General features: G+C 66.6%; 106 protein-coding genes, 1 tRNA gene and 1 pseudogene (1 of these 108 only partly in view). 60 read left to right on the top strand and 48 right to left on the bottom strand.

The window, feature by feature from the left end:
* The 9 genes from amt to mnmH form a co-directional block, all read left to right on the top strand.
* On the top strand, positions 1-1382 hold a 1382-nt coding region (gene amt, locus AC3WLE_RS16325), incomplete at its 5' end, for an ammonium transporter (RefSeq protein WP_492363582.1).
* Positions 1383-1932: 550 nt separating this feature from the next.
* Positions 1933-3228 carry a glutamate--cysteine ligase gene (gene gshA / locus AC3WLE_RS16330; RefSeq protein WP_492318922.1) on the top strand — a complete coding sequence of 432 codons (1296 nt, stop codon included), beginning with the start codon at positions 1933-1935 and terminating at the stop codon, positions 3226-3228.
* A 9-nt stretch (positions 3229-3237) separates the two neighbouring features.
* A complete protein-coding gene (gene gshB / locus AC3WLE_RS16335) occupies positions 3238-4206 on the top strand; it encodes a glutathione synthase (RefSeq protein WP_492318923.1) in 969 nt (322 codons plus the stop codon).
* 67 nt (positions 4207-4273) lie between these two features.
* Positions 4274-4729 carry a PTS sugar transporter subunit IIA gene (locus tag AC3WLE_RS16340; RefSeq protein ID WP_013955422.1) on the top strand — a complete coding sequence of 152 codons (456 nt, stop codon included), beginning with the start codon at positions 4274-4276 and terminating at the stop codon, positions 4727-4729.
* Positions 4698-4967 carry an HPr family phosphocarrier protein gene (locus AC3WLE_RS16345; RefSeq protein WP_010814838.1) on the top strand — a complete coding sequence of 90 codons (270 nt, stop codon included), beginning with the start codon at positions 4698-4700 and terminating at the stop codon, positions 4965-4967. Before AC3WLE_RS16340 ends, AC3WLE_RS16345 begins: the two co-directional genes overlap by 32 nt.
* 49 nt (positions 4968-5016) lie before the next feature.
* Positions 5017-6789: a phosphoenolpyruvate--protein phosphotransferase gene (gene ptsP, locus AC3WLE_RS16350; protein ID WP_492318924.1), complete on the top strand. Its 1773-nt coding sequence runs from the start codon at positions 5017-5019 to the stop codon at positions 6787-6789.
* Positions 6790-7003: 214 nt separating this feature from the next.
* Complete coding sequence (locus tag AC3WLE_RS16355) at positions 7004-7309, top strand: (2Fe-2S)-binding protein (protein WP_010814836.1); 306 nt, start codon at positions 7004-7006, stop codon at positions 7307-7309.
* A gap of 126 nt (positions 7310-7435) precedes the next feature.
* Complete coding sequence (bfr, locus tag AC3WLE_RS16360; RefSeq protein WP_010814835.1) at positions 7436-7915, top strand: bacterioferritin; 480 nt, start codon at positions 7436-7438, stop codon at positions 7913-7915.
* A 191-nt stretch (positions 7916-8106) separates the two neighbouring features.
* Positions 8107-9210 carry a tRNA 2-selenouridine(34) synthase MnmH gene (gene mnmH / locus AC3WLE_RS16365; RefSeq protein ID WP_492352693.1) on the top strand — a complete coding sequence of 368 codons (1104 nt, stop codon included), beginning with the start codon at positions 8107-8109 and terminating at the stop codon, positions 9208-9210.
* 9 nt (positions 9211-9219) lie between these two features.
* On the opposite strand, the gene AC3WLE_RS16370 is transcribed toward mnmH, so the two are convergent.
* From AC3WLE_RS16370 to gpmA, 3 genes are all read right to left on the bottom strand, one after another.
* Positions 9220-9984, bottom strand: coding sequence for a HesA/MoeB/ThiF family protein (locus AC3WLE_RS16370; protein ID WP_492357312.1), 765 nt, complete (start codon positions 9982-9984; stop codon positions 9220-9222).
* Positions 9985-10247: 263 nt separating this feature from the next.
* Positions 10248-11855 carry a S41 family peptidase gene (locus tag AC3WLE_RS16375; RefSeq protein ID WP_010814832.1) on the bottom strand — a complete coding sequence of 536 codons (1608 nt, stop codon included), beginning with the start codon at positions 11853-11855 and terminating at the stop codon, positions 10248-10250.
* Positions 11856-12034: 179 nt separating this feature from the next.
* Positions 12035-12781: a 2,3-diphosphoglycerate-dependent phosphoglycerate mutase gene (gene gpmA / locus AC3WLE_RS16380; RefSeq protein ID WP_492318926.1), complete on the bottom strand. Its 747-nt coding sequence runs from the start codon at positions 12779-12781 to the stop codon at positions 12035-12037.
* 187 nt (positions 12782-12968) lie between these two features.
* Between gpmA and AC3WLE_RS16385 the strand changes: the two genes are divergently transcribed.
* The 5 genes from AC3WLE_RS16385 to AC3WLE_RS16405 all read left to right on the top strand — a co-directional run bounded on the left by AC3WLE_RS16385 (position 12969) and on the right by AC3WLE_RS16405 (position 16567).
* Positions 12969-13382 carry a rhodanese-like domain-containing protein gene (locus tag AC3WLE_RS16385; protein ID WP_010814830.1) on the top strand — a complete coding sequence of 138 codons (414 nt, stop codon included), beginning with the start codon at positions 12969-12971 and terminating at the stop codon, positions 13380-13382.
* Between the two features lie 85 nt (positions 13383-13467).
* Positions 13468-13725 (top strand): glutaredoxin 3, encoded by a 258-nt coding sequence (grxC, locus tag AC3WLE_RS16390; RefSeq protein WP_492318927.1) that lies wholly within the window; start codon positions 13468-13470, stop codon positions 13723-13725.
* Between the two features lie 199 nt (positions 13726-13924).
* Positions 13925-14443, top strand: coding sequence for a protein-export chaperone SecB (gene secB, locus AC3WLE_RS16395; RefSeq protein WP_010814828.1), 519 nt, complete (start codon positions 13925-13927; stop codon positions 14441-14443).
* Positions 14444-14536: 93 nt separating this feature from the next.
* Positions 14537-15553 carry an NAD(P)H-dependent glycerol-3-phosphate dehydrogenase gene (locus tag AC3WLE_RS16400; protein WP_492318928.1) on the top strand — a complete coding sequence of 339 codons (1017 nt, stop codon included), beginning with the start codon at positions 14537-14539 and terminating at the stop codon, positions 15551-15553.
* 36 nt (positions 15554-15589) lie between these two features.
* Entirely contained in the window at positions 15590-16567 is a 978-nt protein-coding gene (locus AC3WLE_RS16405; RefSeq protein ID WP_492318929.1) for a Bug family tripartite tricarboxylate transporter substrate binding protein, read from the top strand.
* Between the two features lie 16 nt (positions 16568-16583).
* Here the strand turns inward: AC3WLE_RS16405 and trmL are convergent, their stop codons facing one another.
* Both trmL and AC3WLE_RS16415 read right to left on the bottom strand, forming a co-directional pair.
* Positions 16584-17054 carry a tRNA (uridine(34)/cytosine(34)/5-carboxymethylaminomethyluridine(34)-2'-O)-methyltransferase TrmL gene (gene trmL / locus AC3WLE_RS16410; RefSeq protein ID WP_492318930.1) on the bottom strand — a complete coding sequence of 157 codons (471 nt, stop codon included), beginning with the start codon at positions 17052-17054 and terminating at the stop codon, positions 16584-16586.
* A gap of 83 nt (positions 17055-17137) precedes the next feature.
* Positions 17138-17995 carry a ComF family protein gene (locus AC3WLE_RS16415; RefSeq protein ID WP_492357313.1) on the bottom strand — a complete coding sequence of 286 codons (858 nt, stop codon included), beginning with the start codon at positions 17993-17995 and terminating at the stop codon, positions 17138-17140.
* Here AC3WLE_RS16415 and AC3WLE_RS16420 point away from each other — a divergent pair.
* From AC3WLE_RS16420 to AC3WLE_RS16455, 8 genes are all read left to right on the top strand, one after another.
* The gene (locus AC3WLE_RS16420) at positions 17984-18937 is read left to right on the top strand and encodes a methyltransferase domain-containing protein (protein WP_492318932.1); all 954 of its coding nucleotides are present in this window, start codon (positions 17984-17986) and stop codon (positions 18935-18937) included. The two genes, AC3WLE_RS16415 and AC3WLE_RS16420, sit on opposite strands and share 12 nt — an antisense overlap.
* A 272-nt stretch (positions 18938-19209) precedes the next feature.
* Entirely contained in the window at positions 19210-19719 is a 510-nt protein-coding gene (locus AC3WLE_RS16425; protein ID WP_492319069.1) for a DUF2244 domain-containing protein, read from the top strand.
* Between the two features lie 58 nt (positions 19720-19777).
* On the top strand, positions 19778-21040 hold the full coding sequence (gene coxB, locus AC3WLE_RS16430; RefSeq protein ID WP_492352679.1) for a cytochrome c oxidase subunit II: 1263 nt from the start codon (positions 19778-19780) through the stop codon (positions 21038-21040).
* A 38-nt stretch (positions 21041-21078) separates the two neighbouring features.
* A complete protein-coding gene (ctaD, locus tag AC3WLE_RS16435; RefSeq protein WP_010814820.1) occupies positions 21079-22686 on the top strand; it encodes a cytochrome c oxidase subunit I in 1608 nt (535 codons plus the stop codon).
* A gap of 73 nt (positions 22687-22759) precedes the next feature.
* Positions 22760-22891 carry a cytochrome oxidase small assembly protein gene (locus AC3WLE_RS16440; protein WP_010814819.1) on the top strand — a complete coding sequence of 44 codons (132 nt, stop codon included), beginning with the start codon at positions 22760-22762 and terminating at the stop codon, positions 22889-22891.
* A gap of 17 nt (positions 22892-22908) precedes the next feature.
* On the top strand, positions 22909-23520 hold the full coding sequence (locus AC3WLE_RS16445) for a cytochrome c oxidase assembly protein (RefSeq protein WP_492318934.1): 612 nt from the start codon (positions 22909-22911) through the stop codon (positions 23518-23520).
* 39 nt (positions 23521-23559) lie between these two features.
* Positions 23560-23784 (top strand): DUF2970 domain-containing protein, encoded by a 225-nt coding sequence (locus AC3WLE_RS16450; protein WP_010814817.1) that lies wholly within the window; start codon positions 23560-23562, stop codon positions 23782-23784.
* Positions 23785-23928: 144 nt separating this feature from the next.
* On the top strand, positions 23929-24789 hold the full coding sequence (locus AC3WLE_RS16455) for a cytochrome c oxidase subunit 3 (RefSeq protein WP_492318935.1): 861 nt from the start codon (positions 23929-23931) through the stop codon (positions 24787-24789).
* Between the two features lie 129 nt (positions 24790-24918).
* Here the strand turns inward: AC3WLE_RS16455 and AC3WLE_RS16460 are convergent, their stop codons facing one another.
* A complete protein-coding gene (locus tag AC3WLE_RS16460; protein ID WP_492318936.1) occupies positions 24919-25128 on the bottom strand; it encodes a twin transmembrane helix small protein in 210 nt (69 codons plus the stop codon).
* A 75-nt stretch (positions 25129-25203) separates the two neighbouring features.
* Here AC3WLE_RS16460 and AC3WLE_RS16465 point away from each other — a divergent pair, with 75 nt between their 5' ends.
* From AC3WLE_RS16465 to AC3WLE_RS16485, 5 genes are all read left to right on the top strand, one after another.
* Entirely contained in the window at positions 25204-25971 is a 768-nt protein-coding gene (locus tag AC3WLE_RS16465) for an SURF1 family protein (protein WP_492318937.1), read from the top strand.
* Positions 25972-26024: 53 nt separating this feature from the next.
* Entirely contained in the window at positions 26025-26675 is a 651-nt protein-coding gene (locus tag AC3WLE_RS16470) for an SCO family protein (RefSeq protein ID WP_492352678.1), read from the top strand.
* 11 nt (positions 26676-26686) lie between these two features.
* Positions 26687-27799 carry a COX15/CtaA family protein gene (locus AC3WLE_RS16475; RefSeq protein ID WP_492318939.1) on the top strand — a complete coding sequence of 371 codons (1113 nt, stop codon included), beginning with the start codon at positions 26687-26689 and terminating at the stop codon, positions 27797-27799.
* Positions 27796-28740 carry a heme o synthase gene (cyoE, locus tag AC3WLE_RS16480; protein WP_492357314.1) on the top strand — a complete coding sequence of 315 codons (945 nt, stop codon included), beginning with the start codon at positions 27796-27798 and terminating at the stop codon, positions 28738-28740. Before AC3WLE_RS16475 ends, cyoE begins: the two co-directional genes overlap by 4 nt.
* Positions 28741-28868: 128 nt before the next feature.
* The gene (locus AC3WLE_RS16485; RefSeq protein ID WP_492318941.1) at positions 28869-29489 is read left to right on the top strand and encodes an SCO family protein; all 621 of its coding nucleotides are present in this window, start codon (positions 28869-28871) and stop codon (positions 29487-29489) included.
* Between the two features lie 104 nt (positions 29490-29593).
* Here AC3WLE_RS16485 and rpoH read toward each other — a convergent pair whose 3' ends face one another.
* The gene (gene rpoH, locus AC3WLE_RS16490; RefSeq protein ID WP_011614472.1) at positions 29594-30520 is read right to left on the bottom strand and encodes an RNA polymerase sigma factor RpoH; all 927 of its coding nucleotides are present in this window, start codon (positions 30518-30520) and stop codon (positions 29594-29596) included.
* 340 nt (positions 30521-30860) lie between these two features.
* Here rpoH and AC3WLE_RS16495 point away from each other — a divergent pair, with 340 nt between their 5' ends.
* On the top strand, positions 30861-31736 hold the full coding sequence (locus tag AC3WLE_RS16495; protein ID WP_492357315.1) for a pirin family protein: 876 nt from the start codon (positions 30861-30863) through the stop codon (positions 31734-31736).
* 19 nt (positions 31737-31755) lie between these two features.
* Here the strand turns inward: AC3WLE_RS16495 and ybiB are convergent, their stop codons facing one another.
* The 5 genes from ybiB to AC3WLE_RS16520 all read right to left on the bottom strand — a co-directional run bounded on the left by ybiB (position 31756) and on the right by AC3WLE_RS16520 (position 36960).
* On the bottom strand, positions 31756-32748 hold the full coding sequence (gene ybiB, locus AC3WLE_RS16500) for a DNA-binding protein YbiB (protein WP_492318943.1): 993 nt from the start codon (positions 32746-32748) through the stop codon (positions 31756-31758).
* Between the two features lie 109 nt (positions 32749-32857).
* The gene (locus AC3WLE_RS16505) at positions 32858-33661 is read right to left on the bottom strand and encodes an ABC transporter ATP-binding protein (RefSeq protein WP_492318944.1); all 804 of its coding nucleotides are present in this window, start codon (positions 33659-33661) and stop codon (positions 32858-32860) included.
* Positions 33662-33679: 18 nt separating this feature from the next.
* Positions 33680-34585, bottom strand: a complete 906-nt coding sequence (gene ntrB, locus AC3WLE_RS16510; RefSeq protein WP_492318945.1) for a nitrate ABC transporter permease — start codon at positions 34583-34585, stop codon at positions 33680-33682.
* 51 nt (positions 34586-34636) lie between these two features.
* On the bottom strand, positions 34637-35947 hold the full coding sequence (locus tag AC3WLE_RS16515; RefSeq protein WP_492357316.1) for a CmpA/NrtA family ABC transporter substrate-binding protein: 1311 nt from the start codon (positions 35945-35947) through the stop codon (positions 34637-34639).
* Between the two features lie 365 nt (positions 35948-36312).
* The gene (locus tag AC3WLE_RS16520; RefSeq protein ID WP_035822600.1) at positions 36313-36960 is read right to left on the bottom strand and encodes an ANTAR domain-containing response regulator; all 648 of its coding nucleotides are present in this window, start codon (positions 36958-36960) and stop codon (positions 36313-36315) included.
* Between the two features lie 252 nt (positions 36961-37212).
* On the opposite strand from AC3WLE_RS16520, the gene AC3WLE_RS16525 reads away from it, so the two are divergent.
* Both AC3WLE_RS16525 and maiA read left to right on the top strand, forming a co-directional pair.
* A complete protein-coding gene (locus AC3WLE_RS16525; protein WP_492318947.1) occupies positions 37213-37914 on the top strand; it encodes a fumarylacetoacetate hydrolase family protein in 702 nt (233 codons plus the stop codon).
* 4 nt (positions 37915-37918) lie between these two features.
* A complete protein-coding gene (gene maiA, locus AC3WLE_RS16530) occupies positions 37919-38566 on the top strand; it encodes a maleylacetoacetate isomerase (protein WP_010814801.1) in 648 nt (215 codons plus the stop codon).
* Between the two features lie 73 nt (positions 38567-38639).
* Here the strand turns inward: maiA and ftsY are convergent, their stop codons facing one another.
* Positions 38640-39794, bottom strand: coding sequence for a signal recognition particle-docking protein FtsY (gene ftsY, locus AC3WLE_RS16535; RefSeq protein ID WP_492318949.1), 1155 nt, complete (start codon positions 39792-39794; stop codon positions 38640-38642).
* Between the two features lie 217 nt (positions 39795-40011).
* On the opposite strand from ftsY, the gene AC3WLE_RS16540 reads away from it, so the two are divergent.
* From AC3WLE_RS16540 to AC3WLE_RS16560, 5 genes are all read left to right on the top strand, one after another.
* Complete coding sequence (locus AC3WLE_RS16540) at positions 40012-41559, top strand: M16 family metallopeptidase (protein WP_492357533.1); 1548 nt, start codon at positions 40012-40014, stop codon at positions 41557-41559.
* 9 nt (positions 41560-41568) lie between these two features.
* Positions 41569-42951: a M16 family metallopeptidase gene (locus tag AC3WLE_RS16545; protein ID WP_492318951.1), complete on the top strand. Its 1383-nt coding sequence runs from the start codon at positions 41569-41571 to the stop codon at positions 42949-42951.
* 82 nt (positions 42952-43033) lie between these two features.
* Positions 43034-43726: a 16S rRNA (guanine(966)-N(2))-methyltransferase RsmD gene (gene rsmD, locus AC3WLE_RS16550; protein WP_084187366.1), complete on the top strand. Its 693-nt coding sequence runs from the start codon at positions 43034-43036 to the stop codon at positions 43724-43726.
* Positions 43727-43966: 240 nt separating this feature from the next.
* Positions 43967-44452 (top strand): pantetheine-phosphate adenylyltransferase, encoded by a 486-nt coding sequence (coaD, locus tag AC3WLE_RS16555; RefSeq protein ID WP_010814369.1) that lies wholly within the window; start codon positions 43967-43969, stop codon positions 44450-44452.
* Between the two features lie 68 nt (positions 44453-44520).
* Positions 44521-44781 (top strand): YfhL family 4Fe-4S dicluster ferredoxin, encoded by a 261-nt coding sequence (locus tag AC3WLE_RS16560; RefSeq protein WP_035822613.1) that lies wholly within the window; start codon positions 44521-44523, stop codon positions 44779-44781.
* A gap of 101 nt (positions 44782-44882) precedes the next feature.
* Here the strand turns inward: AC3WLE_RS16560 and AC3WLE_RS16565 are convergent, their stop codons facing one another.
* The 8 genes from AC3WLE_RS16565 to AC3WLE_RS16600 all read right to left on the bottom strand — a co-directional run bounded on the left by AC3WLE_RS16565 (position 44883) and on the right by AC3WLE_RS16600 (position 53141).
* Positions 44883-46733 (bottom strand): PhoX family protein, encoded by a 1851-nt coding sequence (locus tag AC3WLE_RS16565; protein ID WP_492318952.1) that lies wholly within the window; start codon positions 46731-46733, stop codon positions 44883-44885.
* Between the two features lie 196 nt (positions 46734-46929).
* Positions 46930-47526, bottom strand: coding sequence for an aminoacyl-tRNA hydrolase (gene pth / locus AC3WLE_RS16570; RefSeq protein ID WP_492318953.1), 597 nt, complete (start codon positions 47524-47526; stop codon positions 46930-46932).
* A 151-nt stretch (positions 47527-47677) separates the two neighbouring features.
* Entirely contained in the window at positions 47678-48295 is a 618-nt protein-coding gene (locus tag AC3WLE_RS16575) for a 50S ribosomal protein L25/general stress protein Ctc (protein ID WP_316152755.1), read from the bottom strand.
* Between the two features lie 132 nt (positions 48296-48427).
* Positions 48428-49381, bottom strand: a complete 954-nt coding sequence (locus tag AC3WLE_RS16580; protein WP_010814374.1) for a ribose-phosphate pyrophosphokinase — start codon at positions 49379-49381, stop codon at positions 48428-48430.
* A 94-nt stretch (positions 49382-49475) separates the two neighbouring features.
* Positions 49476-49552: transfer RNA gene (locus AC3WLE_RS16585), tRNA-Gln, on the bottom strand.
* A gap of 59 nt (positions 49553-49611) precedes the next feature.
* Positions 49612-50490 carry a 4-(cytidine 5'-diphospho)-2-C-methyl-D-erythritol kinase gene (gene ispE, locus AC3WLE_RS16590; protein WP_492318955.1) on the bottom strand — a complete coding sequence of 293 codons (879 nt, stop codon included), beginning with the start codon at positions 50488-50490 and terminating at the stop codon, positions 49612-49614.
* A gap of 8 nt (positions 50491-50498) precedes the next feature.
* Positions 50499-51092: a lipoprotein insertase outer membrane protein LolB gene (lolB, locus tag AC3WLE_RS16595; protein ID WP_492318956.1), complete on the bottom strand. Its 594-nt coding sequence runs from the start codon at positions 51090-51092 to the stop codon at positions 50499-50501.
* A 93-nt stretch (positions 51093-51185) separates the two neighbouring features.
* A complete protein-coding gene (locus AC3WLE_RS16600; RefSeq protein WP_492318957.1) occupies positions 51186-53141 on the bottom strand; it encodes a tetratricopeptide repeat protein in 1956 nt (651 codons plus the stop codon).
* A gap of 153 nt (positions 53142-53294) precedes the next feature.
* Here AC3WLE_RS16600 and mutM point away from each other — a divergent pair, with 153 nt between their 5' ends.
* The 3 genes from mutM to mutY all read left to right on the top strand — a co-directional run bounded on the left by mutM (position 53295) and on the right by mutY (position 57678).
* Positions 53295-54173 carry a bifunctional DNA-formamidopyrimidine glycosylase/DNA-(apurinic or apyrimidinic site) lyase gene (gene mutM, locus AC3WLE_RS16605; protein WP_492318958.1) on the top strand — a complete coding sequence of 293 codons (879 nt, stop codon included), beginning with the start codon at positions 53295-53297 and terminating at the stop codon, positions 54171-54173.
* A gap of 280 nt (positions 54174-54453) precedes the next feature.
* On the top strand, positions 54454-56406 hold the full coding sequence (locus AC3WLE_RS16610; protein WP_011614482.1) for a dynamin family protein: 1953 nt from the start codon (positions 54454-54456) through the stop codon (positions 56404-56406).
* Positions 56407-56499: 93 nt separating this feature from the next.
* Positions 56500-57678 carry an A/G-specific adenine glycosylase gene (mutY, locus tag AC3WLE_RS16615; protein ID WP_492318959.1) on the top strand — a complete coding sequence of 393 codons (1179 nt, stop codon included), beginning with the start codon at positions 56500-56502 and terminating at the stop codon, positions 57676-57678.
* 31 nt (positions 57679-57709) lie between these two features.
* On the opposite strand, the gene AC3WLE_RS16620 is transcribed toward mutY, so the two are convergent.
* The 11 genes from AC3WLE_RS16620 to AC3WLE_RS16670 all read right to left on the bottom strand — a co-directional run bounded on the left by AC3WLE_RS16620 (position 57710) and on the right by AC3WLE_RS16670 (position 67232).
* Entirely contained in the window at positions 57710-58369 is a 660-nt protein-coding gene (locus AC3WLE_RS16620; protein ID WP_492318960.1) for an LON peptidase substrate-binding domain-containing protein, read from the bottom strand.
* Between the two features lie 82 nt (positions 58370-58451).
* Entirely contained in the window at positions 58452-59336 is an 885-nt protein-coding gene (gene rapZ / locus AC3WLE_RS16625) for an RNase adapter RapZ (protein WP_010814382.1), read from the bottom strand.
* A 118-nt stretch (positions 59337-59454) separates the two neighbouring features.
* Positions 59455-59847 carry a PsiF family protein gene (locus AC3WLE_RS16630; RefSeq protein ID WP_492318961.1) on the bottom strand — a complete coding sequence of 131 codons (393 nt, stop codon included), beginning with the start codon at positions 59845-59847 and terminating at the stop codon, positions 59455-59457.
* A gap of 162 nt (positions 59848-60009) precedes the next feature.
* A complete protein-coding gene (gene hprK, locus AC3WLE_RS16635) occupies positions 60010-60981 on the bottom strand; it encodes an HPr(Ser) kinase/phosphatase (RefSeq protein WP_010814384.1) in 972 nt (323 codons plus the stop codon).
* An 81-nt stretch (positions 60982-61062) separates the two neighbouring features.
* On the bottom strand, positions 61063-61518 hold the full coding sequence (ptsN, locus tag AC3WLE_RS16640) for a PTS IIA-like nitrogen regulatory protein PtsN (RefSeq protein ID WP_010814385.1): 456 nt from the start codon (positions 61516-61518) through the stop codon (positions 61063-61065).
* A 456-nt stretch (positions 61519-61974) separates the two neighbouring features.
* The gene (gene hpf, locus AC3WLE_RS16645; protein ID WP_010814386.1) at positions 61975-62325 is read right to left on the bottom strand and encodes a ribosome hibernation-promoting factor, HPF/YfiA family; all 351 of its coding nucleotides are present in this window, start codon (positions 62323-62325) and stop codon (positions 61975-61977) included.
* Between the two features lie 48 nt (positions 62326-62373).
* On the bottom strand, positions 62374-63855 hold the full coding sequence (locus AC3WLE_RS16650) for an RNA polymerase factor sigma-54 (RefSeq protein WP_439671233.1): 1482 nt from the start codon (positions 63853-63855) through the stop codon (positions 62374-62376).
* A gap of 134 nt (positions 63856-63989) precedes the next feature.
* Positions 63990-64790 (bottom strand): LPS export ABC transporter ATP-binding protein, encoded by an 801-nt coding sequence (lptB, locus tag AC3WLE_RS16655; RefSeq protein ID WP_492318963.1) that lies wholly within the window; start codon positions 64788-64790, stop codon positions 63990-63992.
* Positions 64791-64858: 68 nt separating this feature from the next.
* A complete protein-coding gene (gene lptA / locus AC3WLE_RS16660; RefSeq protein ID WP_492318964.1) occupies positions 64859-65509 on the bottom strand; it encodes a lipopolysaccharide transport periplasmic protein LptA in 651 nt (216 codons plus the stop codon).
* 67 nt (positions 65510-65576) lie between these two features.
* Positions 65577-66206 carry an LPS export ABC transporter periplasmic protein LptC gene (gene lptC / locus AC3WLE_RS16665; RefSeq protein WP_492318965.1) on the bottom strand — a complete coding sequence of 210 codons (630 nt, stop codon included), beginning with the start codon at positions 66204-66206 and terminating at the stop codon, positions 65577-65579.
* Between the two features lie 42 nt (positions 66207-66248).
* The gene (locus tag AC3WLE_RS16670; RefSeq protein WP_492355866.1) at positions 66249-67232 is read right to left on the bottom strand and encodes a KpsF/GutQ family sugar-phosphate isomerase; all 984 of its coding nucleotides are present in this window, start codon (positions 67230-67232) and stop codon (positions 66249-66251) included.
* Between the two features lie 141 nt (positions 67233-67373).
* Between AC3WLE_RS16670 and AC3WLE_RS16675 the strand changes: the two genes are divergently transcribed.
* Positions 67374-69353 carry a monovalent cation:proton antiporter family protein gene (locus tag AC3WLE_RS16675; RefSeq protein WP_492318966.1) on the top strand — a complete coding sequence of 660 codons (1980 nt, stop codon included), beginning with the start codon at positions 67374-67376 and terminating at the stop codon, positions 69351-69353.
* Positions 69354-69371: 18 nt separating this feature from the next.
* Here AC3WLE_RS16675 and AC3WLE_RS16680 read toward each other — a convergent pair whose 3' ends face one another.
* Positions 69372-69746: a ribbon-helix-helix domain-containing protein gene (locus AC3WLE_RS16680; RefSeq protein WP_492318967.1), complete on the bottom strand. Its 375-nt coding sequence runs from the start codon at positions 69744-69746 to the stop codon at positions 69372-69374.
* Between the two features lie 101 nt (positions 69747-69847).
* Positions 69848-70426, bottom strand: coding sequence for a DJ-1/PfpI family protein (locus AC3WLE_RS16685; protein WP_010814394.1), 579 nt, complete (start codon positions 70424-70426; stop codon positions 69848-69850).
* A gap of 216 nt (positions 70427-70642) precedes the next feature.
* Here AC3WLE_RS16685 and AC3WLE_RS16690 point away from each other — a divergent pair, with 216 nt between their 5' ends.
* The 3 genes from AC3WLE_RS16690 to AC3WLE_RS16700 all read left to right on the top strand — a co-directional run bounded on the left by AC3WLE_RS16690 (position 70643) and on the right by AC3WLE_RS16700 (position 73752).
* Complete coding sequence (locus AC3WLE_RS16690; RefSeq protein ID WP_010814395.1) at positions 70643-71215, top strand: adenine phosphoribosyltransferase; 573 nt, start codon at positions 70643-70645, stop codon at positions 71213-71215.
* Positions 71216-71258: 43 nt separating this feature from the next.
* A complete protein-coding gene (locus tag AC3WLE_RS16695; protein ID WP_492318968.1) occupies positions 71259-71870 on the top strand; it encodes a LysE family translocator in 612 nt (203 codons plus the stop codon).
* A 202-nt stretch (positions 71871-72072) separates the two neighbouring features.
* Positions 72073-73752, top strand: coding sequence for a Na/Pi cotransporter family protein (locus tag AC3WLE_RS16700; RefSeq protein ID WP_492355862.1), 1680 nt, complete (start codon positions 72073-72075; stop codon positions 73750-73752).
* A 9-nt stretch (positions 73753-73761) separates the two neighbouring features.
* On the opposite strand, the gene AC3WLE_RS16705 is transcribed toward AC3WLE_RS16700, so the two are convergent.
* Positions 73762-74247: an adenosine-specific kinase gene (locus AC3WLE_RS16705; RefSeq protein WP_010814398.1), complete on the bottom strand. Its 486-nt coding sequence runs from the start codon at positions 74245-74247 to the stop codon at positions 73762-73764.
* Positions 74248-74388: 141 nt separating this feature from the next.
* On the opposite strand from AC3WLE_RS16705, the gene AC3WLE_RS16710 reads away from it, so the two are divergent.
* Positions 74389-74982 carry a histidine phosphatase family protein gene (locus AC3WLE_RS16710; protein ID WP_492355861.1) on the top strand — a complete coding sequence of 198 codons (594 nt, stop codon included), beginning with the start codon at positions 74389-74391 and terminating at the stop codon, positions 74980-74982.
* 4 nt (positions 74983-74986) lie between these two features.
* On the opposite strand, the gene uvrA is transcribed toward AC3WLE_RS16710, so the two are convergent.
* Entirely contained in the window at positions 74987-77851 is a 2865-nt protein-coding gene (uvrA, locus tag AC3WLE_RS16715) for an excinuclease ABC subunit UvrA (protein WP_492355860.1), read from the bottom strand.
* 366 nt (positions 77852-78217) lie between these two features.
* Between uvrA and AC3WLE_RS16720 the strand changes: the two genes are divergently transcribed.
* Together AC3WLE_RS16720 and AC3WLE_RS16725 are read left to right on the top strand one after the other, a co-directional pair.
* Complete coding sequence (locus AC3WLE_RS16720; RefSeq protein ID WP_492318972.1) at positions 78218-79468, top strand: MFS transporter; 1251 nt, start codon at positions 78218-78220, stop codon at positions 79466-79468.
* A gap of 183 nt (positions 79469-79651) precedes the next feature.
* On the top strand, positions 79652-80206 hold the full coding sequence (locus tag AC3WLE_RS16725) for a single-stranded DNA-binding protein (protein WP_492318973.1): 555 nt from the start codon (positions 79652-79654) through the stop codon (positions 80204-80206).
* A gap of 169 nt (positions 80207-80375) precedes the next feature.
* Here the strand turns inward: AC3WLE_RS16725 and AC3WLE_RS16730 are convergent, their stop codons facing one another.
* The 4 genes from AC3WLE_RS16730 to AC3WLE_RS16745 all read right to left on the bottom strand — a co-directional run bounded on the left by AC3WLE_RS16730 (position 80376) and on the right by AC3WLE_RS16745 (position 85274).
* Complete coding sequence (locus tag AC3WLE_RS16730) at positions 80376-80819, bottom strand: YybH family protein (RefSeq protein WP_492318974.1); 444 nt, start codon at positions 80817-80819, stop codon at positions 80376-80378.
* 540 nt (positions 80820-81359) lie between these two features.
* The gene (locus tag AC3WLE_RS16735) at positions 81360-82787 is read right to left on the bottom strand and encodes an MmgE/PrpD family protein (protein ID WP_492352524.1); all 1428 of its coding nucleotides are present in this window, start codon (positions 82785-82787) and stop codon (positions 81360-81362) included.
* Between the two features lie 72 nt (positions 82788-82859).
* Complete coding sequence (locus tag AC3WLE_RS16740; RefSeq protein WP_492355859.1) at positions 82860-83828, bottom strand: Bug family tripartite tricarboxylate transporter substrate binding protein; 969 nt, start codon at positions 83826-83828, stop codon at positions 82860-82862.
* A gap of 357 nt (positions 83829-84185) precedes the next feature.
* Positions 84186-85274 carry a porin gene (locus AC3WLE_RS16745; RefSeq protein ID WP_492355858.1) on the bottom strand — a complete coding sequence of 363 codons (1089 nt, stop codon included), beginning with the start codon at positions 85272-85274 and terminating at the stop codon, positions 84186-84188.
* A gap of 334 nt (positions 85275-85608) precedes the next feature.
* Between AC3WLE_RS16745 and AC3WLE_RS16750 the strand changes: the two genes are divergently transcribed.
* From AC3WLE_RS16750 to AC3WLE_RS16770, 5 genes are all read left to right on the top strand, one after another.
* Complete coding sequence (locus AC3WLE_RS16750) at positions 85609-87549, top strand: AMP-binding protein (protein WP_492355857.1); 1941 nt, start codon at positions 85609-85611, stop codon at positions 87547-87549.
* A gap of 88 nt (positions 87550-87637) precedes the next feature.
* Complete coding sequence (locus AC3WLE_RS16755) at positions 87638-88468, top strand: enoyl-CoA hydratase/isomerase family protein (RefSeq protein ID WP_492352526.1); 831 nt, start codon at positions 87638-87640, stop codon at positions 88466-88468.
* A gap of 131 nt (positions 88469-88599) precedes the next feature.
* On the top strand, positions 88600-89784 hold the full coding sequence (locus AC3WLE_RS16760) for a CaiB/BaiF CoA transferase family protein (protein ID WP_492355856.1): 1185 nt from the start codon (positions 88600-88602) through the stop codon (positions 89782-89784).
* 230 nt (positions 89785-90014) lie between these two features.
* The gene (locus AC3WLE_RS16765) at positions 90015-91259 is read left to right on the top strand and encodes a CaiB/BaiF CoA transferase family protein (RefSeq protein WP_492318981.1); all 1245 of its coding nucleotides are present in this window, start codon (positions 90015-90017) and stop codon (positions 91257-91259) included.
* Between the two features lie 98 nt (positions 91260-91357).
* Positions 91358-92323: a tripartite tricarboxylate transporter substrate binding protein gene (locus tag AC3WLE_RS16770; protein ID WP_492355855.1), complete on the top strand. Its 966-nt coding sequence runs from the start codon at positions 91358-91360 to the stop codon at positions 92321-92323.
* 74 nt (positions 92324-92397) lie between these two features.
* On the opposite strand, the gene AC3WLE_RS16775 is transcribed toward AC3WLE_RS16770, so the two are convergent.
* Positions 92398-93045, bottom strand: coding sequence for a TetR/AcrR family transcriptional regulator (locus AC3WLE_RS16775; RefSeq protein ID WP_454739885.1), 648 nt, complete (start codon positions 93043-93045; stop codon positions 92398-92400).
* A 236-nt stretch (positions 93046-93281) separates the two neighbouring features.
* Between AC3WLE_RS16775 and AC3WLE_RS16780 the strand changes: the two genes are divergently transcribed.
* Positions 93282-94184 (top strand): LysR family transcriptional regulator, encoded by a 903-nt coding sequence (locus tag AC3WLE_RS16780; protein ID WP_492355854.1) that lies wholly within the window; start codon positions 93282-93284, stop codon positions 94182-94184.
* A gap of 61 nt (positions 94185-94245) precedes the next feature.
* Here AC3WLE_RS16780 and AC3WLE_RS16785 read toward each other — a convergent pair whose 3' ends face one another.
* A complete protein-coding gene (locus AC3WLE_RS16785; RefSeq protein WP_492352529.1) occupies positions 94246-95217 on the bottom strand; it encodes a Bug family tripartite tricarboxylate transporter substrate binding protein in 972 nt (323 codons plus the stop codon).
* A 299-nt stretch (positions 95218-95516) separates the two neighbouring features.
* On the opposite strand from AC3WLE_RS16785, the gene AC3WLE_RS16790 reads away from it, so the two are divergent.
* Positions 95517-96671 carry a CaiB/BaiF CoA transferase family protein gene (locus AC3WLE_RS16790; RefSeq protein WP_492318985.1) on the top strand — a complete coding sequence of 385 codons (1155 nt, stop codon included), beginning with the start codon at positions 95517-95519 and terminating at the stop codon, positions 96669-96671.
* A complete protein-coding gene (locus tag AC3WLE_RS16795) occupies positions 96668-97651 on the top strand; it encodes a Bug family tripartite tricarboxylate transporter substrate binding protein (RefSeq protein ID WP_492355853.1) in 984 nt (327 codons plus the stop codon). The genes AC3WLE_RS16790 and AC3WLE_RS16795 overlap by 4 nt, the downstream gene beginning before the upstream one ends.
* An 81-nt stretch (positions 97652-97732) precedes the next feature.
* Here the strand turns inward: AC3WLE_RS16795 and AC3WLE_RS16800 are convergent, their stop codons facing one another.
* Positions 97733-98434: a nitroreductase gene (locus tag AC3WLE_RS16800; RefSeq protein WP_492355852.1), complete on the bottom strand. Its 702-nt coding sequence runs from the start codon at positions 98432-98434 to the stop codon at positions 97733-97735.
* Positions 98435-98515: 81 nt separating this feature from the next.
* Positions 98516-99859 (bottom strand): MmgE/PrpD family protein, encoded by a 1344-nt coding sequence (locus AC3WLE_RS16805; protein WP_492355851.1) that lies wholly within the window; start codon positions 99857-99859, stop codon positions 98516-98518.
* Positions 99860-100288: 429 nt separating this feature from the next.
* On the opposite strand from AC3WLE_RS16805, the gene AC3WLE_RS16810 reads away from it, so the two are divergent.
* From AC3WLE_RS16810 to AC3WLE_RS16835, 6 genes are all read left to right on the top strand, one after another.
* The gene (locus AC3WLE_RS16810; protein ID WP_492352533.1) at positions 100289-101224 is read left to right on the top strand and encodes a LysR family transcriptional regulator; all 936 of its coding nucleotides are present in this window, start codon (positions 100289-100291) and stop codon (positions 101222-101224) included.
* 162 nt (positions 101225-101386) lie between these two features.
* Positions 101387-101857, top strand: a complete 471-nt coding sequence (locus AC3WLE_RS16815; protein ID WP_492318988.1) for a MaoC family dehydratase — start codon at positions 101387-101389, stop codon at positions 101855-101857.
* A gap of 180 nt (positions 101858-102037) precedes the next feature.
* Positions 102038-102913 carry an HpcH/HpaI aldolase/citrate lyase family protein gene (locus tag AC3WLE_RS16820; protein WP_375790502.1) on the top strand — a complete coding sequence of 292 codons (876 nt, stop codon included), beginning with the start codon at positions 102038-102040 and terminating at the stop codon, positions 102911-102913.
* Positions 102914-102939: 26 nt separating this feature from the next.
* Positions 102940-103401 carry a MaoC family dehydratase gene (locus AC3WLE_RS16825; protein WP_183300181.1) on the top strand — a complete coding sequence of 154 codons (462 nt, stop codon included), beginning with the start codon at positions 102940-102942 and terminating at the stop codon, positions 103399-103401.
* A gap of 24 nt (positions 103402-103425) precedes the next feature.
* Positions 103426-104592: an acyl-CoA dehydrogenase family protein gene (locus AC3WLE_RS16830; protein ID WP_492318989.1), complete on the top strand. Its 1167-nt coding sequence runs from the start codon at positions 103426-103428 to the stop codon at positions 104590-104592.
* Positions 104593-104662: 70 nt separating this feature from the next.
* Positions 104663-105466 (top strand): IclR family transcriptional regulator, encoded by an 804-nt coding sequence (locus tag AC3WLE_RS16835; RefSeq protein WP_492318990.1) that lies wholly within the window; start codon positions 104663-104665, stop codon positions 105464-105466.
* Positions 105467-105505: 39 nt separating this feature from the next.
* Here AC3WLE_RS16835 and AC3WLE_RS16840 read toward each other — a convergent pair whose 3' ends face one another.
* The 3 genes and pseudogenes from AC3WLE_RS16840 to AC3WLE_RS16850 form a co-directional block, all read right to left on the bottom strand.
* A complete protein-coding gene (locus AC3WLE_RS16840) occupies positions 105506-106285 on the bottom strand; it encodes an IclR family transcriptional regulator (RefSeq protein ID WP_492318991.1) in 780 nt (259 codons plus the stop codon).
* Positions 106286-106601: 316 nt separating this feature from the next.
* Positions 106602-107117 carry a flavodoxin family protein gene (locus AC3WLE_RS16845; protein ID WP_492352536.1) on the bottom strand — a complete coding sequence of 172 codons (516 nt, stop codon included), beginning with the start codon at positions 107115-107117 and terminating at the stop codon, positions 106602-106604.
* Between the two features lie 166 nt (positions 107118-107283).
* Positions 107284-107562 (bottom strand): annotated as a pseudogene (locus tag AC3WLE_RS16850) (NAD(P)H-binding protein); the annotation flags it as partial.
* A gap of 180 nt (positions 107563-107742) precedes the next feature.
* Here AC3WLE_RS16850 and AC3WLE_RS16855 point away from each other — a divergent pair.
* On the top strand, positions 107743-108351 hold the full coding sequence (locus AC3WLE_RS16855) for a BMP family lipoprotein (RefSeq protein ID WP_492355850.1): 609 nt from the start codon (positions 107743-107745) through the stop codon (positions 108349-108351).
* Positions 108352-108378: 27 nt separating this feature from the next.
* Here the strand turns inward: AC3WLE_RS16855 and AC3WLE_RS16860 are convergent, their stop codons facing one another.
* Positions 108379-109383, bottom strand: partial view of a GGDEF domain-containing protein gene (locus AC3WLE_RS16860; protein ID WP_492318994.1) — the 3' portion only. 168 nt of this gene lie beyond the right edge of the window; the window shows 1005 of its 1173 coding nt (coding positions 169-1173); its start codon lies off the right edge, out of view — the gene reads right to left on this strand; the stop codon is at positions 108379-108381.

The raw sequence follows: 109383 nt of genomic DNA on the forward strand, positions 1-109383 counted from the left end.
CTGCCGCTGCGCCTGCCGCGGCAGCACCGGCCGCCGCCCCCGCGGAAGCTGCCGCCGCGCCGGCCGCACCGGTGCCCAACAAGGGCGACACCGCCTGGCTGCTGGTCTCGACCGCCTTCGTGATCCTGATGACGCTGCCTGGCCTGGCGCTGTTCTACGGCGGCCTGGTGCGCTCCAAGAACATGCTGTCGGTGCTGATGCAGTGCCTGGTGATCTTCTCGCTGGTGGCGCTGCTGTGGGCGATCTACGGCTACAGCTTTGCCTTCACCGAGGGCAACGCCTTCTTCGGCGGCACCGACCGGCTCTTCATGAAGGGGCTGACGGTCGAGGCCGTGGCTGCCACCTTCAGCAAGGGCGTGGTGGTGCCGGAACTGGGCTACTTCGCCTTCCAGTGCGCCTTCGCCTGCATCACCTGCGGCCTGATCATCGGCGCCTTCGCCGAACGCGCCAAGTTCTCGGCCGTGCTGGTGTTCGTGGTGCTGTGGTTCACCTTCTCCTACATCCCGATGGCCCACATGGTCTGGTTCTGGCCGGGTCCTGACGCCTACACCGACGCTGCTGCCGGCGCCGCCGCGACCGCCAAGTCGGGCTGGCTGTTCCAGAAGGGCGCGCTCGACTTCGCTGGTGGCACCGTGGTGCACATCAACGCGGCCGTGGCCGGCCTGGTCGGCGCCTATATGTTCGGCAAGCGCATCGGCTTCGGCCGTGAGGCGATCCGTCCGCACAGCCTGACCTTCACCATGGTGGGTGCCTCGCTGCTGTGGTTCGGCTGGTTCGGCTTCAACGCCGGCTCGGCGCTGGAAGCCAACGGCTCGGCCGCGCTGGCCTTCGTCAACACGCTGCTGGCCACCTGCGCCGCCGTACTGGCGTGGACCTTCGGCGAGTGGATCGGCAAGGGCAAGCCGTCGATGCTGGGCGGTGCCTCGGGTGCGGTGGCCGGCCTGGTGGCGATCACCCCGGCGGCCGGCTTTGTCGGCCCGATGGGCTCGATCGTGATGGGCCTGATCGCCGGCCTGCTGTGCCTGTGGGGCGTGACCGGCCTGAAGCGCATGCTGGGCATGGACGACTCGCTGGATGTGTTCGGCGTGCACGGCGTGGGCGGCATCGTGGGTGCGCTGCTGACCGGCGTGTTTGCCGCGCCCAGCCTCGGCGGCACGGGCATCTACGACTACGTGGCCAACAAGGTGGCGGACGACTACTCGATCGCCGGCCAGCTCTGGATCCAGTTCGAAGGCGTGCTGACCACCGTGGTGTGGTCCGGCGTGGTCGCCTTCGTGGCCTACAAGCTGGTGGACATGCTGATCGGCCTGCGGGTGCCGGAAGACGAAGAACGCGAGGGCCTGGATATCACCTCGCACGGCGAGACCGCGTATGAAGTCTGACCGCAAAAGTGTTGTGCTGGAGAGCTGATTGGGAATCTTCTCTCAGGAGTTTTCGCCCGGCCGCGTGCCGGGCTTTTTTCTTTCCGGCATTGCCTGAGATTGCAGACATTTGCCGCTCAGCCGCGCCGAACCACGCGTGTCGCGAATGCTCCTGGAGGACTTCCGTGGTTCCTCGCAAAACCCGCCAGCCGAGTGCCGGCAAGGGCTGGCAGGCGATCCCCCCGCGCCCCGCGCGGGTTTTTCGCAAAGTGCTTAACTCCGATCTTAAAAAGCTTCAATTGTCTTTAATGTGCGGGGCACATACATTGCCAGTGAGGCAGTTTCCTCCACCTGCAGAACGCTCCCCGTATCTGTCAGGCCATTTAAGAGCGCGGCATCGCCGCGCTTTTTTTTGCCTGTGCGGCCGGCTCTTTATTTCGCGCCGCCCATCCCCATATCGTTATCCCTTAGGCCCGGCCATGCATATCCTTATAAAGGGGGTGCCAGCGCCTGGTTGGCCGTTCCTCTACAATCGGGGCGAACGATTAAGACGACGATTTATAGGATGGATATGGTCCCGCATCTCATCACCGCGCTGAACGGTCCGCTGCTCGAACTGGAAAAGAAGATCCTGGACGCCACGCCGTCCATCGAGCGCTGGTTCAGGCTGGAATGGCAGGAGCATACCCCTCCGTTCTATTGCTCGGTGGACCTGCGCAACGCCGGCTTCAAGCTGGCGCCGGTCGACACCAACCTGTTCCCGGGCGGCTTCAACAACCTGGCCCCGGAAATGCTGCCGCTGGCGGTGCAGGCGGCGATGGCGGCGATCGAGAAGATCTGCCCGGACGCCAAGAACCTGCTGCTGATCCCCGAGCGGCATACCCGCAACATGTTCTACCTGCAGAACGTGGCGCGGCTGTCGCTGATCATGCGCCAGGCGGGCTTGAACGTGCGCCTGGGCTCGCTCTCCGAGGAAATCACCGAACCGACCCCGATCGAGCTGCCCGACGGCCAGACCCTGGTGGTCGAGCCGCTCGCGCGCCTGGGCACCAAGGGCCGCCGGCTCGGGCTGAAGGACTTCGACCCCTGTTCGATCCTGCTGAACAACGACCTGTCGGCCGGCATCCCGCCGATCCTGGAAAACATCAACGAGCAGTACCTGCTGCCGCCGCTGCACGCCGGCTGGTCCACCCGCCGCAAGAGCAGCCACTTTGCCGCCTATGACGAGGTTGCCAAGAAGTTCGCCAAGCTGATCGACATCGACCAGTGGATGGTCAACCCGTACTTCGCCCGCTGCTCCGGCGTGGACTTCCATGAGCGCGTGGGCGAGGAAGAACTCGCCGACGCGGTCGAGGGCGTGCTCAAGAAGGTGGCCAAGAAGTACCGCGAGTACGGCATCAAGGAGACCCCGTACGTGGTGGTCAAGGCCGATGCCGGCACCTACGGCATGGGCATCATGACCGTGCGCGACCCGTCCGAGGTCAAGGGCCTGAACCGGAAGGAGCGCAACAAGATGAGCGTCGTCAAGGAAGGCCTTGAGGTCAGCGACGTCATCATCCAGGAAGGCGTGCACACCTTCGAGAAGGTCAATGAAGCGGTGGCCGAGCCGGTGGTGTACATGATCGACCGCTACGTGGTCGGCGGCTTCTACCGCGTGCACACGGGCCGCGGCAACGACGAGAACCTGAACGCGCCGGGCATGCATTTCGTGCCGCTGGCGTTTGCGCCCAACGGCATCCCGGACAGCCACGCCAAGCCTGGCGCCGCCGTGCCGAACCGCTTCTACATGTATGGCGTGGTGGCCCGGCTGGCACTGCTGGCGGCGTCGCTGGAACTCGAGAAGACCGACCCGAACCCGATTATCTGAGCCGCCGCCATGCGCATCCTCTTCATCACCGATCCGCTGGAGACCTTCAAGACATACAAGGACTCCACCTACGCCATGATGACCGAGGCCGCCGCGCGCGGCCACGAGTTGTACTGGTGCCTGCAGCCGCAGCTGGCGCTGTCCGGCCGCACCGTCGAGACCGTGGCCACGCGCCTGCACCTGACCGGCGAGACCAGCGACGCCGACCACAGCGCCTGGTACCGCGAGGGCAACAGCGCGCTGGAGCCGCTGTCGGCCTTCGACGCGGTGCTGATGCGCAAGGACCCGCCCTTCGACATGGAGTACGTCACCAGCACCTGGCTGCTGGAGCTGGCCGAGACGCAGGGCGCGCGCGTGTTCAACAAGCCGCGCGCGATCCGCGACCATTCCGAGAAGCTGGCCATTGCCCAGTATCCGGAATACATCACGCCGACCCTGGTCACGCGCGACCTGGCACGCATCCGCGACTTCCACGCCGAGCATCGCGACATCATCGTCAAGCCGCTGGACGGCATGGGCGGCATGGGTGTGTTCCGCGTCGGCGCGGACGGCATGAACCTGGCCGCGATCGTCGAGACGCTGGGCCACGACGGCGCCCGCACGCTGATGGTGCAGCGCTATATCCCGGCGATCAAGGACGGCGACAAGCGCATCCTGCTGATCGGCGGCGTGCCGGTGCCATATTCGCTGGCGCGCGTGCCGATGGCCGGCGAGGTGCGCGGCAACCTGGCTGCCGGTGGCACCGGCCGCGCGCAGGAACTGAGCCCGCGCGACCGCGAGATCGCCGAGGCACTGGCGCCGGGGCTGTGGGAGCAGGGCCTGCTGCTGGTGGGCCTGGACGTCATCGGCGACTACCTGACCGAGGTCAATGTGACGAGTCCGACCTGTTTCCAGGAGATCACCCAGCAAACCGGCTTCCATGTCGCGGCGATGTTCATCGACGCGCTGGAGCACGCCGTGGACGCGGCCGGGCGCTGAGCCTGGCCGGCAGCGGGAGCGCGGGGGGCGCCTGCTACAATCGGGGCAATCCAACGGATTCACCATCATGGCAGGCATTCTGATCATCGCGCACACCCCGCTGGCTTCGGCGCTGCGCGATTGCGCCGCCCACGTCTACTGCGGCCAGCCGCAGCGGCTGGAAGCCATCGACGTCCTTCCCGATGCCGACCCCGCCGTCGTGCTGGCCGAGGCCAGGCGCCGGCTGGCGGCCATCTGCGAAGACAACGGCGCGCTGGTCCTCACCGATATCTTCGGCGCCACCCCCGCCAATATCGCCGCACGCCTGGCCGAGCCGGGCCGCGTGCGCGTGCTGGCCGGCGTCAACCTTCCCATGCTCGTGCGCGCGATCTGCTACCGCGGCGAAAAGCTCGACCAGCTTGCCACCAAGGCCCTGGCCGGCGGCTCGCAGGGGGTGCTGCAGGTCGGCACCACGACTGTCCAGAACCAAACCGCAAACCATCCCGACAAATATGCTGCAGAGGGACACCACCATCATCAATAAGCTCGGCCTGCATGCGCGCGCGTCCGCCAAGCTGACCCAGCTCGCCGGCAACTTTGTCAGCCAGGTCAAGATGTCCCGCAATGGTCGCCAGGTCGACGCCAAGAGCATCATGGGTGTCATGATGCTGGCCGCCGGGATCGGCTCCACGGTGACCCTCGAGACCGACGGCCCCGACGAGCAGGAGGCGATGGACGCGCTGCTGGCGCTGATCGCCAACCGCTTTGGTGAGGGAGAGTGAGGCCGGCGGCCTCGACCCGAATTCTTAAACGTTCCTGACGGAGCGGTACATGCCTTTCGCCCTGCACGGCATCCCGGTCTCGCGCGGCGTCGCCATCGGTCGCGCGCACCTGCTTGCGCCCGCGGCGCTGGACGTGTCGCACTACCTGGTCGATGAAGACCAGCTCGACGCCGAGGTCGAACGGCTGCGCGCAGCGCGCGCCGCGGTGCGCGCGGAACTGGCCGCGCTCAAGCGCGACCTGCCGCGCGATGCGCCCGAGGAGCTGGGCGCGTTCCTGGACGTGCACGCGATGATCCTCGACGACGAGGCGCTGGCGCGCGAGCCCGAGGCCCTGATCCGGGGCCGCCGCTACAATGCAGAGTGGGCACTTACCACGCGCCTCGAAGAGCTGATGCGCCAGTTCGACGAGATCGAGGATGAATACCTGCGTGAGCGCAAGACCGATATCCGGCAGGTGGTCGAGCGCATCCTGAAGGCGCTGGCCGGGGCTCCGGTGCTGGTGCCCGCGCCGGTGCCGGCGCTGGCCGCCGACGGCGAGGCCGCGACCGGGGTGATCGTGGTGGCCCACGATATCGCCCCGGCCGACATGCTGCAGTTCCGCCATACCATCTTCCACGGCTTTGTCACCGACATGGGCGGGCGCACCTCGCATACCGCCATCGTCGCGCGCAGCCTGGACATTCCGGCCGCGGTCGGGGTGCAGAGCGCGAGCGAGCTGATCCGCCAGGACGACTGGATCATCATCGACGGCGATGCCGGGCTGGTGATCGTCGACCCGACCGCCATCATCCTGGAAGAATACCGCCACCGGCAGAGCGAGCGCGCGCTGGAAAAGAAGCGCCTGCAGCGGCTGCGGCATACCCCGGCGGTGACGCTGGACGGGCTGGAAATCGACTTGCTGGCCAATATCGAGATGGCCGAGGACGCCGGCGCGGCGCTGTCGGCCGGCGCGGTCGGCGTGGGCCTGTTCCGTTCTGAATTCCTGTTCATGAACCGGCGCGACGAGTTGCCGGGCGAGGACGAGCAGTTCCAGGCCTACCGCGGCGCGGTCGATGCCATGCACGGGCTGCCGGTGACCATCCGCACCATCGACATCGGCGCCGACAAGCCGCTCGATGCCCGCGGCGACGGCCGCGGCGAGGAATTCGAGACCGCGCTGAACCCGGCGCTGGGCCTGCGCGCGATCCGCTGGTCGCTGTCCGAGCCGGGCATGTTCCTGACCCAGCTGCGCGCGCTGCTGCGGGCTTCGGCCTTCGGCCCGGTGCGGCTGCTGGTGCCGATGCTGGCGCACGCCAGCGAGATCGACCAGACCCTGGCGCTGATCGCCAAGGCCAAGCGCCAGCTCGACGAGCGCGGCGAGGCCTACGACCCGGGCATGAAGGTCGGCGCCATGATCGAGATCCCGGCGGCGGTGCTGCTGCTGCCGCTGTTCCTGCGCAAGATGGACTTCCTGTCCATCGGCACCAACGACCTGATCCAGTACACGCTGGCGATCGACCGTGCCGACAACGCGGTGGCGCACCTGTTCGACCCGCTGCACCCGGCGGTGCTGCAGCTGGTGGCGCGCACCATCCGCGAGGCCAACCGCGCCGGCGTGCCGGTGGCCGTGTGCGGCGAAATGGCGGGCGACCCGTCCATGACCCGGCTGCTGCTGGGCATGGGGCTGCGCGAGTTCTCGATGCACCCGGCGCAGCTGCTGCGGGTCAAGCAGGAGATCCTGCATGCCCACTGCGAGCGGCTCGAGCCGCTGGTCGACCAGGTCCTGCAGGCCTTCGATCCCGAGGAGCAGGCGGCCGCCCTGCGGCAGCTGGCACGACCCTGAAGGCATCAGGGTTTTCTGATGCAGAAAGGCGGCTGGTGCAGCACTTCCGCAAGCCGGAAAGTGCCGCAAAAGCCGCCTTCTTTTTGCATCCTGTGGCGTCTACCCGACCTCTCCCAATGTGGCTTAATGGGAATTGTTATCATTATTGATCTCTGATATTCTGACGTTCATTCGCAGTGGCATGCCGGTGCCACGCGCCCCAACGGAGGGACTTGTGTACGTCTGCATCTGCAACCAGATCACCGATCGTGAGATTCACGGTGCTGCGCACCTGGGCATCGAAACCCTCGACGAACTGGCCGAAACGCTTGGCGTCGGCACCTGCTGCGGCCGCTGCCGCGAGTGCGCGCACCAGGTGTTGCAGGAAGGCGTGGCGGCGGTGCGCAACGTCACCGTGGCGACCCTCGCCAACATCCAGGTTGTGGAGATTTCTTCCTGTTCCGCGTCGGGCCCATGTACCATAATGGACACTCGGGACCCGGCAGTCGCGAACGACCAGCGCAAGGCGCTGGTGGCCTGAACGCGCCCATGAACTGAAGATCCAGTTCACGGCGCGCTTTTGCGCTTTTTCCTTTTTCACTGACTGCACGGCGCCATTGGCGCCGTTTCGTGTTTTTGCGCGGGCCCGATGCAACAGGAGCCGCCAATGAAAGGTGACAAGAAGGTCATCCAGCATCTGAACGCCCAGCTCAAGAACGAGCTGACCGCGATCAACCAGTATTTCCTGCACGCCCGCATGTATCGCCACTGGGGCCTGAAGAAGCTCGGCGACGTGGAGTACAAGGAATCGATCGGCGAAATGAAGCACGCCGACCGCCTGATCGAGCGCATCCTGATGCTGGACGGCCTGCCCAACCTGCAGGATCTGCACAAGCTGCTGCTCGGCGAAGACACGCCCGAGATGCTCAAGTGCGACCTGAAGCTCGAGCAGACCGCGCATGCCACCGTCAAGGAAGGCATCGCCTACTGCGAATCCGTGGGCGATTACGTCAGCCGCGAAATCCTGGTCGATATCCTCACCGATACCGAGGAACATATCGAATACCTGGAAACGCAGCTGGACCTGATCGACAAGGTCGGGCTGCAGAACTACCTGCAGTCGCAGATGGAGCCGGGCGAGCAATAAGCCGGTCTCCGGCGTGGCCGCTCTCGATGAGCGGCCGCCCCAGCGCGCGGCGCCGTTCGGCTCCGCCTTGTTGCTCGCCTGCAGGCAGTAACCCTTCTCATTCCGATTCCTGTTCTTTATCCAGGCGTCCCTGGCGGGCAAAGGCTCCTGTCCCGCCATGGCGCCGCGCAAATCTCACCCTATGACCAATGATGCGCCCTGACACCGCGGACTTCCGCACCCTGTTCCTCAGCGGCGTGGCCATGCTGGACGTGCGCGCGCCGCTGGAATTCGCACGCGGGGCCTTCCCCGGCGCGGTCAACCTGCCGCTGATGGATGATGCCGAGCGCCACGAGGTGGGCCTGTGCTATGCGCAGAAGGGCCAGCAGGCGGCAATCGAACTTGGCCACCAGCTGGTGGCCGGGCTGCGCAAGGCCGCGCGGATCGCGGCCTGGGCGGAGTTTGCGCGCGCGCATCCGGACGGCTACCTCTATTGCTTCCGCGGCGGGCTGCGCTCGCAGCTGGTGCAGCAATGGCTGCACGCGGCCGGTGTCGATTACCCCCGCGTGACCGGCGGCTACAAGGCCATGCGCGGCTTCCTGATCGAGACCACCGATGCCGCGGCGGCCGAGCAGCAGTGGTTCGTGCTGGGCGGCCTGACCGGCAGCGGCAAGACCGATGTGCTGGCCGACGTGCCCGCCGCGATCGACCTCGAAGGCCATGCGCGGCACCGCGGCTCGGCCTTCGGGCGGCGCGCGCTGGCGCAGCCGCCGCAGATCGATTTCGAGAACGCGCTGGCCATCGACGTGCTGCGTCATATTGACGCAGGCTGGCGCGCGCTGCTGGTGGAGGACGAGGGCCGCTTTATCGGCAGCCGCGACGTGCCGCAGGCGCTGACGCAGCGCATGCAGGCCAGCCCGCTGGTGTGGCTGGAAGCGTCGTTCGACGAACGCGTGGGGCGCGTGCTGCGCGACTATGTGCAGGGGCTGGCGGCGGAGTTCATTGCCGAGAAGGGCAGCACAGAAGGCTTCGAAGCCTACGCCACGCGCCTGCGCGAGGCCATGGCCGGGATCTCGCCGCGGCTGGGCGGTGCCCGCTACGGCAAGCTGTCGGCGTTGCTGGACCAGGCGCTGGCGCAGCAGGCGGAGCGGGGCGAGGTGGATCTGCACCGCGGCTGGATCGAAGTGCTGCTGCGCGAGTACTACGATCCGATGTACGCCTTCCAGCGCGAACAGCGTGAGGCGCGCATCGTCTTTCGCGGTGACCGCGCCGCAGTCACCGACTGGCTGCGGGCGCACACGGCGCAGCGCGACTAGTCTGCGGCTTCAGTGCCCGGCGCAGACCGGGCAATCCGGCGTGCGTGCCAGCCGCATCGTGGTCCATTCCATCGACAGCGCATTGACCATCAGCAGCCGGCCCGCCAGGCTCTCGCCGACACCCGCGAGCAGCTTGAGCGCCTCGGCCGCCTGCACCGTGCCGACCATGCCGACCAGCGGCGCGAACACGCCCATGGTGGCGCAGGCCACTTCCGGCGCGGGTTCGGCCGGCGGGAACAGGCAGGCGTAGCAGGGCGCGTCGGGCTGGCGCCGGTCGAACACGCTGATCTGGCCATCGAAGCGCAGCGCCGCGCCTGACACCAGCGGCACCTTGTGGCGCACGCAGGCGCGGTTGACTGCCTGGCGCGTAGCGAAGTTGTCGCAGCAGTCGAGCACCACGTCGGCCGTGGCGACGAGCTGGTCAAGCTCTGCGTCGCCCACGCGCGCGGTCACCGTCACGATCTCCAGCCCCGGGTTGATGCGCAGCATGCCTTCGCGCGCCGAATCCACCTTGGGCCGGCCCACGTTGGCGGTGGTGTGGATGATCTGGCGCTGCAGGTTGGTCAGGTCGACTTCATCGTTGTCGACCACCGTGATGCGGCCCACCCCGGCCGAGGCCAGGAAGGGCAGCGCGGCTGCGCCCAGGCCGCCGGCGCCGATCACCAGCGCATGGCCGGCAAGCAGGCGCCGCTGGCCCTCGATGCCGAGCTCGTCCAGCAGGATGTGGCGCGAGTAGCGCAGCAGTTGTTCGTCGTTGAGGCCGTCGTCGCTCATGAGGTAATCCCTCGAGTGCTGAAGGGGAGGGCGGTTTTGGGTGCTCCAAAGCCGCCCGAGCTAGCCCAAGCAAGGTGTTCTCCCTCTCCCCTCAGGGGGAGAGGGTTGGGGAGAGGGGTGGACTGGCAAGGAACCACTTCAAGCGAAGCCAGGGGTGTTAACCCGCCGCCCTCAGCCTTTGACACTCCTGCCCTCTCCGCCTGCCCCTCTCCCGCAAGCGGGAGCGGGGAGCAAACCGGCAGCCTGACTAGAGCCCCAGGGTCTCAGGGTGCCTTGCCCGTCGGCGTGCCCAGCGGCTCGCCGATCGGGGCGCTGGCCGGCGGCTGCTTGCCGGGGGCCGGTGCCGCCGGCTTGGCTGCCGGTGCGCTGGCACCCTTGGCGCCGCTCTTGCCCGAGGGCTTTGCCGCCTTGCCGTTGTCGGCAGGCGGATTGGTTTCCAGCTTCGACTTGGAGCGCTTGACCGGCTGGCCGTTGAGCTGGGCGATGGCCTGCTGCAGCATGAAGTCGTCGGCCGTGCCGAATTCCACCGGCTTCTTGCGGCGATCCTTCTCGCGCTCTTCCGGCGTCTTCTTCGCGTTCTCTTCTTCCAGGCGGCGCAGCTCGTCCACGCGGCGCTGCTCGCGCTCGGTCATTTCCGGCTGTTCCGATTCCTGCTTGTTGTGCAGGTGGCGCTCGGTGTCGATCTCGCGCGTGATCAGCGCGTCGTCCGGATCGCCTTCGGGGTTCTGGTCGACCGGGATGTCCGGACGGATGCCCTTGGCCTGGATCGACTTGCCGCTCGGCGTGTAGTAGTACGCGATGGTCAGCTTGATGCCGGTGTCGTTGGTCAGCGGGCGCACGGTCTGCACCGAGCCCTTGCCGAAGGTGGTCTTGCCCATGATCTGCGCACGGTGATGATCCTGCAGCGCGCCCGCCACGATCTCGGAGGCCGAGGCCGAGTAGGCGTTGGTCAGCACCACCATCGGGATCTTCTTGTAGAGCGCGGGCAGGTCCTTGAGCGGATCGTCTTCCAGCGACGACAGGCGGTAGTTGTTGTACGTCGCCTTGTACACGCGCTTGGCATCTGGCACCTGGCCGTTGGTGGACACCACCGTGGCGTCTTCCGGCAGGAAGGCCGCGGCCACGCCGACCGCGCCCTGCAGCACGCCGCCGCCGTTGTTGCGCAGGTCCAGCACCAGGCCCTTCATGTTGGGGTTCTTCTGCGCCAGCTCGGCCAGCTTGCGGGACAGGTCGGCGATGGTGCGTTCCTGGAAGCTGGTCAGGCGGATCCAGCCGATATTGTTGTCCAGCATCTTGGCCTTGACCGACTGCACGCGGATCTCGGCGCGCGTGATCGAGACCGGGAAGGTGCGTTCCTCGCTCTTGCGGTAGATGGTCAGCGTGACCTTGGTGCCGGGTTCGCCGCGCATGCGCTTGACCGCCTGCTCCAGCGGCAGGCCGCGCACGGGCTTGTCGTCGATGCGGGTGATCAGGTCGCCCGGCTGGATGCCGGCGCGGAAGGCAGGGGTGTCCTCGATCGGGTTGATCACCTTGACCAGGCCTTCTTCCTGCGAGATCTCGATGCCCAGGCCGGCGAAGCGTCCGCGCGTGCCTTCCTGCAGTTCCTTGAAGTCTTTCTCGTCGAGATAGGAGGAATGCGGGTCGAGGCTGGCGACCATGCCCTTGATGGCTTCGGTCAGCAGCTTCTTGTCATCGACCGGCTCCACGTACTCGCGCTTGATCTGCCCGAAGATATCGGCCATCAGCCGCAGCTGGTCAAGCGGCAAGGGCCCCGATGAATTCTGGGCGGTCGCCGAAATCTGCAGCGTGGCGAGCACGCCGGCGACGAGACCGACAGAAACTAGGCTGATGTTCTTGAGCGTCTTGCGCATGAGGGCTGCCTGAACGTGTACTCGAAGTACTGGTGTACGGTATGGGGATTATGCCGGCTGCGGCCGCCCGGCGCCGGGCGGTTTGTCCGACAGTATAAGTGCGAGTGGTGAAAAGGGCCTGTCCCGTCCCGGCTCAGGGTGGGCGGCCGCACATCCGCGCGCGGCCGCCCGGGCCGCCTTCAGCGTGCCTTGCCCTGGCTGGCCACGGCCGCCAGCGAGGCGGCGATGGCGTCCTGGTCACCCAGGTAGTAGTGGCGCAGGGGGCGCAGGTCGGCGTCCAGCTCATAGACGAGCGGGGTGCCGTTGGGGATATTGAGTCCGACGATATCGTCATCCGAGATCTGGTCCAGGTATTTCACCAGCGCGCGGATGCTGTTGCCATGGGCGGCAATGACCACGCGCTTGCCGGATTGGATGTCGGGGGCGATGGATTCGTTCCACAGCGGCATCACGCGGGCCACGGTGTCCTTCAGGCACTCGGTCAGCGGGATCTCATTGCGCGGCACATTGGCGTAGCGCGGATCGTCGTACGAGGCACGCGGATCGGTGGGCTCCAGCGCGGGCGGCGGCGTGTCATAGCTGCGGCGCCACACCAGCACCTGCTCGTCGCCGAACTTGGCGGCCGTTTCTGCCTTGTTCAGGCCGGCCAGCGCGCCGTAGTGGCGCTCGTTCAGGCGCCATTCGTTGCGCACCGGGATCCACATCAGGTCCATTTCATCCTGCACATGCCACAGCGTGCGGATGGCGCGCTTGAGCACCGAGGTATAGGCCACGTCAAAGCCCAGGCCGGCATCCTTGAGCAGCTTGCCGGCCTGGCGCGCCTGGTTGGCGCCGGTTTCGGTCAGGTCGACGTCGACCCAGCCGGTAAAGCGGTTTTCAAGGTTCCACGTGGATTCGCCGTGGCGGATGAGGACGAGCTTGTACATGCTGCTGCTTCCAGAGAGTAGGTAACCTGCATGCGTCCGCGCCGTCACCTGGAGGGGCTGATGGGTTCCTTTTGGACATCCCATGTCTCAGACAGGCGACAATGGCGGATGGCCATGCGACGGCAGGGCCTGGACGCCAAACCGCGTATTTTATAATGCCGCCGACCCAACCTACCGGAATGCCAACGTGAATTTCTTCGCCGACTACAACAACCTCGCTCTGATCGCCCTTGCCGTGGTCTCGGGCGGCCTGCTGGCCTGGCCCGCGATCTCGCGCAGCACCCGCGGCAAGACCGTCAATACGGCCACCGCGACCCAGCTGATCAACAAGCGCGGCGCGGTCGTGGTCGACATCCGCGAGCCCGCCGAGTATGCCAAGGGTCACCTGCCGCAAGCCAAGAGCGCGCCGCTGGCCGACCTGCCCTCGCGCGCGGCCGGCCTTGCAAAGGACAAGGCTGCCCCCATCATCGTCGTATGCCAGACCGGCCAGCGCTCGGGCAAGGCCCAGGCAGCGTTGAAGGAAGCCGGTTACAGTGAGATCTACGCGCTCGAGGGCGGCATCGCCGCCTGGCAGCAGGCAGGCCTGCCGCTGGTGAAGTAATCCCGGGCAGCACCGCCGTATCCGTCACAGCGCGCGCGCCCGGCCAGGCCGGGCCGCGCGCGCATTGCAGTCAAGGAGAACCCGCATGGCCCGTGTCGTCATGTACAGCACCGTGGTGTGCCCGTATTGCCTGATGGCTGAACGCCTGCTCAAGTCCAGGGGCGTGGAAACGATCGAGAAGATCCTGATCGACCGCGAACCGGGCAAGCGTGAAGAGATGATGGCCCGTACCGGTCGCCGCACCGTGCCGCAGATCTACATCGACGAGACCCACGTGGGCGGCTTCGACGACCTCTCGGCGCTGGACCGCCAGGGCGGCCTGGTGCCGTTGCTGGCCGCCTGAGCCGGTTGCGCCGGCGCTGGCGCGGAATCGTCTGATTCCGCGCCGCGCTGGTTCCGGCATACCCCGGCGCGGGTGAATTCGCCACCCGCGTCATGTACCATATGCGTTTTCCAAGCGGGCACCGGCCAGCCTTGCACGACGCAAGGACTGCGGCCGCCGCGCCCGATGCACATCCAGCCCATCCTCCCGGAAGCCTTTCATGAGCGACCAGCAAAACACCCAGCAGGACGATCAACCCTTCTTCAACATCCAGCGCGTCTACCTGAAAGACATGTCGCTGGAGCAGCCCAATTCGCCCGGCATCTTCCTGGAATCGGAAGCCCCGTCGGTGGAGGTGCAGGTCAACGTCGGCGCTTCGCAGCTGCAGGAAGGGATCTTCGAGGTGGTGGTGACGGGCACCGTGACGACCAAGGTGCAGGACAAGGTTGCCTTCCTGGTGGAAGCGCACCAGGCCGGCATCTTCGATATCCGCAACGTGCCGGTGGAGCAGCTGGACCCGCTGCTGGGCATCGCCTGCCCGACCATCCTGTACCCGTACCTGCGCGGCAATATCGCTGACGTGATCACCCGCGCCGGCTTCCAGGCCATCCACCTGTCGGAAATCAACTTCCAGGCGCTGTATGAGCAACGCCTGCAGGCCGCCATGGAAGAAGCCCAGGGTGCCGAAGGCGGCAACAGCGGCATCGTGATGCCCGACGGCAGCCAGGCCCGCCACTGATTCCGGCGTCCTGAGCCATCATCGAAACGGGGCTGCGGCCCCGTTTTGCCTTTGGGCTACCATCGACTGCGTCCATCCTCGGATCGAGCTGCCATGAAACTGACCTTCCTCGGTGCCGGTGCCTGGGGCACCGCCCTCGCCAGCCATGCCGCGGCCACCAATGACGTGGTGCTGTGGGGGCGCGACCCCGCGCAACTCGCGGCCATCGCGGCCACGCGTGAGAACGCCGCCTACCTGCCCGGCGTGACGCTGTCCGAGAGGCTGGCGGTGCAGGCGGACTTCGAGCAGGCCGTGGCGCATGCCGCCGACGATGCCGACGGCATCGTGGTGGTGGCCACGCCGGTGGCGGGCCTGCGCGAGATGACGCGCCGGCTGGCCGCGCGCGGCGCCAGGCCGGTGTCGATGCTGTGGCTGTGCAAGGGCTTCGAGTCCGGCACCCACCTGCTGCCGCACCAGATGGTGCGGGCCGAACTCGACGCCGCCGGGCGCACCGAGGGCTTTGCCTACGGCGTGCTGACCGGCCCCAGCTTCGCGCGCGAGGTGGCGCTGGGGCTGCCGTGCGCGCTGACCGTGGCGGGCAACGAGCCGTCGCTGGCGGAGCGCGCGCAGGCGGCCTTCCACCATCATGCGATGCGCATCTACGGCAGCGACGACCTGACCGGCGTGGAAGTCGGCGGTGCGGTCAAGAACGTGCTGGCCATTGCCACCGGCGCCAGCGACGGGCTGGGCCTGGGCCTGAACGCGCGCGCCGCGCTGGTGACGCGCGGGCTGGCCGAGATGACGCGCCTGGGGCTGGCGCTGGGCGGCCGGGTCGAGACCTTCATGGGCCTGGCCGGCGTGGGCGACCTGATCCTGACCGCCACCGGCGACCTGTCGCGCAACCGCAAGGTCGGCCAGCAGCTGGCGGCGGGGCAGAGCCTGGAGCAGATCCTGGCCGGTCTGGGCCACGTCGCCGAGGGCGTGCGCTGCGCCCAGGCCGTGGCAGAGCTAGCCTCGGCTAACGGTGTCGAGATGCCGATCGCCCGCGCGGTCTGCGCGGTGCTGTTCGACGGGCTGAGCGCCGCCGATGCGGTGGCGCAGCTGCTGCAGCGCGACGCGCGCGACGAATGATGACTCGCGTATCCACCTTCTGATCCTCCGCACCGCATGCCCACACGACGACAAGCGCTGATCGCGCTGGCTGCCGCCTGCGCCGCCGGGACTTCCGGCAGCGTCTTCGCCCAACCCTGGCCCGCGCGCCCGGTCCGCATGGTGGTGCCGTTCCCGCCGGGCTCATCGCCCGACCTGATCGCGCGCATCGTGACCGAAAAGCTGGCCGCCGCGCTGGGCCAGCCGGTGGTGGTGGAAAACCGTCCCGGCGCCGGCGGCAATATCGGCACCGGCATGGTGGCGCGCGCCGCCCCCGATGGCTATACGCTGCTGTTCACCATCAACGGCCCGCTGGTGACAGCGCCGACGCTGTCGCGCAACCTGAACTACGACCCGTTCCGCCAGCTGGCGCCGGTCACGCTGGTGGCGACCTCGCCCAACGTGCTGGTGGTGGATGCACGCCTGCCGGTGCACAACCTGCGCGAGTTCGTCGCGCTGGCCCGGTCGAAGCCGGCCGAGCTGAACTATGGCTCGCCCGGCAACGGCAGCGCCTCGCACCTGGCGATGGAGCAACTCAAGGCGATGGCGGGCATCGACCTGCAGCACGTGCCATACCCCGGCTTCCCGCAGATCACCACGGCGATGGTGGGCGGGCAGGTGCAGGCGGGCTTCATGGTGCCGGCGATCGCGATGCCGCAGGTCAACGCGGGCAAGCTGCGCGTGCTGGCCGTGACCACGACGGGGCGCACGGCGGTGTTGCCGTCGGTGCCGACGGTGGCGGAATCCGGCTACCCGGGCTTCGAGGCGATTTCCTGGCAGGCGGTGCTGGCGCCGGCGGGCACGCCGCAGGCTGTGATCGACCGGCTCTACCGCGAGCTGGTGGCGATCATCGGCAGCGCCGACGTGCGCGACAAGATGCGCGCGCAGTATTTCGTGCCGGCCGGCACCGCGCCGGCCTCGCTGCGCCAGACCATGGTGAGCGAGAAGGCGCGCTGGGACAAGGTGATCCGCGCCGCCGGCGTGCAGCCGGAGTAGGCACTGGCCGGGCGGCTCAGCTGCCGCCTTCGAACCCGTTCTGGCGCCACGCCTCGAACACCACCACGGCGACCGTGTTCGACAGGTTCAGGCTGCGGTTGTCGGGCCGCATCGGCAGTCGGATGCGCTGCGCGGCCGGGAACCAGTCGCGCCGCTCCGGCGATAGCCCGCGTGTTTCGGAACCGAACACGAACCAGTCCCCGGGGCGGAACGCCACCTGGCCGAACGGTGTCGAGCCGCGCGTGGTCAGCGCGAACATGCGCGCCGGGTCGGGCTGCTCGCTGGCCATCAGCGCGTCCCAGCTTTCATGCACGCGCATGGTGGCGTACTCGTGGTAATCCAGTCCCGCGCGGCGCATGCGCGCGTCTTCCAGCGGAAAACCCAGCGGTTTGACCAGGTGCAGCTGCGCGCCGGTGTTGGCGCACAGGCGGATCACATTGCCGGTATTGGGCGGGATTTCCGGTTCGACCAGGACGACGTTGAACATGATGCGGGGGATGGCGGGCGCGCGGCGCCTTTCGTCAGAACGGTGCGCAGCTTACCGCGCGCACCGGCCACTGTCATCCAAAGCTACGGCGTGCGCAGCGCGACGATCACGCTGACGCGGGCCGCGCCATGCGCTTTGAGCACGCCGGCGGCCTCGTGCAGGGTGGCGCCGGAGGTCATCACATCGTCCACCAGTGCCACGTGCAGGCCGTCCAGCCGCGCGGCGCGCGCCAGCCTGAAGGCGCCGCGCAGGTTCACCTGACGGGCGGCCAGGTCCAGCGCACTCTGGCTGCCGGTGTCGCGCTGGCGCTGCAGCAGCACCGGGTCGGCGCGCAGTCCCAGGCGGCGCGCCAGCGGCCGCGCGATTTCCCAGGCCTGGTTGAAGCCGCGCGCGGCCAGCCGCTGCGGCGACAGCGGGATCGGCGCCAGCAGGTCGGGCGCGGGCTGTCGGGCCCAGGCCCCCTGCAGTCCTGCGGCCAGCCTGGCCGCGAGCCAGCCCGCCAGCGGCAGGGCGTGGCCGAACTTGAGCGCCAGCACCAGCTGGTCCTGCGGCGAAGCGTAGTCGCCCAGCGTGTGGGCTTGGTCGTAGGCCGGGGGCGATGCCGCGCAGGCCGGGCAGTGGAAGTGGCGCCCCAGCGCCAGCGCGCAGGCGGGGCAGCGCCGCACCGGGCGCAGCAAGTCGGCGGCACAGGGCGCGCAGACCACCTGCCGCTGCACCGCGCCGCACAGCGCGCAGGCGCTCGGCAGCAGCAGTTCGCCGGCGCCGGCCAACACCTTGCCGGCGGCGCCGGCAGCCAGCGCGGCGCGCGCGTATACTTGCCGTCCGGCCGCGGCCCATCGGGCGCGGCGGCCGCGTTCATCCGGCGCCCGGGCCTGATCCTGTATCTGTCCCCGCGCCGGTTCCTGGTTTTCTTGCTGCCCTGTCTGCCCGTGTCCCTGCATGCCGCTGATTCCCCCGATGCCTTCCTGCCGCCCGCGCGCCTGACCCGGCTAGCCTTCGACCGGCGCAGCCGCGGCTTCGGCCAGCTGGACTTCCTGCTGGGCGAGATCGGCCGCCGCATGCAGGAGCGCATGGAAGTGATCCGCCTGGCGCCGCAGCGCGCGCTGGATATCGGCTGCGGCCACGGCCAGGGCCTGGCCGGGCTGCGCGCGCGCTTCCCGGATGCGCAGATCGCCGGGCTGGACATCTCCGGCGCGATGCTGGCCGAGGCCGGCCAGCGCGACCCGCAGCGCCGGCCCGGCTGGATCGGCCGCATGCTGGGCAAGCGGCCGCTCTTTGACCTGGTCCAGGGCGATCTTGCCACACTGCCTTTTGCGCCCGCGAGCTTCGACCTGCTGTGGTCCAACCTGGCGCTGCACTGGCATCCGGAGCCGCACCGCGTGTTTCCGGAGTGGCACCGCGTGGCGCGGGACGAAGGTCTGGTGCTGTTCTCGCTGTTCGGCCCGGATACCCTGAAGGAGCTGCGCGCGGCCTTTGCCGAAGTCGACCAGGCACCCCATACGTTGCGCTTTGTCGACATGCACGATATCGGCGACATGCTGGTGCACAGCGGCTGGTCCACCCCGGTGATGGACATGGAGGCGCTGACCGTGACCTACGAGTCCCCCGCCACGCTGCTGCGCGAGGTGCAGGCCTTCGGCGGCCTGCGCGGGCCGGCCGGGGCGCTGCCGCAGGGCCTGCGCGGCCGCGGCTGGTACCAGGCGCTGGCGCAGGCGCTGGAGCGCCGGCGCAACGCCGACGGCGTGATCCCGCTGACCTTCGAGATCGTCTACGGCCACGCCTGGAAGCTGGCCCCGCGTGGCGGCCAGGCGCTCGACGACCAGGGCCGCGCGGTGGTGCCGCTGGACCAGATCGGCCGTGCAAGGCCGCGTCGGACAAGTTAAAACAGAGTTAACTTGCGCCGGTGCGGGATTGCCGCAAACATAGCGCCGGCGCGGCGGGCAGGGCGATGGCGGGGCCCTTCCCTATGCACAGAATCAAGCGGCGCGCAAGCCGTCCGGTCAAGGCGCGCCCTTGTCCGTGTATGGGAAGCGCCCTATAATGCGCCAGTTTGTCGCAGTGGTCCCCTGGCACAAGAACGTCCTGGTTTTGCACTTGCACTGTGCGGCCCGGACGCCATCGTCCCGGGTGTGCATCCGATGCAGAGTGGTTGGCGATGCAAGACTTGGGTATCGCATTCCAGACGGCAGGTGGTGACTCCGGCGGAAATCTCGACGGACCTCCCCCCGCGCCCCACGACTGGCTGATGAAGCGGAATTGCTCGCTGAGTCCACGCCAGGTCGGCTGGTTTTACCTCTCGATCCTCACGGTTTCGCTTGCCATCGCGTTGTTTTTCGCGTGGCAAGGGTCCTGGCTCGTGCTGCCGTTTGCCAGCATCGAGCTGATCGGGCTGGGGATCGCGCTGCTGGTGTATGCGCGCCATGCGACAGACTATGAGCGCGTCAGCATTACCGACGGCATGCTGGTCGTGGAGACAGCCAGCGGCACAAAGGTGACGCGCCAGGAATTCAACCCGCGCTGGGTGCGGGTCGAACTGGGTGAATCGTTCCGCGCGCTGGTGACGCTGCGCTCGGGCGGACGTGAGGTACAGGTGGGGTGTTACGTGGACCCGTACCGGCGACGCAAGTTCGCGCAGGAGCTCGCAGCGGCCTTGCGCCGCCTCTGAGAGGCGGCGGTGGCGGCGGCGGGGACAGATTTGAATCTGTAAATTGGGTAGATAACAAATGAAAATGTGGAAGAAGGCATCCGCAGTTTGTCTGGCCGGCGCGTCCCTGCTTGCCAGCCAGGCGGCGTCCGCGGTCAGCGACATGCCGGGCGGCCCCGCCGTGCGCCAGCTCAACCTGACCGAGCCGGTAACCAAGATCGCCGAACAGATTCACTGGCTGAACTGGATGATGTTGATCATGTGCACGGTGATCTTCATCGCGGTATTCAGCGTGATGTTTTATTCCGTCTTCAAGCACCGCAAGGCCAAAGGTGCCAAGCCGGCTGCCTTCCACGAGAGCATCACGGTCGAAGTGATCTGGACCATCGTCCCGTTCATCATCGTGATCGCGATGGCCCTGCCGGCGACCAAGACCGTGGTGGCGATGAAGGACACCACCAACTCCGACATCACCATCAAGGCCACCGGCTACCAGTGGAAGTGGGGCTATGACTACCTGAAGGGCGAAGGCGAAGGCATCTCCTTCGTGTCGACCCTGACCACCCCGCGCGAGCAGATCAACAACGAGCAGCCCAAGTCGAACACCTACCTGATGGAGGTGGACAACGAGCTGGTCGTGCCGGTCAACAAGAAGATCCGCATCGTCACCACCGCCAACGACGTGATCCACGCCTGGATGATCCCGGCCTTCGGCGTCAAGCAGGATGCGATCCCCGGCTTCGTGCGCGACACCTGGTTCAAGGCCGAGAAGATCGGCGTGTACCGCGGCCAGTGCGCCGAGCTGTGCGGCAAGGAACACGCCTTCATGCCGATCGTGGTGCGCGTGGTTTCGGACGCCGACTACACCAAGTGGGTCGACGGCAAGAAGAAGGAGCTGGCGGCCAAGGCCGACGATCCCAACAAGACCTGGACGCTGGACGAGTCGAAGGTGCGTGGCGAGAAGGTCTACGCCGCCAACTGCGCGGTCTGCCACCAGCCCAACGGCAAGGGCGGCGGCGCCTTCCCGGCGCTGGACGGCTCCAAGCTGGTCAATGGCCCCAAGGCCGGCCAGATGCACATCATGATGGAAGGCAAGGGTGCCATGCCGTCGTGGAAGCAGCTCTCGGACACCGAGCTAGCCGCGGTCATGACCTACACGCGCAACGCCTGGAGCAACAAGACGGGTGAAGTGGTCCAGCCGAGCGACTTCGTGGGTGCCCGTGCGGGCAAGTTCCCCGAGGGCGGCGGCGCGGCAGGCGGCGCGGCGCCGAAGGCCGAAGCCACGCCGGCCGACAAGGCTGACAAGCAGGCCAGCCTCGCGGGCAACCGCGTCGCGGGCTGACCCGCTGAAGACAGAACAGGATTAGAGGAGCATTTGCGATGAGTACTGCTACCCCGGACGCGCTCGCCCATCCGCACGATCATGCGCATGACGACCACGCGCACGACCACCCGCATGGCTGGCGCCGCTGGCTGTTCGCGACCAACCACAAGGACATCGGTACGCTGTACCTGCTGTTCTCGTTCATCATGCTGCTGTCGGGCGGCTTGCTGGCACTGCTGATCCGCCTGGAGCTGTTCGAGCCGGGCCTGCAGTTCTTCCGCCCCGAGCTGTTCAACCAGTTCACCACCATGCACGGCCTGGTGATGGTGTTCGGCGCGATCATGCCGGCCTTCGTCGGCTTCGCCAACTGGATGATCCCGCTGCAGATCGGCGCGTCCGACATGGCGTTCGCGCGCATGAACAACTTCAGCTTCTGGCTGATGCCGCCGGCCGCGCTGCTGCTGGCCGGTTCGTTCCTGGTCCCGGGCGGCGCCACCGCCGCCGGCTGGACCCTGTACGCGCCGCTGTCGGTGCAGATGGGCCCGGGCATGGACATGGCCATCTTCGCGATGCACATCATGGGTGCGTCGTCGATCATGGGCTCGATCAACATCATCGTGACCATCCTCAACATGCGCGCCCCGGGCATGACGCTGATGAAGATGCCGATGTTCTGCTGGACCTGGCTGATCACCGCCTACCTGCTGATCGCCGTGATGCCCGTGCTGGCCGGCGCCATTACCATGGTGCTGACCGACCGCCACTTCGGCACGAGCTTCTTCTCGGCCGCCGGCGGCGGCGACCCGGTGATGTACCAGCACATCTTCTGGTTCTTCGGCCACCCCGAGGTGTACATCATGATCCTGCCGGCGTTCGGGATCGTCTCGCAGGTGGTGCCGGCGTTTGCCCGCAAGCGCCTGTTCGGCTACAGCTCGATGGTGTACGCCACCGCCTCGATCGCCATCCTGTCGTTCATCGTGTGGGCCCACCACATGTTCACGACCGGCATGCCGGTGACCGGCCAGCTGTTCTTCATGTACGCGACCATGCTGATCGCGGTGCCCACCGCCGTGAAGATCTTCAACTGGATCGCCACCATGTGGCGCGGCTCGATGACCTTCGAGACCCCGATGCTGTTCTCGATCGGCTTCATCTTCGTGTTCACCATCGGCGGCTTTACCGGCCTGATGCCGGCCGTGGCCCCGATCGACATCCAGTTGCAGGACACCTACTTCATCGTGGCGCACTTCCACTATGTGCTGGTGGCCGGCTCGCTGTTCGCGCTGTTCGCGGGCTTCTACTACTGGGGTCCGAAGTGGAGCGGTTTCATGTACAACGAAACCCGCGGCCAGATCCACTTCTGGGGTTCGATCATCTTCTTCAACGTGACCTTCTTCCCGATGCACTTCCTGGGACTGGCCGGCATGCCGCGTCGCTATGCCGACTACCCGACCCAGTTCGCTGACTTCAATGCGATCGCGTCGATCGGTGCGCTGGGCTTCGGCCTGATGCAGGTGTACTTCTTCTTCTTCGTGGTGCTGCCGTCGTACCGCGGTGGCGAGAAGGCCGCCGACAAGCCCTGGGATGGCGCCGAGGGCCTGGAGTGGACCGTGCCGTCGCCGGCGCCGTTCCACACCTTTGAAGTTCCCCCGCAGGTCCGCTAAGGCGCGGCCAGCGTAATCAGGCAGCGGGAGGCGGCAGCGTCGCCTCCCGCGCCGGCAAGCAACAGAAGCAGCTATGCAGTCTCCAGACAAAAGCCCATCACGCCCGGACCAGAAGGCCGCCAACCGGCGCCTTGGCCTGATCCTGCTGTCGATCGTGGTGGTTTTCTTTCTGGGGTTCTTCGCCAAGATGATGTTTCTTGGCTGAGGCGGCAGGGTAGCGAGATGAGCATCGACCAGCAGGCTGGCAAAGAAGCGGATAAGCGGTTCAACCGCGGCATGATGCTGCGCCTGGTCGTGATCGTGGCCGTGATGTTCGGCTTCGGCTATGCGCTGGTGCCGCTGTACAAGAAGATCTGCGAGATCACCGGCATCAACGTGATCACCACGCGCGAGCTGCACGGCGCGGTGAAGAACACGCAGGTCGACAAGAGCCGCACCGTCACGGTGGAGTTCGACTCCAACGCGCGCGGGCCCTTCGCCTTCCGGCCGGTGAAGAACAGCATGGAAGTGCATCCGGGCGAGATGGCGACGATCGTCTACGAGGTGGCCAACGGGCAGCCGCGCGATATCTCGGCGCAGGCGATCCCGAGCTACGCGCCCAAGCAGGCGACCCAGTATTTCATGAAGCTGGAGTGCTTCTGCTTCAAGCAGCAGACGCTCAAGGCGAAAGAGGCGCGCGAGATGCCGGTGGTGTTCGTGATCGATCCCGCGCTGCCCAAGGATGTGAAGAATATTACGCTGTCGTACACCTTCTTCGAGGTGGGTGCGCCGGTGGCGCAGGCGCCCGAGGGCCAGCTGGCGCCGCAGCCGGCACCGGCCGGCAAGGGCATCTGAGGCGGCCGCGGTGCATGCCGGGGCTGAGGAGGACGGGCGATGGATGAGATGAAGGACGCGGTCAAGCGCAAGATGTCGTTCGGGCAGACCATGCGCGCGGTGTTGTGGTCGTTCATCGGCCTGCGCAAAGGCGCCGAGCACGAGCGCGACATGGCCCGGCTGAACCCGGTGCATGTGGTGATCGCCGGCGTGATCGCGGCGGCCATCTTCATCGCGGTGCTGGTGCTCATCGTGCGCACCGTGGTGGGGCAGGCAGCGGGATAGCAGGGCAGGAAGGGTAGACAACAAAAGCAGTCGCAGAACAAAGCAACCGCGGCGGCGGGGCTGGCCCGGAGGAGGGGACGGCCCGCAGTGCCAAAGCGCGGATCACGAATACTGAATCAAAGACTCTGAGCTGGAGATAAAAGAATGAGTGCGAATCGCGCAAACGCTCCGTACTACTTCGTACCGGGCCCGTCGCGCCACCCGATCACGGCAAGCTTCGGCCTGCTGATGACGGGCGCGGGAGCTGCCGGTTGGGTAAACGGGCAGCCCTGGGCGCCGTACCTGTGCGGCTTCGGCCTGCTGTGGTTCCTGTTCGTGCTCAAGAGCTGGTTTGGCGACGCCATCAGCGAGTCCGAAGGTGGCATGTACGGCAAGAACATCGACCTGTCGTTCCGCTGGTCGATGGGCTGGTTCATCTTCTCGGAGGTGATGTTCTTCGCGGCCTTCTTCGGCGCGCTGTTCTATGCCCGCACCATCGCCATGCCCTGGCTGGGCGACCTGAACAACAAGATCCTGTGGCCCGACTTTGCCGCGGTGTGGCCCAACACCGGCCCGGCCGGCGTGGTGGAAAATTTCCAGACCATGGGTCCGTGGCCGATCCCGACCATCAACACCGCGCTGCTGCTGATGTCCGGCCTGACGCTGACCTGGGCGCACCACGCGCTGCTGGCCGGCAAGCGCAACCAGCTGATCCAGGGCCTGTCGCTGACCATCCTGCTGGGCGCGGTCTTCATGTGCTTCCAGGTGTACGAGTACATGCACGCCTACTCGGAACTGAACCTGAAGCTGACCTCGGGCATCTACGGCTCGACCTTCTTCCTGCTGACCGGCTTCCACGGCTTCCACGTGACCATGGGCGCGATCATGCTGGCCGTGGTGCTGGTCCGCGTGCTGAAGGGCCACTTCACGCCTGACCACCACTTTGCATTCGAAGGCGCTGCCTGGTACTGGCACTTTGTTGACGTGGTGTGGCTGTTTCTCTACGTCGTGGTGTACTGGCTGTAAATCCGGCTGCCGTACCCGCCGGCGCGTCTCCCGGAGGCCGCCGGCGCCAACGCAAAAGAGAAACGCCGCAGGAGGTGGTCCAGCCTGCGGCGTTTGTCTTTTGCGAGCCTGGTGCCCGCTTGCTGGCGTTCAGGGCGCCATGCGGATGCCCGTGCTGTGGATCCAGCCCATCCAGTTCGCGAACAGGATGAACAGGAACAGCGCCACCGAGAAGCCGACGCGCAGCATCAGCGAGCGCATCATGTTGGGGGTCGTGCCGCGGTCGCGCATCATGAAGAACAGGGCGGAGGCCAGGCTGGCGATGATCAGGATGAAGGCAACGATGATGACAAAGCGCATGGCGGGGCAGGTCGGGGCCAGGAGCGACGGAAAAGCCCATTATCGCACCGGCCCGCGTAGCGGTCCCGCCTGGCGATGACGGTGCGCCGCTGGTTCAGCCCGCTGCCGCTGGCCGCTGCGCTGGTGGTGATCGCCGTGACCTGCGCGCTGGGCAACTGGCAGCTCAACCGCGCGCACGACAAGGAGGCGCGCGCGGCGCGGCTGCAGGCGCTGTCGGCGCAGCCGCCGGTGGTGCTGGGCACGGCCCCGCTGCCGCAAGTTGTGACCGACCGCACGGTCCGCGTGACCGGGCGCTTTGACACAGCCCGCACCGTATTGCTGGATAATCGCCCCCACGGCAATGGCAGCAGCCCCGGGGATAGCCGCGCCGGCTTCCTGGTGCTGACGCCGCTACGGATTTCAGCCGCCTCGCCGGCGCCCGCAGGTGCCGCCGGCGCCATGCAGGCGGTGCTGGTGCTGCGCGGCTGGTTGCCGCGCGACGCCCAGGACCGCACCCGGATTGCGCCGTTCCCCACGCCCGAGGGCGAGGTGACGATCGAAGGCACGGCACTGGCGGCCGTGCCGCGGGTCTATAGCCTGGGCCAGGACGCCGCCGGCAGCAAGATCCGCCAGAACCTGGACCTCGCTGCCTATGCGGCCGAAACCGGCCTGGCGCTGCACCCGCTGGTGCTGGAGCAGCGCAGCGACAGCGGCGATGGCCTGGCGCGCGACTGGGCCCCGGCCGACCTGGGCGCGGAGCGGCACTACGGCTATGCCTTCCAGTGGTTCGGGCTGGCCGCGCTGACGGTGGTGCTGGTGGTCGTGCTGGGCTGGCGCCGCGCGCGCCGGGTGGCAGCACCGTAACTCGAATGAACCGGGCGCATGCGCTCGCCGAAGACAAAGGACAGACGTACTCCATGGCACAGCAAGACTCCGCCCCGGCCGCCGCGGCCTCGCCGCCGGATACCCGCATCGATGCGCGCACGCGCCGCGGCCGCCTGCAGATGCTGATGCTGTTGCTGGTGTGCGCGTCGCCGGTGATCGCCTCTTACTTCACCTATTACGTCATCAAGCCGCGTGGCGGCGCCACCAACTACGGCGCGCTGGTCGACCCGCAGCGGCCGATGCCGCCGGTGCGCGTCACCGACGAGCAGGGCCGGGCCGTGCCGCTGGAGCAGTTCCGCGGCAAGTGGCTGCTGGTGACCACCGATCCGTCCGCCTGCGACGAGGCCTGCGCGAAGAAGCTCTTCACCATCCGCCAGATCCGCGCGGGGCAGGGCCAGGACCGCGAACGCATCGTGCCGGTGTGGCTGGTGACCGACGACGGCAAGATCGACGAGCGCCTGAACGCCGCCTACAACGAGCCCTACGCGGGTGTGCGCTTCCTGCGCATCGACCGCCAGGCCGCGCATCAGTGGCTGCCGGCCGAACCCGGCAAGCGCGCCGAGGACACCCTGTTCCTGGTCGACCCGCTGGGCAACCTGATGATGCGTTTCCCGCAGGACCCGGACCCCAAGAAGATGAGCGGCGACCTGAAGAAGCTGCTCAAGGTCTCGCGCATCGGCTAAAAGGGGACGGCATGCTGCTGCAACTGGCCATCATCGGCATCCTGATCGCGTTGTTCCCGCTGTCCTACGTGCTGGTGAAGGGGGACCGCAACAAGTACCGCAAGCTCGCCTGGATCACGGCGTTCCTGACGCTGGACCTGATCATGTTCGGCAGCTTCACGCGCCTGACCGACTCCGGCCTGGGCTGCCCCGACTGGCCCGGCTGCTACGGGCACTCCAACCCGCACGCCGCGATGGAGCCGATCCGCGCGGCCGAGACCGCGCTGCCCAGCGGCCCCGTGACGCTGGCCAAGGCGTGGATCGAGATGATCCACCGCTACTTCGCCATGGCGGTCGGGGTGCTGATCATCACGCTGATGGTGCTGGCGTGGGTCAAGCGGCGCGAGCTGAAGCAGTCGCCGTGGTTCGCCACCGGGGTGCTGCTGCTGGTGTGCGTGCAGGGTGCGTTCGGCGCTTTCACCGTGACCCTGAAGCTGCAGCCGATCATCGTGGTCACGCACCTGATGCTGGGCATGGCTCTGCTGGCCGTGCTGATCCAGCTGGGTTCGCGCAACGATCCACCGCACCCGGTCGCGGCGCAGGCCGCGCGGCTGCGCTGGCCGGTGCGCATCGGCCTGCTGCTGCTGGTGATCCAGATCTTCCTGGGGGGCTGGGTCAGCACCAACTACGCGGTGCTGGCCTGCACCGACTTCCCGCTGTGCAACGGCCAGCTGGTGCCCGAGATGGATTTCCGCCACGGCTTCACGCTGTGGCGCCAGCTTGGCATGACCGCCGACGGCGACTACATCCCGCACGCGGCGCTGGTGGCGATCCACTGGGTGCACCGCGGCTTTGCCTTTGTCGTGCTGGGCTACCTGGCGTGGCTTGGCCTGCGCGCGCGCAGGCTTGAAGGGCTCGCGCGCGCGGCCGGCTGGCTGCTGGCCACGCTGGTGCTGCAACTGGCCACCGGGATGTCCAATATCGTGTTCGACTGGCCGCTGGTGGCCGCGGTTGCGCACAACGGCGGCGCGGCGCTGCTCCTGCTGCTGCTGGTCCGCCTCCACTACAATACAGGGCTCGCAGGGCTCACCATGCGGGCCGCCGGCGCCCCCGCTGCCGTGCCGAACGCCGCCCGCGCCACATGAAAGACAAGACCCCTTCCGTGGTTACCGCTACCCACCCCCATTCGCTGGGCAAGTTGAGCCGGATACGGCACCTTGCCCGACAATATGCCGCCCTGACCAAGCCGCGCGTGACGCAGCTGGCCGTGTTCTGCGCCATCATCGGCATGTTCCTGGCCACGCCCGGCATGGTGCCGTGGCGCGTGCTGATCGGCGGCGCCGCCGGCATCTGGCTGCTGGCCGGTGCGGCCTTTGCCATCAATTGCCTGGTCGAGCAGAAGATCGATGCGCTGATGCGCCGCACCGCGTGGCGCCCGTCGGCCACCGGCGAGATCACCACGCCGCAGACCCTGGTGTTCTCCGCCATCCTGGGCGGCGCCGGCATGTGGCTGCTGCACGTCTACGCCAACGACCTGACGATGTGGCTGACCTTTGCCACCTTCCTCGGCTACGCGGTGGTCTACACCATCCTGCTCAAGCCGGCCACGCCGCAGAACATCGTGATCGGCGGGCTGTCGGGGGCGATGCCGCCGGCGCTGGGCTGGGCCGCGGTGGCGGGCGAGGTGTCGGCCGAGGCCTGGTTCCTGGTGCTGATCATCTTCACCTGGACCCCGCCGCACTTCTGGGCCCTGGCGCTGTACCGCCGCGCCGACTACGCCAAGTCCGGCCTGCCGATGCTGCCGGTCACGCACGGCGAGCGCTACACGCTGCTGCATATCCTGCTGTACACGCTGATCATGATCGCCGCGACGCTGCTGCCCTTTGTCTACGGCATGAGCGGCTATATCTACCTGGCGGCCGCGCTGGCGCTGGGCGCGGGTTTCCTGGCCTACGCCTGGAAGATGTACCGCAACTATTCAGACGAGCTGGCGCAGCGCACCTTCCGCTTCTCGATCCTGTACCTGTCGCTGCTGTTCGCCGCGCTGCTGGTCGACCACTACTTCAAGTTCGTGCCGCAGGTCTGACCTGTGGCCGACCGGCTGCGGCATCTTGTCGCGGCCGGCGCAGCGTGGCGGCACGATCGGCGATACTGCGTGATGTCGCCGCCCTCCGGTGCCGCTGTTTCCTCCCACCCCTGACCGGTCTCCGCCGCATGCCCCGCCTAAGCCCCGCCTCCGGCCTGTTCGCCGCCTTCCGCCGCTTTTCCCTGCTGGCCGCGCTTGCGCTGGCCGTGGCTGCCTGCGGGCAGCAGAAGGCCTCGTTCCGCAATGTCGACATCACCGGCGCGGCGGACTTCGGCAAGGACTTCTCGCTGACCGACCATCACGGCAAGGTGCGCACCATCGCCGACTTCAAGGGCAAGGCGGTGGTGATGTTCTTCGGCTACACCCACTGTCCCGACGTGTGCCCGACGACGATGGCCGAACTGAAGGCGGTGATGGAGAAACTGGGCCCCGACGCCGACCGCGTGCAGGTGCTGTTCGTCACGGTCGACCCGGAACGCGACACGCAGGCGCTGCTGGCCCAGTACGTGCCGGCCTTCGATGGGCGCTTCCTGGGGCTGCGCCCGGCCGATGAAGCCGCACTGCAGAAGTTGACCAAGGACTTCAAGGTGTTCTACGCCAAGGTGCCGGGCAGCTCCCCGACCAACTACACGGTTGACCACTCCGCGGGCAGCTATGTGTTCGACCCGGACGGCAAGCTGCGGCTGTTCATCCGCCACGGCCAGGGTCCGGATCCGATCGCGCACGACCTGAAACAGCTGCTGTCGTGACGTGAAAGGGAGGGAAGGGTGCGGCATAAGGTCGCACTAACCCCTCGCGGGCAACAAAAAGGCCGGTCCAGTGGACCGGCCTTTTGCATGGCTGGGGGTGCGGATCAGGCGAACGCCTGCAGCGCCCCCTTCATCTTCTTCATGGCCGCGGCCTCGATCTGGCGGATGCGCTCGGCCGAGACGCCGAACTCGTCAGCCAGCTCATGCAGCGTGGACCCGCCCGAGCCATCGTCCTCGACGTGCAGCCAGCGCGCCTCGATGATGCGGCGGCTGCGTTCGTCCAGCTTGCCCAGCGCTTCTTCCAGGCCCTCGACCTGCATGCGGTCGTGGCGCTTGGCTTCCAGCACGCGGGTGGGCTCGTTGTGGTTGTCCGCCAGGTAGGCGATGGGGGCGAATTCCTCTTCGCCGTCGTCGATCTGGCCTTCCAGCGCCAGGTCGCCGCCCGACAGGCGGGTCTCCATCTCCATCACTTCTTCGGGCTTGACGTTCAGCTCGCGCGCCACGGCCTCGACCTGCTCCGGCGTGAACGTGTGCGCGCCCTGCTTGTGGCTGCGCAGGTTGAAGAACAGCTTGCGCTGGGCCTTGGTGGTGGCCACCTTGACCATGCGCCAGTTCTTCAGCACGTATTCGTGGATCTCGGCCTTGATCCAGTGCATCGCGTACGACACCAGGCGCACGCCCTGGTCGGGGTCGAAGCGCTTGACCGCCTTCATCAGGCCGATATTGCCTTCCTGGATCAGGTCGGCGTGGGGCAGGCCATAGCCCAGGTACTGGCGGGCGATCGACACCACCAGACGCAGGTGGGACATCACCATCTGGCGGGCAGCATCAACGGAATCGTGGTCGCGGAGCTCGCGCGCCAGGCGCTGCTCTTCCTCCGCGGTCAACAGCGGAATCCGGTGGACAGCCTGGATATAGCTGTCGAGGTTGCCAACGGTGGCCGGGAAGGTCAGCGCGAAGCTGCCCGTGCTCCGGGGTGCCGTCGGCAGACGGTTATTCAGGGTTTGGTCGGCAGACAAGACTGCGTTCACTCAATGGCTCCTTTCGCATCCGGCGGTTCGGTTGCCGGGGTGCCGCGCCTGTTGGGGCGGTGGCACTGCAACACATATTAGCACTCAGGCCGGGTGAGTGCTAATTGGAGCCCCGATGGTCGTGATAGTTCCTCTCGATCGCTCTTGCTGCTGGCATAGCTACTTGCCACTTCGAGCGGCGGGAACGATACCCACGGTTCGGCGCACTGGATGTTAGAGCGGTGCGGGGCATGGGGGTTCTGCCCGCTGCTGCAATGATTTGTTGCAGCAGCGGCTACACTCGACCAAGCTGCGGCGCGCTGGCATCCTTGCAAGCCTCTCTCATTCCACCGGAGGAGTTATGTCTGCTATCGAACACTTGCTCAAGCCGCATGTGCGCGACCTGGGCGATTTTACCGTGCGCCGGCTGTTGCCCGCCGCCGCCTCCCAGACTGTCGGGCCGTTTATCTTCTTCGACCATATGGGGCCGGTGCAACTGCCGCCGGGCGGCGGAGCCGACGTGCGCCCGCATCCACATATCGGACTGGCCACGGTCACTTATCTGTTCGAGGGCGAGATCATCCACCGAGACAGCCTGGGCAGCGACCAGGCGATCCGCCCGGGCGATGTCAACTGGATGACCGCCGGGCACGGCATCGTGCACTCGGAGCGCTCGCCCGAGCATGTGCGCCCCGCCGGGGCCCTCCTGCACGGCATCCAGACCTGGGTGGCACTGCCGCAGGAGCATGAGGGTGCCGAGCCGTCGTTTTTCCACCATCCAGCCGCCACGCTGCCACGGATCGAGCGGCCGGGCGTGCGCATGGTGGTGATTGCGGGCGATGCCTTTGGCCAGGTCTCTCCGGTCAAGGTCTTCAGCCGCACCCTGTATGTGGCGATCGAGCTGGATGCGGGCGCGAGCGTGGAGATCCCGGCCGATCATGCCGAGCGGGGCATCTATCCGGTGGATGGCGCGGTGGCGCTCGACGGCGAGCCGCTGCCGGCCGAGCATATGGTGGTGCTCACGCCGGGCCAGCCCGCGACGCTGACGGCCACGACACCGTCGCGCGTAATGCTGCTGGGCGGTGACCCGACCGACGGGCACCGTTTTATCTACTGGAATTTCGTTGCCAGCAGCAAGGTGGCGATCGAGGCCGCCGCCCAGCGCTGGGAGGACGACCAGTTCCCGCACGTGCCGGGCGAGACCGAGCGCATCCCGCTGCCCCCGCGCAAGCCCTGACAGCGGTCCCGGGGCTGGCTCAGACCGGGCTGGCCCAGGTCACGCGGGTGCCTTGCCGCAGGCATTCGCGGATAGCCTCGACCTGGATCGCGATCGGCGCCGGCACCGGCGCCGCGCCGTCCAGCACGCGCCGGATCCAGGCCACGGTCTGGCCGGCGTCGCTGCCGGGCGGCAGTTCAGGCACTTCGGCCAGCGAACCCACGGCCGGATCGACCAGCGTCTGCTGGTGCCCCTCGTGCAGCCAGTCGATGCGGCTGGTGCGGCGCGCATCGGCCACCACTTCGCCCTCGGTGCCGCGTGCCAGCAGCACGTTGGCGGGTTCATGCGAGAAGTAGTCGGTCAGCGTCTCGCGGTATTCGGGGTGGGTGTAGCTGTACAGGCGCAACCCTTCCGCGGGCGAATGCTCGCCCACCGGCTGCAGCATCTTGGCCACCGTGTGCGCCGAATTGCGCAGGCCGATCACGGTGCGCCGCTCCAGCAGCTGCGACAGCCCGGGCGACAGCACATCCACCGGCAGCACCGCCAGCGGCCCGAGGTCGCTGCCCTCGCGCAGCCGTGCCGAGGCCTCGCCGGTAGTCGCGCACAAGGGCACGCCCAGCGCCTCGAACAGCGTCATGCTGGTCACGCGGCCATTGAACAGGCGCGTGCCGTGCACCAGCACGGGGACATCTTCGCGCGCCAGCAGCAGCGCCAGCAGCGGCACCAGGTTGGGTTGCTTGCGCGCGCCGTTGTAGCTGGGGATCACCACCACCTGCCGGTCAGGCGGCGCCGGCAGCGGCTGGCAGTGCGCATGGGCGGCTTCCAGCATGCCGGCCAGCTCGTGCGGGGCCTCGCCCTTGATGCGGTAGGCCATCAGGATGGCGCCAAGCTCCAGGTCCGAGACGCGCCCGGCCAGCATGGCGTCGAACAGGGCCTGCGCGTCTTCGCGCGGCAGCGCCCGCGCGCCGTTGACGCCGCGGCCGATCTCCTTGATATAGCGGGCAGCAGGGAAGGACGTGGCTGGCGTGGTCATGGCGGCGTGGGGGTAGTCTGTTCTGGGTTCATGATAGCGGAGCCAGGCCGCCGCGCCCATCGCCGCCTGTGCCACATAGGGCCGCCCACCCGCACGCGGCCGGCGGGCACTACGCGGCTTCCTGCAGCGCCGGGTTGCGCTGCTTGCGGTAGAGGAAGTCCAGCACCGCGGTGCGGCAGGCGTGGTAGCCCTTGTCGTCGGCCAGCGCGACGCGGTCGCGCGGACGCGGCAGCTCCACCTTCAGGATCTCGCCGATGGTCGCGGCCGGACCGTTGGTCATCATGACGATGCGGTCGGCCAGCAGCACGGCCTCGTCGACATCGTGGGTCACCATCACCACGGTGCTGCGGGTGCGCGCCACGATCTTGATCAGCTCGTCCTGCAGGTGCGCGCGCGTGAGCGCATCGAGCGCGCCGAAGGGCTCGTCCATCAGCAGCACCTTGGGCGCCATCGCCAGCGCGCGGGCAATGCCCACGCGCTGCTTCATGCCGCCGGAGATCTCATGCGGGTACTTGTTCTCGGCGTGCGTCAGGCCCACCAGCGCCAGCGTGTCGTGCGTGCGCGCCTTGAGCTGCGGCTTGCTCTCGCTGGCGGCGAAGACGCGCTCCACGCCCAGGTAGACGTTCTCGAAGCACGTCAGCCACGGCAGCAGCGAATGGTTCTGGAACACCACCGCGCGCTCCGGCCCCGGCCCGGCGATCTCGCGCCCGGCGCAGATCAGCGCGCCGGTGGTGGGCGTGGCCAGTCCCGCGACCAGGTTCAGCAGCGTGGACTTGCCACAGCCTGAATGGCCGATCAGCGTGATGAACTCGCCCTCGGCGATATGCAGGTTGATATCGCGCAGGGCGACGAACGGGCCCTTGCGGGTCTTGAAGGTCTGGCCGACGTTTTCGATGCTGACGAACTTGTCCATGGCGATTCTCCCCGCGTGTCAGTTGGTGCCGTAGCTGAAGCGCCGGGCCAGCGCCAGCAGCGCGTGCTCCAGCAGCAGCCCGATGATGCCGATCACGAAGATCGCGATCACGATGTGCTCGACCTTCAGGTTGTTCCATTCGTCCCACAGCCAGAAGCCGATGCCGGTGCCGCCGGTCAGCATCTCGGCCGCGACGATCACCAGCCACGCGGTGCCGATCGACAGCCGCACGCCGGTCAACATGTAGGGCAGCACCGCGGGGAACAGCACCCGCGTGAACACCTTCCATTCCGACAGGTCCAGCACGCGCGCCACGTTCAGGTAGTCCTGCGGCACGCGCGTGACGCCGACCGCGGTGTTGATCACCATCGGCCAGATCGAGCAGATGAAGATCGCCCAGATCGCGGCCGGGTTGGCGGCCTTGAACAGCAGCAGGCCGATCGGCAGCCACGCCAGCGGCGAGACCGGCCGCAGCAGGCTGATCACCGGCGCGGTCATCGCGTTCAGGAAGGCGAAGCGCCCGATCAGGAAGCCGGCCGGGATGCCGACCAGCGCGGCCAGGCCGAAGCCCGCCGCGACGCGCGCCAGGGATGCCAGCACGTTCCAGCCGATGCCCTGGTCATTGGGCCCGTTGCGGTAGAACGGGTCGGCAAACAGCGGCACCGCGGCGTTCCATGTGGCCTGCGGCGTGGGGATGGCCGGGATCATCGTGGCGATGCCGTGCCAGGCCAGCACGAACAGGGCAAAGCCCAGTGCCGGTGGCACGGCCTTGAGCACCAGCGCGGCGACCGCCTCGCGGCGTTGCGAGCGCCGTGCCTGCGCGGCGATTTCCTGCTCGCGCCGGCGCGCCCGCTCCTTGGTGTCGGGGTCGGCGCTGGCGGCTACGGTTGCACCATCGGGCGTGGGGTGGGCTATGGCATTCACGTCTGGCTCCTTTCGTCAGGGGCACTGCGGATCAGTGGGGGAAGGCTTGCGTCAGGCCTTGATCTTGAAACCGTCGGCGTAGGCCTTGGGGTCCTTGCCGTCCCAGACCACGCCGTCGATCAGCTTGGCGCTGCGCATGTCGCTCTTGGGCAGCGGCACCTGCGCGGCGGCGGCGGCCTGCTTGTAGACGTCGATGCGGTTGACCTGCCTGGCCACGGCGAGATAGTCCGGATGTTCCTTCAGCAGGCCCCAGCGCTTGTGCTGGGTCAGGAACCACATGCCGTCTGACAGGTACGGGTAGTTGGCGCTGCCGTCCTGGTAGAACTTCATCGCGTCGGGGTCGTCCCAGGTCTTGCCCAGGCCGTTGGTGTAGCGGCCCAGCATGCGGTCCAGGATGATGTCCATGTCGGTGTTGACGTAGGACTTGGCGGCAATGGTCTCGGCGGTCTTGCGGCGGTTGGAGGTCGACGCATCGATGAACTTCGATGCCTCCAGCACCGCGGCCACCATCGCGCGCGCGGTGTTGGGGTATTTCTGCACGAACTCCGCGGTGGTGCCCAGGGTCTTCTCGGGGTGGCTCTTCCAGATGGCCTGCGTGGTCTCTGCGGTGAAGCCGATCTTGTCGGCGATGGCGCGCGCGCCCCAGGGCTCGCCCACGCAGAAGCCATCCATATTGCCCACGCGCATATTGGCCACCATCTGCGGCGGCGGCACCGTGATGGCCTTGGCGTCCTGCATCGGGTTGATGCCGTTGGCCGCCAGCCAGTAGTACAGCCACATCGCGTGCGTGCCGGTGGGGAAGGTCTGGGCGAAGGTGTAGTCGCGCTTCTCCTTCATCATCAGCGCCTTCAGGCTGGCGCCGTCCTTGACGCCTTTCTCGGCGAGCTTGGACGACAGCGTGATGGCCTGGCCGTTGTGGTTCAGGTTCATCAGCACGGCCATGTCCTTCTTCGGGCCGCCGATGCCCAGCTGCACGCCGTAGATCAGGCCGTACAGCACGTGCGCCGCGTCCAGCTCGCCGTTGACCAGCTTGTCGCGCACGCCGGCCCATGAGGCTTCCTTGGTCGGCGTGATCTTGATGCCGTATTTCTTGTCCAGCCCGAGCGTGGCGGCCATCACCACCGAGGCGCAGTCGGTCAGCGGGATAAAGCCGATGCGCACGTCGGCCTTCTCGGGCGCGTCCGAGCCCGCTGCCCACGCACCGGCGCGCACCAGCGGATCGACCAGCGTCATCACGCTGGCGCCGGCGATGGTGGCCAGCGCGCGGCGGCGGCCGCTGCTGGCCGGCACGGCGTCGGCAGCCGCGTCGGGAACGTGGACGGCTGCGTGCAGCGGCTTGGCAATCCTGAGGCGAGAGGGCATTGCATGGCTCCAAGAAAAAAGGCGTCCCCTCCGCGACCGGCTTCGCCAGAAGACCGGTGCGGCGCAGGGACGCCGTTGTCCGTGGCGTGACGCAGCCCGCGTTGGCCGTGTCCGCCGAAATTGTTGGTCGGCCGCCGTTGGCCGATACCTGCATAACGCAAGGCGTGTGCCAGCCTGTGCAGTGCAGCATTCGAGGGCGGATTTGTGACGGATCGGGAGGAAATGATCGGATGCGGTGCGCGCGCGCTGGCCGCCGCCACATTCGGGGGAGCAGGGGAGGGAGGTGGAGCAGCGCGGCAGCGCCAGGAGCGTGCATTGCACCAGTCGCGTGCGGCAGCGCACCACGGCTGGCAGGCGGGAGCGGCTCAGCCCATCACGTCGATCACGCGCTGAGCCGCGTCCACCAGCTTCAGGCCGCGCTCCATCGCCATGCTGCGCAGGCGCTTGTAGGCCTCGTCCTCGCTGAGGCCGCGCGCCTGCATCAGCAGCCCCTTGGCGCGCTCGACCACCTTGCGCTCGGCCAGCTTGAGCCTGGTGGCATCGAGCTCGGCGCGCAGCTGCTGGTCCAGTTCGAAGCGTGCGTAGGCCACGTCAAGCACGGTCTTGACGCGCTCGGCGCGCAGGCCGTCGACGATATAGGCGGTGATCCCCGCCGTCAGCGCTGCCTTGATGCGCTGGCTGTCGTCGTTGTCGGTGAACAGCACGATCGGACGCGGCGCATGCTGGGTCGAGACGCAGACATGCTCGATGGTGTCGCGCGCGGCGGATTCGGACGCGATGATCAGCATGTCAGGCTGGGTGGCCGTGATCACATCCGGCAGGCGCAGGTCGGCGTCGACGATCTGGATCTCGGTAAAGCCCGCGCTGACCAGCCCGCCGCGGATGGTCTCGACGTTCAGCGGGTCGGCGTCATGCGGGTCGCGCACGAGCAGGATCCGCAACACCCGGCCGCCGGCAGTGGGCGGGGCAGGTGCAGCAGCGGTGGGCGATGGGGGCGGGTGGCGTCGTGTCATGGCTAGGCTCTGTTGCAGTGCGCCATGCAAGATTCGCGCCGGGCAAGTATCCGGTACCTGCGCCAGTCCGGTGCGCTGGCGCTGCGAGGATGCCTGGATTCATTGTATGCGGTCGTACGCAGAGCCAACTCTCGCGGTGTATCCTGTTGCCCTGCTGCGCCGGGGCGTCTGCTGGCGACGCCGCGCATGGCTGCATCCTGCAATCCTGCCCACCCGCGCCGCAGCACCGATCAGAACAATCTGGAGAGATGCATGACCGAATTCGTGTTCGCCCCGGCCGCGCCCGTTGGCGTGCCGGTGCGCGGCAGCAATGCTAGTTTCCCGGTCCGGCGCGTGTACTGCGTCGGCCGCAACTATGCTGCCCACGCCCGTGAAATGGGCTCGGACCCCGACCGCGAGCCGCCGTTCTTCTTCTGCAAGCCGTCCGACGCGGTCAGCTACGTCGCCGACGGCACCGAAGGTGCCTTCCCGTACCCGCCGGGCACCAGCAACTGCCACTATGAAGTGGAGCTGGTGGTGGCGATCGGCAAGGGCGGACGGGACATCCCGGTCGACCAGGCAGCCGGCCACGTGTTCGGCTACGCCGTGGGCCTGGACATGACCCGCCGCGACCTGCAGAACGAATCGAAGAAGACCGGCCGCCCCTGGGAGACCGGCAAGGCCTTCGACCAGTCCGCGCCGATCGGCCCGATCGTGCCGGTCTCGGCCATCGGCCATCCGGAGAAGGGCGCGGTGACGCTGGCGGTCAACGGCGTGGAGAAGCAGCGCGGCGACCTGTCCGACCTGATCTGGTCGGTGCCGGAGATGGTGTCGTACCTGTCGAAGCTGTTCGAGCTGCAGCCGGGCGACCTGATCTTCAGCGGCACGCCCGAAGGCGTGGGCCCGGTGGTCAAGGGCGATGTCATGCGGTGCCACGTCGGCGGCGTGGGCGATCTCACCATCAAGGTAGTCTGATCCAATGCTAAAGCTTTACAGCTATTTCCGCAGTTCGGCCTCATTCCGCGTGCGCATTGCGCTGGAACTCAAGGGGCTGTCGTATGACTATGTGCCGGTGCACCTGCTGAAGGAAGGCGGCCAGCAGCTCAAGCCGGAGTTTCGCGCCGTGAATCCCGACGGCCTGGTGCCGGCGCTCGCCGACGGCGAGCACGTGCTGCAGCAATCGCTGGCCATCGTCGAATACCTGGACGAGGTCCATCCCGAGCCGAAGCTGCTGCCCGGCACGGCGCTGGACCGCGCCTATGTGCGCGGACTGGCCCAGGAGATCGCGTGCGAGATCCACCCGCTGAACAACCTGCGCGTGCTGAAGTACCTGAAGCACACCGTGGGCGTGACCGACGAGGTCAAGGACGCGTGGTACCACCACTGGATCGAGCTGGGCTTTGCGTCGCTGCAGGCCAACCTGGAGCGCGGCGGCAAGGCCGGGCGCTTCTGCTTTGGCGATACGCCCACGCTGGCCGATATCTGCCTGGTGCCGCAGGTATTCAACGCGCAGCGCTTCAATATCGACCTGGCCCGCTACCCGGCGATCGCCAGGATCTATGAAACCTGCATGGAGCTGCCTGCTTTCCAGAAGGCGGAGCCGAAGGCGCAGCCTGACGCGGAATAAGCGTTCGCAGGCCTGCAAGGCAAAACGCCCCGGCACTGCCGGGGCGTTTTTGCTTTGCACGGGTTGCCGGGCCTTACCCCAGCAGCGCTTCGGCGAACTCATCCGCCTTGAACGGCTGCAGGTCCTCCACCTTCTCGCCCACGCCAATGAAATAAACCGGCACCGGGCGCTGGCGCGCGATCGCCGCCAGGATGCCGCCCTTGGCGGTGCCGTCGAGCTTGGTCACGATCAGGCCGGTCAGGCCCAGCGCGTCGTCGAAGGCGCGGGTTTGCTGCAGGGCGTTCTGGCCGGTATTGGCGTCGATCACCAGCAGCACCTCGTGCGGCGCGCTCGGCATGGCCTTGCTGATCACGCGCTTGACCTTCCTGAGCTCTTCCATCAGGTGCAGCTGCGTCGGCAGGCGGCCGGCGGTGTCGGCCATGACGATGTCGATGCCGCGCGCCTTGGCCGCATTGACGGCGTCGAAGATCACCGCCGCCGGGTCGCCGCTTTCCTGCGCCACCACGGTGACGTTGTTGCGTTCGCCCCAGATCGTCAGTTGCTCGCGCGCGGCGGCGCGGAAGGTATCGCCGGCGGCCAGCAGCACCTTCTGGTCATAGCGCTGGAAGTGCTTGCACAGCTTGCCGATGCTGGTGGTCTTGCCGGCGCCGTTGACGCCCGCGATCATCATCACCAGCGGCTGCTCGCGGCCCAGCGCCATGGTTTTTTCCAGCGGGCGCAGCAGCTGCGTCAGCAGCTCGCGCAGCGCCGCCTTGACGCCTTCGGCGGTCTCGATGCGCTCGGCCTTGACGCGCTTGCGCAACTCGCCCAGCAGGTACTCGGTGGCTTCCACGCCGGCATCGGCCATCAGCAGCGCGGTTTCCAGTTCTTCGAACAGGGCCTCGTCGACCTTGACGCCGACGAACAGCGTGCCGATGTTGCGGCTGGTCTTGGACAGCCCGGTACGCAGCCGATGCATCCAGCCCAGCTTCGCTTCAGCAGTCTGGGCGGGCGGCGGGACCAGCTCGAGCGCTTCGGCCGGTGCGGGCGCCGGCACGGGGATCGGGGCCGCCACGGGCGCTGGGGCAGGGGGTGGCACTTGCGCCGGGACCGGTGCCGGTGCGGGCGCAGGGACTGGCGCAGGCGTGGGGGCCGGTGCCGGTACGGGGGCGGGAACCTCGACCGGAGCGGGGGCCGGGGCTGGCGCCTCGGCGGGCTCGGCCTTGCGCTTCTTCCAGAAACTAAACATTGGGGAATGGGGTCAATACCGGGGCCGATACCCTGGCGGCAGCCAATGCCAGCAGGCAACCGGTTATAAATCAATGGGTTACGCAGGCGTCGCGATGGCTGGGGAGAAACCGTTGTGGTCCCGGCCGGCGATTGCGTATAGTTCGCTACATGGCAGATTCATGCGCGCAGTCTTGCGCACGTGAGTCGATCGGCAAAATTCTAGCAGACGGGGTCGCATGAACCATTGCGCTGTCCTGACCGCTGCGGGCGCACAAGGCACCAAAGCCTGCGTCCCAACGCGCTTCCAACGCCTTTCATCCTCCTCCGAACCGCTTCCCGCCCGCGCCGCGCGTCTCGCGCGGCGAGTCATTCCCACGCTGCTGCTGGCCTTGCTGCCGTGGTCGATGCCGGCAGGGGCGCAGGGCGTGGTGGCCTCGCCGATGCCCGGCACGCAGACCGCCCCGGCCGGCGCGACCGCGCATGGCACGACCGAATACCGCCTGTCCAACGGGCTGCGGCTGATCGTCAAGGAAGACCACCGCGCGCCCACGGTGGCGCACCAGATCTGGTACCGCGTGGGCGGCATCGACGAGGTCAGCGGCACCACCGGCGTGGCGCACATGCTCGAGCACATGATGTTCAAGGGCACGCCCAAGGTCGGCGTGGGCGAGTTCTCCAAGCAGGTGGCCGCGCTGGGCGGGCGTGAGAACGCCATGACCAACCGCGACTTCACCATGTACTACCAGCAGATCGGCAAGCAGTACCTGCCGAGGATGATGGAGCTGGAGGCCGACCGCATGGCCAACCTCGTCATCACCAAGGACGAGTTCGAACGCGAGATGAAGGTGGTGATGGAAGAACGCCGCCTGCGCACCGACGACTCCGCGCGCGGCACCGTCTACGAGCAATTGCTGGCCACGGTCTACACCGCCGCCGCGTACCGCCACCCGGTGATCGGCTGGATGGACGACCTGGTCAATATGCGCGTGGACGACGTCAAGGAGTGGTACCGCCACTGGTACGTGCCCAACAACGCCATGGTGATTGTCACCGGCGACGTCAAGGCCGAGGAAGTGCGCGCCCTGGCCGAGCGCTATTACGGCAAGCTCAAGCCGCGCACGCTGCCGCTGCGCAAGGACCAGGAAGAGCCGGCGCAAAAGGGCATCAAGCGCATCTGGGTCAAGGCGCCGGCCGAGAACCAGTACATGGTGATGGCCTACAAGGTGCCGCGCCTGCGCGATATCGAGAAGGACGTCGACCCCTACGCGCTGGAGGTGCTGGCCGCCGTGCTCAACGGCTACGACAACGCACGACTGACGCGCGAACTGGTGCGCGAGCAGCGCCTGGCCGACGACGTCAACGTCGGCTATGACAGCATCAACCGCGGCGAGTCGCTGTTCGTGCTCGACGGCACGCCCGCCACGGGCCACAACACCGACGAGATCGAGCGCGCGCTGCGCGCCGAGGTCCAGCGTATCGCCAAGGAGGGCGTGTCGCCGGAGGAGCTCAAGCGCGTCAAGGCGCAGGTGGTGGCCGGCCAGATCTACAAGCGTGATTCGGTGTTCGGGCAGGGCATGGAAATCGGCGTGTCCGAGATCTCGGATATCTCCTGGCGCCAGATCGACCGCATGCTCGACAAGATCAAGGCCGTCACGCCGGCGCAGGTGCAGGCCGTCGCCGGGAAGTATTTCAACGACGACAACCTGACCGTGGCCACGCTGGTGCCGCAGCCGATCGATCCGAACAAGCCCAAGCCCCAGGCCCCGTCGGGCCTGCGCCACTGAGGAAAGGCGATGACTCAGTACGTCACCATCCCGCAGCGTGCGCTGCGCAAACTGGCCGGCGCCGCATTGGGCGCCATGGTCCTGCTGGCTGCGCAACTGGCGCAGGCCGCGATCCCGATCGAGCACTGGACCGCGTCAACCGGCGCCAGGGTGTTCTTCGTGCACAGCCCGTCGATCCCGATGCTCGACGTCAATATCGACTTCGACGCCGGCAGCCGCTATGACCCGCCGGGCAAGGCCGGGTTGGCCACGCTGACCGCCGCGCTGCTGGACAAGGGCGCCGCGGCGCTGGAGGGCCAGCCGGCGCGCGATGAAGCGAAGATCGCCGATGGCTTTGCCGATACCGGTGCCGCCTTTGGCGGCGCCGCCGGCGGCGACCGCGGCGGCATCGGGCTGCGCACGCTGACCGCCCAGCCGGAGCTGGACCAGTCGGTCGCGCTGGCCGCGCAACTGATCAAGGCGCCGACCTACCCGGACGCCGTGGTCGGGCGCGAGAAGCAGCGCCTGATCACCGCCATCCGCGAAGCCGACGCCAAGCCCGGCGTGATCGCCGACAAGGCGCTGGCCAAGGCCATGTACCCCGACCATCCCTACGGCGTGGCCGCGACCCCGGACAGCGTGGCGTCGATCACGCGCGACGACATCGTCAGGTTCTGGCGTGACAACTACGGCGCGCAGCGCGCGGTGGTGACGCTGATCGGCGCGGTCGACCGCAAGCAGGCCGAAGCCATTGCCGAGCAGCTCACGCGCGGGCTGCCGCCCGGCAGCGCGGCGCCGGCCATGCCGCAGGTGCGCCTGAACATCGCCCCGAGCGAGCAGCGCATGCCGCATCCGGCACAGCAGTCCAGCGTGGCCATCGGCCAGCCGGCGATTGCCCGCGGCGACCCTGATTATTTCGCGCTGCTGGTGGGCAACTACGTGCTGGGCGGCGGCGGCTTCAGCTCGCGCCTGACTGACGAGGTGCGCGAGAAGCGCGGCCTGACCTACGGCGTGGACAGCTACTTCGCGCCGTCCAAGCAGCCGGGTCCGTTCGGCATCAGCCTGCAGACCAAGAAGGCGCAGACCGACGAAGCGCTGGCGCTGGTGCGCCAGGTGCTGGCGCGCTTTGTCGCCGAGGGCCCGACCGAGAAAGAGCTGCGCGCGGCCAAGGACAACCTCATCAACGGTTTCCCGCTGCGCATCGACAACAACCGCAAGCTGCTGACCAACGTCGCCAATATCGGCTGGTACGGGCTGCCGCTGGATTACCTGGACACCTGGACCGCCCAGATTGGCAAGGTCACGCGCGAGCAGGTCAGGGCCGCTTTCCAGCGCCATGTGCGCCCGGACAATATGGCGACGGTGATCGTCGGCGGCCCGGTCGCGGCGCCTGCGACCGCCGCCAGGCAGTGATGCCGGCACCGCTTGGGCCCGTCATGCGCGCCGGGGCTCCGGTGCGTGCGGCGAACCGGCCCGCAGGCTCTACAATCACGGGATGAATTCGCGTTCCCGATTGCCGTCGCCCGCCACCGGCGGGCGACCCGCCTCTCCTGCCGCTGCCAGCGGCGGGCGTTCCCCCGTTTCCGCGGCGCCACGCCAGGCACCGCGCCAGGAGCCGTCCCAGGTCCGCATCATCGGCGGCCGCTGGAAGCGCACCTTGCTGCCCGTTCCCGATGCCCAGGGCCTGCGCCCCACGCCCGACCGCGTGCGCGAGACGCTCTTCAACTGGCTCGGCCAGGACCTGTCCGGGCTGGAATGCCTGGACCTGTTCGCCGGCTCCGGCGCGCTCGGCTTCGAGGCCGCCTCGCGCGGCGCCGCCGCGGTCACGCTGGTCGAGTCCAATGCGCGTGTGGCCAAGCAGCTGCGCGACAACCAGTACCGGCTCGATGCGGCCCAGGTGCGCGTGATGCAGGGCGATGCCTTTGCCATTGCCGCGCAACTGCCCGATGCCAGCTTCGACGTGGTCTTCCTGGATCCGCCCTTCGCCGAGGACTGGATCGGGCCGGCGCTGGAGCACGCGGCGCGGCTGTCGCGGCCCGGCGGCGCGGTCTATGTCGAGACCGACCATGCGCTGACCGGTGCCGACGCGCCGGTGCCGGCGTCGCTTGAAATCGTGCGCCACGCGCGCGCCGGCGCGGTGCATTTCCACCTGCTGCAGCATCGCGTGCCGGGCAACGGCGCTGCCTGATGCACCAGTCCGGAGCGATGGTCCGGGTAGGCCTGTTCCGCAATGAGGAAGGTCCCCTTCCTCAATGGGAAACGGTTTCATAGCTGCGCTGCGGCAAAACGGTGTGCCGGGCGGCTTCCAAGTGGCGCATTTGGGGTTACACTACGCCGCTGTTACAACGCTCGCGACGCAGCACCCACGCCGGTCCGGCCGGCGCAAGAGGCGGCCCAAGGCCGGCAGCGGGCAGATCAAGGAGGAAGTATGGTCATCGCGGTCTATCCCGGCACGTTCGATCCAATGACCCGGGGACACGAGGATCTGGTCCGCCGTGCGTCGAACATCTTCGACGAACTGGTGGTCGGCGTGGCGCACAGCCCCAACAAGCGCCCGTTCTTTTCGCTCGAAGAGCGCATCGGCATTGCCCGTGAAGTGCTCGGGCATTATCCCAATGTGCGCGTCGAAGGCTTTTCCGGCCTGCTCAAGGACTTTGTGCGCAACAACAATGCGCGCGTGATCGTGCGCGGCCTGCGCGCGGTGTCCGACTTCGAGTACGAATTCCAGATGGCAGGCATGAACCGCTACCTGCTGCCCGACGTGGAAACCATGTTCCTGACGCCGTCGGACCAGTACCAGTTCATCTCCGGCACCTTCGTGCGCGAGATCGCGGTGCTGGGCGGCGATGTCAGCAAGTTCGTGTTCCCGTCGGTGGAACGCTGGCTGCAAGAGAAAATCGGCAAACCGGAATAAAATAGCAGACTCAGATACGTCGAGTCGCGGCCAGTCGGGCGCGGGCGTGTCCGCAGGAAGGAAACACCATGGCGCTGATGATCACTGACGACTGCATCAACTGCGACGTTTGTGAACCCGAGTGCCCGAACGAAGCCATTTCGATGGGGCCCGAGATCTATGAAATCGACCCCAACAAGTGCACCGAGTGTGTCGGGCACTTCGACGAGCCGCAATGCCAGCAGGTCTGCCCGGTCGCCTGTATCCCCAAGGATCCGAACCGCGTCGAAACGCATGAGATCCTGATGCAGCGCTACCGGCTGCTGACGGCCGCCAAGCACGCGGCCTGACCCGCAGCTTCAGCAAGGCAAAAAAAGCCCCCGGCACCGCAAGGTGACGGGGGTTTAACTTTTCCCCAGTTACTGCTGGTACTACCTACTACACTGCGCGGTCACGCCCCCATCGGCTTGCCGTCACTACGGCGCACCACGATGGTGGACGAGCGCGGCGGCTTGGCCGCGTCCGGCCACGCGCCGGTGGGGTGCTGGATGTTAATGAAGCAGGTGGTCAGGTCCGGCGTGTAGGCGATGCCGGTGATCTCGCAGCCGGTCGGGCCGACCAGGAAGCGCCTGGACTGACCCGTCGGCGAGATGTAGTACATGCTGTTGTTGCCGAACGTGCTGGTGTAGGTGGCGCTGGTGCTGGAGTCGGTCTGCACCCACAGCCGGCCCTGCGGGTCGACGCGCAGGCCGTCGGGGCTCGAGAACGTGTCGCCGTTGATGTTGCCCTTCAGGTTGTCGGTGGCCAGCGACGGGTCGCCGGCCTGCAGCAGGATGCTCCACGTGAAGGTGGTCGCCAGCGGCGAATTACCGGCTTCGTTCCACTTGACGATATGGCCGTGCAGGTTGTTCTTGCGCGGGTTGGCGGCGTCGGTCTGCTGGCGGCCGCTGTTGTTGGTCAGCGTGCAGTACAGGGTCTTGTCCGGCGCGGCCGTGATCCACTCGGGGCGGTCCATCAGCGTGCCGCCGGCCACGCGCGCGGCCGACTTGGTGTTGATCAGCACGTCGGCCTGGCTGGCGAAGTCGACGGTGGTCGGCGCCGGCGAGACTGCCGACTGGGTCCAGTTGCCCGGATCCGAAGCGCCCACGGTCAGGCCGTTCTTGCCCTGCGACAGCTCGATCCACTGGCCGCTGCCGTCGGCATTGAACCTGGCCACGTACAGCGTGCCGGTGTCCAGGATGTTGGCGTTGGCGGCGCGGTTGTTAGGGTCGAACGCCTTGCTCGGCACGAACTTGTAGATGCAGCCCGGCGTGCCGTCGTCGCCCATGTAGAACGCGACGTTGTTGTTGGCGTCGGTCAGGAAGGCGACGTTCTCATGGTCGAAGCGGCCCATTGCGGTGCGCTTGGCCGGCGCGCCCAGCGTGCCGTACGGATCGACTTCCACCACCCAGCCGTAGCCGTTGTCGGCCTGGGTCGGGTCGATGTAGTTGTCGGTGCTTTCCTCGCAGGTCAGGTAGGTGCCCCACGGGGTATGGCCACTCGAGCAGTTGTTGAGCATGCCGACCACGGTCGAACCCACTACCGATGCCGCCGGACCGCCCACGCGGTACAGCGTGTTACCGGTGTAGCGCTTGTTGTAGATCGAGTCGCGCTTGACCTGCCACTTGCCGCTGGCGGCCAGTTCCACTTCGATCACCGAGATGCCGACGGCCGACAGCGCGATGCGCTTCTGTTCGGAGCTGGCCGTGCCGGCGTCATAGGTGCCGCCCGCGAACAGGATCTTGTAATCCGGCAGCTCGTGGTTGATGGCGAGCAGGCCGCCCTTCTGCGGATCGACGCCCGGCAGCGCGAAGTAGTGCATGCCGTCGTGGTTGCCGCCGGCCTGGCGCTCGGTTTCGGCCGAGGACTGGAAGGCGCCGGCATAGCCGGTGGCGCCGGCTTCGACCGGGTCGCCGGCGGAGAACAGCACGTCGACGCTGTAGCCGTTGGGCACGACCACGGCATCGGCGGTCGACTTGGCGACCGGCTCGAAGGTGACTTCGTAGCTCGGGCTGACCGGGCCGGGCGCGGGGGCAGGAGCGGGGGCCGGTGCCGGTGCCGGTGCGGGATCGTCATCGCCGCCACAGGCGGCCAGCAGGCCGCTGCCGAACGCCGAGGCCAGCGACAGGCCCAGGCCGCCGCGCAGCACCCGGCGGCGGGCCGGGTTGGCGGCTACGATGTCTTCGAGCATCTGGCCGGGCACGTCAACGTCGGGCTTGGCAGCGCGACTGGCGGCCCGCGCTTCATCGGTCAGGTACGACATGGGCTTTCCTCCTGTGGGTTGTCATGCGCATCGGCCACCATGCGATACCGACGCGATTGGAAACCACGGAATCTATGTGCCGCCCATGGCACTTTGATGACATATTGTCTGCAACAGCAGTCTTGGGCCGCCAAACCACGACGGGCCGCAGATGCGGCCCGTTTTCATACTCTTGTCGCAGGAATATGCGTATTTGTCAGCGCGTGGTATGCAGCTGCGCCATGGCGCGTTCGGCGTCGCCGCGTGCCAGCAGGCCGAGCGGCTCGATGCAGCGGTCGATGGCGGCATCGATGGCTTCCTGCTCCTCGCGCCGCGGTGGCTTGAGCACGAAGTTGACCACGTCCTCGCGGCCCGTGCCGGCGCCGCCGGGCGCGTTGCGCGGATGGCCCACGCCCAGGCGCAGGCGCCAGTAGTCCTGCGTGGACAGGTGGGCCGAGATGTCCTTGAGCCCGTTGTGGCCGCCCGCGCCGCCGCCGCGCTTGAGCTTGGCCGCGCCCGCCGGCAGGTCCATCTCGTCGTGCGCGACCACGATCTCGTCGGGAAGGACCTTGTAGAAGCGCGCGAGCGAGACCACGGCCAGGCCGGAGCGGTTCATGAAGGTCGACGGCTTGAGCAGCCAGATGTCCTGGTCCCACAGCCGCGCACGCGCGGCCAGGCCGTGGAAGCGGCCTTCCACGCGCATCGTGGCGCCGCCCATGCGGGCCAGCTGGTCCACCAGCCAGAAGCCGGCGTTGTGTCGGGTGGCCTCGTACTCCGCACCGGGATTGCCGAGGCCGACGATGAGCTTGATCATGCGTTTGACTGGGTCGTTGGCGCGCAAGGCTGTGCCACAAGCGCCAAGGATACCGAAAAACCGGCAGACGGCTGCCGGGCGAAAAAAAACCGCCGCATGAAGCGGCGGTTTCTTCCTGGCGCGGCCGGCAGGCCGCGACCGCTGCTGCAGCTTAGGCAGCCGGCGTTTCGCCAGCGGCTTCGCCGCCTTCGGCAGCTTCCGACACGGCACCAGCCGGTTGCGAGATGCTGGCGATGGCCGGGTTGTCGTCACCGTGGGTGATCACGGTCACGCCCTTCGGCAGCTTGATGTCCGACAGGTGGACGGTCTGGTTCAGCTCGACGGCGGCCAGGTCCACTTCGATGAACTCGGGCAGGTCGGCCGGCAGGCACGACACTTCCAGGTCGTTCACGATGTGGTTGACGATGCCGTGGCCCAGCTTCACGCCAGGAGCGGTTTCCTGGTTCATGAAGTGCAGCGGCACCTTGACGTGGATCTTGTCGTTGGCCGACACGCGCTGGAAATCGACGTGCAGCACCAGCGGCTTGAACGGGTGCATCTGGAATGCGCGCAGCAGGGCCTGTTCCGACTTGCCAGCGACTTCCAGTTCCAGGATCGACGAGTGGAACGCTTCCTTCTTCAGGGCGTGCCACAGCGCGTTGTGATCCAGTTCGATCATCTTCGGTTCGGCGGCGCCGCCGTAGATGATGCCGGGGGTCTTGCCCGAATTGCGCAGGCGGCGGCTCGCACCCGTTCCCTGTACGCTACGCTCGAAAGCGACAACTTTCATGATGACTCCAAAAGTAAGAAGGCCGTCCGCGACCAGACAGCCTCGTTGCGGCGCAAACAGAAAATGATGCGCCGATCAAGCCACGTTGATCGCCGAAAAACGGCGATCAACGCAGTAAAGCCTTAAATTCTATCAGGAACCCGCAAACAGCGACATGATCGAGTCGCCCTTGACGATGCGGGTGAAGGTCTCGGCCAGCAGCGGGGCGGTCGAGAGCTGGCGGATCTTGGTGCACTTGGCGGCTTCTTCGGACAGCGGGATGGTGTCGCACACCACCACTTCGTCCAGCGCCGAGTCCGCGATGCGGGCGGCCGCGCCACCCGACAGCACCGGGTGCGTGCAGTAGGCGAAAACCTTCAGCGCGCCGCGCTCCTTCAGCACCTGGGCGGCCTTGCACAGCGTGCCGCCGGTGTCGATCATGTCATCCATGATGACGCAGTTGCGGCCGTCGACTTCACCGATGATGTTCATCACCTCGGCCACGTTGGCCTTGGGACGACGCTTGTCGATGATCGCCAGGTCGCAGTTCAGTTCCTTGGCCAGTGCGCGGGCACGGACCACGCCGCCGACGTCCGGCGACACCACCAGCAGGTCGCCGTAGTTCTTCTCGCGCAGGTCGCCCAGCAGTACCGGCGAAGCGTAGATGTTGTCGACGGGAATATCGAAGAAGCCCTGGATCTGGTCAGCGTGCAGGTCCATCGTCAGCACGCGCTCGACACCGGCGACTTCCAGCATGTTGGCCACGACCTTGGCCGAGATCGCGACGCGCGCCGAACGCGGGCGGCGGTCCTGGCGGGCATAGCCGAAGTAGGGCATGGCGGCGGTGATGCTGCGTGCCGAGGCGCGCTTGAGCGCGTCGACCATCACCATCAGCTCCATCAGGTTGTCGTTGGTCGGCGCGCAGGTGGACTGCAGCACGATGACGTGCTTGCCGCGAACGTTTTCCTGGATATCAACTTGAACTTCGCCGTCGGAGAAACGGCCAACCAACGCCTTGCCCAGGGGAATGCCGAGGTGCTGTACGACAGCCTCCGCGAGTTTGGGGTTGGCGTTGCCGGTAAATACCATCAAGCCTTCGCTGCTCATTCGGGGCACCTGTCTTGCTGCTGGGGGAGCTTGGCGTCACCGGCAAAGCCGGTGACTGATACAGAGAGTCCGTAAGGACACTATAGGAATGTAATGGCAGGGGAAGAAGGATTCGAACCTTCGAATGCCGGAATCAAAATCCGGTGCCTTGACCAACTTGGCGACTCCCCTACACAACCGGGCCGTTCTTCGTGGTACCAGACTGCCGTACCGCGCCGAACGAAAACTTGCTACGCGAGCGCTGCGAGCGGATGACGTGCCAGACTGCGCACACACCTGCCGTCCCATTCGGGAGGCAACCTTTCCAAAACCTGCTGCGCTGTTGCTGCGTCGGGAAAACGCGCAAACACGCAGGCTCCGGAACCGGTCATCCTGGCATGCTGATTGTGTTGCTTCAGCCATGCCAGGGCTCGGGCGACTTCGCCGAACTTCGCTGTTGCTATCGGTTCCAGGTCGTTGCGACCGAAATCGAATTTGTTTGTGCGAGCAGCGAAGACCGCAATTATGGAGAGCGGCGTATCCCTTGTCAAGCACTCGTCCGAAAAAATTTCAGCAGTGGGGACATGCTGTTTCGGGTGGATGACCACGAACCAGCTCTCGGGCAACTCGACTGGCGTCAGGTCCTCGCCGATGCCCTGTGCAAAGGCGTTCTGGCCCAACACGAATACTGGCACGTCGGCGCCCAGCGCCAGCCCGATGCGCATCAGTTCGGCACGCGCAAGGCCCAGTCCCCACAGGTGATTCAGCGCCAGCAGCGTGGTGGCGGCATCGGACGAGCCGCCACCGATGCCGCCGCCCATCGGCAGCGCCTTGTCGATGGCTATGTCGGCCCCGAACGTGGTACCGGTGGCCGCCTGTAACGCGCGCGCGGCGCGTACCACCAGGTCGGTCTCGGCCGGCACGCCGGGCACGTCGGTGACGCGTGCGACCACGCCGTCGTCGCGCCGGCGGAAATGCAGCGTGTCGCACCAGTCGACCAGCTGGAACACGGTCTGCAGCGTGTGGTAGCCGTCGGCGCGGCGGCCGGTCACGTGCAGGAACAGGTTGAGCTTGGCCGGCGCGGGGCAGTCGCGCAGTTCGGGCGGGGGCAGGGGCTGGCTGCGATGCATGGCGTGGTTCACGGCGTCCGGGGATCGATCACGAGGCGCACCGACAGCGGATTGCTGCCGGCGTCGCGCGCCAGGTCGATGCGGCGCGGCAGCTGGGCGGCTGCGTCCTGCCAGGCGACGTAGCGTACGGTCCAGCCGTTCTGCGCCAGCGTGGCCAGCCGGCCCTGCTCGTCGCGCGTGGTGCGCGCGGGCGCGCCCTGCGTGGCGCGGCCGTGCAGCCAGTCGCGCATGCCGGCCACCGGCAGCGCAAAGCCGAGCGCCTCCTCCATCAGGGTGTCGACCTCAGGCGCGTTGCGCGGCGGCTGGTTGGGCAGGTCGAGCGTGGCGCCGGACGGCGTGGCGGTGACCACGGCCAGGGTCTGGCCGAGCGGGGACACCAGGTCCAGCCGCACGTTGCGGCCCTGTTCTTCCCAGCGGAAGCTCCCCTGCACGCCTTCGTCGCGCCCGTAGCGCACGTAGTTGGCGGAGAAGCGGCCGGTGTATTGCTGGCTGGCGGCGGCCTGGTCGCCATCAAAGCTGCGCGACGGTGCCACGCTGGCACACGCCTGCAGCAGCAGCGGGGCGCCAAGGCAGAAGAGCGCCAGGCGTCGGGATCGGTTCATAGGCTTGGTCGTGAGAACGGCGGCGCGGCGGCGTCCGCCGGCTGACGGAAATCCGGCGCCGCGGACCCGGGCTGCGGGCCGCGGCGGGCGGGGTTACTTGGACACTTGCACGTTGACCTTGTAGCGGCGCAGCGTGTCGACCAGGGTCTCGTTCTCGGGATCGATGCGGACGGCCTCGGTCCAGGTCTTGCGCGCTTCGTCATGCTCGCCGAGCTGCCACAGCACCTCGCCCAGGTGCGCGCCGATCTCGGCCTCGGGCGCCTTGGAATAGGCGTTGCGCAGCAGGTCGGCCGCCGGGCGCAGGTCGCCCATGCGGAATTTGACCCAGGCCAGGCTGTCCATGATGTACGGATCGTCCGGCCCCAGCTCGGAGGCGCGCTCCAGCAGCTTGAGCGCCTCCGGCAGCCGCTCGTTGCGGTCCGCCAGCGAGTAGCCCAGCGCGTTGTAGCCCTGCTTCTGCTGCGGCTGCAGCGCAATCACCTTGCGCAGGCCCTTCTCCATGCTGTCGTAACGCTTCTGGCGCTCGTCGAGCATGGCCAGTTCGTAGATCCAGTCGGCGTTGTCGGGCTCGGCCGTAATGCGGTCGTTGAGCAGCTTGCGGGCGCGGTCATAGGCTTTGCTTTCCATCAGCGTGGCCACCTCGGCCTGGCGGATGGCGGTCATGCGCTGCGCGCGCTGGCCAGGATCGGAGATGTCCTCGGCGTCGGTGAGCATCTCGCCGAAGAGCGCCTGGGCGTCGTCGAGCTTGCCCATGCGCGCCAGCAGCTGTGCGCGCTTGGCGGTCGCCGCGGGCGCCAGCCGGATGTCCTCGATGCGGTCCAGCCACCGGATGGCGCCGGCGTAGTCCTTGCGCTCCTCGGCGATCTGCGCCAGGTACTGGTAGGCAATGTCGGGGTTGGCGGTGGGCTGCTTCTCGACCAGCTGCAGGTATTCCTTCAGGTACTGCTCGGCCTCGCCGTAGCTCTTGGCCTGCAGGCTGGTCAGGCCCAATGCCAGCGGCACGCGCGGGTCGCCCGGGGCTACCTTGCGCAGGGTCTCGAACTCCTGCCGGGCCGACTGCATGTCGTTGCGCAGCAGGTACAGCCGCGCCAGCGTGATATGGCCGTTGACCGAATCGGGCGACTTGTCGAGGAAGCGCTTCAGGATCGCGACGGCTTCGTCCGGCTGCTTCTCGGCGCGCAGCTCGGCCGCCATCAGCGCGGCCGCTTCATAGCCCGGGCGCAGCCGCAATGCCTGGTCGAGCGCGGCGAGCGCGCCCGGCTCGTCGCCGGCGACTTCCCTGGCGCGCGCCAGGGCCAGCTGCGTTTCCGGCAGCTTGGTGTCATTCTTGGTCAGGTCCTGCAGCAGTGTGGCCGCGCCGGCCGCATCGCTGGTGCGCGACAGCTGCTGCTGCAGCTGCAGGATGGCCTCGCCGCGATGGCTGGCCGGCACCGCCGCCAGCTGTTGCTGCAGCAGGGGCCGGGCATCGTCCCAGCGCCCGTTGAGCACCAGCAGCGTCGACAGCACCTGCGCTGCCGCGGGCGAAGTCGGAGAAATCTCCTTCCACAGGCGCGCGGAGTCCAGTGCCTGCTGCGGGATGCGCGCATTGAAGGCGATCTCGGTGGCGCGCTGCGCGAAGCGCGGGTCGCGGGTCTGCCGGGCCAGTTCCATGTAGGTCCGGTAGGCCGGGCCGACCAGGCCGCGCTGCATGGAAATCTCCGCGGCCAGCACCATATAGACGATGTCGTCGGTCAGCTCCAGCGACGGCAGCGCGCTGCGTGCGGGCTTGGCGGCGGCGGGGCGCTCGCTTTCGGCCGCGGCCAGCTGCAGTGCCGATGGCAATGGCATGGCGCCCGCAGGCGGCGCGGCGTGGCTGGTGCCGGCGGCCAGGGCCAGCAATGCCGAGGCGGCCAGCGCACGCGCATGGCGGCGGGGCGCCTGGAAAAACCGGGCCAGGGCGCCAGCCGTGCGCGCTGTGCGGGAAACGGCGCCTGGAAAGGCGATCGGGAGGCCGCCCGCGGTGGCTTGCAATGTGGAGTCCGGCATCAGGTCCGGCATGAGGTCCGACATGTAGTGATTGCTCCGGCGCGCGCTGGCGAGGGATGGGAGAAAGCGCATTGATAAGGGCATTGTAGCCTGCCGCTACAATGCGCTGCTTGGCGCCGCAGGCCGGTGCCCGCAGGCGCCGCTGGAGTTTTGAGCGGTAACCAACGGAGAGGTTCGATGCCAGAATTGCCCGAGGTCGAGGTGACCCGGCGCGGCTTGCTGCCGCATGTGGTGGGACGGCGCATCGCCGCGGTCACGGTGCGCCACCGCGGCCTGCGCTGGCCGGTCGATCCGGAACTGGAAATGCGGCTGGCCCAGCGCGTGGTGCGCCGGATCGAGCGCCGCGGCAAATACCTGCTGCTGGAATGCGTGAGCGAGGCGGCGGGCGAGCCGGCCGGCTGGCTGCTGGTCCACCTGGGCATGACCGGCACGCTGCGGGTGCTCCCCGAGGCGCCGCCGCCTGGCGCGCACGACCACCTTGACCTGGTGCTGGCGCCGGCGTCCGGCGCCGCGGTGGATACCAAAGCGGGCACCATCGTGCTGCGCTTCCGCGATCCGCGCCGCTTCGGCGCCATCCTGTGGAGCACGCTGCCCGAGGCCGAACTGCCGTCGCACCCGCTGCTGCGCACGCTCGGCATCGAGCCCTTCGATCCTGCCTTCGACGGCGCCTGGCTGCACCGCCACACGCGCGGGCGCAGCGCCGCCATCAAGACCGTGCTGCTGGCCGGCGCCATCGTGGTGGGCGTGGGCAACATCTATGCGTCCGAAAGCCTGTTCCGCGCCGGCATCCGCCCGACCACCCCGGCCGGGCGCCTGAGCCGCGCGCGCTGCGACCGCCTGGCGCAGGCGGTGCGCGAGACCCTGGCGCAGGCGATCGAGCGCGGCGGCAGCACGCTGCGCGACTTTGTCGGCAGCGACGGCGCCAGCGGCTATTTCCAGCTTGATTGCCTGGTCTACGACCGCGCCGGCCAGCCGTGCCGGGTCTGCGCCACGCCGGTGCGCCAGATCGTGCAGGGCCAGCGCTCCACCTTCTACTGCCCGAACTGCCAGCACTGAGCCTTGGCGGCCACCCCGGGCAGGCGCCGTGTGGCGCACAATGCGCGCCGCCGGCGATTGTCGATGGGTCGGCGCAACACTCCTTGTGCAAGCCATTACGGAGGGGCGTGAATTCCACAAAACCGCCGTGGAAACCTGTATCGTGTGCGCAGTCATAAAAAGTTACAAAACGGCCCAACCGCTTGCAGGGTAGGCAGTGGTCAGGCCGGCATTGTGCGAACACGGGCGCAGCGCGCAAGCGGCGTGCCCCGAGGTAAAACCAAGTCAGCCGAACAGCTCCATGACAACGCTCGCCCACCAATTCGAACAATACGGCGCCTGGAGAACCGGGGTCCTCCAGTCACTGGCCGAATTCCAGTCCTGGCTGCAGCAGCACGACCTGTACGACGCCCAGGCCGATGACCGCGTGCAGCGCATCCAGAGCGTGCTGCGCAGCGACCGGCTCAAGGTCGCGTTCATTGCCGAGTTCTCGCGCGGCAAGAGCGAGCTGATCAACGCCATCTTCTTTGCCGACTACGGGCGCCGCATCCTGCCGTCGTCGGCGGGGCGCACCACGATGTGCCCGACCGAGCTGCGCTATGACGAGGCCGAGCCGCCGTGCATCCGGTTGCTGCCGATCGAGACACGCCTGCAGGAGGCCTCTACCGCCGACTTCCTGGAGGCCGGCACCTCGGCTTCGCACTGGCATTCGGTGCCGCTGGACCCGTCTTCGCCCGAGGGCATGCTGGCTGCATTCCAGCACGTGGTGCAGACCGTGCGCGTGCCTCCCGCGCAGGCCGAGGCGCTGGGCCTGTACCACGAGAACGATCCCGATGCCGCCTACGCGGTCGATGCCGAGGGCATGGTCGAGATCTCGCGCTGGCGCCACGCCGTCATCAATTTCCCGCACCCGCTGCTGCGCCAGGGCCTGGTGATCCTGGACACGCCCGGCCTGAACGCGATCGGCACCGAGCCCGAGCTGACGCTGCGGCTGATCCCCGACGCCCATGTGGTGGTGTTCGTGCTGGCCGCCGATGCGGGTGTCACCAAGAGCGACCTGGAGCTGTGGCGCAGCCATGTCGGCGCCGGCCACCGGCGCGGCTGCCTGGCGGTGCTCAACAAGATCGACGGGCTGTGGGATCCGCTGCGCGAGCCGGGCGAGATCGCGCAGGAGATCGCGCGGCAGGTGTCCACCACCGCGCAGGTGCTGGGCATCGAACAGTCGCGCGTCTATCCGGTATCGGCGCAGAAGGGCCTGGTGGCCAAGGTCACGCACGACGACGAGCTGCTGGCGCGCAGCGGCCTGCCCGAGTTCGAGCACGTGCTGTCCGACCAGCTGATCCCGCGCCGGCGCGAGATCGTCTCGGACCAGGCGCACCGGCTGGTGCAGGATATGGCGCGCGCCGCGCAGCAGCTGCTGCAGAGCCGCCGCCGCGATATCGTCGAGCAGCTGTTCGAGCTGCGCGGCCTGCGCGGCAAGAACCACGCGATGGTCAAGCACATGCTGATGCGGGTGCAGGGCGAGAAGGAAGAGTTCGAGCAGAGCATCAGCAAGTTCCAGGCGCTGCGCCTGGTCTTCGGCCGCCACAGTGCCGACATCATCAAGAGCCTGCAACTGCGCGACGTGCGCCTGACCATGCGCAGCGCGCGCGAGCAGATGAAAGAGCGCTTCTTCTCGCGCGGACTGCGCGAAGACATGGACGCGCTGTTTGCGCAGCTGACCAGGCTGGTGACCGATGCCGACAACAAGATCGGCCAGCTGCACCAGCTGATCGAAAGCATGTACCGGCGCTTCAACGCCGAGCACGGCTTCACGCTGCCCGCGCCGATGCAGTTCACTGCCGAGCGCTACGTGGCCGAGCTTGAGGAAACGCTGCGCCTGGTGCATGCGCACTTCGGCACGGTCAGCATGCTGACGCGCTCGCGCCCGCAGCTGGTCCAGAGCGCCTTCAGCACCATGGCCAGCCGCGTGCTGGAGAACTTCCGCGACCTGAACCGCGATATCGAGGTCTGGCTCAAGTCGGTAATGACGCCGCTGGAAGCGCAGGTGCGCGAGCACCAGAAGCAGCTGCGCCGGCGCGTCGATTCGATCGAGCGCATCCACGAGGCCACCGACACGCTGGAAAGCCGCATTGCCGAGCTCGAGGAAGTGCTCAACGGCCTGGACGAGCGCAGCGGACGTATCGAGGGCTACGCGCAGCGGCTGCTGCGGCCGACGGCTGCAGCCGACAGCGCGAGCCTTGCGGTGGCCTGATCCTGAAGCCGGTATATCATGTGGCGCCGCACTTAGCGGCGCCTTTTTCTTTGGTGCGCCGCGCGCCCCCGCGCTTCAGAACGTTTTACCCAGATGCCCCGCAAACCAGCCCCCCGCGCCGTTCCCGCCATCCCCGACGATATCTGCGTGCCGCCCGACTTCGGCGCCAGCGTGGTCGACTGGCAGCGCCAGCATGGCCGGCACGACCTGCCGTGGCAGAACACGCGCGACCCGTACCGCATCTGGCTGTCGGAGATCATGCTGCAGCAGACCCAGGTGAGCGCGGTGATCGACTACTTCCAGCGCTTTGTCTCGCAGCTGCCCACGGTGCAGGCGCTGGCGGCGGCGCCTGCCGACCAGGTCATGGCGCTGTGGGCGGGGCTGGGCTATTACTCGCGCGCACGCAACCTGCACCGCTGCGCCATGCAGGTGGTGAGCGAGCATGGTGGCCGTTTCCCGACCGATCCCGCGGTGCTGGCCACATTGCCCGGCATCGGCCGCTCCACCGCCGCGGCGATCGCCGCGTTCAGCGCCGGCGTGCGTTCTCCTATCCTGGATGGCAACGTCAAGCGCGTGTTCGCGCGCTGCTTCGGCATCCACGGCCATCCGGGCGAGCGCGTGGTGGAAACGCGCATGTGGCAGCTGGCCGAGCTGGCCTTGCCGGCCGCAGGCCCGCGCCAGGCCGAGGACATGATCGCCTATACGCAAGGGCTGATGGACCTGGGCGCCACGGTGTGCTCGCGCGGCAAGCCGGCCTGCCTGGCCGATGCCGGTGCGTGCCCGCTGTCGGCCGACTGCGTGGCGCGCCGCGACGGGCTCACCGGCGTGCTGCCCACGCCCAAGCCGCGCGCGGCCATCCCCGAGCGCAGCACGGTAATGCTGCTGGTGCGGCGCCAGCGCGAAGTGCTGCTGCGCCTGCGCCCGGGCAGCGGCATCTGGGGCGGCTTGTGGAGCCTGCCGGAGATGCCGGTCGACAGCGTGCCCTTCGACGCGGAAGCCGCCGAGGCGGCGGCGCTCGACTATGCCCGCGCCTTCGGCAAGCCCGCGCGCGCCGCGCTGACCGGCGAGCTGACCCACGTGTTCACGCACTTCCGCCTGCTGATCCGTGCCATCCGGGTCGATGTGAGCGCGGACGGCGCAAGCCTGATGGCGCAGGGCGGCGCCGCGGAAGCCGCGCAGCGCTGGATCTCGCTTGACGATCTCGATGCGGTGGGGACGCCCGCGCCGGTACGCAGGCTGCTGGAGGACCAGGCGCGCGGCGGGCTGTTCTGAAGCCTGGCAGGCGCATCTGCGGGATCCGCGCCTAGAGCATGTGGTTCTGGCGCATGTAGCGGTGCACGATCTCGATGCGCATGCCGGCATCGGGCAGCGCCATCAGCATCTGCTTGGCCTTGAGCGGCACCGGCAGCAACTCGCACAGCCGGTTGGCGACCCAGCTCGGGTCGTCCCACAGGTAGGGCTCGTCGAACGGCAGCCGGTCGGGTTGCTCGGCATGCAGCCGCGTGACAATGCGCCGCAGCGCATCCAGGCATTCGCCCAGCAGCTCCAGCTTGCAGTCGATGATGTCGGGGGGAAGCACCTCGGCGCGGGCGACCAGCAGGCCGTCGTCGCGGGTGTCGTGGCTGACGATATGGAAGCGCTCGCGGCCGCGCGCGCGGATCAAAAGCACGCCCAGCTGTTCCATGTTGCAGTCGACGATCTCCGCCAGGCAGCCGACCGGTTCCGGCACGGTGGGCTGGTCCGGCCGGGCCACTTCCTCGCCGCTTTCGATCAGGCAAACGCCAAAGGGCGTGTTGTCGCGCAGGCAGTTGCGCACCATGTCGACATAGCGCGCCTCGAACACGCGCAATGGCAGCCGTCCACCGGGAAACAGCACGGTGTGCAACGGGAACAGCGGCAGGTTGTCGAGCGTCCGCGGCGGATCTTCTGATCCCGTGGGACGGTAGAGGTCGGTCGAGGACATGCAGTGCCAGCTTGGGTATCGCGCAGCAATGGGCCAGCCGGCCAACGCGGCGCGCAGATGCCAGTTGGCAGTCCCGCCTGCGTCAGCCCGCCGGTGCGAGCTCTCGGTGTCTTACCAGCACATTACCATGCGCCCGGAAGTAGTTGGCAAGCCTTTCCGCAATATAGACCGAGCGATGCTGGCCGCCGGTGCAGCCGATCGCGACGGTCAAGTAGCTGCGGTTGTCGGCAATGAAGCTTGGCAGCCACTTTTCCACGTAGGCGCGGATATCCTCGGCCATTGCCAGCACCATCGGCTGGGCCTGCAGGAAGTCGATCACCGGCGTGTCGCGCCCCGTCAGCGGGCGCAAGGCCAGGTCGTAATAGGGGTTGGGCAGCGAGCGCACGTCGAACACCATGTCCGCATCGCTGGGCACGCCGTGCTTGAAGCCGAACGACTCGAACAGCAGCGTCAGCCGCTGGCTGTCGTCGCGGATCAGCTCCTTGATCCAGCTGCGCAGCGTATTGGTGCGCACATTGCTGGTGTCGATGCGGTGCGCGGCCTCGGCCAGCGGGCTCAGCAGCGCGCGCTCCATCTCGATCGCTTCCATCAGCGCGGTGTCGTTGAAGGCGGGTTCACCGCCCGGGCCCGGCACGCCGTCGGTACGGACCGAGAGCGGGTGGCGGCGGCGCGTCTCGGAGTAGCGCTGCACCAGTGCATCGGTGCTGGCGGTCAGGAACACCACCTCGACCTGGTGCTCCGCGGCCAGCGCGCGCACGGTGTCGGGCAACTGGTCGAGCGACTCGCGGCTGCGGATGTCAGTGGCGACGCCCAGGTGCGTATAGCCCTGGCTGTCGAGATAGCGGGTCAGTTCCGGGATGAACTGAGCCGGCAGGTTGTCCACGCAGTAGTAGCCTGCGTCTTCGAGCACGTTCAGTGCGACGGACTTGCCGGAACCGGATATGCCGGTGATGAGGATGATGCGCATAGCACCTGAAGCATAGCATCACGTGATGAAGGCGTCATGACACCACGCGCAAAAGCAAGCATGGCGAACCTCGCGGTTCGCCATGCTTTTGGCGTCAGCTTGCTGAGCTGGTTGCGGCTCAGGCTGCCTTGGACAGGCATTCCTTCATGTAGGCCTTGTATTCGTCACCCTTCTTGCCCTTGCCCGACTTGCTGCAGGAGGCCATTTTCTCCTGCTGGGTCTTGGATGCGCCCTTGGACAGGCATTCCTTCATGAACGCCTTGCGTTCGTCGCCCTTCTTGCCGGCGGCTTGCGTATTGCAGGCCTTCATCTTGTCCTGCTGGGAATTGGCTGCGGGCTTGTCCGGGTTAGCCGGGGTGGCAGGCGTGGCAGGCATGGCCGGTGTTGCCGGGGCGGTGGCCGCTGGCTTGGCTGGCGTGGCGGGGGTTGCCGGCGTGGCAGTGGTCTGCGCAAATGCGCTGGCGGCGATCATCGGGGTGACCAGCGCGCACATCGCGATCAGTTTCTTCATGCTTGCTCTCCTGGGTGTGGAAAACTTCATGGCCGCGCGCCATTGCCGGCGTTGCAGCTTCCGTAACGGGCGCGATGCCCATTACAGCACAAAACGGAGCATGCCTGAAGAACGTTGACGTTCTGCGTCAACGTCGTTGTAAGCAAATGAAAACGCTGGCGCTCAGAGCAGGCGGCCCTGGCCGCGCGAAACCGCATCGGCCTGCATCGCGGCGCGCTGCCGGTCCATGAAGTCGCGCAGCGTATCGATGCCGCGCAGGCGCAGGATGGTGTTGCGCACCGCGGCCTCGACCAGCACGGCCAGGTTGCGCCCGGCCGCCACCTGGATCTTGACCATGTGGATCGGCAGGCCCAGCACGTCGAGGTATTGCGAATCGAGCGGCAGCCGCTCGAACTCGCCGTCATTGCGACGCACCAGCTGCACCACCAGCTTGATCTTCATCTTCCGGCGCACCGCGGTCTCACCGAAGATGGTCTTGATGTCGAGCAGGCCCAGGCCGCGTACTTCAAGCAGGTTCTGCAGCAGCGGCGGGCAGCGGCCTTCGATGAAATCCGGCCCCAGGCGCACGAAGTCTACGGCATCGTCGGCTACCAGCCCGTGGCCGCGCGAGATCAGTTCCAGGCCCAGTTCGCTCTTGCCCAGGCCCGATTCGCCCATGATCAGCACGCCCATGCCCAGGATGTCGAGGAATACCCCGTGCATGGTCACGCGCGGCGCGGAGATACGCGACAGGTACAGGCGCAGGTGGTCGATCACCGCGGCCGACGACACCGGCGTGGTGAACAGCGGCGTGGACGAGCGCGTGCAGCGCAGTTCCAGGTCGGGCGGCGGCTCCATGCCGTCGGCGATCACCAGGAAGGGCGGCTCCAGCAGGATCAGCTCGCCCATCTGGCGCTTGCGGGTCTCGTCGTCGAGCCGCTGGTAATAAGTGATCTCGGGCTTGCCGAGCACCTGGATGCGGTTGGGGTGGATCAGGTTCAGGTGGCCCACCAGGTCGGCGGCGGAGGTGGCTTCGCGGGCGAACTCCACGTCGAAGGCGCGGTCCGCACCTTCCAGGCCGGCCACCCACGAGAGTTTGATGTCGGCTGCGTTGTCGTCGAAGATGGACTGGGAGGTGACGCCGGTGAGTTCCATGCGGTATGACTGGTGGGGCGGTTTGCGAAGCGCCTCGGCGCCTGCCCGGTCTGGTGCCGGCCCGCTTGGGGGGTCAGGGGATCAGGGATGCCATGCGATCAGCAACTGATGGACGGCATCGGGCGTGGGCAGCGTGGCCAGCCCTTCACGCATGTCGCGGTCGGAAAGCAGTTGCGCGATTTCGGACAGGATTTCCAGGTGCTGCTGCGTAGCCTGTTCGGGCACCAGCAGGAAGATCAGCAGCGATACCGGCTTGCCATCGGGAGATTCGAACGGAATTGGTTCGGCCAGGCGCATGAACGCGGCCAGCGGCTGCTTCAGGCCCTTGATGCGGCCGTGCGGGATTGCCACGCCGGCGCCCAGGCCGGTGGATCCAAGCGACTCGCGCGCGAACAGGTTGTCCGTCACGATGGCGCGCGCCACACCATGGTTGTTTTCGAAGAGGAGCCCGGCCTGCTCGAACACACGCTTCTTGCTGGTGACGCTGACGTCGAGGGTGATGTTGCCGGGTGGCAGCAATTTGGCCAAACGATTCATGGGCGATGCGCAGGATTTCAGTTAGCGGGCGGACCGCCCCGCCGGGCAGTGGGCTGGCTCCGGCCTGCCGTTGGCCTGGCCGGAGGCGTCCGGCCCATTATAGAGCAGCGACTACTCCCGCATTGTGCAGCGCAACGGGGCAAGCCGGTGCAGAACGATACATGGTGATGCAATCGTGCCTCCGCGGCGGGGAGCCGGTGCACCGGTGCGGGGCACGGCCAGGATTCCCTCTCTTTGTATGGCGCAGCATACACCTTGGCGCAGCGCTTGCGAACACCCTTGCTCATTCGGGTGAAAAGCATTGGCTCCGGCGCCACAGCCGGGCCGCGCCGCCAGTGCGGGCGCGGCATGCCGGCGGCAACCGGGAACGCGAGGGCGCAAAAAAGCCGCGCTTCATGGCGCGGCTTGCCTGTTCAATCCTGATTCAGCAGCCCGCTGCGGGGCTGCCGGGCACGGTCATTGCTGCATTTGCGCTGCGGCCATCTGGTACTTGACCGCTTCGCGGTCGTGGCCTTGCACGCGATCCTTGTAGCGGATCACCTGACGGTCCAGCTTGTCGACGAGTGCGTCGATCGCTGCATACAGGTCTTCGTGATGCGCTTCGACAAAGATGTCCTTGCCCTTGAGATGTAGATTGATTTCCGCGTACTGACGCCGGTCCTTTTCCTTATGGTTGTCGACAGAGAGCAGCACACTAACGCCAATGACTTGATCGAAATGCCTGACGATTCGCTCCAGCTTCGTTTCCACGTACTCACGCAGAGGGGGCGTGATGTCCAGGTGGTGTCCACTGATCTTGAAGTTCATAGCGCTTCTCCTTCTGAAAGAGCCTCACCAGGCAGGCGGTGGGCTCGGCTACAAAGACTTGCGGAGATTGACTGCGGGGATCTTCAGGGCTTCGCGATACTTGGCAACGGTGCGGCGTGCGACAACGAAGCCTTGTTCGCCCAGCAGTTCGGCAATGCGACTGTCGGAAAGGGGATTCCTCGGGTCTTCGGCTCCTATCAGTTGCTTGATCAAGGCGCGGATGGCCGTTGATGAAGCCGCGCCACCGGTTTCGGTGGACACGTGGCTGCCGAAGAAGTACTTCAGTTCGAAAGTACCCATCGGCGTTGCCATATATTTATTGGTCGTCACCCGGGAGATGGTTGACTCGTGTAAACCCAGTGTATCGGCAATCTCCCGCAAAACCAAGGGGCGCATGGCGATTTCGCCGTGGCTGAAAAAGTTCTTTTGACGCTCGACAATGGCCTGCGAGACACGCAGGATTGTGTCGAACCTCTGCTGGATGTTCTTGATCAGCCAGCGCGCCTCCTGCAGCTTCTGCTGCAGCCCGGCGGTGCCGGACTCACCCTTCGCGCCACGCAGGATTTGTGCATACATGTCATTGATGCGCAGCCTCGGCATCACATCCGGATTGAGCTGCGCGATCCAGCCGCCGCCACCCTTGCGCACGAACACGTCCGGCACCACGAAGTCCGCCTCCGGGCGGCTGTATGCATGGCCGGGGTAGGGCGCCAGCGAGCGGATCAGTTCGTGTGCGGACTTCAGCGCCGCTTCATCGACCTGCAGCGCCTTCTTCAGCCGCGTGTAGTCGCGTACTGCGAGCAACTCCAGGTGGTTGGTCACGATGTTCAGGGCCAGTTCGCGCTGCGGGTGCGTCAGGCGCCGCAACTGCAGGGCCAGGCACTCGGCGGCGTTGCGCGCGCCCACGCCGGGCGGGTCGAAGCTCTGCAGCAGCGTGAGGATGGCGTGGACTTCCTCGATCTCGAACTCGAGTTCTTCCGGCAACTCCGTGCAGATTTCCTCAAGCGATGCGCTCAGGTAGCCATCATCGTCGAGTGATTCGATCAGGAAGATGGCCAGGCCCTTGTCGCGCGCGGAGATCTTCAGCGGCGTGAGCTGTTCCATCAGGTACTCGCGCAGCGTGGGCTCGGCTTCACGCAGCTGCATCGGCGTTTTTTCATCCTCGTCGCCCTGGGGGCGGCGGGCAAAGTCGTCCAGGCTCCAGTCGCCGCTGCCATAGTCGTCGCCGTTGCCGCTGTCGCCATAGCTGTCGTCGTCAGCCGCGCCATCGGCGCGGGCCTCGCCATTGCCCTGCGGCTCTGCCGGCGCGGGCGCCGGTGCGCTCTGCAGGTTGACCGAGCCGTCGGCCGCAACGCGCAGCGGGCTTTCGATCCAGTCGTTCTCACGTTCGAGCAGAGGGTTTTCCGTCAGCGCCTGTTCGACCTCTTGCTGCAGTTCCAGCGTGGAAAGCTGCAGCAGCCGGATCGACTGCTGCAGTTGCGGGGTCAGGGCCAGATGCTGGGAAAGGCGGAGCTGTAGCGACGGTTTCATGCGACCTATTCTATGCGCATCTTTCCGTTGTTGGAACGGAAATTGCTATCGCTTATGCGGTCTGATCGCTGCTGGCTGTGGCAGGCCCACGTGCGCCCGCGAATAGGCCTGCCGCTCCATGGCAGGCCGCTGCATCACATGCGGAAGTTCTCGCCCAGGTAGACGCGCCGCACTGCGTCATTGGCGATGATTTCCTCGGGCTGGCCCGCGGCCAGCACCGTGCCTTCGCTGATGATGTAGGCGTGGTCGCAGATGCCGAGCGTCTCGCGCACGTTGTGGTCGGTGATCAGCACGCCGATATTGCGCGCCTTGAGGAAGCTGACGATGCGCTGGATCTCGCCCACGGCGATCGGGTCCACGCCGGCGAAGGGTTCGTCCAGCAGGATGAAGCGCGGCGACGACGCCAGCGCGCGCGCGATTTCCACGCGGCGGCGCTCGCCGCCCGACAGCGACAGCGCCGGGTTGTTGCGCAGGTGCGCGATCTGCAGGTCGTCGAGCAGCGAATCGAGGCGGCGCTCGATCTCGGCCTTGGCCAGCGGCTTGCCCTTGTCCAGCTGCAGCTCCAGCACCGCGCGGATGTTCTCTTCGACGTTGAGCTTGCGGAATACCGAGGCTTCCTGCGGCAGGTACGACAGCCCCATGCGCGCGCGCTCGTGGATCGGCAGGCCGCTGATGTGGTCGCCGTCGAGCACGATATCGCCTTCGTCCAGCGCCACCAGGCCCACGATCATGTAGAACGACGTGGTCTTGCCCGCGCCGTTGGGCCCGAGCAGGCCGACCACCTCGCCGCTCTTCACGTCGAGCGAGACGTCCTTGACCACCGTGCGCGAGCCATAGCGCTTCTTCAGGTGGCGCACGACCAGGGTGCTGCCGCCGGCAAGGACGGTGGAGGCTTCGACGGAAGGCTTGTCGGCGATGGTTGCGGTATCGGTCATTGGCACAGTCTGGCGTTCAGGCGTTTCCGGCGCCGGCCGCATGCGATGCACGCAGCCGGCGCCAGGCGTCAGGGTTTGTTGGCAGGCGCGGGCGCTGGCTTCAGGTCCAGCGGCGAGCCGCTGCTGCCCGTGGCGCCGGCCTTCTGGTCCTGGCGCGGCGACAGCACCGCGCGTACGCGGCCGGACGGATTGGCGGCCGCGGCGTCGCCGCTGCCGCCGCCGGCAGCCGTGTAGAACTCCTTGCGGCTGTCGTAGGTCAGCACCGCGCCGCGGATCTCGTCGACCTGCTTGGCGCCCTGCAGGCGCGCCATGCGGGCATTGCCGATCAGCTTGGAGTACTCCTGCTTGCCGTCGTACTCGATGCGGTCGCCCCAGCCGTCGATGTATTCGTCGACGCCTTCGCGCTTCTGCCGGATGTAGGCCTGCTTGCCCGGCTTGGCGGTGGCCACCGCGAACTGGTAGCCCTCGGGATCGGTGCGCAGTTCGGCGGCGTCGGACTTCAGGATCATGGTGCCCTTGGTCAGCACCACGTTGCCGGTCAGCGTATAGATCTGCTTGACGTCGTCGTAGCTGGCGTTGTCCGCCTCCAGCACCATCGGCTTGTCGCGGTCCGCGCGCTCGGCCAGGGCGGGCTGGGCCAGCAGGCCGAAGGCCATGGCCAGGGCGAGCAGGGCCGGGGCGGTGCGTCGACGGGACGATGTCGTCAGGGAAGCAGTCATGTTGGCAGGGTTGCTTGAGGGCGTCTGGGTACGTTGGTGCGGGTTGGTGCGGCCCCCGGGCCGGGGCTCAGGACCCCGGCGCGCGGCCCGGGGTCGGCCCGGTGATGATGGTGCCGCGTACATTGCCGAGCAATTGTACTTCGCGCGTGACGTTGTTGAAGATCAGGCCGTTGGCGGTCATCACCGACGGCCCGCGCGTCAGCTTGACCGGCTTGTCGGTCTTGACGATGTCGTCATTGACCAGCAGCTGGAAATAACTGGATGCGGCGGTCAGCTGCGGGTCCTTGGACACGTCCACGCCCTGCTGGCGCATGACGAAGCCGTTGCCGTACAGGTCGATCACCGAGCCCTCGGCGTTCATGCGGCCCATATCGGCGCGGGCGGTGACCGGCGGGCGGTCCGGCTCGTACGCGCGCATGGCGGGCCGGGTCACCTCGTAGGTCTGGTCATCTTCGAAATGGATCATGCGCTCGCCGGTGAAGCGGATCTTGGTGCTGCCGTCCGGCGCCAGCTCAGTGGCCGAGAAGCGGTCCATGAAGTAATCGGGCTCATGCTTCTTGGCGCTTTGCGCGGCCGGGTCTTCCTTGGGGGAGTTGATCTGGACCAGCCAGAACGTGCTGCCCGCCACGAAGGCCATCAGCAGCAGCGGCAGCAGCCGCATGAAGATGCCGCTGAGGGAGGCGAGGAGTGCCTGCATGGTGTCCTTGGCGTTGTGCCGGTTGTGCCGGGCCGCGCCCGCTCAGATGACCTTGGCGCGGGTCAGGTCGTGGATATGCAGCGCGCCGGTCAGGCGGCCGTCGTCATCCACCACCAGCAGCTGGTTGATGCGGTTGGCCTCCATCACCTGCACCGCTTCGACGGCGAGCTGGTTCTCGTTGACCACGTGCGGGTTGCGGTGCATGACGTCGCCGATGGGCACGGTCTTCCAGTCGCGCGGGGTTTCCAGCAGGCGGCGCAGGTCGCCGTCGGTGAAGACGCCGATGGCGCGTCCGTCCGGGTCCACCACGGCGGTCATGGCCATGCCCTTGCGGGTGATTTCCATCAGCGCCTGGGCCAGCGGGGTGTTTTCACGCACCTCGGGCACGGCGTTGCCGGTGCGCATCACGTCGCGCACATGGGTCAGCAGCTTGCGCCCGAGCGCGCCGCCGGGGTGCGAGCGGGCGAAGTCTTCCTCGCCAAAGCCGCGCGCATCGAGAACCGCCACCGCCAGCGCATCGCCCAGCGCCAGCGCCGCGGTGGTGCTGGCCGTCGGCGCCAGGTTCAGCGGGCAGGCTTCTTTCTCGACCGCCGCGTCCAGGTGGACGTCGGCCAGCTTGGCCAGGTTGGAGTCGGGGTTGCCGGTGACCGAGATCAGCCGCGCGCCGATGCGCTTGACGATCGGGATGATCGACAGCAGCTCGCCGGTCTCGCCAGAATTGGAGAAGGCGATCAGCACGTCGTCGCGCGTGACCATGCCCAGGTCGCCGTGGCTGGCTTCGGCCGGGTGCACGAAGAACGCCGGCGTGCCGGTAGAGGCCAGCGTGGCCGCGACCTTGCGCCCGATATGGCCGGACTTGCCGATGCCCGAGACGACCACGCGCCCGGTGCATTGCAGGATCAGCAGCACGGCACGGGCAAAGTCGCCGTTCAGGCGTCCGGAAAGTGCGGAAACCGCATCGGCTTCGGTCTGGAGAGTGTCGCGGGCGAGCCTGAGTGCTCGATCCGCATCGAAATTGGCTATCATGGCGACGAAGTATACCAACGAATGCGATGGCGCCTGGCCCGACCCATGGCGCACGTCGTGCTTGCCGTGCTCGCCGTATTTTGCCGGCAGGGTGCCCGTGCCGGGTCGGACGCGCGCCTGGCCGGTCACCCAGACCGCCTGATGCATTCTCCGCTGGAACTGACCCTGGTGCTGCTGGCCGCCGCCGTCTTCGGCGTGGTCGCATTCCGCATGCTGCAGCTGCCGCCGATGCTCGGCTACCTGGCCGTCGGCATCCTGATCGGCCCCCATGCGCTGGGGCTGGCCAGCGACACCGCGCAGACCAAGTACCTGGCCGAATTCGGCGTGGTCTTCCTGATGTTCTCGATCGGGCTGGAGTTCAACCTGACCAAGCTGCGCTCGATGAAGCGGCTGGTGTTCGGCCTGGGCGGCTCGCAGGTGGTGCTGTCGATGCTGGCGGTGGTGCCGGCCAGCTGGGCTTTCAACTGGCTGTTCCCGCTGTCCTGGCAGGCGTCGGTGGCGCTGGGCGGGGCGCTGGCGATGTCTTCCACCGCGATCGTCTCCAAGATGCTGTCCGAGCGCATGGAGCTTGAGAGCGAGCAGGGCCGCAATATCATCAGCATCCTGCTGTTCCAGGATCTGGCGGTGGTGCCGCTGCTGATCGTGATCCCGGCGCTGTCGCGCGATCCCGGCGACCTGATGGTGGCGCTGGGCCTGGCCACGGTCAAGATCGTGGTGGCCCTGGGCGTCATCTTCTTCCTGGGCCAGCGCCTGATGAGCCGCTGGTTCCACGTGGTGGCGGCGCGCCGCTCGCAGGAACTGTTCATGCTGAACCTGCTGCTGGTGACGCTGGGCATGGCGGCGCTGACCGAGCGGCTGGGCCTGTCGATGGCGCTGGGCGCCTTCATGGCGGGCATGCTGATCTCCGAGACGCCCTACCGCCACCAGGTGGAAGAGGACATCAAGCCGTTCCGCGACGTGCTGCTGGGGCTGTTCTTCGTCACCATCGGCATGCTGCTCAATATCCGCGTGGTGCTCGACCACGTATGGCTGGTGCTGGCGCTGCTGGTGGTGCCGGTGCTGTTCAAGCTGGTGCTGATCGCGATGCTGGCGCGGGTCTTCGGCTCGCGCCAGGGGGTGGCGATCCGCACCGGGCTGGGGCTGGCGCAGGCCGGCGAATTCGGTTTCGTGCTGCTGAACCAGATCGACGGCCTGAACCTGGTCGACCCGGTGCTGATCCAGGTGATCCTGGCGTCGATGCTGCTGTCGATGCTGGCCGCACCATTCCTGATCCAGTACAGCGACGCCATCGTGCTGCGCTTTGCCGCCAACGAATGGCTGATGCAGTCCCTGAACATGACCCGCATCGCCGCGCAGAGCCTGCAGACCGAGAAGCACGCGATCATCTGCGGCTTCGGCCGCAGCGGGCAGAACCTGGCGCACATGCTGGAGCGCGAGGGCATCAACTACGTGGCGCTGGACCTGGACCCCGACCGCGTGCGCGAGGCCGCCGCGGCCGGCGATACCGTGGTCTATGGCGACGCGGGCCGGCGCGAGGCGCTGATCGCCGCCGGCATCCACCGCGCCGCCGCCCTGATCGTCACCTATGCCAACACCCCATCGGCGCTCAAGGTGCTGCACCACGTGCAGGAGCTGGCGCCGGCGCTGCCGGTGATCGTGCGCACGGTGGACGATTCAGAGCTCGACACGCTGCAGAAGGCCGGCGCCACCGAAGTGGTGCCCGAGATCATCGAGGGCAGCCTGATGCTGGCTTCGCACGCGCTGGTGCTGCTTGGCGTGCCGATGCGGCATGTGCTGCGCGGTGTGCAGGAGGCGCGCGACGCGCGCTACAGCCTGCTGCGCGGCTATTTCCACGGCCGCGACGATGATGAGGACATGGTCGAGCGCGATTCGGTGCGGCTGCACTCCGTGTCGCTCGGGCCGCAATCCACGGCGGTGGGGCGGCGCCTTGGCGTGCTGGGGCTGGAGCGGATCGGCGTGGAAGTGACCGCGGTGCGCCGGCGCGGCATCCGCGCCTTTGACCCGGAGCCCGAGACCGTGCTGGAACCGGGCGACATCGTGGTGCTGCGCGGCCCGCCCGAGGCGCTGGAAGCGGCAGAGACGCGCATCCTGAACGGCTGAGCGGGGCCGCCGGATGCGTCAGTGGGAACGCGCTTCGACCCAGGATTCCGGCAGGTTGTCGAGCACGGCGCGCGCGTCCAGCGAGCGGATCGGCACGCTGGCGTCGGCCGGGATGCGGCCCTCGCCCTGCAGCATCAGGTAGCGCAGGCAGCACACGCGCAGGAAGGACGAGAAATTGCCCGCCACCGCCTCGCTGCCCCGATGTTCGGTCAGTTCATCGTGCAGGCGCGTGATCAGCTGGTTGACCGTCATGTCGTCACGCCGCGCCAGTTCTTCCAGCACTTCCCAGAACAGGCTCTCCAGCCGGATGCTGGTGGCCACGCCATGCAGGCGCAGCGAGCGCGACTGGCTTTGGTACGACGCCGGATTGGCGCGGATAAAGATTTCACACATGGATGCTCCCGTGCGGGCGGCGCAGCCGGCGTGCATGTGCACGGCTCGCGCTATGGGGCGGGCCGTGCCTTCACGCGTGGGGGCGCCGCGTGCGGAAAGCTCTAATGTACGATCCGCGTGCCCAGCACGGCAAGGAACTGCGCCAGCCAGGCCGGATGCGCGGGCCAGGCCGGGGCCGTGACGAGGTTGCCATCGGTATGGGCCTGGTCGACGGGAATATCGGCATAGGTGCCGCCGGCCAGCTTCACCTCGGGCGCACAGGCCGGGTAGGCGGAGCAGGTCTTGCCTTCGAGCACGCCTGCCGCGGCCAGCAGCTGGGCGCCGTGGCAGACCGCGGCGATCGGCTTGTCCGCCTGGGCGAAGTGGCGCACGATCTCCAGCACGCGCGCGTTCAGGCGCAGGTATTCCGGCGCGCGGCCGCCGGGGATGACCAGTGCGTCGTAACCGGCGGGGTCGATCTCCGCAAAGCTCGCGTTGAGGGTGAAGTTGTGGCCTCGCTTCTCGGTGTAGGTCTGGTCGCCCTCGAAGTCATGGATGGCGGTGGCGCAGGCGTCGCCCGCCTGCTTGTCCGGGCAGGCCGCATGCACGGTGTGGCCGACCATCTGCAGTGCCTGGAACGGCACCATGGTTTCGTAGTCTTCGGCGTAGTCGCCCACCAGCATCAGAATCTTTTTTGCCATCGCGGTCTCCTGTATGGTTACGGGTGTCCGGCGGGTGCCGGACGCGGCAGCCCGGCCCCTGGCTAGCCAAGCGGGCCGGCAGGGCCATTGTGCTGGCCGCCCCGATGGCGCGGGTGGTAACTGGTTACCGCGCCGGCGGCCATCCTGCCGCGACCCGCTGCGACCCCTCTTTCTGATTGGCGCGCCACGCTGCGCGCCTACCGTTTCCAGAACCCTATGGCAGACTCCATCATCCAGTCCCCCGAGCTCGGCGACGTCACCGGCTACCTGCGCGAGCGCATCCGCACCGTGCCGGACTGGCCCATGCCGGGCGTGATGTTCCGCGACATCACCCCGCTGCTGCAGAACCCCAAGACGCTGCGCGTGCTGATTGATGTCTTTGTGCACCGCTACATGGATGCGCAGCTCGACCTGGTGGCGGGCATCGACGCGCGCGGCTTTATCCTGGGCGCGATCGTCGCGTATGAGCTGAACCTGGGCTTCGTGCCGATCCGCAAGAAGGGCAAGCTGCCGTTCCAGACCGTGGCCGAGGAGTACGAGCTGGAATACGGCAGCGCCACTGTCGAGATCCATGCCGACGCCTGCAAGTCCGGCGACCGCGTGCTGCTGGTCGACGACCTGATCGCCACCGGCGGCACCATGATGGCCGGGCGCAAGCTGCTGGAGCGCCTGGGCGCGACGGTGGTGGAGGGCGCCGCCATCGTCGACCTGCCCGAACTGGGCGGCTCGAAGCTGCTGCAGGACGGCGGGCTGCCGCTGTTCACTGTGTGCAAGTTCGAAGGTCACTGAGCCACGCTGACCGGCCCGCAAGATTTCCACGCAAGGAGACCCCATGCCTGACCTGTTGCTGTTCCTGCTGACTTCGATTGCCGTGACTGTGGCCCCGGGGCCCGACAACCTGCAGGTGCTGGCGCGCGGCATGGCACAGGGCCGGCGCGCGGGGCTGGTCGCGGCACTGGGCTTTTCGGTCGGCTGCCTGTTCCACACCGTGATTGCGGCGGTGGGGCTGGCCGCGGTGCTGCGCTCGTCGCCGCTGGCGTTCCAGCTGATCAAGTATGCGGGCGCGGCCTACCTGATCTGGATCGGCATCCAGGCGCTGCGCGCCAGGGGCGGGCTGGCGCAGGGCGGTGACGTCGATGCGGTGCCGCTGGGGCGCGTGTTCCGCCAGAGCGTGCTCGGCAACATCATGAATCCCAAGGTGACGCTGTTCTTCCTGGTGTTCCTGCCGCAGTTCGTGCGCGCCGATGCCGCGCACCCGGGGCTGCAGTTCCTGCTGCTGGGCGTGGTCTTCATGCTGCAGACGGCGGTGGTGTTCTCGCTGTTCGGGCTGTGCGCGGGCTGGCTGGGCGCCTGGCTGCGCCGCCGCCCGGCCACCGGCCGCTGGCTGGACCGCGCCGCCGGGGCGATCTTCGTCGGGCTGGGGATCAAGGTCGCGCTGCCCTGATCCCGGCCCGCCCAAACGCTGCGCAGCCACATGCGCGGCGTGGCTTTCCAGGGTGTTGTTCCTGTGCTGCCTGCGGCCCGCATCGCGGGCCCATGCCGTTGCCGGTGCCAGGTGTCGGGCGCATAATGCCCTCTTGACAACGACACGATGACCGGGCGGAGCCTCCAGTCAGTATTCGGCACCGGTCACACAAAGGCGCACCATGGGCGTACTCCTTCACCTGCTATCAGGCGTTGCCCTGCTCGTCTGGGGCACCAACATCGTCAAGGTCGGCATCCTGCGCGTCTACGGCGCGAACCTGCGCCATGTCCTGTCGACCAGCGTCTCCAACCGCTTCACCGCCTTCCTTGCCGGGCTCGGCGTCACCGGGCTGGTCCAGAGCAGCAACGCCACCGCGGTCATCGTCAGCTCCTTCGTCGGCCAGGGCCTGATCGCCGTGGCGCCGGCGCTGGCCATCATGCTCGGCGCCAACGTCGGCACCGCGCTGATGGTGCAGGTGTTCTCGCTGGACCTGTCCTGGCTGTCGCCGCTGCTGATCTTTGTCGGCGTGATCTGCCACCTGACCTGGAAGGGCAGCAGGGCCGGCCACGTCGGCCGCGTGCTGATCGGCCTGGGCCTGATCACGCTGGCGCTGGAACTGATCTCCATCGCCACCCGTCCGGTGGTGCAGGCCGCCGGTGTCAAGGTCTTGTTCGCCTCGCTGACCGGCGACGCGGGGCTGGACATGCTGGTCGGCGCCTTCCTGACCATCCTGTGCTATTCCAGCCTGGCCGTGGTGCTGTTCTGCGGCGCGCTGGCCTCGGCCGGCGTGGTGTCGATCCACGTGGCGCTGGCGCTGGTGCTGGGGGCCAACCTGGGTTCGGGCATCTCGGCGCTGCTGACCACCTCGGGCAACAACCAGCCGGGCAAGCGCGTGACGCTGGGCAACCTGCTGTCGCGCCTGCTGGGCTGCCTGGTGGCGCTGCCGCTGCTGGGCCAGGCCGAGGAGCTGCTGGCGCTGCTGGACCATGACCCGCAACGGCTGATCGTCAATTTCCACCTGCTGTTCAATGTCGCGCTGGCGGTGCTGCTGCTGGGCGCCACCGCGCCACTGGCGCGGCTGTGCGAGAAGGTGCTGCCCGGGCGCAATACCGGCGACAGCCAGGTCACGCCGCGCCACCTCGATACGGCCGCGCTGTCCACGCCCACGCTGGCGCTGGCCAACGCCGCGCGCGAAGTGCTGCGCATCGGCGACCGCGTCGAGCAGATGCTGGACAACATGCTGCGCGTGCTGCGCACCAACGACGCCAAGCTGGCCGACGCCACCTGCCGCATCGACAACGAGGTGGACGACCTCTACACCGCGATCAAGCTCTACCTGACGCGCATCAGCCTGGAAGCGCTGGACGAGCGCGACGGCCAGCGCTGGACCGAGATCATCTCGCTCACCATCAACCTGGAACACGCGGGCGACATCATCGAGCGCATCCTGCTCGATGCCAAGGACAAGAAGATCGCCCACAACCTGATGTTCTCCGAGGCGGGCATGCAGGAAATCGCAGAGATGCACGCGCGCCTGGTCGCCAACCTGCGGCTGGGCCTGTCGGTGTTTCTCAACGGAGACCTCAAGAGCGCGCAGGCGCTGATGGCCGAGAAAGCGAACTTCCGCGAGCTGGAGCGCAAGTACGCGCGCACCCACCTGCAGCGCGTGGCGGTGCAGACCGCCGAGAGCATCGAGACCAGCTCATTGCACCTGGACGTGATCAGCGAGCTCAAGCGGCTGAATTCGCTGTTCTGTGCGACGGCTTATCCGGTGCTGGAGCAGGCTGGGGTGCTCAACCGCAGCCGGATGAAGGAAGACGACCTGCCGGCGGTGCCGACCGTGCAGGCAGCGCAGCACTGAGCGGCGACGCTAGAGCTTGTAGCCGAACTTCCGCAACAGCGCCTTGCGCTCGGCCACATCGGCATCGGTCTCGATCCCCAGCGGCGAGGCGCCATCGATCACGCCCACCACGCCGCGTCCGGCATCGGTCTGGGCGATGATCACCTCGGTCGGGTTGGCCGTTGCGCAGAAGATGCGGCACACCTCCGGCACTGCCCGCACCGCGGCCAGCACGTTGACCGGAAAGAACCCGTCGCCGAGGAAGATCACGAAGGTATGCCCGGCGCCGATGGCGCGGGCATTCTCGCAGGCCAGGTCGATCAGGTCTTCATCTGTGCCCGACCAGCGCACCAGGCGCTTGCCCGAGGCCTCGCAGAACGCCAGCCCGAAGAGGATGCCTGGCACCGTGCCGACCAGCGCCTCGTGCAGGTCTTCCACAGTCTTGATGAAATGCGAATGGCCGAAGATGAAGTTGGTGGCTTCCGGCTTGGTGACCGGTACGACCGTCAGTTCCATGGCTGGCTCCAGAATGGCGGCGCGGCTTGCCGCCATCCGGTTCATGGTAGGGCGCGGGGTGGTGAATGCAAGCGGGCAGGGATCCTCGCATGGCACGCCTACCTGCTATACCGGATGGACTGGCCCGTCACGGAGACGCCGATGCCGCTTCTTCGCCTCTTCCTCGCATGGCTTGCCATGGCGCCGTGCGTGGCCGCCGCCCAGGTCGTTCCGGCATCACAGGGCGAAATCGCCGTCAGTGAGCTGAAACGCCCCAATGTCGTCGTCGTGCTGCGGCATGCGAGTGCGCCGGGGGGCGGCGATCCGCCGGGCTTCAAGCTGGACGACTGTTCGACCCAGCGCAACCTGGACGCGAACGGCCGGCAGCAGGCGGCGAGGCTCGGTAGCAGCTGGAAGGCGGCGGGCTTCCGGCCGACGCGGGTCTACAGCAGCGCCTGGTGCCGCTGCCAGGACACCGCCCGCCTGATCGACCTGGGTCCGGTGCGGGTCCAGCCATTGCTCAATTCATTTTTTGGCGCGGATGCGCAGCGCCGGGAAGCGCAGACCGCGCAGCTTTCGCGCTTTATCGACGGGCTCGATCCGCGCGGCGGGCCTTACCTGCTGGTCACGCACCAGGTGGTGATCACCGCATTGACCGGCCATGGCGCCGACAGCGGCGGTGGGGCAGCAATCGAATTGCAGCCGAACGGTGCGGCCCGGCGCACGCGCGTGCTGCCGGCCGCCGGGCTGGACTGAACGCTCAGGCCCGCCTGAGCAGCGGTGCCAGATACTTGCCCGTAAAGCTCGCCTTGCTCCTGGCCACATCCTCCGGCGTGCCGCGCGCGATCACCTGGCCGCCGCCGGCGCCGCCTTCCGGCCCCATGTCGATCAGCCAGTCCGCGGTCTTGATGACATCGAGGTTGTGTTCGATGATGACCACGGTATTGCCCTGGTCGCGCAGCTTGTGGATGACCTTGAGCAGCAGCTCGATATCGTGGAAGTGCAGCCCGGTGGTGGGCTCGTCCAGGATGTAGAGCGTGCGCCCCGTATCGCGCTTGGACAGCTCCAGCGACAGCTTGACGCGCTGCGCCTCGCCGCCCGACAGCGTGGTCGCCGACTGGCCCAGGCGGATATAGCCCAGGCCCACGTCCAGCAGCGTCTGCAGCTTGCGCCGCACCACCGGCACCGCGCTGAAGAACTCGTGCGCCTGCTCGACGGTCAGGTCCAGCACCTCGGAGATGTTCTTGCCCTTGTACAGGACTTCCAGCGTCTCGCGGTTGTAGCGCTTGCCGTGGCAGACATCGCACGGCACATAGACGTCGGGCAGGAAATGCATCTCGACCTTGAGCACGCCGTCGCCCTGGCAGGACTCGCAGCGCCCGCCCTTGACGTTGAACGAGAAGCGGCCCGGATCGTAGCCGCGTTCCTTGGCCGAGGGCACACCGGCGAACAGTTCGCGGATGGGCGTGAACAGGCCCGTATAGGTGGCCGGATTGGAACGCGGCGTGCGCCCAATCGGGCTCTGGTCGACGTTGATGACCTTGTCGAAATGCTCGAGCCCCTCGATGCGGTCGTGCGGCGCCGGCTCCGGCGTCGAGCCGTACAGGTGGCGCGCCACCGCATGGTAGAGCGTGTCGTTGATCAGCGTCGACTTGCCCGAGCCGGACACGCCGGTGATGCAGGTCAGCAGGCCCACCGGCACCTCGGCGGTGACGTTGCGCAGGTTGTTGCCGCTGGCGTTGACGATGCGCAGCAGGCGCTCATCGTCGGGTGCGGCGCGTTCCTTCGGCACCTCGATGCGGCGCTGGCCGGACAGGTACTGCCCGGTCAGCGATGCCGGCGAATCCTCGATCTGCCGCGGTGTGCCCTCGGCCACGATCATGCCGCCGTGCACGCCGGCGCCCGGGCCGATGTCGACCACGTAGTCGCAGGCGCGGATCATGTCCTCGTCGTGCTCGACCACCAGCACCGAGTTGCCGATGTCGCGCAGGTGCTTGAGCGTGCCGATCAGGCGGTCGTTGTCGCGCTGGTGCAGGCCGATCGAGGGCTCGTCCAGCACATACATCACGCCGGTCAGGCCCGAGCCGATCTGCGACGCCAGCCGGATGCGCTGGGCCTCGCCGCCTGACAACGTATCGGCGCTGCGCTCCAGTGACAGGTAGTCCAGCCCGACGTTGTTCAGGAAGTTCAGCCGCGCCGAGATCTCCTTGATGATCTTGTCGCCGATCTCGCGCTTGGCGCCATGCATGTCCAGCGTCAGGAAGTAGGTCAGCGCGTCGCGCAGCGGCCAGCCGTTGATCTCGAAGATCGCGCGTGCCTGCTCGCCTTCGCCCAGCTTGACGTGGCGCGCCTCGGTGCGCAGCCGGGTGCCTTGGCAGGCGGGGCAGGGCTGGTTGTTCTGGTACTTGGCCAGTTCCTCGCGCACGGCGACCGAATCGGTCTCGCGGTAGCGGCGCTCCAGGTTGGGGATGATCCCTTCGAACACATGCTCGCGCACGGTGGTGCGGCCGCGTTCGTTGATATAGGTGAACGGGATCTGCTGCTCGCCCGAGCCGTGCAGCACCGACTGCTGCACGTTTTCCGGCAGCTCCTCGAACGGGGTCTCGGTGTCGAAGTCGTAGTACGCTGCCAGGCCTTGCAGCATCTGGAAGTAGAACTGATTGCGGCGGTCCCAGCCCTTGATCGCGCCCGAGGCCAGCGACAGGTTGGGGAAAGCCACCACGCGCTTGGGATCGAAGAAGGTGATCTGGCCCAGCCCGTCGCAGCTAGGGCAGGCGCCCATCGGGTTGTTGAACGAGAACAGCCGCGGCTCCAGCTCCTGCAGCGAATACGAGCAGATCGGGCAGGCAAACTTGGAGCTGAACATATGCTCCTTGCCGCTGTCGAGTTCCAGCGCAAGCGCGCGGCCATCGGCCAGGCGCAACGCGGTCTCGAACGACTCGGCCAGGCGCTGCTTGATGTCGGCGCGCACCTTGACGCGGTCCACCACCACCTCAATGGTGTGCTTCTCGGTCTTCTTCAGTTTCGGCAGCGCATCGACCTCATAGACCTTGGCCTCGGCCTCGTGCGCGGTGCCGCCGCCCGAGCGGATGCGAAAGCGCACGAAGCCCTGCGCCTGCATGCTGTCGAACAGGTCCGAGTGCTCGCCCTTGCGGTCGGCCACCACCGGCGCCAGGATCATCAGCTTGGTGTCGTCCGGCAGGGCCAGCGCGGCGTCCACCATCTGCGACACGCTCTGCGCCTGCAGCGGCAGGTTGTGGTCGGGGCAGTAGGGCGTGCCGGCGCGGGCGTACAGCAGGCGCAGGTAGTCGTGGATCTCGGTGACGGTGCCGACCGTGGAACGCGGGTTGTGGCTGGTGGCCTTCTGCTCGATCGAGATCGCCGGCGACAGGCCTTCGATCAGGTCCACGTCCGGCTTTTCCATCAGCTGCAGGAACTGGCGGGCATAGGCGGACAGCGACTCCACGTAGCGGCGCTGGCCCTCGGCATAGAGCGTGTCGAAGGCAAGCGAGGACTTGCCCGAGCCCGACAGGCCGGTGATCACGATCAGCCGGTTGCGCGGCAGGTCGAGATTGATGTTCTTCAGGTTGTGGGTACGCGCCCCACGGATCTTGATTTCTTCCATATGCCGAAAAGTCGTCGCCAGACAGGCCGCCCTGCCGGGGTTGGCAAGGCTGTCTGAAGGAATCGCAAAACCCAGAAACAAGTACCGTATTTGGCACTTCCGACCGCTGGCGACGGCCGGAATGCGCGCCCGGGCACACGCCCGGGGGCCAACTGGCATGGCCAGGTGACCCGGGAAGCGCGAAGGAGCAAACCTGTTAATATACCCAACTTCGGTTTCCGGGGTGGCCCGCGCCATGCAGGCGCCCGGCGAAGCCGCCGCCGGCCCCGGGTTCCGGGCGGCAACTTCCCCCCGCGATCCCGATCGAAACTGCCGTTGCGATGCAACGGCAGCCAGCCTGACAGATTCCACGATCCCACGATCGCAATGCCGTCGATCCAGTCTTCTTCCCCGGGTGCGGGTGCCGCTGACGCATCCCAGGCCCCCGCCCGCGAACGCATGACCCGCGTCGAGCTGCGCGCCGCCGTGTCGCTGGCCAGCATCTTCGCGCTGCGCATGCTGGGCCTGTTCCTGATCCTGCCCGTCTTTGCCGAATACGCGCACAGCCTGCCCGACGGGCACGACGCCCAGCGCGTGGGCCTGGCCATGGGCATCTATGGCCTGATGCAGGCATTCCTGCACATCCCGCTGGGCTGGCTGTCCGACCGCATCGGGCGCAAGCCGGTGATGGTGGCCGGGCTGCTGCTGTTCATCGCCGGCGGGCTGGTGGCCGCCTTCTCCGACACGCTCAGCGGCATCATCGCCGGCCGCGCGCTGCAGGGCACGGGCGCGATCTCCGCGGCCATCACCGCCTGCATCGCCGACCTGACGCGCGAACGCCATCGCACCAAGGCGATGGCGATGGTGGGCGGCAGCATCGGCCTGACCTTCGCGTTGTCGCTGGTGATCGCCTCGCCGCTGCTGCACAGCATCGGCATGTCCGGCATCTTCGGGCTGATGTCGGTGCTGGGGCTGGTGGCCATCGGCGTGACGCTGTTCCTGGTGCCGACCCCGCCGCCGCCGCATCCGGTGCGCCTGCCGTTCCGCAAGGTGCTGCTCAACCCCGACCTGGCGCGCCTGAACGTCGGCGTGCTGGCGCTGCACGCTTCCCAGGTGGCCATGTTCATGGTGGTGCCCGCCATGCTGGCCGATGCCGGCATGCCGCTGGACCAGCACTGGAAGGTCTACCTGCCGGTGGTGCTGGTGTCCTTCGTGCTGATGCTGGGCCCGATGATGGCGGCCGAGCGCTACGGCCGCGTGCGCCCGGTGCTGCTGGGCGCGGTCGCGCTGATGACCGCGGTGCAGCTGCTGTTTGCCGCCGTGCACGGGCTGTGGGCCATCGTCGGCGTGCTGCTGCTCTTCTTTGTCGCGTTCAACGTGCTGGAGGCGATGCAGCCTTCGCTGGTGTCGCGCTACGCCGCGGCCGCGCGCGGGGCGGCGCTGGGGGTCTACAACACCACGCAGGCGCTGGGCCTGTTCCTGGGCGGCGCGGCCGGTGGCTGGCTGCTCAAGCACGAGGGGCGCAGCGCCGTGTTCGTCGGTTGCGCGGTGGTGCTGTTGCTCTGGCTTATAATCGCCTGGAGCATGAAGGCGCCGCCGGCGCGCGGGCAGGAAGCTGCACCGGCAACGCCGGCCTGATCCGCATCACATCGTAAAGAATCCGGCCTGGAAAAGGCCTAGCATGATCGCGCCACCCGACGTCTGGCCGGGGGCGCGATGTTCGTTTACGTCACCGCAGTATCGCGTCACACTACATCCGCTTTACCGTCATCGTATTGCCACGCTTTTCAACACAGCGCGTGGCTTTTGGAGAACATTCACATGGCATCGGTCAACAAAGTCATTCTCGTCGGCAACCTCGGCGCAGACCCGGAAACCCGCTACCTGCCCAGCGGCGACGCCGTGACCAATATCCGCCTGGCGACCACCGATCGCTACAAGGACAAGCAGAGCGGCGAGATGAAGGAGGCCACCGAATGGCACCGCGTCTCGTTCTTCGGCAAGATCGCCGAAATCGCCGGCCAGTACCTGCGCAAGGGATCGTCGGTCTATATCGAAGGCCGCATCCGCACCCGCAAGTGGCAGGACCAGTCGGGCCAGGACAAGTACTCCACTGAAATCGTTGCCGACCAGATGCAGATGCTCGGCTCGCGCCAGGGTGGCGGCGGCGGTGGCGGTGACGAAGGCGGCTACGGTGGTGGCGGCGCAGGTGGCGGCGGTGGCTACAGCCGCGAAGCGTCGGGCGGCGGCTACGGCGGTGGCCGCGGTGGTCAGGCGGGCGGCCAGGGTGGCGGCCAGGGCGGTGGCGCTGCGCGCCGGCCGCAGCAGCCGGCCTCGAATGGTTTCGAGGATATGGACGACGATATCCCGTTCTAAAGGCTACCTCTCCTCATTTTGTTAGGTTTTGCCCTGAAGCCCGCTTGCTGCGGGCTTTTTTGTTTTCTGTTGGCGTTCACGGGGTATTTGCATGCTCTCGTATGCGGGTAAGCGCCGCAAAAAGCTGGCATGCGTCGATCATCGGGTCTTCTCGATGAGGGAACGCCGGCTATTGGATAGGGGGCCCTTCTGGTGTAGCGGAGAAGTGGTGCTGCAGAATCTGCCACGCCCCCAGCCGCCTTGTCAGTACCCACGTCGTCCGTAGTGCCGAGGCGGTTTCGCGCCCGTCGGCGAGCACAAAGTGGAAGTTGGCGTGCCCCTGCGCCAGCAGCGTGTCCGCGCCAAGCTCGACCAGCGTTTGATCGACCAGGGACATCGATGCCGAGCGCAACGTCCCGGCGTACGAGGCGAAGTATCCCTGGATTGCCGCTTGGCCCACGGCGTGGCCAGGGCGGCCCCCGAAGAACAAGGCTTCGGGCGCGTACAGCGCGGTCAGCGCGTCGGAATTCCATGTCAGCGCGGCGGCGTTCCAGCGGCGCTCGACGTCTTGCAGGGCGGCCTGCGCTCGCGAGGCGTTCTCGCATGTGGCTTGGTGTTCGGTCATGATTGCCATGTCATTGCCTGGCGCTCCCCGGGCGTTCCCATCCATGCCTTCCTTGTGGGCTTTGCAGCAATGCTACGACGATGACGGTCGCCAGCTCAACCGAAAAGGCGGGGCGTTCCGTACCTTGGAACGCCGCAGCACCGGCGCCCGCACCCGCAGTCTGGATGCGACCGGCTCCAGTAAGGCGGGTAGGCATGAGGAAGGCAGCAAGTCAGGAGTTATTCACATGAACTTACTGCATCGGGCTCATGAAATTTACCTAACGTTTGTCAGGATAACGGGCGCGCCGGTTTGACGGCGGTGCTTGCCGAGATGTTTCAAAGTACGGGAGAGTTGGCGCAAAACCATTGGTCATCTGCCGCAGCTGCGGCATAGTGAATGTGTGCGTGCCGGAAACGGCATCTGTTGTCTCCATGCTCGCGTCCGAGCGAGCTTATGCCCCGACCGGCTTGCCGCGGGGCTTCCTTTTTTGCGCCATTGGCGCCACGTTCGACCAAAGGCCTTTCCCCCATGCTGCGCATGACGTCCGCTGCCAGGTGATGCCGGGTCTTAGCGTTCGCCGGGTCGCATGTCCGCCAGGATCGACGCAATGTTCCCCACGTTCTCCAGGTCCCGCACCGCATCGATGACGCGATCGATCTTGGCCTCGGGGATGGCGTCCCGCGCGTTGTCGCGGAACTTCTGCACCAACTCTTCCGTGCTCATATGGCTGGCCGGGTCGGGGGACGGACTTCCCTTCGGATAGCGCCGCTCGCCGACAAAGGTCTGGCCGCGCGCCGACACCTCGATCTTCGCCGGCCGGCTGGCTGCGTGGCCGGTCAGAAGCGCCACATAGTCGGGGTGTACCGCGTGCTCGACCTTATCCATCAGACGCATCACGGATTCGCCGAACACCAGTTCGGGCTCCTGCCAGGCCTTGCCCGGCGGCACACGATGCGCACCCAGTGCGATGCCGTGCGCGATGCTGAACTGTGCGTCGTGCACATGCCGGATCTCACGGTTGAGCCAAACGGGCTGCTCGACAAATCCCTCGACCCAGACCTTGATGCCATCGATCTCGTCCGGCCGCAGTTCGTTCTGGTCGACGATCTCGTTGAGGCTGTCCAGCAGCGCATGCAGGATGCGGCAGTGCGGGTAGGGCTTGTAGGCCTGTTCGGTGGGGAACTGCCAGTCGGTGCCGAGTGCCGCGAGGATGCGGTCCGGTTCCCAGCGCGTAGTGCCGATAAAGCGCGGGAAACCATATTCGCGGTCATCAAGTATCTGGAGGTCGCCACGGTGGCCGAACTCGGCCATGTGCGCGGCGGCCATCGCCGCCTGCGTCAGCGCGCCGGCAAGCAGGTACTTGATGGTGGAGCTGGGCGCATGCTGGAACCAGGCGACCTGCGAGTTCACCGGGCTGATGCTGCCTGCAATCCCCAGCGCATGCGCTGTCGTCTCCGCGCCCAGTCCCTTCAGCTTGGCGACGGCCGCGGTCGCGCCGAAGACGGTGCTGCTGTAGCCATAGATCTTCGGTGGCGAGACCTTGCCGTCCTTGGTGTCGCGCAGGTAGTCCATGGCCTTGCCGAGCCGATACGACATCTCATGCGAGACCGCCAGCGCGGCAATCAGGTCCTGGCCGGACCGGCCCATGGCTTCGCCGACCGCCAGCGCGCCGGGCAGGACATAGGGCGTCACATGGCCCGGCGGCACCACCGCATCCATGTCGAGGGCGTTGATCAGCTCGCCGTTGGCAAAGGCCGCGCCGACGACCGACACCCGCTGGTCGGTGCCGATGATGGTGGCGTCGCCCGCGGCGCCGCCCATCAGTGCGCCGTAGTCGATCCCGATCTTGCCCTTGGGCTGGTCGACGGCGGCCAGCGCGCATCCCAGCGAATCGAGCACGATGCGCTTGCATTCGTCCACGACCGCCGGCGGCAGCGTGTCGTAGGTGCTTTGCTGTGTAAAGCCGGCCAGTTGCTCGACGATGGTTGTTGCCATTGCATTCTCTCCAGGTAAGGTGTCGCGCCCCTGCAGCAGGGGCTGGCAGGGGAGTTCGGCTTGTCGTCCGACTTACTCCTTCGGAATGCCCAGGTCCGCCACGACCTTGATATTGCGCTGCAGATCCTGACGCAAAAACTCGGTGAATTCCTCCGGGGACATGTTGCCGGCTTCGGCGCTGTCCTTGCGGAACCGCTCGCGCACGGCGTCGCTAGCCTGCGCCGCCTTCAATGCCTTCGCCAGCCGCATGACGACCGGCGTTGGCGTACCGGCCGGCGCCGTCAGGCCCATATAGACGTAGAAGCTGTAGTTGGGCAGGCCTTGTTCGGCCAGTGTCGGAATATCGGGAAATGCCGGCAGGCGCTTGGGGGAGGAGACCGCGAACGCGCGCAGCTTGCCGTCCTGGACGTATGGGCCCGACGAGTTGGCGCCGTCAAAGATCATGTTGACGCGGCCGCCAAGCACATCCGGCATGGCGCCGGCGTTGCCCTTGTAGGGCACGTGAAGCATCTTGATGCCGGCCTGGTGCACGAACAGCGCGGCGGCCATATGGGTACTGGTGCCGATGCCCGCGGTGGCATAGGACATCGAGCCCGGGCTGGCTTTCGCATGCGCGATCAACTGGGGCAGGGTCTTGTCCGGCTGGGCGGAGAAGCCCACCATGATCAGCGGGGCCTTGTTCATCATGCCAATGCCGGTGAAGTCCCGTGCCAGGTCATAGCCCGGCTCCAGCTTGGTGGCCTGCGCCAGCGCCAGGGTGTTGGCGGTGGCGAGGATGGTGTAGCCATCCGGCTTCTGGGCTTTCACATAGCGGATGCCAAGCATTCCGGCGGCCCCCGCCATGTTTTCCACGACCACAGGCTGGCCGAGGTTGTCGGCCATCTGCTGCGCCACGGCGCGGGTCGTGACGTCGAGCAGCGCTCCCGGCGCCGAGTTGACGATGATCCGCACAGGCCTGGCCGGATAGGCGTCCACAGCCAATGTCGGCCCTGCCAGCGACATGATGATCGCGCCGCACAGGTGATGAAGGGAATGGGTCATTGCTGTGGCCTCCTGTTTCGTTATCTTTGTTGGCAGCCCTGCGTGAAGGGTGCAGGTATGCATGCATGGTGGGAATGCGAGGCAGGCGAGGTCAATGCCCGGCTTGCGGGCGTTCCGTGCAATGAGCGGGTAAGGCGGAGCCGAAGGTGCTGGCGCCGGGGGTGTGGCGTCTGCGTGCGTGAGTGCCGCGCGCACAAAGGGCCCCGCGCTCAGGCAAGTTGCGTTCACCAAAAAAATGCGCCTGACCGCGTCTTGTCACGCGAACCGGCGCCAGTTCCCTTTACCACTTCCCTTTTTTGCTTCTTATCTCGCTGCCTGGCCGCGCGGCATTGAAGTGACGCGGCCGGAGCCAATCCGTCAGAACTTATGGCGGATATTGACCATGACCCCCGTCTGGTTTTCGCCCGGCGTGATGGTGTTGCCGACGCCGTTCAGGCCAAGGTTGGAGTTGTCCTTGTTGCGCACGTATCCCACGTTCAGGAAGGCATCAGTGCGCTTGGACAAGGCGTAATTGGCGGATGCGACCAGCATCCACGGATCCTGTCCGTTACGCCGGTTATTCAGGTAGTAGCCGGCACCGGTCAAAGTGAGGGCAGGCGTAGCCCGGAAACGGTATCCCAGCCAGAAGAGGTCGTTGCGGCGCTGCGGCTGGCCCGGCGCGACACCAATGTCGCCATTGAACCAGCGATAGCCGGCCAGTATCGTCGAGCTGCCGACGCTGAAGTTGGCCGCTGCTGCGATACGGCGGTCTGTCTGGCCCGAACTCTGCCCGGTGATGCCACGCGTACCTTGCTGCTGGTCATAGATCACGGTAGCGCCGAACTTTCCGCCGGCGTACTCCAGGCCGCCGCCAAAGGCACGGTCGCTCTTGACGTCGCCGGGGACCTCGGTGCCGAACGACGTAGTGCCGCCGCTGGCGATGCTGGTACCGCGCGCAAAGCTGTACAGGGCAGTTGCCGTGACCGGGCCGAACTTGCCGGTGTACTTGGCGGTGTTGTCGTAGCGACCCGCAAGGCTGGTATCGATCGACAGCGCCGAATAGCGCGCCGCCAGCACCATCGGCTCATAGTTGATCAACAAGTCGAACAGCGCGTTCTGCTGTCGGCCGAGCGTGACGCGGCCCCATTGGTGGTCCAGGCCCACGAAGGCCTGGCGGCCGAACAGGCGGCCGCCCTGGCTCGATACGCCGCTGTCGAGATCGAAGCCGCTTTCCAGCGCGTAGACCGCTTTCATGCCGCTGCCCAGGTCCTCCACGCCGCGCAGGCCCCAGCGCGAGCCCGACACGTTGCCGGACGTCATGCGAACCAGCTTGTCGCCGGCGGCATTGGCGTTGTTCAGGTATTCCATCCCGATATCGGCGACGCCATACAGCGTGACTGACGACTGCGCAGTGGCGAATGGTGCAGTCATGGACAACAGCACTGCAGCGTAATAACGACTCTTCATGGGCTCCTCCGTTGTTGTGGTCTTGTGTGTGCGAAGTCTGTGAGACGTCGCGTGATGGCGTCAAAGCCCATCCGACAACTGTGCCGTGCAATGAAATGAGAGCACTTGGACGCCCGCGCCGTCGTCTGTTCCAGGCAGTCGATACACACGGACACGCACGGCACTCCGGACTGCGCCACGGCATTCCAAAGTACGGCACAACACCGCGGTGCAAATTGACTTGCTTCGGTGCGTCGCGCACGCTGGATCTATGCCATGGCGCTCCTGATGCTGCATGAACTGTGCTGACCACATCGCGCCGCAGCAACCGTGCAATCAACTAGCTGGATTTTCGATGAGTGACCCTCTGCACAATGACTGGATCCCTACGGGAGACGATATCGCCACGGCGAACGTGTCGGCGCTGGTCGCCCGCCTCGGCCTGAAGGACTACGACGAACTGCTGGCTTTCTCCAACGAGAAGCCCGACGCCTACTGGGACGCAGTCATCGACTTCTGCGGAATGGTGTGGGATGTTCCGTACACGCAGTACATGGATGCCTCCAAGGGGAAACCGTTTCCAAAATGGTTCCCGGGCGGGCAACTGAACTGGGTCAAGTCCGCGCTCAAGTGGGCGGACGATCCCTCGATGGCGTCGCGCACCGCCGTGGTGGCGGAGAAAGAGAGCGGTGCGATCGAGCAACTGACCTATGCCGAACTGGCAAACAAGGTAGCCGGCTTCGCCGGCGGCCTGAAGGCGCTGGGCGTCAAGCGCGGCGACCGGGTTGGCCTGCTGATGGAAAATGGCGTCGAAGCGACCGTGACCTCGTTGGCCATTTCATGGATCGGCGCGATGACGGTGCCCCTGTTCAGCGGCTTCGGTGTCGATGCAATCGTATCGCGCCTGTCGTCGTGCTCGGCCAGCGCGCTGGTCGCCACGACCGGCTTCTCTCGCCGGGGAAAGTGGGTCAATACGCGCAGCCTGGTGGACGAAGCGCTGTCGCGCCTGCCGGACATCGGCACCACGGTCTGGAAGCATGCGGGCGAATCGATTGCCTTCGGCGACAAGGTGCTGGACTGGCAGCAAGTGGCCAGCGCGCAGCCGGATGCCGCGCCGGAGCGGATGTCGCCGGACGCCCCCTTCATGATCATCTATACCTCCGGCACCACCGGGAAGCCCAAGGGCACCGTGCATACGCACGGCAGCTTCCCGATGAAGATCGCGCACGATTCGGCCATCCATTTCAATGTCAGCCCGAAGGATGTGTTCTGCTGGCCCGCTGACATGGGGTGGGTCGCCGGCACGCTGGTGATGTCGTGCGCGTTGCTGCGTGGCGCAACGCTGGTGTGTTATGACGGCGCCCCGGATTTCCCGGACTGGTCACGCATGTCGCGCATCGTCGAACGCCACGGCGTGACGCACTTTGGCTCGGCGCCGACGCTGATCCGGGGCCTGGCGGCGAACGAGGCTCTTGCCACGCAAGGCGATACGTCGACGGTCAGGCTGCTGATCACCGCCGGCGAGGGCATCGATCCAGAACACTTCCTGTGGTTCCAGAAGGCGTTCGGCGGTGGCCGCCGCCCGGTTATCAACTACACCGGCGGCACGGAGGTGTCGGGGGCGCTGCTGTCCAGCGTGATCGTCAGGCCGATCAGCCCGGCCGGGTTCAACACCGCCTCACCGTCGGTGGCTGCCGACGTGGTGGATGCGGACGGCAAGTCGCTGACCAACACCGTGGGCGAGCTGGCGATCCGCCGGCCATTCGTCGGCATGACGCACTCGTTCTGGCAGGACGACGAGCGCTATCTGGACGCCTACTGGAACACCGTGCCGGGCATCTGGGTGCACGGTGATCTCGCGCTGCGCCGCGACGACGGCACCTGGTTCATGATGGGCCGCTCTGACGACACCATCAAGCTGGCCGGGAAGCGCCTTGGTCCCGCCGAGATCGAGGACGTGCTGCTCGAATTGCCCGAGATCGCCGAAGCCGCCGCCATCGGCGTGGAGGACCCGGTCAAGGGGCAGAAGCTGGTCGTGTTCCTGGTGCCATCGGCCGCCGTGACGCAGTCGAATGAGGCGCTGACGGCCGCTGTCAGCAAACATGTCGATGGCCGGCTGGGGCGCCCGTTCCGCCCTTCGGTGGTCCACGTGGTCGCGCAGCTGCCCAAGACGCGCAGCTCGAAGATCATGCGCCGCGTGATCCGCAGCGTTTACAACGGGCTGCCTCCCGGCGACCTGTCCGCGCTGGACAACCCGCCGGCACTTGAAGAGATTCGCGCCGCTGCCGCACATTGATGCCGCCATGCGGGCGCATTGATTGACGGGAGCATGTGTATTTCCTTTGTTCGCTGCACACGCCCCGCACTTTTGTTCAGGAGATTCCATGTCGAAAAGCAATGCCGCCGCAGGCGCGGCCTATGAGAACTATTCGAGCCTGGCGTTTGACCGCCCTGGCGAGGGCGTCCTGCGCATCACGCTGAACCGTCCCGAGCGCCTGAACGCGCTGGACGCTCGCGGCCACGACGAGATCGCCCGCGTCTGGCGCGATATCGATGCCGATCCGACCGTGAGCGCCGTGGTGCTGTGCGGCGCTGGCAAGGCCTTCTCTGCCGGCGGCGACTTCGAGATGGTCGAAGAAATGATCGATTCCTTCGACGCCCGCGCCCGCGTCTGGCGCGAGTCAAAGGACCTGGTTTACAACATCATCAATTGCTCCAAGCCGATCGTTTCGGCGATCCACGGCTCCGCCGTCGGTGCGGGGCTGGTTGCCGCGCTGCTGGCGGATATCTCGGTGGCGGCGCGCACCGCGCGGTTGGTTGATGGCCATACCCGCCTCGGCGTCGCCGCCGGCGACCACGCCGCGATCGTGTGGCCGCTGCTGTGCGGAATGGCTAAGGCCAAGTACCACCTGCTGCTGTGCGAACCGGTGAGCGGCGAGAAGGCGGAACAGATGGGCCTGGTGTCGCTGGCCGTGGATGAAGCGGATCTGCAGGACAAGGCAGTGTCGATCGCCACGCGCCTGGCCAATGGCGCGCCGTCAGCAATCCGCTGGACCAAGTATGCGCTGAACAACTGGCTGCGCCAGGCGGGACCGACCTTCGATGCTTCGCTGGCGCTGGAGATGTTTGGCTTCGGTGGACCGGAGGTCAAGGAAGGCGTGGCCTCGTTCCGCGAGAAGCGCGGTCCGGTGTTCCCGCGCACCACCACGGCCTGAGCGGGAAGGCCGACAGCGGGACGGGCGAGCCGGTCCCGTGCACTGGCGCACAGGGTCGATGGTCACGATCGATTCCTCCAACCCTCGCCTTCTGCGGGCGCGGCAGCCAGTCAAATATGGAAACGAACAAGATGTCCAAGGTGCTTGAAGGTATCCGCGTCCTCGATTTCGGACGCTTCATCGCCGGCCCGTTCTGCGCAGCATTGCTCGCGGACTACGGTGCCGATGTCATCCGGATCGACCGCGTAGGTGGCAGCGAAGACCGCTTCATCGTGCCGGTCACGGAATCGGGGGAGGGGGCACTTTTCCTCCAGTGCAATCGCAACAAGCGGTCGATCACGCTGGACATCGACAGCGAGGAGGGCCGCGAGGCGGTGCGCCGCCTGGTGGAGACCGCCGACGTGGTGGTGGCGAACATGCCGCCGAAAACGCTGGCGAACCTGGGGCTTGACTACGCGACGTTGAGCGCGATCAATCCGCGCATCATCCTGACCGCTTCGACAGCCTTCGGCTCGCATGAAGGCGCGGGCCATCGGGTCGGCTTCGACGGGGTGGGGCAGGCGATGAGCGGCGCAGTCTACATGTCGGGTACACCCGACAGCCCCACCAAGGCGATGGTGCCGGTGGTCGATTTCTCAACTGCCTTGTCGTGCGCGCTCGGCACGGTAATGGCGCTGTACGAGCGGCGCAACAGCGGGCGCGGGCAATGTGTCGAAGCGTCGCTGCTGCAGACGGCGCTGAACCTGTCCAGCGGCGCGCTGATCGAGGAGGCGGCGCTTGCCATCGAGCGCCAGCCGATGGGCAACCGCAGCCCGTCCTATGGGCCGTCGGACATCTTCCGCGTGGCCGACGGCTGGATCATCGCCCAGGTGATCGGGCAGCCGCTGTTCCGGCGCTGGGCCAACCTGATCGGCGCGCCGGAACTGGTGGACGATCCCCGCTTCAGCGACGACTTGCGGCGCGGCGAGCACGGCGAGTTCCTGAGCAATTTGATGGGCAAATGGTGCGCCAGCCGCACCCGCGATGACGCGCTGCGCGAACTGGAGAAGGCCAAGATTCCGGCGGCGCCGATCTATTCCCCGCGCGAAGCACTGGACGATGCGTCGATCCAGGCGTCCGGCGCATACATCTGGCTCGACTACCCCGGATTGCCGCGCAAGGCACCGATCGTGGCGCCGCCAGCAGTCCTGTCGCGCACCCCGCCCGATGTTGTGCGGCGGCCGCCCACGGTTGGCGAACACACCGAAGAAGTGCTGGCTGAGGTGGGTTACAACCGCTCGCAGGTGCAAGCTATGCGCAAGGCCGGCATCGTCTGACATCACGATCCGCACCACGAGCAATTCGCACAATGCGAACTGGTGGTTCGCCAGTGACTACTTGAGCGCAACTAGCCTGCTCCACTAGCATTGAATCAAAGCAAAGGGGCCTGCCCGAGCCAAGCCAGGCCGGGAAAGCACGGCGCCGGCGCGTAGCTAACAGTTGCAAGGCAATGGAAGTGACACGGGCCCGGCCGCATGACGGCGGGCCGACAAGAAAGGAGACAGTAGTGCCAGCAAATCAATCACGGCCGCTCGAGGGCATTCGTGTACTGGACCTGACCGTGGCGCTTGCCGGGCCGTATGGCTCGTTGCTGCTTGGCGGGATGGGCGCGGAGGTGATCCGCGTGGAAGCGCCGGGCGGTGGCGACATTGCACGCACCAACCCGCCTTTCGTGGGCAGCCATGGCATCCACTTCGGCCAGCGTGAGGACGACGAGGTATCTCTGACGGTCCTGAACCGGGCCCGCAACAAGAAGAGCATTACGCTGGACCTGAAGTCCGAACAGGGTCGCGAGCTGTTCATGCGGCTGGCGCAGGAATGCGACGTGGTGCTGGAGAACTTCAGCGAGGGCACCACCGCCAAGCTCGGTGTCGACTACGAGCAGGTCAGGCAGCGGAACCCGCGCATCGTCTATGCGTCGATCAAGGCCATGGGGGAGCCCAGTGCCTTCCCCGGACTCAAGGGCATGGACATCATCGTCCAGGCCCTCAGCGGCCTGATGGAAGTGACCGGCTACGCCGACGGCCCGCCGACGCGCTGCGGTCTGCCGATCGCGGACCTGGTGGCGCCGATGTATACCGTCAACGGCATTCTGGCAGCACTGATCCACCGCGGCCGCACCGGCGAGGGACAGCGCGTGCAGGTGTCGATGCTGGATTGCCTGGCGTCGTGGGTCGCCGAAGAGCACTTTGACGTCATGGGGCGGGAAGGCTACCCGTCGCGCACCGGCAACTACCACGACCGGCTGGCGCCGTTCGGGGTGTACCCGACGCAGGAAGGGCATGTGGCGATCGTGGCGTTCCAGCCGGACTGGTTGCGCGGGCTGCTGGAGTCGATCGGCCAGCCCGATCTGCTCGACGACCCGCGCTTCAGCAGCCGTGGGCCGCGCATGCGCAATGCCTCGGTGCTGAACGAGGCGATCGCGGGTTGGACCAGCCAGCGCAGCACTGCCGATGTGGTGGCCGAGCTGCTCGACAAGCGCGGGGTACCCTGCGCGCCGGTGCGCAAGCCCAACGAGGTGCTGCACGACCGCCGCCTGCATGACAGCGGCGCGTTGATGAACCTTGCCCACCCCCAGTTCGGCCCGGTGGATGCCGTGGGCATGGGCTTGCCGATCCGGTTCTCGGCCACGCCTTCGCAGTTTGACAAGCCCGCGATGGCGCTGGGCGGCGCGAATGAAGAGATCTACGGGGGCTTGCTCAAGCTCAGTCGCGCAGAGATTGCGGCATTGCGCGAGGAGGGAGTCGTCTAAGCGGCCGCCCGACGGCAGCTTGTTTGCTCGCCTCTTCCATTGATGGGCGAGGCGAGCAAACCGCCTGCTTCTCACCGAACATAAAGGAGACAAGAACAATGATGTCACGCCGTACTTGCCTGCAGCTCTTGCCAGCGCTGGCCACGCTACCGCTTACGGCGCTCGCGCAGTCTTACCCGGCGCGCCCGGTCCGCATCATCGTACCGCTCAGCCCCGGGTCGGGTACGGACGTCGTTGCGCGCTACATGAGCAGCGAACTGTCCAAAGCGATGGGCGGCTCGTTCGTCGTCGAGAACCGTGCCGGTGCAAGCGGGGTCATCGGCACTGACTTTGTCGCCAAGGCACCCGCCGACGGCTACACCATCCTGTTCAATTACGCCGCCCACTACTCAAACCAGTTCGTCGACAAGACGCCATACGACGCGGTCAGTGACTTCGAGCCAATCGCGCGCCTGGCGACCTCGGCGATGGTGCTGGTCACGGCCGCCAATTCGCCGCTGCACACGGTGCGGGACCTGATCGCCGCCGCCAGGCGCAAGCCGGGCGGGCTGACCTACGGTTCGCCAGGCAACGGTACCACCCCACACATGGCGGCGGCCCTGATGAGCAACATGGCCGGTATCCAGATGACCCACGTTCCCTACAAGGCGCCGGCGCAGGTCGTGGTCGATGTGGCGGGCGGGCAGCTGGATGTCGGCTTCGGCGGTGTGGCGACATCGCTGCCACTGGTGAAGGCAGGGCGCCTGCGGGTGCTTGCGGTCACCAGCCTACGCCGGTCGAGCTATTTTCCGGACGCCCCCTCCCTGGATGAGGCTGGCCTGAAAGGCTATGCGCTGGAAACGCCGATCTGGGCGTTTGCCCGGCGCGGTACGCCGCAGGACATCGTCACGCAATTGTCTGGCGCCATGACCAAGGCTGCCGCCGCGCCCGCCTTCAAGGCGTTCTGTACCAGCCAGGGACTGGAGGTCGACATCCAGTCCGCCGCGCAAGCCCGCGCTGATGCACCGGCCGAACTCGAGCGCTGGAAGAAGCTCGTGGCACTCTCCCAGGTGAAGGCGGGGTGACGCGCCAAGGTTGAGGTTCTCTCCGGCAAATGGAGAGAGAACCCAGCCGGCAAGGGGGCGCAGAAGCGGCCGGCTTACGAAGCCACGGCCTGCGCCCGCCGCGCTGGCTTGCGCACCTCCCTGGGCCGCACCCCTTCAAACAGGATCGTGCACAGTTCGTCGATCACCTTTTCGGGCGAACCCTTCCTGGGGTTGAACCAGGTCTGCACCGAGGCAATCGTGCTCAGGACAAAGACCCGGCACAAGGCGATGTCGATGTCTTCGCGCAGGCGGCCCTCGGCGCGCAGGTCTTCCAGCATGCCGTTCCAGAAGTCCTGATGCTGGGCCCGTCGCTTGATTTGCCGCTCGCGCACCTTGTCCGGCAACTCTGCGAGCTGGCGCCCGTGCGCCAGCGTGTAGTCGCCATACTTGATCATCGCGCCGATAAGGCCGAGCAGGCCGGCGCGGAAACGCTGCTCGGCGTCGGCGCCGGCCGGGAGTGCCGCGATGCGCGCCCGCGTATGCGCAAAGATGCTTTGGGCCCCGTGCTCCATCACCGCTTCCAGCAATTCTTCCTTCGAGGAGAAGTGGTAATAGATGCTGGCCGCTTCGATGCCGGCCTGGTCGGCAATCCCGCGCATGGTCGTAGCGGCATAGCCTTGCGTGCCAAAGGCGCGTGCCGCGAGGCGCAACAGCTTCTCGCGGGTGTCCACGTTGGTGGCATTGACCTGGCGTTTTGTCATGGTAAGGGAGGGTCTGGAAGCGGCGTATGCGCCGTGGGGTTCGTCCTCATGGAAGTTACTCCATCGGGCGCTCAAAATCTACCTAACGTTTGTGAGAGGTGGCCGTGGCCCACCGCCCCCAGTCCGCCCTGGAGGAGGGCGGCAATTCACGCCGGGCGCGTCCGGCATTCGCGCCGTGTTCGTTTGCTGCGCGCTGCTTTGGAGATAATCCGGTACGACGCTTGGGGAAGGATGTGATGCGCTTTGATCTGGTCGATCTGAAACTGTTCACCCATATTGCGGAGGCCAAGAGCCTGACCGGCGGTGCACAACGCTCCCACCTGTCCCTGGCTGCGGCCAGTACCCGCATCAAGAACCTGGAGGAACACGTTGGCGTCAAGCTGCTGAGCCGCAGCAGCCAGGGCGTGAAAGTGACTGGAGCGGGGGAGACGCTGCTGGCCCACGCGCGCCGCGTACTCCGCCAGCTGGAGCAGTTGAGCGGCGATCTGCAGGAGTACGTGTCGGGCGTGAAGGGCCATGTGCGCGTCTTCGCCAACACCACGGCAATGAGCGAGTTCCTGCCGGCCTTGCTGCGCACCTACCTCGTAAACCATCCGGACGTGACCATCGATATGCACGAACGGCTGAGTCCGGACATCGTGCGCGCGGTGCAGGAGGGGATGGTGGACATCGGCATCATTGCCGGCAACGTGCGTACCGAAGGGCTGGAGGTCATGCCATACCGGCGCGACCGCCTGGTCCTTGCCACCGCGCTGAGCCACCCCCTGGCCGAGCACAACAGCGTGGATTTCATCGAGACGTTGGACTACGACTTCATCGGCCTGCCAGAAGCAAGCGCGATCCACAGTTTCCTCAAGCGGGCCGCCGCGGATTTGCAGCGTGAGTTGCGCTGGCGCGTCCAGGTCAGCAACTTCGAGACCGCCTGCCGGATGATCGAGGCGAATGTCGGCATCGGCGTGCTGCCGGAGAGCACTGCCGCCCGTCACGCGGGTACGATGGCGCTGCGGATCGTCCAACTCAACGACGAGTGGGCCGAGCGCAAGCTGCAGATATGCGTCGCGGACCTCGGCGCATTGCCGCTGTTTGCGCGCAAGCTGGTGGACCTGCTGGTCGAAGATGGCGTCGGGCGGCAGGACTGAAGGGCACCCAGATGCCCCACAGCTGAGAGTAGGTGAGGTCGCGACCAGTGCAGACGCGAACTCAGGACTCCTTCGACAGTTGCGCGATGCGCTTCCAGTGCGCGTCCTCCTTCGGCAAGTCAGCCAGGAACTGGCGGCGATCCGCGATATCAACGTACATCGACTGATGGGCGCAGAACTCCTCGAACGCGGGCGACTGGGCGATTCGTACCAGTTCTTCGGACAGGCGCTCGACGATGGGGGCCGGTGTCGCAGCGGGTGCCAGGGCGCCGATCCACGACGCGACCTGAAAGCCCGCAACCCCCGCTTGCGCCGATGTCGGGACATCGGCAATCTCGCCCCACCGCCCGGCGCTCGTGACGGCCAGACCGCGCAGCTTGCCCGCCTTGATCATCGGCACCACGCTGGGTGCACCCTGGCATGTAAAGTCCACCTGGCCGGCAATGACGTCGGTCACGGCCGGGCCGTTGCCCTTGTAAGGGATATGCCGCGCGCGCGTCTTCGTCAGGTCGTTCAGCATCACTGCGCAAAGATGAGAGGTGCTGCCCGCTCCGCCGGATGAGTAGGTGATCTCGCCCGGCTTGCGCTTCATTGCCGCGACCAGGTCGCTCAGGGTCTTGTAAGGCGAGTCGGCCTTGACCACGATGCCAAGCGCGGAGCTGCTCACCTTGGCAATCGGCACGAAGTCCTTGACCGGATCGAACGTGACCGGACCATCTGCGAACCACCGCGTGGTCAGGTGGGGAACACCGGCGAACAGCAGCGTGTAGCCGTCCCCGGGAGCCTTGGCGACGGTGTCCGTGCCGATGAGCCCGCCGGCACCAGCACGGTTATCCACCATGACCGGGGTTTTCAGGTTCTTTGCCAGTGCTTCGGCAACAAAGCGTGCAGTAATGTCGACCGCTGTGCCTGGAGAGGCTGGCACGACGATTCGAATCGGCCGCGACGGATATTGCTGCGCAAACGCTGCTGGCGCGCAGGCGATTGCCCCTAGTGACGCCAGTGATTTCAGGAAATGCCTTCTGCTAAACATAGTGCCTCCTCTCTTATGTCTCGAAGATAGGCGCGGCAGGTGGACTGGGCAATCGGCGCCGGTGCACCGTTCCGTGCTTTGAGAGCAGGCGCAGGGTTCACCTCTCAAAGCACGGAACGGCATGGGCTGGCGAGTTGAGTTCCACGGAGAGGGCGCGCACGATCGGCATGTGGCGGAAGTACGCGCCGCGGGCATCCGCGAGCCCGAGTCAGGCGGATCGGCCCCCCGACAATTCGGACCGCTCTCGCGCCCAATATAGGTGGCGCGCGGAAACCGGGCATAACTATCAGGAGACCATCGTGGGACCACTTGCTGGAGTGCGCATCGTGGAGCTGGCAGGCATCGGGCCGGCTCCCTTTTGCGCCATGTTGCTCGCCGATCTCGGCGCGACGATCATCCGCGTCGACCGCAAAGAGCCATCAGGGCTCGGCCTGTCACGGCCGCTGCAATTTGATCTGGTGCTGCGCAACCGAAAGTCGATCCAGGTCGACTTGAAGGATCCGGCTGAGCTGGAACTGGTTCGCACGCTGATCGACAAGGCGGACGCACTGATCGAGGGATTCCGCCCCGGTGTCACCGAGCGGCTCGGACTGGGGCCTGATGCCTGCCTCTCGCGCAATCCGAGACTGGTGTACGGCCGGCTGACAGGCTGGGGCCAGGACGGCCCGCTGGCCCAGACGGCGGGGCACGATATCAACTACATCGCGATCACCGGACTGCTTAATGCGATCGGGCGTGAGGGCCAGCCGCCGACGGTACCGCTCAATGTCGTCGGCGACTATGCCGGCGGCTCGGTCTATGCCGCACTCGGCATCGTGAGCGCCATCCTGGAGGCGCGTACCTCCGGTAAGGGTCAAGTCGTCGACGCGGCAATCGTCGACGGCGTGGCGTCGCTGCTGACTGTACATACCGGGCTGCGCGCGGCCGGCCTGACCGGATCGGAGCGAGGCACCAACCTGCTGGACTCGGGCGCACCCTTCTACGATGTCTACGAGTGTGCCGACGGCAAGTACGTGTCGATCGGTCCGATCGAGCCCAAGTTCTACCAGCAGCTGCTCGAACGGCTTGAGTTGGATGCGTCCGCGCTGGGCAAGCAGGCGGACCGTGCCGACTGGCCGGTCGCTCGCCACGTGTTTGCTGCGCAGTTCAGGACGCGGACCCGCGCGCAGTGGACCGAACTGCTCGAAGGCAGCGATGTGTGCTTCGCACCAGTGCTCGACCAGGAGGAGGCCTTTGAACATCCGCACCTGAAGGCGCGCGGCACCTTTGTCGAGGTGGATGGCGTAGTGCAGCCGCGCCCGGCGCCGCGTTTTTCGCGTACCAGACCGGCTGATCCGGTTCCCCCGGCTGCGGCCACCCCGGAGAACGCTGCACTGGCGCTGGCGGAATGGCTTTCCAAAGAGGAACTCGAAAAGTTTACCGTCGGCCTCGTCCAGAAGGGGGCAACGCGATGATGACACGCCGTACCTTCCTGCAGTCGCTGCCGGCGCTGGCGGCTATCCCGGCATCATTTCCGGCTTCAGTGCTCGCACAGGCTTATCCCTCCCGCCCCGTGCGAATCATCGTGCCCGTCAGCCCTGGCTCGGGCAGCGATGTCGTGGCGCGCTATATGAGCGCCGAGCTGACGAAGGCCCTGGGCTCTGCATTTGTCGTGGAGAACCGCCTTGGCGCGAGCGGGATCATCGGAACGGATTTCGTGGCCAAGGCGGCACCGGACGGCTACACGCTGCTGTGCACCTATGCCGCGCACTATTCGAACCAGTGGGTCGAGAAGACGCCATACGATGCGGTCAGGGACTTCGAGCCGGTCGCGCGGCTGGGCATGTCGGCGCTGCTGCTGACGACCGCGGCCAATTCGCGGTTCCGCACGGTGCAGGATGTCATCGCGGCGGCGAAGCGCAAGCCCGGGAGCGTGTCATTCGGGTCTTCCGGAAATGGCACCACGTCGCACATGGCCGCGGCGCTGATGAGCAGCATGGCCGGCATTGAGATGACCCACGTCCCTTACAAGGGGCCGGCGCAGGTCGCGGTCGATACGGCGAGCGGCCAAATCGACATCGGCATCGGGGGCGTGGCTTCGTCGCTGGCTCTGGTCAAGGCGGGACGCTTGCGTGTGCTAGCTGTCACCAGCCTGCAGCGCTCGAGCCAGCTACCGGCTGTCGTGACGATGGACGAGGCCGGGCTAAAGGGCTATGAGCTGATCTCGCCGATCTGGGTCATGGCGCCGCGGGGCACGCCGCCTGCCATAGTCTCGCAGTTGTCCAGGGCCATGACCGCGGCGGCTGCGACGCCCGCTTTCAAGTCCTACTGCATCGGGCAGGGCCTGGAGGTCGATATCGCGGATGCCGCTGCGGTGCGCGCCAGTGCGCCGGCTGAACTGGAACGTTGGAAAAAGTTGGTGGCCCTGACGGAAGCCAAGTCAAAGGCCGGCTGAAAGCCGGCCGATAAGTCTCCGACAAGGAGAGCGAGCCGAGCCAGGGTCGGCTCGCTTGCCTTATGACGAAAACGCCGGTGGCTACACCAGTCGCAGGATCTCCTCATCAGGCGCCCGGCTCGTCCTGAAGCTGTTCGCCGCATGATCGGGATCCGCGTGGCCAAACGAAATCGCGCAGATCATCTTCCGGTCGTCGCCAATGCCAAAGTGCGAGCGCACGAACCTGGCATGCCGTGCCAGCGCCCCCTGCGGCGTGGTGGCAACACCATGCGCGTGCGCGGCCAGCAGGAACGATGCGATAAACCCGCCGCAATCGACAGCGGCGTACGGCCCGAGATCCGCGGCCATCGTGACAATCGCCACATGCGGCGCCCCGAACAGCCTGAAATTCTCGAAGCCCTGGCTGGCGCGGCGCTCCCGGTCGTGGCGTTCGATGCCCAGCGCTTCATAGAGCCGGTAACCCGTTTCCTGCCTGCGCTGAGCGTGGACGCCGCGATATTCCTCAGGAAATGGCAGGTCCGAATCGACCTCGGGTGAGCCGGCGGCGTGCTCGACCAGCGCATTGCGAAACTGCTCCGTGGTCGCCTGCGAGCCGATGACCAGATGCCAGGGCTGCACGTTGCACCAGGATGCGCTCTTCTTGGCAACGTTGACGATGCTTCGGATCATCGCATCCGGCACGGCTTTGTCGAGGTATGCGCGGCACGTGAAGCGCTCGGACATCAGTCTTGCGAGGGTGTCGACGTCGCTCCCGGGCGGGCTGCTGGCGGGGTGTTGCTGCATTGCTGATCTCCTGACTATCATGAGCGGCGACCTGGCCCACTGTGCCGGGTCGGCGCGCTTACTGCCTAATGCCATGACTACTTAGTGCGTCATCGCCATCAGATCTGCAGCCTTGATGCGCGGATCCATCTTCCTGAGCGTGGCCAACAGCGTCTGCGCCCGGGTTTCGCCAAGCACGTCAACCGTCAGCTCCATGAATTTCGTGTCCTGCTCGGCTTCCGACATGGGGTTCGCCAGGGAGCCGATCGGATCTTCCACGAACACATGCTCGGACGTGCCATCGCGGAAGGTCACGGTGACATCGGCAACGAACTTGCCCGGGTAGCGCTGCTCGAGTTCCGGCGCCTCGGTAATGCCGATGCCGCGCGCCACTTCCTTCACGAGGCCCATGTCGAGCTTGCCGTCCAGGTAGTCGCGATGCACCTTGTAGCCATTGCCCATGCCGAGCACGGCGAATGCCATCTGCGTTGGCAGGCTGAACTGGACGTGCTCGATGTTCTTCGGCTCGTACGCGTTGGCGTTGGCGGTGCCGACCACCACGTTGAAGGCGGGGTGGATGCGGGCCTGGATATCGGCGATGTCGGCGCGGCGACCGGCGAACGGGCGGATCGCGTCGATGTATGCATGGGTGCAATAGCAGGCGCAGTACGCCTTGAGCCAGACCGTGCCGATTTCGAACGGCTGGTCAAGGCGGAACCGTTCCTCGGCCCGATCGCCAGGGCCACGCTGCAGGAAGGTGCGGAAGAAGCCCTTGTTGCCGCTCAGGAACGCGCGCGGTCCGGTGATGCCAGCTTGCGCCATGTCCGCGGAGATCATGCCGCTGCGCGTGCCAATGCCCGCATGCACGCGCTTGACCGAGCCGCCGGTGGAGGTGTACTCGGTGGTGCCGGCCGCATGGCTCAGTGCGATGGAGAGCGCGTGCAGGGTGGTTTCCGCATCGAACTTGCGCAACTTGGCCGAGACTGCCGCGGCGCCGAAGCTGGACAGTACGCCATGCGGGTGATAGCCGCGCTTGAGCAGGTCCGGCGCCGCCAGCACGCCGATCCGGGTGTAGACCTCGTAGCCGGCCACGATCGCGGTAATGACTTCCTCCAGGGTCGAACCCAGTTCCTCACCGATCGCGAGCGCCGCGGGAATCACGCAACTGCCGGGATGGCTGGCGCTGGCGCCGTGGGCGTCGTCATACTCGAAGCCATGACCATAGGCGCCATTGACGAAGGCGGCGTCCGCGGCACTCATTGTGGCGGTGCTGGCGGCAACCCGGCTGCGCCCGGGTCGTTGCTGTGCGGTGGCGAAGGCCAGCACCTGGTGCGACCACGGCATCTGCGAGGTGCCGATCTGCAGCGCGAGCTGGTCGCGCATGAGGCGGCTTACCCCGGCATGCGCCGGCGCGTCGAGCTGATCGGAGGTCAGCTCGAGAATCATGCGAACCACTGCCTGCTCAAGGGGTGGGCAGTTGGCCGGCGAACTGGAATCGGGTTGGCTGGTAGTCACAGAAGCGTCCCTGAGGAAATTGTCGTGGATGCATCGCTCGTTTGACGAGCGATGTGCATTGGCTTGGCGACCAGATTCCTCGCAAGCATCGGGCGTGTCAATTCGAGGCGGGCTCCGGTTCCGTACACTGAGCGGATGCCGCGCCCCGGGTGACGGGGTTATTCGCCGGATGGTTCCGGAAATCGAAAACAAGAGCCTTTGCATCAAGCGTGTACGCGCCTGGGCCGCGGCAGTGCCGGCTCACCGGACATGACGGTATACTCGCGGGGGGATTCGGCCTGAGTAGCGCGATGCTGCTGCGCAGCATGCGCATGCCGCCCGGCCCGGCAGCAGACCGGCGCCAGAAATAAAGGAGACACCATGAGCACGCTGAGCGTGCATGGCCTGACCCGGCGGGTCGACCTGTTTACCCTGCGGCTGTTCCTGACCGTGGTGGAAGAGCGCCAGATCCGCCGCGCCGCCATCCGCGAGAACATTGCCGCTTCCGCGGCAACCAAGCGCATCCAGGACCTGGAAGATATCGCGGGCGTGCAGTTGTTCGAGCGCAATCCCGGCGGCGTGGCGCCGAGTGCGGCCGGCGAAGTCCTCGCGCGCCATCTGCGCCTGCTGTTCGATAATCTGGAGGACATGCGCCGGGAACTCGGCGAGTTCTCCGAAGGCGTTCGTGGCCACGTCACTGTGGGCACTACAGGCGCCGTCATCATCCAGTACCTGGCGCGCGAGATCGGCGAGTTTTCCCGCAACTTCCCGCTGGTCGAGCTGGAGCTGAAACAGGACGCCAACACGAATCTGGTGCGTTCTGTGTTGGCGGGTGATGTCGACCTGGCGGTGTATATCGTCAGCCCCGATATCGATGATGGACCGCTGGACAGCCTCCCGTATCGCGTCGACCGTCTGGTCGCGCTGGTACCCCATGGCCACGCGCTTGGCGAGCAACCCGAGGTGGCGTTGGAAGACCTGATCCGCGAGCCGTTCATCGCCATGCACCCGAACACCACGCTGATGTCCGACGTCAACCGCGCGGCGCGCGAGATCGGCCAGGTAGTGCATCCCAAGTTCACGATCAATGGTCCCGAGGCGGCGCGCAGCCTGGTTGAGGCGGGCCTTGGCGTGACAATCCTGCCGGAGTGCATGGTCTCGCTAGAAGCCAGTACACGCTCGACGGTGCTGCGGATTCCCGAACCATGGACGATCCGCAGCGTGCGGATCGGCACGCGCCGCGGCAAGGCGATCACGGCGGCGACACGCGCGCTGATCCGCCAGTTGACCGAGCAGCCTGAGCCGGCGTCATCCTGAGTCCGCCGTCCGGCACACCTGAATGCCGGATCGCGGATGGCGAAGCGCCCCGTCGCGGAACACCACTTGGCGCATCGCCGCCTGCTGATTACCCTTGAAGCGTAATGGGACGCTGCGTCGTGGCATGCACATGCAAGTCCCGTCTTTCAAGGGAATGCACCCATGCCCGACGCCGCGAGCGGCCGTTATTTCGAGGACTTTGTCATTGGCAGCGCCTGCCGGCATGCCATCCGCAAGACCATCTCGGAGGCCGATAGCCTTCTGTTCAGCACGCTGACCTATGGCATGGAGCCATTGCACGTGGACCAGGCGTATGCCGAAGCCGCGGCATATGGCATGCGTGCCGTCAACAGCATCCTCCTGCTGGGGCTGGCAAGCGGCATCTGTGCGGCCGGACTGGAACGGAGCTTGGTGTCAGGCACCATTGCCTTCAGCGACGTGCGATTCACGCGGCCAGTCTTCATCGGCGACACCATCCATGTTGAAAGCGAGGTGCTGGACAAGCACGACGATCCCGCCCGCGCCGACGCCGGCTTGGTCGAGCTGGAGCGTCGCGCCTATAACCAGCGCAACGAGGTGGTGGCCAAGTTTCGCTGCCTGCAACGGTTGCCGAGACGCTATCCGGCAGGCTGAACCCACCCATGCATCGCCGATTCGCGCAACGCGAATCGGTGGTTCGCCAGTCACCACTTGAGTGAAACCGTCTGACCCACCTAGCATCAAGGCCACGGGATTCCCAAAAATTTTTTGCTGTTTATCTAACGATTGTAAGGCCACAATCATTACCAGGAGACGAGGATGAGTATGAGTGCCATGAAACCGATGCGATCCATGATGTTCGTACCGGGCAACAAGCCGGGCTGGATTGAAAAATCGGTGGCAGCCAAAGCGGATGCGCTGATCCTGGATTTGGAGGACAGCGTGCCGCCGGCCCAGAAGGCCGAGGCGCGTGAGATCGTCAAGTCCAGGCTGGACTGGCTGGCAGGGCAGAAACCGCGCATCTGGGTGCGCATCAATCGCAGCGCACATCTATATGACTTCGATGACATCCTGGCCATCGTCAATCCTGTGGTCGAAGGCATCGTGATCTCCAAGCCCTGCGGGCCCGAGGACATCCATACCGTCTCGTCCATGCTGGCTGAGGCAGAGTACCGCGCCGGCGTGCCGGTCGGCCACACCCGGGTGATTCCGCTGCTGGAGACCGCCCGCTCGCTGCAATACGCCTACGAGATCGCCCAGCACGAGCGCGTGCCCGCCATCGTCGGCGCCACGGCCAAGAACGCTGACGTGGCCCGTGCCCTCAAGACAGTCTGGTCGCTCGAAGGACGCGAGACCCTGTACCTGAAATCGCGCATCGTCATGGCCGCGCGCGCCGCGGGCAAGCTGCCCATCGGCGGCGTATGGCAGCAGGTGCATGACCTGGAAGGGCTAAAGGTCTCGTCTGCCAACGACCGCCAACTGGGCATGAGCGGTGAACTAGTGCTGCACCCCTCCAACGTCGAGATCGTCAACCAGACCTACAGTCCCACCGAGGAAGAAGTGGCCTTCTACCAGGGAATGATCGATGCACTGGAAAAGTCCCAGGCCGAGGGCCGTGCCTCGTGCATTTATGACGGCGAGCACATCGACATCGCACATGTGAAGACGGCGCGCGAAATTATCGAGCTCGCACGCTCGTTCAACAGCTGATTGCGACCACTCAAGGAGATAGAAAAATGGCAGGCCTTTACTTCGAAGAATTCAAGCCAGGCATGGTGATCGAGCACGCCATCCGCCGCACCGTAACCGAGACCGACAACGTCCTGTTCTCGGCCATGACCTACAACTGTGCACCGCTGCACATCGACGCCGAATACAGCAAGAACACGTTCTACGGCCAGCGCCTGGTCAACAGCATGTTCCTGCTGGCGCTGGTGGCCGGCATCACGGTGTACGAGACCACGCTGGGCACCACACTGGGCAACCTGGGCTTTGGCGAGATTGCTTTCCCCAAGCCCACCTTCCACGGCGACACCATCCGCGTCGAAACCGAGATCATCGAAACCCGCATCTCCAAGAGCCGCACAGACTCTGGCATCGTCACCTTCAAGCACGTTGCCAGGAATCAGCGCGACGAAATCGTCTGCACTGCCGTGCGCACCGGCCTGATGATGCTGCGTCCTGCCGACAAGGCCTGATTTCATACCTGCAGGAGTATTGCGATGGACTACCAACTCAGCGCCGATCAGCTCGCCATTGTCGATGCAGCGGAAAAGATCTGCGCGGACTTCCCGCTCGAATACTGGCGGAACAAGGACAAGAATCACGAGTTTCCGCACGAATTCTTCGAGGCCGTTGCCAGCGGCGGATGGCTCGGAATCTGCATGCCCGAGGAATTCGGCGGCGCGAACCTTGGCGTAACCGAAGCCGCGCTCTTCCTGCGTACCGTGGCTGAGTGCGGCGGGCAGGCGGCAGCTTCCACCATCCACATGAACATCTTCGGCTTGCAGCCGGTGGTGCATTTCGGCACCGAGGCGCAGAAGAAGGCCTGGTTGCCGGCCTTTGGCCGTGGCGAGAACAAGGCCTGCTTCGCGGTCACCGAGCCGGACACCGGCCTTGATACCACCAAGCTCAAGGTGGTGGCGAAGAAGCAGCCCGATGGAAACTACCTGCTCTCGGGCAAGAAAGTCTTCATCTCGACCGCGCAGGTCGCCGACCACATGCTGATTCTCGCGCGCACCACGCCGATCGAGGACGTCAAGAAGCACGGCGAAGGATTGAGCCTGTTCTACACCAAGCTTGACCGGAAATATGTCCAAATCCGGGAGATCGACAAGCTTGGCCGTGCCGCTGTCGACACCAACGAATTGTTCATCGACGATCTGCCGGTGTCCAAGGACTCCCTGATCGGTGAAGAAGGGAAGGGCCTCAAGTATATCTTCCACGGCATGAACGCCGAGCGTGTCTTTGTTGCCGCCGAGCAGGTCGGTATCGGCCGCGCCGTGCTCAAGCTTGCCACGCAATACGCCAAGGAGCGCGTCGTCTTCGGACGTCAGATCGGCAAGAACCAGGGTGTCCAGCATCCGCTGGCCCGCAACTGGGCGGAGCTCGAGGCTGCCAACCACATGCTGCTCGCCGCTGCCGACCTCTACGACAAAGGACTCTCCTGCGGCTCCGAGGCAAACGCGGCGAAGCTGCTGGCATCCGAAGCCTGCATGAATGCCTGCCAGACCTCGATTCTCACGCATGGCGGCTTCGGCTACGCGAAGGAGTATCACGTGGAGCGATTCATGCGCGAAGCCTGGATTGGCTACATTGCGCCCGTCACCCCGCAGCTTATCCTTTCGAACATTGCCGAGCGCAAGCTCGGACTGCCAAAGTCGTACTGAGGTTCCGGGCAGGCAGTTGGAATAACGGCTCGGCCCAATGAAGGCCGGGCCGGAAAAGATGGAGACAGCCATGGCAACCATTCAGGCGGTGAAGCAATCGAACCGTGATATCCACAAGGATGACGTGCGGGTGGTGCCGCTGGCCCGCGGCCTGGCCGTGCTGGCTGCGTTCAGCGCCGAGCATCCGTGGATGGGCAACCAGGAGATTGCCGCGGAGACCGACATTCCGGCGCCTACCGTGTCCCGGATGCTGCATTCTCTGGCAGCACTGGGCTATTTGCGCTACGACGGGAGCCGGCGCAAGTACCGGCTTGCCTCGGCCGCATTGACCCTGGGCTACGCGGCCGTCTCGAGCGACAGCGTGCAACGCGCCGCCCGCATCGAGATGCAGAAATTTGCCGACGCCAGCGATACCCATGTCATCCTGGGTGCGCGCGACCGGCTCGATGTCATTGTCAGCGAATCGCAGGTTGGCAAGAACGCCTGTCTCGATACCCACCTTGCTGCCGGGATCCGCGTGCCGATCGCTTCGTCCCCGATGGGCTGGGCGCTGCTCGCAGCATTGCCGGAACGGGAGCGTTTCTACCTCCAGAGCAACGTCGAACGCAAGAGCGGCCGTGACTGGCCTTTGCTGCGCAGGCAGATGGCCGAGGGCATGTCACAGCTCCACCAGTACGGGTTCTGCATGTCGCCATGCGGGCGCGAACTGGCTTCGGTTGCGGTGCCTGTCAGCGTGCCGGGACATCCGTCGGTGGTGCTTGCCAGCGTTGGCCGCAGCGCGGGTATGAATCGCGCCAGGATGGAGCGGGAACTGGGTCCGAGGCTCGCTGCGACGGCACATGCCTTGGAGGAGCGCTTGAGCACCCATCACTAGTGCCGCAGTGGCGCCCTCAAAGGCGCCGCGGATTGACCGTCAGATCTGCGTATCAACATCCCGCAGCAGTTCCACGAGATCGGCAGCTGCGGCTTTCAGCACAGGCGCGAGGCGTTCGGTGATGGCTGCCATGTCTGGCTCCAACTCAACAGCGCCACAGCTCAGCGACATCAGTGTGGCCGAACGTCCCACCGTGACAGGGAGGGCAATCCCGTAAGCATTGCGCTGATACTTGCCCAGGGAAGTGCAGACCCCGAGGGTCTGAAGTTCCTGGAAGGCCCCAGCGATGCCGCGTTCGAGTTCGGCGATGCGCGCGCCGTCCACGCGCTTGAGGGATTCCAGGTATCCATGGCGAGCTTCTGGGCGCAAGCCCCACAGCCAGGCGCGGCCGGTCGCCGTCCAGCCCATCGGCAGCAGCGAGCCAACGCCGAGGCGTAGCGTTCCAATGCGCGAACTGGTTCGATGTGCGATATAGAGCATGTCGAGCTGATCAGGCACGGCAAGGGCGACCGACACATTAAGCCGGTCCGCCAGCTCCTGCAGTAAGGGATTCACGCGATCGGTGACTGGGTTGGTTTCCAGGTAGGTGTCCCCGATGTGGAGGGAGGCCGGGGCCAGCTCGAACTGCGTGCTGCCGGCAACGCGGCGCAGGAAGCCCAGCGCGATCAGGGTGGTGGTCAGGCGCGACACCGTCGCTTTTGGCAGGCCGGTGCGCTTGACGATCTCGCTGTTTGTGAGCGAGGCACGCTCGGCACGGAAGGCGCGAAGCACATGAAGGCCCCGTTCCAAGGTCATCGTGATCTGTGCGGGACGTGTCATGAATGTGTTGCGCTTTCAGCGTACCAGTCCGGGAGGGTGCTTGTCTGATCTCTTGTCGGCGCCGTCGTGCGCGGCGTTTTCCATACCACTGGAATCGATGGTAGAGGCGGCAACCGCACGGCTCAAATGCCAATTCACGAGCCGGCGATTGCCGGAACGCGAACGGTATTCGCGGGGAGCGAATCATGGTTTCGCCGATTATCCTTTGATGCGATGCGGTACGGCTTATCCGAGTCCAGTATCCGTCCTGCCCTGGTGCCGGGCCGCCCGTCTATCGCGATGGCATCCGCCGCCGCGACCAATAAGGAGCAGTGGGCTAGGGACGTTGCATTTGGTATCCCGACTCCGTGCTCGAGGCGGTGATTCCATCCGAAAACCACTCGGCATCGATCGCCTTCAGCATCTCGCCATGCGTAATCTGTTGGCCCATGCGCCCTCGCAGGATGTAACGGTGCTCGAAGGAGCCGGCGCCGCGCTGCATCACCGTCGCGCGGAAGGCTTCGATGTACTCAGGGCCGAAATGGCTGTTGAAGGTGTTGAACAGGACGACGCGCTTGCCGTCGAAGCGGTTGTTTTCCGCGAAGGCCCACATGGGCGGAGCCGGGCTGTAGAGCCAGACAGGCGAGCCGAGATAGACCGTGTCGAATTGCGTCAAGTCGATGGTGCGCGGCGTGATGTCCGCCACGTGCCCGCGCGCGTCGTTCATCGCATGTACCCAACCCGCCAGGCCAAGTGCATAGTCGGTCGAGTGCAGCTGGAAAAGTCGGGCGTTCAGCCGCTGCGCCACATGGCGTGCGGCCAGCCCGGTGTTGCCCGAGCGAGAGAAGTACACCACCGCAGTCTGTGGCGCGCCTGGCGATTCTCGATCCAGGTGACCGTGATCAGCACCAGTGCCGCAGCGACCAGGGCCAGCCCCAGTGCGATGAATAGCCATTGCATGATGGACATCGGTTTTCTCACATTTGCGGCCATCGTGACAGGATTTCATCCGTACAGGCTTACATGAAATATGGCTTGTCGCTATCGCTGTCTGGCTTGCTCACGCCGAGGTTGGCGCCGGAATGCAACTGGGGCGATTCGATGACCTTCACGATCAGATCCGCTACGCTCTTGCGCGACACCACGGTACCTTTGAAAGGCTCATGGCGCTCAGTCAACTCGTAGTCCACCTCATCCTCGTCGGTCAGCCAGGCCGGACGCAGGATGGTGTAATCCAGGCCCGAGGCTTCGATGGCGTCGGCGGCGCGGCGGAACGGCTTGAGGTCTTCACCGACGGTGGCCCGGTTCCCGCATAAGCGGGCTTTTTTTGCGTCCGCATTTTCCGCGCAAACCGTATTTCCTCATGCGCACACATTCGTATGCGGATGTGCGGCCACACCCTATATTTTGCATTCTTAATTTGTATGCAAAACGGAGGGTGGTGCGTGAAGTCCGAGAACACAAGGCGCAGTCACGCCATGGCGCTTGCCGGCGTGCTGGCGGCGACGGATTCGCGCACCGGCGTGGTCGCCCATTTGTCGGGCGAGAAGGTGCGCCCCGGGCTGAAGGGGCGCGCGGCGTTTCTCCATGGCGTGCGCAGCGTGGTGCCTGGCCTGCCGGCACTCACGACCTTCTGCGGCAACCAGCACGATCCGGCGTTGGCCGCCGACGCGGTTGCCGCGCAGGCCCGCGCCGGTGCCGATATCGTCTTTGCGATGATCGACGGCGGCCGCGACGGTGCCATCGCCGCCTGCCGTGCCGCGGGCATCCGCCAGATCGGCAACGTGGTCGACTGGACCAGCAGGCATCCCGATGTCTTCCTGGCTTCCGCGGTGGCCGACAGCGGCTTGTGCGTCGAGCAGGCGATCGGGGATTTCGAACGGGACCAAATTGCGTGGGGAACCACCCGCAGCTTCGGGCTGGAAGCGCCGGCGGCCGTCCGCCTTGCCCTGGGCCGCGATGTCAGCCAGGCCGCGCGCGCGGCGATCGACCACTGGAGCCAGCGGTTGCTCGATGGCGGCGTGGCCGTGGCGCAGGGCTATGACGGGCCGGAGTTTGCGGTGGCGGGCACGCCCACGGTTGCTTAGCCGCGCCGGACGGGAGGCACGGCAGCATCATGCCAGCACCGGCAAGCCGGCCTCCCGTTCCCACTCCACGCAATTCCTGCCCTTGTTCTTGGCCGCATACAGCACGTTATCCGCGCGCATCAGCAGCGCTTCCAGGTCTTCGCCGGGCCGCAGCGTGGCCACGCCAAAGCTGGCGGTCACCGTGTGCATGCCCGGCAGGACGTCCATTTCCGTGCTCTCCAGCGTCTGGCGCAAGCGTTCGGCCAGATGCAAGGCTGCATCGGGCGGGGTATCGGGCAACAGCACGACGAACTCCTCGCCGCCCAGGCGTGCGGCGATATCGCGCCGCCGGATGCCGGCGGCGATGATCCGGCCGATTTGCGCCAGCACCGCGTCGCCGGCGCTGTGGCCGTAGTTGTCGTTGATGAACTTGAAGAAATCGAGGTCGCACAGCAGCACGCTCAGCGGCTTGCCCTGAGGTGGCGGGATTTCCCGCGCGGCCAGCGCCTCCAGGCTGCGGCGCGTGTGCAGCTGCGTCAGCGGATCGGTGTCGCGTTCATGCCGCAGGCCGTCGATCACGTCCAGCGTGGTCGCCGCCAGCAGCGCCAGCGCCAGCGTGAGCAGCAGCAATGCCATGGTGACCTGCAGCCACAGCCAGTAGGCCGAGCGGGTGAGGGCGGCAGCGTCCTGTCCGATGACCGGAGCAATGGTCAGCACGGTGCGTGGCAGGAAATGGAGGGCAAACAGCAGGAAGACCCAGAACAGCACCTGGTCCGCGGTGCTGCCTGTGCGCAGGCGGGCCAGCGGCGCGATGCCCAGCAGCAGGATCAGCGCGATGCCGACATTCAGGATGTAGATGCGGGCGACCAGCTGGGGCTGCATGAAATCAAACCAGGCAAGCGCAGCAAACAGGGCCAGCGGCAGCGACACCAGCGCGCAGGTATCGACGCGCGCGCCGATGCGCGCCAGCATGCCACGCAGCATCAGCACGGCGCTGCCCAGGTAGAGCGCACCGGTGACGGTGGCGTTGCCGCCGCCGTTGCGCGGCTGCCA

It is taken from the genome of Cupriavidus sp. FW306-1B-F12B (assembly GCF_058781795.1).

What these genes read in the sequence shown, in the direction of transcription:
- maiA (WP_010814801.1), top strand. Translation starts at nt 37,919, where the DNA reads ATGCTAAAGCTTTACAGCTATTTCCGCAGTTCGGCCTCATTCCGCGTG.
- AC3WLE_RS16670 (WP_492355866.1), bottom strand. Translation starts at nt 67,232, where the DNA reads ATGATAGCCAATTTCGATGCGGATCGAGCACTCAGGCTCGCCCGCGAC.
- bfr (WP_010814835.1), top strand. Translation starts at nt 7,436, where the DNA reads ATGAAAGGTGACAAGAAGGTCATCCAGCATCTGAACGCCCAGCTCAAG.
- AC3WLE_RS16520 (WP_035822600.1), bottom strand. Translation starts at nt 36,960, where the DNA reads ATGACACGACGCCACCCGCCCCCATCGCCCACCGCTGCTGCACCTGCC.
- AC3WLE_RS16340 (WP_013955422.1), top strand. Translation starts at nt 4,274, where the DNA reads ATGGCAGGCATTCTGATCATCGCGCACACCCCGCTGGCTTCGGCGCTG.
- mnmH (WP_492352693.1), top strand. Translation starts at nt 8,107, where the DNA reads ATGCGCCCTGACACCGCGGACTTCCGCACCCTGTTCCTCAGCGGCGTG.
- ispE (WP_492318955.1), bottom strand. Translation starts at nt 50,490, where the DNA reads ATGCATCGCAGCCAGCCCCTGCCCCCGCCCGAACTGCGCGACTGCCCC.
- AC3WLE_RS16630 (WP_492318961.1), bottom strand. Translation starts at nt 59,847, where the DNA reads ATGAAGAAACTGATCGCGATGTGCGCGCTGGTCACCCCGATGATCGCC.
- AC3WLE_RS16610 (WP_011614482.1), top strand. Translation starts at nt 54,454, where the DNA reads ATGACAACGCTCGCCCACCAATTCGAACAATACGGCGCCTGGAGAACC.
- AC3WLE_RS16345 (WP_010814838.1), top strand. Translation starts at nt 4,698, where the DNA reads ATGCTGCAGAGGGACACCACCATCATCAATAAGCTCGGCCTGCATGCG.
- AC3WLE_RS16685 (WP_010814394.1), bottom strand. Translation starts at nt 70,426, where the DNA reads ATGGCAAAAAAGATTCTGATGCTGGTGGGCGACTACGCCGAAGACTAC.
- AC3WLE_RS16825 (WP_183300181.1), top strand. Translation starts at nt 102,940, where the DNA reads ATGGCAGGCCTTTACTTCGAAGAATTCAAGCCAGGCATGGTGATCGAG.
- hpf (WP_010814386.1), bottom strand. Translation starts at nt 62,325, where the DNA reads ATGAACTTCAAGATCAGTGGACACCACCTGGACATCACGCCCCCTCTG.
- AC3WLE_RS16505 (WP_492318944.1), bottom strand. Translation starts at nt 33,661, where the DNA reads ATGGACAAGTTCGTCAGCATCGAAAACGTCGGCCAGACCTTCAAGACC.
- AC3WLE_RS16575 (WP_316152755.1), bottom strand. Translation starts at nt 48,295, where the DNA reads ATGAAAGTTGTCGCTTTCGAGCGTAGCGTACAGGGAACGGGTGCGAGC.
- AC3WLE_RS16750 (WP_492355857.1), top strand. Translation starts at nt 85,609, where the DNA reads ATGAGTGACCCTCTGCACAATGACTGGATCCCTACGGGAGACGATATC.
- AC3WLE_RS16795 (WP_492355853.1), top strand. Translation starts at nt 96,668, where the DNA reads ATGATGACACGCCGTACCTTCCTGCAGTCGCTGCCGGCGCTGGCGGCT.
- AC3WLE_RS16440 (WP_010814819.1), top strand. Translation starts at nt 22,760, where the DNA reads ATGCAGTCTCCAGACAAAAGCCCATCACGCCCGGACCAGAAGGCCGCC.
- AC3WLE_RS16415 (WP_492357313.1), bottom strand. Translation starts at nt 17,995, where the DNA reads ATGCAGGGACACGGGCAGACAGGGCAGCAAGAAAACCAGGAACCGGCG.
- AC3WLE_RS16475 (WP_492318939.1), top strand. Translation starts at nt 26,687, where the DNA reads ATGCTGCTGCAACTGGCCATCATCGGCATCCTGATCGCGTTGTTCCCG.
- gshA (WP_492318922.1), top strand. Translation starts at nt 1,933, where the DNA reads ATGGTCCCGCATCTCATCACCGCGCTGAACGGTCCGCTGCTCGAACTG.
- AC3WLE_RS16700 (WP_492355862.1), top strand. Translation starts at nt 72,073, where the DNA reads ATGGGCGTACTCCTTCACCTGCTATCAGGCGTTGCCCTGCTCGTCTGG.
- AC3WLE_RS16820 (WP_375790502.1), top strand. Translation starts at nt 102,038, where the DNA reads ATGAAACCGATGCGATCCATGATGTTCGTACCGGGCAACAAGCCGGGC.
- AC3WLE_RS16425 (WP_492319069.1), top strand. Translation starts at nt 19,210, where the DNA reads ATGCAAGACTTGGGTATCGCATTCCAGACGGCAGGTGGTGACTCCGGC.
- AC3WLE_RS16855 (WP_492355850.1), top strand. Translation starts at nt 107,743, where the DNA reads ATGGCGCTTGCCGGCGTGCTGGCGGCGACGGATTCGCGCACCGGCGTG.
- secB (WP_010814828.1), top strand. Translation starts at nt 13,925, where the DNA reads ATGAGCGACCAGCAAAACACCCAGCAGGACGATCAACCCTTCTTCAAC.
- lptC (WP_492318965.1), bottom strand. Translation starts at nt 66,206, where the DNA reads ATGCAGGCACTCCTCGCCTCCCTCAGCGGCATCTTCATGCGGCTGCTG.
- AC3WLE_RS16565 (WP_492318952.1), bottom strand. Translation starts at nt 46,733, where the DNA reads ATGTCGTACCTGACCGATGAAGCGCGGGCCGCCAGTCGCGCTGCCAAG.
- AC3WLE_RS16785 (WP_492352529.1), bottom strand. Translation starts at nt 95,217, where the DNA reads ATGTTTAGCAGAAGGCATTTCCTGAAATCACTGGCGTCACTAGGGGCA.
- pth (WP_492318953.1), bottom strand. Translation starts at nt 47,526, where the DNA reads ATGATCAAGCTCATCGTCGGCCTCGGCAATCCCGGTGCGGAGTACGAG.
- AC3WLE_RS16620 (WP_492318960.1), bottom strand. Translation starts at nt 58,369, where the DNA reads ATGTCCTCGACCGACCTCTACCGTCCCACGGGATCAGAAGATCCGCCG.
- rsmD (WP_084187366.1), top strand. Translation starts at nt 43,034, where the DNA reads ATGAATTCGCGTTCCCGATTGCCGTCGCCCGCCACCGGCGGGCGACCC.
- AC3WLE_RS16405 (WP_492318929.1), top strand. Translation starts at nt 15,590, where the DNA reads ATGCCCACACGACGACAAGCGCTGATCGCGCTGGCTGCCGCCTGCGCC.
- AC3WLE_RS16690 (WP_010814395.1), top strand. Translation starts at nt 70,643, where the DNA reads ATGGCAGACTCCATCATCCAGTCCCCCGAGCTCGGCGACGTCACCGGC.
- AC3WLE_RS16710 (WP_492355861.1), top strand. Translation starts at nt 74,389, where the DNA reads ATGCCGCTTCTTCGCCTCTTCCTCGCATGGCTTGCCATGGCGCCGTGC.
- AC3WLE_RS16465 (WP_492318937.1), top strand. Translation starts at nt 25,204, where the DNA reads ATGACGGTGCGCCGCTGGTTCAGCCCGCTGCCGCTGGCCGCTGCGCTG.
- AC3WLE_RS16720 (WP_492318972.1), top strand. Translation starts at nt 78,218, where the DNA reads ATGCCGTCGATCCAGTCTTCTTCCCCGGGTGCGGGTGCCGCTGACGCA.
- AC3WLE_RS16650 (WP_439671233.1), bottom strand. Translation starts at nt 63,855, where the DNA reads ATGAAACCGTCGCTACAGCTCCGCCTTTCCCAGCATCTGGCCCTGACC.
- AC3WLE_RS16770 (WP_492355855.1), top strand. Translation starts at nt 91,358, where the DNA reads ATGATGTCACGCCGTACTTGCCTGCAGCTCTTGCCAGCGCTGGCCACG.
- AC3WLE_RS16760 (WP_492355856.1), top strand. Translation starts at nt 88,600, where the DNA reads ATGTCCAAGGTGCTTGAAGGTATCCGCGTCCTCGATTTCGGACGCTTC.
- AC3WLE_RS16840 (WP_492318991.1), bottom strand. Translation starts at nt 106,285, where the DNA reads ATGACACGTCCCGCACAGATCACGATGACCTTGGAACGGGGCCTTCAT.
- AC3WLE_RS16450 (WP_010814817.1), top strand. Translation starts at nt 23,560, where the DNA reads ATGGATGAGATGAAGGACGCGGTCAAGCGCAAGATGTCGTTCGGGCAG.
- coaD (WP_010814369.1), top strand. Translation starts at nt 43,967, where the DNA reads ATGGTCATCGCGGTCTATCCCGGCACGTTCGATCCAATGACCCGGGGA.
- AC3WLE_RS16525 (WP_492318947.1), top strand. Translation starts at nt 37,213, where the DNA reads ATGACCGAATTCGTGTTCGCCCCGGCCGCGCCCGTTGGCGTGCCGGTG.
- AC3WLE_RS16745 (WP_492355858.1), bottom strand. Translation starts at nt 85,274, where the DNA reads ATGAAGAGTCGTTATTACGCTGCAGTGCTGTTGTCCATGACTGCACCA.
- AC3WLE_RS16455 (WP_492318935.1), top strand. Translation starts at nt 23,929, where the DNA reads ATGAGTGCGAATCGCGCAAACGCTCCGTACTACTTCGTACCGGGCCCG.
- AC3WLE_RS16515 (WP_492357316.1), bottom strand. Translation starts at nt 35,947, where the DNA reads ATGCCCTCTCGCCTCAGGATTGCCAAGCCGCTGCACGCAGCCGTCCAC.
- ptsP (WP_492318924.1), top strand. Translation starts at nt 5,017, where the DNA reads ATGCCTTTCGCCCTGCACGGCATCCCGGTCTCGCGCGGCGTCGCCATC.
- gpmA (WP_492318926.1), bottom strand. Translation starts at nt 12,781, where the DNA reads ATGTACAAGCTCGTCCTCATCCGCCACGGCGAATCCACGTGGAACCTT.
- rapZ (WP_010814382.1), bottom strand. Translation starts at nt 59,336, where the DNA reads ATGCGCATCATCCTCATCACCGGCATATCCGGTTCCGGCAAGTCCGTC.
- ftsY (WP_492318949.1), bottom strand. Translation starts at nt 39,794, where the DNA reads ATGTTTAGTTTCTGGAAGAAGCGCAAGGCCGAGCCCGCCGAGGCGCCA.
- AC3WLE_RS16600 (WP_492318957.1), bottom strand. Translation starts at nt 53,141, where the DNA reads ATGTCGGACCTCATGCCGGACCTGATGCCGGACTCCACATTGCAAGCC.
- AC3WLE_RS16445 (WP_492318934.1), top strand. Translation starts at nt 22,909, where the DNA reads ATGAGCATCGACCAGCAGGCTGGCAAAGAAGCGGATAAGCGGTTCAAC.
- AC3WLE_RS16740 (WP_492355859.1), bottom strand. Translation starts at nt 83,828, where the DNA reads ATGACCCATTCCCTTCATCACCTGTGCGGCGCGATCATCATGTCGCTG.
- coxB (WP_492352679.1), top strand. Translation starts at nt 19,778, where the DNA reads ATGAAAATGTGGAAGAAGGCATCCGCAGTTTGTCTGGCCGGCGCGTCC.
- ctaD (WP_010814820.1), top strand. Translation starts at nt 21,079, where the DNA reads ATGAGTACTGCTACCCCGGACGCGCTCGCCCATCCGCACGATCATGCG.
- trmL (WP_492318930.1), bottom strand. Translation starts at nt 17,054, where the DNA reads ATGTTCAACGTCGTCCTGGTCGAACCGGAAATCCCGCCCAATACCGGC.
- AC3WLE_RS16725 (WP_492318973.1), top strand. Translation starts at nt 79,652, where the DNA reads ATGGCATCGGTCAACAAAGTCATTCTCGTCGGCAACCTCGGCGCAGAC.
- AC3WLE_RS16730 (WP_492318974.1), bottom strand. Translation starts at nt 80,819, where the DNA reads ATGGCAATCATGACCGAACACCAAGCCACATGCGAGAACGCCTCGCGA.
- ptsN (WP_010814385.1), bottom strand. Translation starts at nt 61,518, where the DNA reads ATGAATCGTTTGGCCAAATTGCTGCCACCCGGCAACATCACCCTCGAC.
- AC3WLE_RS16810 (WP_492352533.1), top strand. Translation starts at nt 100,289, where the DNA reads ATGAGCACGCTGAGCGTGCATGGCCTGACCCGGCGGGTCGACCTGTTT.
- lolB (WP_492318956.1), bottom strand. Translation starts at nt 51,092, where the DNA reads ATGAACCGATCCCGACGCCTGGCGCTCTTCTGCCTTGGCGCCCCGCTG.
- grxC (WP_492318927.1), top strand. Translation starts at nt 13,468, where the DNA reads ATGGCCCGTGTCGTCATGTACAGCACCGTGGTGTGCCCGTATTGCCTG.
- AC3WLE_RS16780 (WP_492355854.1), top strand. Translation starts at nt 93,282, where the DNA reads ATGCGCTTTGATCTGGTCGATCTGAAACTGTTCACCCATATTGCGGAG.
- AC3WLE_RS16495 (WP_492357315.1), top strand. Translation starts at nt 30,861, where the DNA reads ATGTCTGCTATCGAACACTTGCTCAAGCCGCATGTGCGCGACCTGGGC.
- AC3WLE_RS16460 (WP_492318936.1), bottom strand. Translation starts at nt 25,128, where the DNA reads ATGCGCTTTGTCATCATCGTTGCCTTCATCCTGATCATCGCCAGCCTG.
- uvrA (WP_492355860.1), bottom strand. Translation starts at nt 77,851, where the DNA reads ATGGAAGAAATCAAGATCCGTGGGGCGCGTACCCACAACCTGAAGAAC.
- mutY (WP_492318959.1), top strand. Translation starts at nt 56,500, where the DNA reads ATGCCCCGCAAACCAGCCCCCCGCGCCGTTCCCGCCATCCCCGACGAT.
- AC3WLE_RS16580 (WP_010814374.1), bottom strand. Translation starts at nt 49,381, where the DNA reads ATGAGCAGCGAAGGCTTGATGGTATTTACCGGCAACGCCAACCCCAAA.
- AC3WLE_RS16545 (WP_492318951.1), top strand. Translation starts at nt 41,569, where the DNA reads ATGACTCAGTACGTCACCATCCCGCAGCGTGCGCTGCGCAAACTGGCC.
- AC3WLE_RS16755 (WP_492352526.1), top strand. Translation starts at nt 87,638, where the DNA reads ATGTCGAAAAGCAATGCCGCCGCAGGCGCGGCCTATGAGAACTATTCG.
- AC3WLE_RS16680 (WP_492318967.1), bottom strand. Translation starts at nt 69,746, where the DNA reads ATGTGTGAAATCTTTATCCGCGCCAATCCGGCGTCGTACCAAAGCCAG.
- AC3WLE_RS16775 (WP_454739885.1), bottom strand. Translation starts at nt 93,045, where the DNA reads ATGACAAAACGCCAGGTCAATGCCACCAACGTGGACACCCGCGAGAAG.
- gshB (WP_492318923.1), top strand. Translation starts at nt 3,238, where the DNA reads ATGCGCATCCTCTTCATCACCGATCCGCTGGAGACCTTCAAGACATAC.
- AC3WLE_RS16560 (WP_035822613.1), top strand. Translation starts at nt 44,521, where the DNA reads ATGGCGCTGATGATCACTGACGACTGCATCAACTGCGACGTTTGTGAA.
- cyoE (WP_492357314.1), top strand. Translation starts at nt 27,796, where the DNA reads ATGAAAGACAAGACCCCTTCCGTGGTTACCGCTACCCACCCCCATTCG.
- hprK (WP_010814384.1), bottom strand. Translation starts at nt 60,981, where the DNA reads ATGGAACTCACCGGCGTCACCTCCCAGTCCATCTTCGACGACAACGCA.
- AC3WLE_RS16705 (WP_010814398.1), bottom strand. Translation starts at nt 74,247, where the DNA reads ATGGAACTGACGGTCGTACCGGTCACCAAGCCGGAAGCCACCAACTTC.
- lptB (WP_492318963.1), bottom strand. Translation starts at nt 64,790, where the DNA reads ATGACCGATACCGCAACCATCGCCGACAAGCCTTCCGTCGAAGCCTCC.
- lptA (WP_492318964.1), bottom strand. Translation starts at nt 65,509, where the DNA reads ATGACTGCTTCCCTGACGACATCGTCCCGTCGACGCACCGCCCCGGCC.
- AC3WLE_RS16695 (WP_492318968.1), top strand. Translation starts at nt 71,259, where the DNA reads ATGCCTGACCTGTTGCTGTTCCTGCTGACTTCGATTGCCGTGACTGTG.
- AC3WLE_RS16485 (WP_492318941.1), top strand. Translation starts at nt 28,869, where the DNA reads ATGCCCCGCCTAAGCCCCGCCTCCGGCCTGTTCGCCGCCTTCCGCCGC.
- AC3WLE_RS16805 (WP_492355851.1), bottom strand. Translation starts at nt 99,859, where the DNA reads ATGATTCTCGAGCTGACCTCCGATCAGCTCGACGCGCCGGCGCATGCC.
- AC3WLE_RS16830 (WP_492318989.1), top strand. Translation starts at nt 103,426, where the DNA reads ATGGACTACCAACTCAGCGCCGATCAGCTCGCCATTGTCGATGCAGCG.
- AC3WLE_RS16470 (WP_492352678.1), top strand. Translation starts at nt 26,025, where the DNA reads ATGGCACAGCAAGACTCCGCCCCGGCCGCCGCGGCCTCGCCGCCGGAT.
- AC3WLE_RS16540 (WP_492357533.1), top strand. Translation starts at nt 40,012, where the DNA reads ATGAACCATTGCGCTGTCCTGACCGCTGCGGGCGCACAAGGCACCAAA.
- AC3WLE_RS16675 (WP_492318966.1), top strand. Translation starts at nt 67,374, where the DNA reads ATGCATTCTCCGCTGGAACTGACCCTGGTGCTGCTGGCCGCCGCCGTC.
- AC3WLE_RS16375 (WP_010814832.1), bottom strand. Translation starts at nt 11,855, where the DNA reads ATGCGCAAGACGCTCAAGAACATCAGCCTAGTTTCTGTCGGTCTCGTC.
- AC3WLE_RS16400 (WP_492318928.1), top strand. Translation starts at nt 14,537, where the DNA reads ATGAAACTGACCTTCCTCGGTGCCGGTGCCTGGGGCACCGCCCTCGCC.
- AC3WLE_RS16800 (WP_492355852.1), bottom strand. Translation starts at nt 98,434, where the DNA reads ATGCAGCAACACCCCGCCAGCAGCCCGCCCGGGAGCGACGTCGACACC.
- AC3WLE_RS16370 (WP_492357312.1), bottom strand. Translation starts at nt 9,984, where the DNA reads ATGAGCGACGACGGCCTCAACGACGAACAACTGCTGCGCTACTCGCGC.
- ybiB (WP_492318943.1), bottom strand. Translation starts at nt 32,748, where the DNA reads ATGACCACGCCAGCCACGTCCTTCCCTGCTGCCCGCTATATCAAGGAG.
- mutM (WP_492318958.1), top strand. Translation starts at nt 53,295, where the DNA reads ATGCCAGAATTGCCCGAGGTCGAGGTGACCCGGCGCGGCTTGCTGCCG.
- AC3WLE_RS16815 (WP_492318988.1), top strand. Translation starts at nt 101,387, where the DNA reads ATGCCCGACGCCGCGAGCGGCCGTTATTTCGAGGACTTTGTCATTGGC.
- AC3WLE_RS16835 (WP_492318990.1), top strand. Translation starts at nt 104,663, where the DNA reads ATGGCAACCATTCAGGCGGTGAAGCAATCGAACCGTGATATCCACAAG.
- AC3WLE_RS16735 (WP_492352524.1), bottom strand. Translation starts at nt 82,787, where the DNA reads ATGGCAACAACCATCGTCGAGCAACTGGCCGGCTTTACACAGCAAAGC.